General features: G+C 64.1%; 108 protein-coding genes, 1 tRNA gene and 1 pseudogene (2 of these 110 cut by a window edge). 64 read left to right on the forward strand and 46 right to left on the reverse strand.

From position 1 onward, the window contains the following. From K289_RS0119265 to K289_RS0119290, 6 genes are all read left to right on the forward strand, one after another. On the forward strand, window positions 1-1,206 hold the 3' portion of the coding sequence (locus tag K289_RS0119265; protein ID WP_156918064.1) for a hypothetical protein. Its footprint begins 69 nt before the window's first position; the window shows 1,206 of its 1,275 coding nt (coding positions 70-1,275); its start codon lies off the left edge, out of view; it ends in the stop codon at window positions 1,204-1,206. After that, window positions 1,203-2,618, forward strand: coding sequence for a hypothetical protein (locus K289_RS0119270; protein ID WP_035685197.1), 1,416 nt, complete (start codon window positions 1,203-1,205; stop codon window positions 2,616-2,618). Before K289_RS0119265 ends, K289_RS0119270 begins: the two co-directional genes overlap by 4 nt. 237 nt (window positions 2,619-2,855) lie before the next feature. Then, window positions 2,856-3,485, forward strand: a complete 630-nt coding sequence (locus K289_RS0119275; RefSeq protein WP_027553026.1) for a bifunctional 2-polyprenyl-6-hydroxyphenol methylase/3-demethylubiquinol 3-O-methyltransferase UbiG — start codon at window positions 2,856-2,858, stop codon at window positions 3,483-3,485. A gap of 66 nt (window positions 3,486-3,551) precedes the next feature. Then, entirely contained in the window at window positions 3,552-5,741 is a 2,190-nt protein-coding gene (locus K289_RS0119280; RefSeq protein ID WP_027553027.1) for a glycosyl hydrolase family 28-related protein, read from the forward strand. 331 nt (window positions 5,742-6,072) lie between these two features. After that, window positions 6,073-8,334, forward strand: coding sequence for a polysaccharide biosynthesis tyrosine autokinase (locus K289_RS0119285; protein WP_027553028.1), 2,262 nt, complete (start codon window positions 6,073-6,075; stop codon window positions 8,332-8,334). A gap of 413 nt (window positions 8,335-8,747) precedes the next feature. After that, window positions 8,748-9,131: a helix-turn-helix domain-containing protein gene (locus K289_RS0119290; RefSeq protein ID WP_027553029.1), complete on the forward strand. Its 384-nt coding sequence runs from the start codon at window positions 8,748-8,750 to the stop codon at window positions 9,129-9,131. Here K289_RS0119290 and K289_RS0119295 read toward each other — a convergent pair. After that, a complete protein-coding gene (locus K289_RS0119295; RefSeq protein WP_084788652.1) occupies window positions 9,128-9,823 on the reverse strand; it encodes a transglutaminase-like cysteine peptidase in 696 nt (231 codons plus the stop codon). The genes K289_RS0119290 and K289_RS0119295 overlap by 4 nt on opposite strands. A gap of 453 nt (window positions 9,824-10,276) precedes the next feature. On the opposite strand from K289_RS0119295, the gene K289_RS0119300 reads away from it, so the two are divergent. Beyond that, complete coding sequence (locus K289_RS0119300; RefSeq protein WP_245283959.1) at window positions 10,277-11,542, forward strand: DUF3047 domain-containing protein; 1,266 nt, start codon at window positions 10,277-10,279, stop codon at window positions 11,540-11,542. 38 nt (window positions 11,543-11,580) lie between these two features. Here K289_RS0119300 and K289_RS0119305 read toward each other — a convergent pair whose 3' ends face one another. From K289_RS0119305 to K289_RS0119315, 3 genes are all read right to left on the reverse strand, one after another. Continuing rightward, entirely contained in the window at window positions 11,581-12,399 is an 819-nt protein-coding gene (locus K289_RS0119305) for a DUF2182 domain-containing protein (RefSeq protein ID WP_027553032.1), read from the reverse strand. Between the two features lie 49 nt (window positions 12,400-12,448). Next, window positions 12,449-13,078, reverse strand: a complete 630-nt coding sequence (locus tag K289_RS0119310) for a DUF1326 domain-containing protein (protein WP_027553033.1) — start codon at window positions 13,076-13,078, stop codon at window positions 12,449-12,451. 202 nt (window positions 13,079-13,280) lie between these two features. Next, the gene (locus K289_RS0119315) at window positions 13,281-13,538 is read right to left on the reverse strand and encodes a hypothetical protein (RefSeq protein ID WP_198024739.1); all 258 of its coding nucleotides are present in this window, start codon (window positions 13,536-13,538) and stop codon (window positions 13,281-13,283) included. A 295-nt stretch (window positions 13,539-13,833) separates the two neighbouring features. Between K289_RS0119315 and K289_RS0119320 the strand changes: the two genes are divergently transcribed. After that, window positions 13,834-14,208, forward strand: coding sequence for a hypothetical protein (locus K289_RS0119320; RefSeq protein ID WP_027553035.1), 375 nt, complete (start codon window positions 13,834-13,836; stop codon window positions 14,206-14,208). 4 nt (window positions 14,209-14,212) lie between these two features. On the opposite strand, the gene K289_RS0119325 is transcribed toward K289_RS0119320, so the two are convergent. Both K289_RS0119325 and K289_RS0119330 read right to left on the reverse strand, forming a co-directional pair. After that, entirely contained in the window at window positions 14,213-15,460 is a 1,248-nt protein-coding gene (locus K289_RS0119325) for a polysaccharide deacetylase family protein (RefSeq protein ID WP_027553036.1), read from the reverse strand. Between the two features lie 179 nt (window positions 15,461-15,639). Further along, the gene (locus K289_RS0119330) at window positions 15,640-16,446 is read right to left on the reverse strand and encodes a polysaccharide deacetylase family protein (RefSeq protein ID WP_156918065.1); all 807 of its coding nucleotides are present in this window, start codon (window positions 16,444-16,446) and stop codon (window positions 15,640-15,642) included. A gap of 83 nt (window positions 16,447-16,529) precedes the next feature. On the opposite strand from K289_RS0119330, the gene mgtE reads away from it, so the two are divergent. The 4 genes from mgtE to K289_RS0119350 all read left to right on the forward strand — a co-directional run bounded on the left by mgtE (window position 16,530) and on the right by K289_RS0119350 (window position 20,479). Continuing rightward, on the forward strand, window positions 16,530-17,951 hold the full coding sequence (mgtE, locus tag K289_RS0119335) for a magnesium transporter (protein WP_027553038.1): 1,422 nt from the start codon (window positions 16,530-16,532) through the stop codon (window positions 17,949-17,951). A 259-nt stretch (window positions 17,952-18,210) separates the two neighbouring features. Next, complete coding sequence (locus K289_RS0119340; protein WP_027553039.1) at window positions 18,211-18,513, forward strand: DNA-binding transcriptional regulator; 303 nt, start codon at window positions 18,211-18,213, stop codon at window positions 18,511-18,513. A gap of 129 nt (window positions 18,514-18,642) precedes the next feature. Beyond that, window positions 18,643-19,461 (forward strand): aldo/keto reductase, encoded by an 819-nt coding sequence (locus K289_RS0119345; protein WP_027553040.1) that lies wholly within the window; start codon window positions 18,643-18,645, stop codon window positions 19,459-19,461. 49 nt (window positions 19,462-19,510) lie between these two features. Continuing rightward, window positions 19,511-20,479, forward strand: a complete 969-nt coding sequence (locus tag K289_RS0119350) for a hypothetical protein (RefSeq protein WP_027553041.1) — start codon at window positions 19,511-19,513, stop codon at window positions 20,477-20,479. 15 nt (window positions 20,480-20,494) lie between these two features. On the opposite strand, the gene K289_RS0119355 is transcribed toward K289_RS0119350, so the two are convergent. The 3 genes from K289_RS0119355 to K289_RS0119365 form a co-directional block, all read right to left on the reverse strand. Further along, window positions 20,495-20,746, reverse strand: coding sequence for a hypothetical protein (locus K289_RS0119355; protein WP_027553042.1), 252 nt, complete (start codon window positions 20,744-20,746; stop codon window positions 20,495-20,497). A 124-nt stretch (window positions 20,747-20,870) separates the two neighbouring features. Beyond that, the gene (locus K289_RS50570; protein WP_156918066.1) at window positions 20,871-21,020 is read right to left on the reverse strand and encodes a hypothetical protein; all 150 of its coding nucleotides are present in this window, start codon (window positions 21,018-21,020) and stop codon (window positions 20,871-20,873) included. 565 nt (window positions 21,021-21,585) lie between these two features. Next, entirely contained in the window at window positions 21,586-22,308 is a 723-nt protein-coding gene (locus K289_RS0119365; protein WP_027553043.1) for a DUF599 domain-containing protein, read from the reverse strand. Between the two features lie 121 nt (window positions 22,309-22,429). On the opposite strand from K289_RS0119365, the gene K289_RS0119370 reads away from it, so the two are divergent. The 5 genes from K289_RS0119370 to K289_RS0119390 all read left to right on the forward strand — a co-directional run bounded on the left by K289_RS0119370 (window position 22,430) and on the right by K289_RS0119390 (window position 25,677). Continuing rightward, window positions 22,430-23,092: a glutathione S-transferase family protein gene (locus K289_RS0119370; RefSeq protein ID WP_027553044.1), complete on the forward strand. Its 663-nt coding sequence runs from the start codon at window positions 22,430-22,432 to the stop codon at window positions 23,090-23,092. 196 nt (window positions 23,093-23,288) lie between these two features. Further along, the gene (locus K289_RS0119375; protein ID WP_027553045.1) at window positions 23,289-23,657 is read left to right on the forward strand and encodes a YidB family protein; all 369 of its coding nucleotides are present in this window, start codon (window positions 23,289-23,291) and stop codon (window positions 23,655-23,657) included. Between the two features lie 198 nt (window positions 23,658-23,855). Then, entirely contained in the window at window positions 23,856-24,047 is a 192-nt protein-coding gene (locus K289_RS0119380) for a hypothetical protein (RefSeq protein WP_027553046.1), read from the forward strand. Window positions 24,048-24,189: 142 nt separating this feature from the next. Then, window positions 24,190-25,194, forward strand: coding sequence for a hypothetical protein (locus tag K289_RS0119385; protein ID WP_027553047.1), 1,005 nt, complete (start codon window positions 24,190-24,192; stop codon window positions 25,192-25,194). 42 nt (window positions 25,195-25,236) lie between these two features. Beyond that, a complete protein-coding gene (locus K289_RS0119390; RefSeq protein WP_027553048.1) occupies window positions 25,237-25,677 on the forward strand; it encodes a DUF1489 family protein in 441 nt (146 codons plus the stop codon). Here K289_RS0119390 and panC read toward each other — a convergent pair. Then, window positions 25,674-26,525: a pantoate--beta-alanine ligase gene (gene panC / locus K289_RS0119395; protein ID WP_027553049.1), complete on the reverse strand. Its 852-nt coding sequence runs from the start codon at window positions 26,523-26,525 to the stop codon at window positions 25,674-25,676. The two genes, K289_RS0119390 and panC, sit on opposite strands and share 4 nt — an antisense overlap. 287 nt (window positions 26,526-26,812) lie before the next feature. Between panC and K289_RS0119400 the strand changes: the two genes are divergently transcribed. From K289_RS0119400 to K289_RS0119415, 4 genes are all read left to right on the forward strand, one after another. Next, window positions 26,813-27,736 (forward strand): division plane positioning ATPase MipZ, encoded by a 924-nt coding sequence (locus K289_RS0119400; protein ID WP_027553050.1) that lies wholly within the window; start codon window positions 26,813-26,815, stop codon window positions 27,734-27,736. Between the two features lie 356 nt (window positions 27,737-28,092). After that, complete coding sequence (locus K289_RS0119405) at window positions 28,093-28,953, forward strand: alpha/beta fold hydrolase (protein WP_027553051.1); 861 nt, start codon at window positions 28,093-28,095, stop codon at window positions 28,951-28,953. Between the two features lie 125 nt (window positions 28,954-29,078). After that, window positions 29,079-29,834 carry a hypothetical protein gene (locus K289_RS0119410; RefSeq protein ID WP_027553052.1) on the forward strand — a complete coding sequence of 252 codons (756 nt, stop codon included), beginning with the start codon at window positions 29,079-29,081 and terminating at the stop codon, window positions 29,832-29,834. Between the two features lie 99 nt (window positions 29,835-29,933). Then, a complete protein-coding gene (locus K289_RS0119415; RefSeq protein ID WP_027553053.1) occupies window positions 29,934-30,662 on the forward strand; it encodes a DnaJ domain-containing protein in 729 nt (242 codons plus the stop codon). A 225-nt stretch (window positions 30,663-30,887) separates the two neighbouring features. On the opposite strand, the gene K289_RS0119420 is transcribed toward K289_RS0119415, so the two are convergent. Beyond that, window positions 30,888-32,717: a D-alanyl-D-alanine carboxypeptidase gene (locus K289_RS0119420; protein WP_027553054.1), complete on the reverse strand. Its 1,830-nt coding sequence runs from the start codon at window positions 32,715-32,717 to the stop codon at window positions 30,888-30,890. A gap of 388 nt (window positions 32,718-33,105) precedes the next feature. On the opposite strand from K289_RS0119420, the gene K289_RS0119425 reads away from it, so the two are divergent. Then, complete coding sequence (locus K289_RS0119425) at window positions 33,106-33,444, forward strand: phasin family protein (RefSeq protein WP_027553055.1); 339 nt, start codon at window positions 33,106-33,108, stop codon at window positions 33,442-33,444. Window positions 33,445-33,516: 72 nt separating this feature from the next. Here the strand turns inward: K289_RS0119425 and K289_RS0119430 are convergent, their stop codons facing one another. Next, window positions 33,517-34,872, reverse strand: a complete 1,356-nt coding sequence (locus K289_RS0119430) for a TadE/TadG family type IV pilus assembly protein (protein WP_027553056.1) — start codon at window positions 34,870-34,872, stop codon at window positions 33,517-33,519. 483 nt (window positions 34,873-35,355) lie between these two features. Between K289_RS0119430 and clpS the strand changes: the two genes are divergently transcribed. Together clpS and clpA are read left to right on the forward strand one after the other, a co-directional pair. Then, window positions 35,356-35,688, forward strand: coding sequence for an ATP-dependent Clp protease adapter ClpS (clpS, locus tag K289_RS0119435; protein WP_027553057.1), 333 nt, complete (start codon window positions 35,356-35,358; stop codon window positions 35,686-35,688). A 308-nt stretch (window positions 35,689-35,996) separates the two neighbouring features. Beyond that, complete coding sequence (clpA, locus tag K289_RS0119440) at window positions 35,997-38,408, forward strand: ATP-dependent Clp protease ATP-binding subunit ClpA (RefSeq protein WP_027553058.1); 2,412 nt, start codon at window positions 35,997-35,999, stop codon at window positions 38,406-38,408. A gap of 79 nt (window positions 38,409-38,487) precedes the next feature. Here clpA and K289_RS0119445 read toward each other — a convergent pair whose 3' ends face one another. The 3 genes and pseudogenes from K289_RS0119445 to K289_RS44730 all read right to left on the reverse strand — a co-directional run bounded on the left by K289_RS0119445 (window position 38,488) and on the right by K289_RS44730 (window position 41,374). Beyond that, window positions 38,488-39,909 carry an MFS transporter gene (locus K289_RS0119445; protein WP_027553059.1) on the reverse strand — a complete coding sequence of 474 codons (1,422 nt, stop codon included), beginning with the start codon at window positions 39,907-39,909 and terminating at the stop codon, window positions 38,488-38,490. Window positions 39,910-40,102: 193 nt separating this feature from the next. Further along, window positions 40,103-40,330, reverse strand: coding sequence for a hypothetical protein (locus K289_RS0119450; protein WP_027553060.1), 228 nt, complete (start codon window positions 40,328-40,330; stop codon window positions 40,103-40,105). Window positions 40,331-40,419: 89 nt separating this feature from the next. Beyond that, window positions 40,420-41,374: pseudogene (locus K289_RS44730) on the reverse strand (helix-turn-helix domain-containing protein). Window positions 41,375-41,579: 205 nt separating this feature from the next. Here K289_RS44730 and K289_RS0119460 point away from each other — a divergent pair. Beyond that, entirely contained in the window at window positions 41,580-42,596 is a 1,017-nt protein-coding gene (locus tag K289_RS0119460; protein ID WP_027553061.1) for a carbon-nitrogen hydrolase family protein, read from the forward strand. 44 nt (window positions 42,597-42,640) lie between these two features. On the opposite strand, the gene K289_RS0119465 is transcribed toward K289_RS0119460, so the two are convergent. Together K289_RS0119465 and K289_RS0119470 are read right to left on the reverse strand one after the other, a co-directional pair. Continuing rightward, window positions 42,641-43,279, reverse strand: a complete 639-nt coding sequence (locus tag K289_RS0119465; RefSeq protein ID WP_027553062.1) for an HAD family hydrolase — start codon at window positions 43,277-43,279, stop codon at window positions 42,641-42,643. A gap of 69 nt (window positions 43,280-43,348) precedes the next feature. Further along, entirely contained in the window at window positions 43,349-44,374 is a 1,026-nt protein-coding gene (locus K289_RS0119470; RefSeq protein ID WP_027553063.1) for a TRAP transporter substrate-binding protein, read from the reverse strand. A 161-nt stretch (window positions 44,375-44,535) separates the two neighbouring features. On the opposite strand from K289_RS0119470, the gene K289_RS0119475 reads away from it, so the two are divergent. The 4 genes from K289_RS0119475 to tsaA all read left to right on the forward strand — a co-directional run bounded on the left by K289_RS0119475 (window position 44,536) and on the right by tsaA (window position 47,352). Beyond that, window positions 44,536-45,513 (forward strand): lytic transglycosylase domain-containing protein, encoded by a 978-nt coding sequence (locus K289_RS0119475; RefSeq protein ID WP_051310681.1) that lies wholly within the window; start codon window positions 44,536-44,538, stop codon window positions 45,511-45,513. A gap of 230 nt (window positions 45,514-45,743) precedes the next feature. After that, complete coding sequence (locus K289_RS0119480; protein WP_027553065.1) at window positions 45,744-46,484, forward strand: AzlC family ABC transporter permease; 741 nt, start codon at window positions 45,744-45,746, stop codon at window positions 46,482-46,484. Beyond that, window positions 46,481-46,831 carry an AzlD domain-containing protein gene (locus K289_RS0119485; protein WP_027553066.1) on the forward strand — a complete coding sequence of 117 codons (351 nt, stop codon included), beginning with the start codon at window positions 46,481-46,483 and terminating at the stop codon, window positions 46,829-46,831. The genes K289_RS0119480 and K289_RS0119485 overlap by 4 nt, the downstream gene beginning before the upstream one ends. Before the next feature lie 29 nt (window positions 46,832-46,860). Further along, entirely contained in the window at window positions 46,861-47,352 is a 492-nt protein-coding gene (tsaA, locus tag K289_RS0119490) for a tRNA (N6-threonylcarbamoyladenosine(37)-N6)-methyltransferase TrmO (protein WP_027553067.1), read from the forward strand. Window positions 47,353-47,365: 13 nt separating this feature from the next. Here the strand turns inward: tsaA and K289_RS0119495 are convergent, their stop codons facing one another. The 4 genes from K289_RS0119495 to K289_RS0119510 all read right to left on the reverse strand — a co-directional run bounded on the left by K289_RS0119495 (window position 47,366) and on the right by K289_RS0119510 (window position 50,597). Continuing rightward, window positions 47,366-47,794: an HIT family protein gene (locus tag K289_RS0119495; protein ID WP_027553068.1), complete on the reverse strand. Its 429-nt coding sequence runs from the start codon at window positions 47,792-47,794 to the stop codon at window positions 47,366-47,368. Between the two features lie 50 nt (window positions 47,795-47,844). Further along, window positions 47,845-49,086 carry a GNAT family N-acetyltransferase gene (locus K289_RS0119500; protein WP_027553069.1) on the reverse strand — a complete coding sequence of 414 codons (1,242 nt, stop codon included), beginning with the start codon at window positions 49,084-49,086 and terminating at the stop codon, window positions 47,845-47,847. A 278-nt stretch (window positions 49,087-49,364) separates the two neighbouring features. Beyond that, window positions 49,365-50,111, reverse strand: coding sequence for a glycerophosphodiester phosphodiesterase (locus K289_RS0119505; RefSeq protein WP_027553070.1), 747 nt, complete (start codon window positions 50,109-50,111; stop codon window positions 49,365-49,367). Between the two features lie 18 nt (window positions 50,112-50,129). After that, window positions 50,130-50,597 (reverse strand): RidA family protein, encoded by a 468-nt coding sequence (locus K289_RS0119510; protein ID WP_027553071.1) that lies wholly within the window; start codon window positions 50,595-50,597, stop codon window positions 50,130-50,132. Between the two features lie 268 nt (window positions 50,598-50,865). On the opposite strand from K289_RS0119510, the gene K289_RS0119515 reads away from it, so the two are divergent. Further along, window positions 50,866-51,711: a cell envelope integrity EipB family protein gene (locus K289_RS0119515; RefSeq protein WP_027553072.1), complete on the forward strand. Its 846-nt coding sequence runs from the start codon at window positions 50,866-50,868 to the stop codon at window positions 51,709-51,711. 121 nt (window positions 51,712-51,832) lie between these two features. Here the strand turns inward: K289_RS0119515 and K289_RS0119520 are convergent, their stop codons facing one another. Further along, window positions 51,833-53,578 (reverse strand): AIDA repeat-containing protein, encoded by a 1,746-nt coding sequence (locus tag K289_RS0119520; RefSeq protein ID WP_084788653.1) that lies wholly within the window; start codon window positions 53,576-53,578, stop codon window positions 51,833-51,835. A 564-nt stretch (window positions 53,579-54,142) separates the two neighbouring features. Between K289_RS0119520 and K289_RS0119525 the strand changes: the two genes are divergently transcribed. The 3 genes from K289_RS0119525 (at window position 54,143) to K289_RS0119535 (ending at window position 58,216) form a co-directional block, all read left to right on the forward strand. Continuing rightward, window positions 54,143-56,296 (forward strand): type I secretion system permease/ATPase, encoded by a 2,154-nt coding sequence (locus K289_RS0119525; protein ID WP_371260835.1) that lies wholly within the window; start codon window positions 54,143-54,145, stop codon window positions 56,294-56,296. Continuing rightward, window positions 56,283-57,716 carry an HlyD family type I secretion periplasmic adaptor subunit gene (locus K289_RS0119530; RefSeq protein WP_027553075.1) on the forward strand — a complete coding sequence of 478 codons (1,434 nt, stop codon included), beginning with the start codon at window positions 56,283-56,285 and terminating at the stop codon, window positions 57,714-57,716. The genes K289_RS0119525 and K289_RS0119530 overlap by 14 nt, the downstream gene beginning before the upstream one ends. Window positions 57,717-57,814: 98 nt before the next feature. After that, window positions 57,815-58,216 (forward strand): RidA family protein, encoded by a 402-nt coding sequence (locus tag K289_RS0119535; RefSeq protein WP_027553076.1) that lies wholly within the window; start codon window positions 57,815-57,817, stop codon window positions 58,214-58,216. Window positions 58,217-58,222: 6 nt separating this feature from the next. Here K289_RS0119535 and K289_RS0119540 read toward each other — a convergent pair whose 3' ends face one another. Beyond that, complete coding sequence (locus tag K289_RS0119540) at window positions 58,223-58,624, reverse strand: ACT domain-containing protein (protein WP_027553077.1); 402 nt, start codon at window positions 58,622-58,624, stop codon at window positions 58,223-58,225. A gap of 165 nt (window positions 58,625-58,789) precedes the next feature. On the opposite strand from K289_RS0119540, the gene K289_RS51630 reads away from it, so the two are divergent. Next, on the forward strand, window positions 58,790-58,945 hold the full coding sequence (locus K289_RS51630; RefSeq protein WP_198024740.1) for a hypothetical protein: 156 nt from the start codon (window positions 58,790-58,792) through the stop codon (window positions 58,943-58,945). Between the two features lie 17 nt (window positions 58,946-58,962). On the opposite strand, the gene K289_RS0119550 is transcribed toward K289_RS51630, so the two are convergent. Together K289_RS0119550 and K289_RS0119555 are read right to left on the reverse strand one after the other, a co-directional pair. After that, window positions 58,963-60,252, reverse strand: coding sequence for a DNA polymerase IV (locus K289_RS0119550; RefSeq protein WP_027553078.1), 1,290 nt, complete (start codon window positions 60,250-60,252; stop codon window positions 58,963-58,965). Further along, window positions 60,249-60,560 carry a DUF3572 domain-containing protein gene (locus K289_RS0119555; RefSeq protein ID WP_027553079.1) on the reverse strand — a complete coding sequence of 104 codons (312 nt, stop codon included), beginning with the start codon at window positions 60,558-60,560 and terminating at the stop codon, window positions 60,249-60,251. The genes K289_RS0119550 and K289_RS0119555 overlap by 4 nt, the downstream gene beginning before the upstream one ends. Before the next feature lie 240 nt (window positions 60,561-60,800). Between K289_RS0119555 and K289_RS0119560 the strand changes: the two genes are divergently transcribed. Continuing rightward, window positions 60,801-61,166, forward strand: coding sequence for a response regulator (locus K289_RS0119560; protein ID WP_027553080.1), 366 nt, complete (start codon window positions 60,801-60,803; stop codon window positions 61,164-61,166). Window positions 61,167-61,178: 12 nt separating this feature from the next. Continuing rightward, complete coding sequence (locus tag K289_RS0119565; RefSeq protein ID WP_027553081.1) at window positions 61,179-62,552, forward strand: PleD family two-component system response regulator; 1,374 nt, start codon at window positions 61,179-61,181, stop codon at window positions 62,550-62,552. 427 nt (window positions 62,553-62,979) lie between these two features. On the opposite strand, the gene K289_RS0119570 is transcribed toward K289_RS0119565, so the two are convergent. Then, entirely contained in the window at window positions 62,980-63,585 is a 606-nt protein-coding gene (locus K289_RS0119570) for a TetR/AcrR family transcriptional regulator (protein WP_027553082.1), read from the reverse strand. Window positions 63,586-63,715: 130 nt separating this feature from the next. Here K289_RS0119570 and K289_RS0119575 point away from each other — a divergent pair, with 130 nt between their 5' ends. Further along, on the forward strand, window positions 63,716-64,948 hold the full coding sequence (locus K289_RS0119575) for an MFS transporter (protein WP_027553083.1): 1,233 nt from the start codon (window positions 63,716-63,718) through the stop codon (window positions 64,946-64,948). A 938-nt stretch (window positions 64,949-65,886) separates the two neighbouring features. Here K289_RS0119575 and rpmG read toward each other — a convergent pair. Together rpmG and K289_RS0119585 are read right to left on the reverse strand one after the other, a co-directional pair. Then, entirely contained in the window at window positions 65,887-66,054 is a 168-nt protein-coding gene (gene rpmG, locus K289_RS0119580; RefSeq protein WP_007603295.1) for a 50S ribosomal protein L33, read from the reverse strand. Between the two features lie 124 nt (window positions 66,055-66,178). Next, window positions 66,179-67,504 carry an LLM class flavin-dependent oxidoreductase gene (locus tag K289_RS0119585; protein WP_027553084.1) on the reverse strand — a complete coding sequence of 442 codons (1,326 nt, stop codon included), beginning with the start codon at window positions 67,502-67,504 and terminating at the stop codon, window positions 66,179-66,181. Between the two features lie 532 nt (window positions 67,505-68,036). On the opposite strand from K289_RS0119585, the gene K289_RS0119590 reads away from it, so the two are divergent. Further along, complete coding sequence (locus K289_RS0119590; protein WP_027553085.1) at window positions 68,037-68,591, forward strand: hypothetical protein; 555 nt, start codon at window positions 68,037-68,039, stop codon at window positions 68,589-68,591. A 60-nt stretch (window positions 68,592-68,651) separates the two neighbouring features. On the opposite strand, the gene K289_RS0119595 is transcribed toward K289_RS0119590, so the two are convergent. The 4 genes from K289_RS0119595 to topA are packed head-to-tail and all read right to left on the reverse strand — an operon-like array spanning window position 68,652 to window position 74,975. Continuing rightward, window positions 68,652-69,401: an NUDIX hydrolase gene (locus K289_RS0119595; RefSeq protein WP_027553086.1), complete on the reverse strand. Its 750-nt coding sequence runs from the start codon at window positions 69,399-69,401 to the stop codon at window positions 68,652-68,654. Between the two features lie 33 nt (window positions 69,402-69,434). Further along, on the reverse strand, window positions 69,435-69,875 hold the full coding sequence (locus tag K289_RS0119600; protein WP_027553087.1) for a DUF983 domain-containing protein: 441 nt from the start codon (window positions 69,873-69,875) through the stop codon (window positions 69,435-69,437). Further along, window positions 69,863-72,217 carry a ribonuclease R gene (gene rnr, locus K289_RS0119605; protein WP_027553088.1) on the reverse strand — a complete coding sequence of 785 codons (2,355 nt, stop codon included), beginning with the start codon at window positions 72,215-72,217 and terminating at the stop codon, window positions 69,863-69,865. The genes K289_RS0119600 and rnr overlap by 13 nt, the downstream gene beginning before the upstream one ends. A 7-nt stretch (window positions 72,218-72,224) precedes the next feature. Continuing rightward, window positions 72,225-74,975: a type I DNA topoisomerase gene (gene topA / locus K289_RS0119610; protein WP_027553089.1), complete on the reverse strand. Its 2,751-nt coding sequence runs from the start codon at window positions 74,973-74,975 to the stop codon at window positions 72,225-72,227. A 227-nt stretch (window positions 74,976-75,202) separates the two neighbouring features. Here topA and K289_RS0119615 point away from each other — a divergent pair, with 227 nt between their 5' ends. Further along, window positions 75,203-75,442, forward strand: a complete 240-nt coding sequence (locus K289_RS0119615; RefSeq protein WP_027553090.1) for a hypothetical protein — start codon at window positions 75,203-75,205, stop codon at window positions 75,440-75,442. Between the two features lie 284 nt (window positions 75,443-75,726). Here K289_RS0119615 and K289_RS0119620 read toward each other — a convergent pair whose 3' ends face one another. Together K289_RS0119620 and K289_RS0119625 are read right to left on the reverse strand one after the other, a co-directional pair. Then, window positions 75,727-76,281: a flavodoxin family protein gene (locus K289_RS0119620; RefSeq protein ID WP_027553091.1), complete on the reverse strand. Its 555-nt coding sequence runs from the start codon at window positions 76,279-76,281 to the stop codon at window positions 75,727-75,729. A 157-nt stretch (window positions 76,282-76,438) separates the two neighbouring features. Further along, a complete protein-coding gene (locus K289_RS0119625; RefSeq protein ID WP_027553092.1) occupies window positions 76,439-76,909 on the reverse strand; it encodes a helix-turn-helix domain-containing protein in 471 nt (156 codons plus the stop codon). 120 nt (window positions 76,910-77,029) lie between these two features. On the opposite strand from K289_RS0119625, the gene K289_RS0119630 reads away from it, so the two are divergent. Together K289_RS0119630 and K289_RS0119635 are read left to right on the forward strand one after the other, a co-directional pair. Then, window positions 77,030-77,803 carry a glucose 1-dehydrogenase gene (locus K289_RS0119630; RefSeq protein ID WP_027553093.1) on the forward strand — a complete coding sequence of 258 codons (774 nt, stop codon included), beginning with the start codon at window positions 77,030-77,032 and terminating at the stop codon, window positions 77,801-77,803. A 177-nt stretch (window positions 77,804-77,980) separates the two neighbouring features. Then, the gene (locus tag K289_RS0119635) at window positions 77,981-78,163 is read left to right on the forward strand and encodes a hypothetical protein (RefSeq protein WP_027553094.1); all 183 of its coding nucleotides are present in this window, start codon (window positions 77,981-77,983) and stop codon (window positions 78,161-78,163) included. 72 nt (window positions 78,164-78,235) lie between these two features. Here the strand turns inward: K289_RS0119635 and K289_RS0119640 are convergent, their stop codons facing one another. Then, on the reverse strand, window positions 78,236-78,844 hold the full coding sequence (locus tag K289_RS0119640) for an FMN-dependent NADH-azoreductase (RefSeq protein ID WP_027553095.1): 609 nt from the start codon (window positions 78,842-78,844) through the stop codon (window positions 78,236-78,238). Window positions 78,845-78,927: 83 nt separating this feature from the next. On the opposite strand from K289_RS0119640, the gene K289_RS0119645 reads away from it, so the two are divergent. After that, window positions 78,928-79,338, forward strand: coding sequence for a helix-turn-helix domain-containing protein (locus K289_RS0119645; protein WP_027553096.1), 411 nt, complete (start codon window positions 78,928-78,930; stop codon window positions 79,336-79,338). On the opposite strand, the gene dprA is transcribed toward K289_RS0119645, so the two are convergent. Then, window positions 79,335-80,477 carry a DNA-processing protein DprA gene (gene dprA / locus K289_RS0119650; RefSeq protein WP_035685215.1) on the reverse strand — a complete coding sequence of 381 codons (1,143 nt, stop codon included), beginning with the start codon at window positions 80,475-80,477 and terminating at the stop codon, window positions 79,335-79,337. The genes K289_RS0119645 and dprA overlap by 4 nt on opposite strands. A gap of 91 nt (window positions 80,478-80,568) precedes the next feature. Between dprA and K289_RS0119655 the strand changes: the two genes are divergently transcribed. After that, window positions 80,569-81,813 (forward strand): amidase, encoded by a 1,245-nt coding sequence (locus K289_RS0119655; protein WP_027553098.1) that lies wholly within the window; start codon window positions 80,569-80,571, stop codon window positions 81,811-81,813. A 167-nt stretch (window positions 81,814-81,980) separates the two neighbouring features. Here the strand turns inward: K289_RS0119655 and K289_RS0119660 are convergent, their stop codons facing one another. The 4 genes from K289_RS0119660 to K289_RS0119675 all read right to left on the reverse strand — a co-directional run bounded on the left by K289_RS0119660 (window position 81,981) and on the right by K289_RS0119675 (window position 86,295). Next, window positions 81,981-83,195 carry a patatin-like phospholipase family protein gene (locus tag K289_RS0119660; protein WP_027553099.1) on the reverse strand — a complete coding sequence of 405 codons (1,215 nt, stop codon included), beginning with the start codon at window positions 83,193-83,195 and terminating at the stop codon, window positions 81,981-81,983. 150 nt (window positions 83,196-83,345) lie between these two features. Next, complete coding sequence (plsY, locus tag K289_RS0119665) at window positions 83,346-83,942, reverse strand: glycerol-3-phosphate 1-O-acyltransferase PlsY (protein ID WP_027553100.1); 597 nt, start codon at window positions 83,940-83,942, stop codon at window positions 83,346-83,348. A gap of 98 nt (window positions 83,943-84,040) precedes the next feature. Beyond that, the gene (locus tag K289_RS0119670) at window positions 84,041-85,342 is read right to left on the reverse strand and encodes a dihydroorotase (protein WP_027553101.1); all 1,302 of its coding nucleotides are present in this window, start codon (window positions 85,340-85,342) and stop codon (window positions 84,041-84,043) included. A gap of 5 nt (window positions 85,343-85,347) precedes the next feature. Further along, the gene (locus K289_RS0119675) at window positions 85,348-86,295 is read right to left on the reverse strand and encodes an aspartate carbamoyltransferase catalytic subunit (protein ID WP_027553102.1); all 948 of its coding nucleotides are present in this window, start codon (window positions 86,293-86,295) and stop codon (window positions 85,348-85,350) included. A 221-nt stretch (window positions 86,296-86,516) separates the two neighbouring features. Between K289_RS0119675 and K289_RS0119680 the strand changes: the two genes are divergently transcribed. The 4 genes from K289_RS0119680 to K289_RS52355 all read left to right on the forward strand — a co-directional run bounded on the left by K289_RS0119680 (window position 86,517) and on the right by K289_RS52355 (window position 90,621). Continuing rightward, the gene (locus K289_RS0119680; protein ID WP_035685266.1) at window positions 86,517-87,281 is read left to right on the forward strand and encodes a M15 family metallopeptidase; all 765 of its coding nucleotides are present in this window, start codon (window positions 86,517-86,519) and stop codon (window positions 87,279-87,281) included. A gap of 20 nt (window positions 87,282-87,301) precedes the next feature. Then, window positions 87,302-88,945, forward strand: a complete 1,644-nt coding sequence (locus K289_RS0119685; protein ID WP_027553104.1) for an acyl-CoA dehydrogenase family protein — start codon at window positions 87,302-87,304, stop codon at window positions 88,943-88,945. A 39-nt stretch (window positions 88,946-88,984) separates the two neighbouring features. Further along, a complete protein-coding gene (locus K289_RS0119690; protein WP_027553105.1) occupies window positions 88,985-89,755 on the forward strand; it encodes a CPBP family intramembrane glutamic endopeptidase in 771 nt (256 codons plus the stop codon). A 74-nt stretch (window positions 89,756-89,829) separates the two neighbouring features. Continuing rightward, window positions 89,830-90,621: a CPBP family intramembrane glutamic endopeptidase gene (locus K289_RS52355; protein WP_245283962.1), complete on the forward strand. Its 792-nt coding sequence runs from the start codon at window positions 89,830-89,832 to the stop codon at window positions 90,619-90,621. Here K289_RS52355 and K289_RS0119700 read toward each other — a convergent pair. Together K289_RS0119700 and ruvX are read right to left on the reverse strand one after the other, a co-directional pair. After that, window positions 90,618-91,547 carry an AEC family transporter gene (locus tag K289_RS0119700; protein WP_027553106.1) on the reverse strand — a complete coding sequence of 310 codons (930 nt, stop codon included), beginning with the start codon at window positions 91,545-91,547 and terminating at the stop codon, window positions 90,618-90,620. The two genes, K289_RS52355 and K289_RS0119700, sit on opposite strands and share 4 nt — an antisense overlap. 3 nt (window positions 91,548-91,550) lie before the next feature. Then, window positions 91,551-92,042: a Holliday junction resolvase RuvX gene (ruvX, locus tag K289_RS0119705; RefSeq protein WP_027553107.1), complete on the reverse strand. Its 492-nt coding sequence runs from the start codon at window positions 92,040-92,042 to the stop codon at window positions 91,551-91,553. A 47-nt stretch (window positions 92,043-92,089) separates the two neighbouring features. Between ruvX and K289_RS0119710 the strand changes: the two genes are divergently transcribed. Beyond that, on the forward strand, window positions 92,090-92,305 hold the full coding sequence (locus K289_RS0119710; RefSeq protein WP_027553108.1) for a hypothetical protein: 216 nt from the start codon (window positions 92,090-92,092) through the stop codon (window positions 92,303-92,305). A 66-nt stretch (window positions 92,306-92,371) separates the two neighbouring features. Here the strand turns inward: K289_RS0119710 and K289_RS0119715 are convergent, their stop codons facing one another. After that, window positions 92,372-93,307: a cyclase family protein gene (locus K289_RS0119715; protein ID WP_027553109.1), complete on the reverse strand. Its 936-nt coding sequence runs from the start codon at window positions 93,305-93,307 to the stop codon at window positions 92,372-92,374. A gap of 195 nt (window positions 93,308-93,502) precedes the next feature. Continuing rightward, window positions 93,503-94,393: a LysR family transcriptional regulator gene (locus tag K289_RS0119720; protein ID WP_027553110.1), complete on the reverse strand. Its 891-nt coding sequence runs from the start codon at window positions 94,391-94,393 to the stop codon at window positions 93,503-93,505. 96 nt (window positions 94,394-94,489) lie between these two features. On the opposite strand from K289_RS0119720, the gene K289_RS0119725 reads away from it, so the two are divergent. The 12 genes from K289_RS0119725 to K289_RS51635 all read left to right on the forward strand — a co-directional run bounded on the left by K289_RS0119725 (window position 94,490) and on the right by K289_RS51635 (window position 103,627). Next, window positions 94,490-95,503 (forward strand): nitronate monooxygenase family protein, encoded by a 1,014-nt coding sequence (locus K289_RS0119725; protein ID WP_027553111.1) that lies wholly within the window; start codon window positions 94,490-94,492, stop codon window positions 95,501-95,503. Between the two features lie 12 nt (window positions 95,504-95,515). Beyond that, a complete protein-coding gene (locus K289_RS0119730) occupies window positions 95,516-96,592 on the forward strand; it encodes a nitronate monooxygenase family protein (protein ID WP_027553112.1) in 1,077 nt (358 codons plus the stop codon). Window positions 96,593-96,669: 77 nt separating this feature from the next. Continuing rightward, on the forward strand, window positions 96,670-96,957 hold the full coding sequence (gene gatC, locus K289_RS0119735; RefSeq protein ID WP_027553113.1) for an Asp-tRNA(Asn)/Glu-tRNA(Gln) amidotransferase subunit GatC: 288 nt from the start codon (window positions 96,670-96,672) through the stop codon (window positions 96,955-96,957). Window positions 96,958-97,033: 76 nt separating this feature from the next. Then, window positions 97,034-97,246, forward strand: a complete 213-nt coding sequence (locus tag K289_RS0119740) for a hypothetical protein (protein ID WP_027553114.1) — start codon at window positions 97,034-97,036, stop codon at window positions 97,244-97,246. After that, the gene (gene gatA / locus K289_RS0119745; protein ID WP_027553115.1) at window positions 97,243-98,718 is read left to right on the forward strand and encodes an Asp-tRNA(Asn)/Glu-tRNA(Gln) amidotransferase subunit GatA; all 1,476 of its coding nucleotides are present in this window, start codon (window positions 97,243-97,245) and stop codon (window positions 98,716-98,718) included. Before K289_RS0119740 ends, gatA begins: the two co-directional genes overlap by 4 nt. After that, a complete protein-coding gene (locus K289_RS0119750; protein WP_027553116.1) occupies window positions 98,709-99,011 on the forward strand; it encodes a hypothetical protein in 303 nt (100 codons plus the stop codon). The genes gatA and K289_RS0119750 overlap by 10 nt, the downstream gene beginning before the upstream one ends. Further along, window positions 99,008-100,486 carry an Asp-tRNA(Asn)/Glu-tRNA(Gln) amidotransferase subunit GatB gene (gatB, locus tag K289_RS0119755; RefSeq protein ID WP_027553117.1) on the forward strand — a complete coding sequence of 493 codons (1,479 nt, stop codon included), beginning with the start codon at window positions 99,008-99,010 and terminating at the stop codon, window positions 100,484-100,486. Before K289_RS0119750 ends, gatB begins: the two co-directional genes overlap by 4 nt. Before the next feature lie 9 nt (window positions 100,487-100,495). Further along, window positions 100,496-100,663: a hypothetical protein gene (locus tag K289_RS50580; protein ID WP_156918070.1), complete on the forward strand. Its 168-nt coding sequence runs from the start codon at window positions 100,496-100,498 to the stop codon at window positions 100,661-100,663. Between the two features lie 1,327 nt (window positions 100,664-101,990). Next, window positions 101,991-102,257 (forward strand): hypothetical protein, encoded by a 267-nt coding sequence (locus K289_RS0119780; RefSeq protein WP_027553118.1) that lies wholly within the window; start codon window positions 101,991-101,993, stop codon window positions 102,255-102,257. A gap of 94 nt (window positions 102,258-102,351) precedes the next feature. Then, window positions 102,352-102,558, forward strand: coding sequence for a hypothetical protein (locus K289_RS0119785; RefSeq protein ID WP_027553119.1), 207 nt, complete (start codon window positions 102,352-102,354; stop codon window positions 102,556-102,558). Between the two features lie 156 nt (window positions 102,559-102,714). Continuing rightward, window positions 102,715-102,808, forward strand: a tRNA-Ser gene (locus K289_RS0119790). A gap of 165 nt (window positions 102,809-102,973) precedes the next feature. Further along, a complete protein-coding gene (locus K289_RS51635) occupies window positions 102,974-103,627 on the forward strand; it encodes a hypothetical protein (RefSeq protein WP_198024741.1) in 654 nt (217 codons plus the stop codon). A 534-nt stretch (window positions 103,628-104,161) separates the two neighbouring features. On the opposite strand, the gene K289_RS0119800 is transcribed toward K289_RS51635, so the two are convergent. Then, window positions 104,162-104,338, reverse strand: a complete 177-nt coding sequence (locus K289_RS0119800) for a hypothetical protein (protein WP_156918071.1) — start codon at window positions 104,336-104,338, stop codon at window positions 104,162-104,164. A 1,175-nt stretch (window positions 104,339-105,513) separates the two neighbouring features. On the opposite strand from K289_RS0119800, the gene K289_RS0119805 reads away from it, so the two are divergent. Further along, window positions 105,514-107,124 (forward strand): porin, encoded by a 1,611-nt coding sequence (locus tag K289_RS0119805; protein WP_027553122.1) that lies wholly within the window; start codon window positions 105,514-105,516, stop codon window positions 107,122-107,124. A 609-nt stretch (window positions 107,125-107,733) separates the two neighbouring features. Here K289_RS0119805 and K289_RS0119815 read toward each other — a convergent pair. Beyond that, window positions 107,734-110,112, reverse strand: coding sequence for a lytic transglycosylase domain-containing protein (locus K289_RS0119815; RefSeq protein WP_035685220.1), 2,379 nt, complete (start codon window positions 110,110-110,112; stop codon window positions 107,734-107,736). 280 nt (window positions 110,113-110,392) lie between these two features. Between K289_RS0119815 and dapA the strand changes: the two genes are divergently transcribed. The 3 genes in view from dapA to smpB are tightly spaced (at most 59 nt apart) and all read left to right on the forward strand, a layout consistent with a single transcriptional unit that may run on beyond the window. Beyond that, window positions 110,393-111,283: a 4-hydroxy-tetrahydrodipicolinate synthase gene (gene dapA, locus K289_RS0119820; RefSeq protein WP_027553124.1), complete on the forward strand. Its 891-nt coding sequence runs from the start codon at window positions 110,393-110,395 to the stop codon at window positions 111,281-111,283. 55 nt (window positions 111,284-111,338) lie between these two features. Then, window positions 111,339-111,755, forward strand: coding sequence for a large conductance mechanosensitive channel protein MscL (gene mscL, locus K289_RS0119825; protein ID WP_027553125.1), 417 nt, complete (start codon window positions 111,339-111,341; stop codon window positions 111,753-111,755). Between the two features lie 59 nt (window positions 111,756-111,814). Then, window positions 111,815-112,037: the 5' end (the start) of an SsrA-binding protein SmpB gene (smpB, locus tag K289_RS0119830; RefSeq protein ID WP_027553126.1), read on the forward strand. It continues 251 nt past the right edge of the window; 223 of the gene's 474 nt are visible here — the first part of the coding sequence; its start codon is at window positions 111,815-111,817; the stop codon falls past the right edge of the window.

Consider the following 112,037-nt stretch of genomic DNA (forward strand, 5'->3'; position numbering starts at 1 on the left):
GCTGTATTTCTCGCTCAGACCTGGTTGATTGCCGCCGGCGAGTATCGCTTGCTCGCCGCCTTCGGGACCCATTTTCTGTTTGCCGTCCTGGGCAGCCTCGTGGTCGATGCGGGTTCAAACACCACGCTGGCGCGCCACGCAGCGTCTTCCTCTCGCGAGACGGGTGTTCAGGAGCTCTCGAGAGCATTTTGGGACACGACCGTGTTTCGAGTGTTGCTGGCGATGACCCTGATCGTCGCGGCCGGCATCTATGCGCTTGCCTTCGCTCCGGACCGATTTTCCAGCAGCTATGCGCTGTTTGCTGCGCCCGGCTTGCTGGTCGTCGCCTGCAACGCAGCCGGACTGCTGGACGGATTCAAGCTCAGCGGTCTCAGCGGGATGAGCGCGGCGTTCCCTTATGCGAGTTCCGCGCTCATTCTGGTCGCTGTCGCAAGACACGCCTCGCCCGAAGCCGCGGGCGCGGCTCTCGGCGCGGCATTTTCGGCCGGATCCTTGCTGATGGTTGCGATGCAGTGGATTGCGCTCGGCAAACTCGGCTGGCGGCTGCATGCGCACACCACGACGTTGCGCGGCCTGCGAAGGGCGGCGCGGGAAGGGGGAGCCATGCTCTGTGTCCACTTGCCGGCCCAACTCTACGGGCGCGCGCAGTTGGTCATGAGCGCGACCTGGTTCGGCGCCGAGACGACTGCGCTTTTTCTCTACGCCAAGCAGATCGTCACGGGAGTGCTTCAGGTCATCGCGTTCGTGCAGCGGGTCGAATTCCCCACCTTGGTTGCATCCATGTCCGGTCATAACGCAATTCCGTTGGGGACGATTTTTCGCGTTCAGAAGCTGGTGGCGGCCACCGGGTTGACCTTCACGGCGGCGGTGGCGGCGGCGGGACTGGTCGCCGCACAATTTCCGGAGAGCCGGTTCAGCGCCGTCGCGCCACTGCTCAGCGCGTTTTCGCCCGCCATTCTGACGGTCACCGCGGTGATCATGATGATGCAGGGGCTGGCCGCAACCGGAGCTTATGAGGGTCTTGCTCTGGACATCACAATCTTTCACGTGGTCGGGGTTGTGACCAGCTACGTCTTGCTGAGCAGGTCGGGCGTATATGCTTTCATCGTAGCCGACATCTTGTCGACGCTGCTTGGCATCCTGCTGCTCGCGCTGCGGCTGGGCAGGTCGAGGCCACAGACCGCGGCGATGGGACAGCAACCGTGATTGCCGCAGTCAATACCGGACTGCGCGGCCTCCCCGAGCGGCCTACGGTCCTGCGAAGGCATCGGCTCTTTGCCTCCGCCATGCTCATGAGACTGGCCTTCTTCGTCGGCTACTACGCCTTGAACGCGCTGTTCGCGGCCGACAAATTCGTGGTTGCGCTGACGTTTCCGTCCTTCCTGATCTGCTGCTACAACGTCTCGCGAATTGCAGGAGCCTACACCACCGTCGAGGACATGCTTTGGCTGCTGATGTTCGTGTTTTTCGTCATCGCTCCGTGTCAAACCCTCAGCTTCGGGCATTTCGAGAATGACGGACCGGTCAGCGGGTTCTTCTTCACCAACGGTGAGATCGCGACGGCGTTCGTCATCATCTTCCTGTTCCTCCTGACTGCCACCGTCACGAGCGCTCTGGTCAGGCGGCTGGTGCCGGCGTCGCAGCCCGTGCGGTATCGCCTGAAAGACAACGTGCTGCCACTGCTGCTTGTGCTCAGCGTGGTTGGTTTCGCCGTGTTCGTCGTTGGTCAGGGCGGCTTCGGGAACGTCCTTGCGGATCGATACTCCAAGGAACTGTCCGACGACGGCGCGATGGGAACTGCAGGAGCCTCCGCGCTCGCGCTGCTGATGGTGGCCTGTCTCCTTATCTCCGTCCATGCGAAGTACATGCCTTATCGGCAAAAGGCCGCCCCGGCGGTCGTCGCCGTTTCGACCTGTGTCGCGCTTGCGTTGCTCTTTGTTGCCCAGAATCCCTACAATACGGCGCGGTTCTATTTCCTGATCGCCTGGCTGCCGATCGCGCTGGTTTTGATCTCCGGGAAACTTGGCATCAAGACATTCTATTTGGGCGTGCTGATCGGCCTCGTAGTCCTCATGCCGATGCTCAATCTCACGTCCAGGTCCGGCGCCTCGCTGGCCGAGGCCATCGAAGCCGTCGACTTCGCCGGCGTCCTCACGATCCCCGGGCTCGATGTGCTCGACATGCTCGTGTACGAGGTGCGGTATCTTGAGTTGTCGGACTTTTTTTGGGGGGGGAAGACGCTGGGTCTGATGTTGTTCTTCGTGCCGCGCAGTCTCTGGCCGGGAAAGGAGACGGTTCTGGCCAGCGACATGGGAGTTGTACTGGCCGACCTCGGGACGGCAGGAACGCCCAATTTGTCAGGCTTCGTGGCGGGCGACTTCTACGCCGACCTCGGCATGATAGGCGTTGTCATTGGTGCGGTCATGGTATCGTTCCTGCTGACATTTTTCGGGACCAAGCGAGCGATCCTGGTACACGGGCTGGATCTGCGCGCGTTCATTTTCATGGCCTCGGCGCCCATTCTCGTCCGCGGCTCGCTGGGCGCCGTGATTGGGCTGACTTTCGTCGAGATGGTTATCTTGGCGGTATTGACCCGCGTCCTGTGCCGACGGTCGTGAGAGAGCGCGACGGGACACGCAACGATAGTCTCCTGATCGGTTATGCTCTTGCTCGAGAAACGCGGAAGAATGTTTCTTCAATAACATAACTTACGTGAAGGGACTGTATAAGACCTGCTGAGATGCTATGATTTCGCGGCGACGTCCCTGGCTACGTCTATTGAGCGTACCGCAGGCGATCCTCGCCGATCGTTCTGCTGAGTGACTGCGTGGCCGTGCAACGGCTAGGAGACGCGTATGGAACAGCTCGAATCGATCTCTGGATATACCTTTGACGATGCGGAGCTGAACGGATCGCACGACATTCTGTTGCCGTGCCTGCTTGCCGTCCTCGAAGAGCGCGGCAGTGGGAAGGGAACCCGCGTCATGGATCTCGGATGCGGCAACGGAGCGGTCACCGAGTTGTTGCACCGCCGCGGTCATTCGGTCGTCGGCGTCGATCCCTCTGAGTCCGGCATCCGGTACGCACGCGAAAAATATCCGCATCTTCAGATCGACCGCGGCTCGGCCTACGAGCCCATCTCCGGAAAATACGGGCAGTTCGACTTCGTCGTCAGCCTCGAAGTCGTCGAGCACCTCTACAATCCGCGCAAGTACGCTGCCACCGTTCACAGTCTGCTCAAGCCGGGCGGTACCGCGATCATCAGCACGCCGTATCACGGATATTGGAAAAACCTGACGATGGCCGTTACGGGCAGACTCGACCACCATTTTACGGCCCTATGGGATCACGGGCATATCAAGTTCTGGTCGTACAAGACTCTTCGCTTGCTTCTCGAAGAAGCTGGTCTCCGCGACATCCAGTTCCATCGTGTCGGACGAATTCCTCCACTGGCCAAATCGATGCTCGCTGTTGCCCGGAAATAGAACTCGGCGGGTCATTTTGAGCGCGTCGTCACGGACGTCGCAAGCCGGTACCGGGGGCGCAATTGCATGTTTCGATCGGTCTGCATTGCACTCGCACTGATGGTGCTCACGGTCGCGGGCGCAGCCGCGCAGCCGCAGATGTTCTGGTACAGCGATCCCGTTGGTCCAGATGAGTCAGTTATCGTCACCGGCTCACAACTTGATGCAGTCACAGCGATCAGCGTCAGCCGGGTTCCAGACGGTGCGTCAGGGCAGGCAGCCGCCGCGCGATCCGTGGAGTTGATCCAGCAGGACGCGCAATCCATGAAGTTTGTCGTTCCAAAGGAATTTGCTCCGGGAATTTACCGCTTCACGTTGACTTATCCGCAAGGCGAGGTCTCTGCCAGCCTCAACAGGCCGACCATCTATTGGGTGCAGGCGAGCCTCGGCGACACGGTGTCGCCGGGCGGAGCGGTGCGCGTCTTCGGACGCAATATCGTGCGGCGGCCGGATCGGGCGAAACTCGTTCTGCTTCCAGAAGGAGCGGGCCCGCCGATCACGTTGACCCCCGGCGGAGGGAACCTCTGGCACGGCAGTTTTCGTCTGCCGGACACGGTCGCGCCAGGTGACTACCGTTTGCGGCTCTCGAACGGCGACGGCACCGAAGATGATTTCGTCGATGCAGAACGCATTCACGTCGTTCCTGCCGTCGCGGAGACGCGTACAAGTTTCAACGTCCGCGAATATGGTGCATTCGGCGACGGCATCATAAACGCGTCGCGGTCGGTCAAAGCGGCGATCAGTGCGGCCCAGCAGAGCGGCGGCGGCATCGTCTACTTTCCGCGAGGGCGGTATTTGATTACGGGCCCGCTCATGATCCCACCGAATGTGACCCTCAAGGGCGAGCGTACAGATCTCGTCAATCTGGTCTGGTCGGACGTGGAGGATCCACCGGAAGCGCTGATCGCCGGTACGTCGCACTTCGCCATCGAAGATCTGACAATCTACGCCTCCAGGCATGGTCATGTCGTGGTTGGCGGCTTTCTGAACGGTGTGCCGATCCCGAGCGCCTCCGAAATCGCCGTCCGTCGCGTGCGCATTCGCGCCTCGGACTTTCGCGGCCACATGTCTCCTGAGCAGACCTATCAGCGGATGCTGAAGATCGACCAGCGATATGGTCAGTTTCTGGATACGATCCGTCTGAGCGGCGACAAGTTGACAGTGACCGATTGCGATGTCGTTGGATCGGGCCGATCGCTCCATTTGCTCAAGGCGAGCAACACCGTCGTTTCCGGGAATGTTCTCAACAACGGTCGGTTCGGATGGTACTCGTTCACTGGCGCAAATCGCATCATATTCGAAAATAACACCGTCACGGCAGCGGATCTTCAAGGCACCGGTGGATCGATCAATACTCTTGCGCCCGATGTCACCGGTTCGGAAAATGTGTTCTTCGCCAACAACGTTTTCAAGGCGATATACGGCTGGGATCGTGAAGCGGTGTCGAGTGACGGAGGCGGCGGCTTCTATTTCGGCCCCGCCTTGAGCGTCACACCGGACCGGCTATCGCTGCCAGGGCCGGCGAACGAGCGCGTGATCGCGACGACCTGGGCGGGGGCCGTCGTCATGGTCGCGGACGGGCGGGGAGCCGGTCAATTCGCGCGCGTCGCCCGGTTCGATCCGGCCGGCAACGATAATCCGATGTCGGTTGCGCTCGACCGCAAGCTGGCGGTCGAACTCGATGCGACGTCGGTCGTCACCGTGGTCCAGATGCATCAGAACTATCTGATCGTCGACAACACGTTCGAAGACGTCGGTGTTGCCGCGCAATTCTACGGCACCGGCTTGAATCACGTGCTTGCCGACAACGTCGCCACGAGGACCGGAGGTTTTTTCGCGCGCGCCTTGATCTATCACCATTTTCAGCCGAGCTGGCAGGTCCAGATCCTCAACAATCGAATTACCGAGGGCAACGCGTACCAGGCCGGTCCTGATCGCACGATTGCGTCCGGCGAAGCCCTGATCGCAGTTCAGGCCGTACGACCGCCGGGCATGCTGAAGCAACCACCTCTTGTCCGTGCCGTGATCGTGCGCGGCAACCGGATGGAGAACGACTCTCATATCGAGGTCACCGGTGTAACGCCGGTCTTTCCGGGCGTGCGTGACGTTGTCGTGGAGAACAATGTCATAGGAGCGTCGCGCGTAGGCCTGGTCATCGACCGTGGCGTGCTGCTGGCGACCGAGCGGCGCAACAAGGTCAATCTCATCGAGCGGTAGTTCTTCAGCATGCCGATCCGGCGCCAATCTGCGATGAGAGCGCAGGGTGGCTCGGAAGGCGCGGGTCGACCCGCCACCGGTGAACGTAACGGCGAGCGACGGGGCGGCAGAACCGATCGCATATGCCTTTGACCTCTGTGACAAGCAGATGACGCCGCCATTGTCTGTTTTATTTCGTCGCAGCAGGGAACGATACGTCTTCTGCATAGGGACTTGACGATCGGCTTTGGCGGAGCGTCCGGTGACCCAAGACGCTCGTGGTGACGCGGCCGGAACGTTGAGGATTTGGACAGGGGGGACGTGCCGAGGCGCGGATCCTCGGCGGACAAGTATGGATATTCGAACGGTCGCACCAGCCAAGGCAGTCGATCAGACCGACCGCGATGATCGCGGCGGCACGATCTCACTGTCCGATCTGGTCGAGCAAGTCTGGGGCTTTATCCGGCGTCAATACCTTGTCTTTCTGATCGTCACCGCCTGTTCGATCGGTCTTGGCCTGGTCTATCTGCTGACGACACCGGCGCGCTACACCGCGCATGCGATGATGCAGATCGACTCCAGCAAATTGCGGGTCCTGCAACAGCAGCAGGTGTCGTTCGCCGACACGCCGCTCGACACCACTCAGGTCGAAACCCAGGTCGAAGTGTTGAAATCCGAAGGTCTTGGGCTGTCCGTCGTCAAGGAAATGCACCTGACGGAGGACGCGGAGTTCGCCGGCGCCAGCGCGCGGTTTTGGGGGACTGGCAATTCGATGCAAGGTGCGGACAGCCGGCAGTCCCAGGCTCTGGACGCATTGTTGAGTCAACGCGCCATCAGCCGTGTTGGCCGCACCTACGTGCTCGACATTGCCTTTACCTCGCTGCGCCCCGATCGCGCCGCCGAAATCGCCAACGGGATCGCCGAGGCCTACATCGTCGACCAGTTGGAATCGAAGTACCAGGCCACACGGCGGGCCAGCAAATGGCTCCAGGACAGGATTACAGAACTGCGCGAGCAGGTCTCCGCTGTCGATCGCGCCGTGCTCGACTACAAGGAAAAAAACAAGATCGTCGACATCGCCGTTGCTTCCGCTGCCGGCAGCGCCAGCACCAGCACGCGATCGCTCGAAGAGCAACAACTGACGGAGATTTCGAGCCAACTGAGTACCGCGCGCGCGGCGAGCACCGAGGCGAAGGCGCGGCTCGATCGCATCCAGGACGTCCTCAAGATGGGGATACCCGATGCGTCCGTGGTGGATTCGCTGCGAAGCGAAATCGTCATTCGGCTCCGCAATCAGTATCTCGACCTGGCTGCGCGTGAAGGCCTCCTCTCGCAACGTTATGGGAGTGACCACCAGGCCGCGATCAATGTGCGGGCCCAGATGGAGCAGATCCGCCAGTCCGTCACCGATGAGCTGCGCCGCATCGCGGAAAGCACCAGGAGCGACTATGAGATCGCCACCGCGCGGGAACAGTCGCTCAAGAACAAGCTCGCGGACATGGTCTCGGATGCGCGGATCACCAACCGTGAGCGCATCGGCTTGCGCGAGCTCGAGAGCAACGCTCAAGCGATTCATACGATCTATGACAATTTCCTCCAGCGCTATATGGAAGCGATCCAGCAGCAATCGTTTCCGATCACCGAATCTCGCGTCATCAGCCCGGCGACCGCGCCCAAGCAGAAGAGCAGTCCGCGCACATCCATCGTGCTGGGTCTCGCCACGGTGCTGGGCCTCGCCCTTAGCCTTGCGATCGCTGGCCTGCGCGAAGCGCTCGATCCGGTGTTCCGCAGCACGCGGCAAGTCCAGGAAACCCTTCAGGTCAGATGTCTCGCCGTCGTGCCGCTCTTGGACGCTCCGCCGCGATCGCGCCTGGTCATGCCATGGCGACGAAACGCTGGGCGAGACGTCGCATCGTCCGCTGAAGCACATGCGATGTTCGGCAGGGCGGTTCTCGATCCGTCATCGGTGTTCGCCTCCGCGTTTCGCTCGATCAAGGTCGCCGTCGACGTCAGTACGGCCGCTCAGAGGAGCAGGGTCATCGGCGTGATTTCGACGCTTCCGGACGAAGGCAAATCGACGATCGCGAGCAATTTTGCCGAGCTGGTCGCGCATGTCGGCAAGAACGTCATTCTGATCGACGGCGATCTTCGCAATCCGACGATAAGCCGGGCGATGGCCCCGGATGCCACGAATGGCCTGCTCGAGGTTCTCGCCGGAAAGGTCGAGCTGCAAGATGCGGTTCGCACCGCGCGCGGGCTCGCCTTCCTTCCGACGATCATCGAGTCCCGTGATACCCACGGCAGCGAGCTTCTCGGTTCGGAGGCCCTGAAGGTGATGATCGAGCGGCTGCGTGAGACGTATGACTATATCATCATCGATCTGCCGCCACTCGGTCCCGTTGCAGAGGTGCGGGGGACGGCAAGCATGGTCGATTCATATGTTCAGGTGATCGAGTGGGGACGATCGCGCAAGAACACCGTGCGACAACAGCTCCTCGGAGCTCCCGAGATCTACGAGCGGTTGCTTGGAGTGGTCCTCAACAAGGTCGACCTCAAGGAATTCGGACGACATGAGACGCTCGACGCCGTCTATGGCCAAAACGGCTACTATTGAGCGTTGAAGTTGTTTCATTGATTGGTAGCATCGTAGGATAGCAGACGCTATCCTCGCCGCGAGTTCTCCGCTGCTCCATGAAGGGCACGCGGCGTGCCGGGCTATCCGTGGCAGCTCCGATTTTTCCTTTAAATTCGCGATCGAATTTGCGATGCAGGCTTCAGGGGACGAGGCTGGCCTGAGTCTGGAGGGAATTTTGGGACGACGCCGGTGTGTGCTAGCACAGGCACGGCAACTCCGGGCGGGGGGCATCGGGCGAGCGCAAATTAACCATCGGCAATGCGATGGTGGCGCAAAAGGCTTTACTGTGGGGACAATCCGCGCCAAGCCTATCGCAATGAACGCAACCCGACTTTTCATTAATGGATTGAAAAGGTTAACTAAACCCGCCTTACCAAGGTGAAGCGGGGACTTTGGCCGGAGAGGGTGAGATGGTCGGCAGGAGACATGATTCGCGGGAAATATCGGACAAGCTGGCTCAGGCGGATCAACTCGCGGCCAAAGGCAAGACCCAGCGCGAGATATCAAAAGCGCTCGGCGTGAGTATCATGACCTACCATCGCTGGAAGAAGATGCTCAAATCTCCCGAGCCGGTGATGGACGGTGCAGGCAACGAGATCAGCAGCGGCTTGAGCGGGCCGCGCGAGGCCAGCACAGAAGAGACCATCAAGCGCCTCGAAGTCGAAAACGCGCAACTGCGACGTCTTGTAACTGACATGTTGCTGGAGAAGCTGAAGTACGAAGAGGAACTTCGTGCACGCCAGGGGCCGCGGCTTCGGCGTCCCGAGAAGGGCTAGGGCCTGATTCCCAAGGGGGGAGGCAAGGGCGATGGCGTGAGCTCAATGGCCGGTTTTGCCTGCTCGGCGTTGAAGGAAACCCAGACGTTGGGATCCGCCGCGCTCTGTCGCGACAGATACCGATAGGTCGTTTCGTACCAGAACAGGATTTCCGGCGTCTGGTTGTCGAGGATCATTTCGCCACGGTCGGATCTGACGGTCAGGACCGCATGACGCGCCCTATCCTGGCCGCGCGCCTCGACGATCGTGATCAGCAACGCGCCCTGCGGCCAACCCGCCTTCGCGAGCAGTCGGCGCTTGAGCAGGACCATGTCCTCGCAATCACCGCGGTCGAGCGGATAGGCCCAACGCTCAGCTTTTCCGTAGAGCTCGGAATCGCTGGTCCACGTTACGCGATCATTGACGTATTTGTTGATCTCGTACAGTTGCTGGAGCAGACCCGGCGTGAGAGTCACATCGCGCGCCTGATCGGCCAAGGGCTTGCATTCGTCGGCATTTGCGGCACAGAGCTGCAGCCATCCGCCGGGCGCCTTCGTTGCCTCGCCGATCGCGGCGAACAGCGCCGGACGGGCAAGGAAGGCGTGAGCCGGAAGAGCATCCAGCGCGAAGACGGCGGCCACGGCCGCCGCGACAAATGTCCAAGCGCGAAGCCGTGTGGTGGCGATCCGCCCCGTTATGCAGGATCTCGTCATGCCTGTCCCCCATCAGATTCCGAATGAGAGGCTGGCAGAGACAGCTCGCGATCCCGCTAAGGGATTGCTTCAAATTGAATCGATCTGCGCGGAAGTAGCCTCGCTGGAGTGCCATGGTGTGATTTCAGTTAAGGTGCGGACGTAGACCGCGGCCAACGGTTGCTGGCACGTTGAGAACCGCTGTGCAGAAAGGGCGCTGCCGATCGCGATCGAGATCGCGGGAGTCCGGGGCGGGCAGCAAGCGTCATCGCATCATTTTAGAGACAGAACCGGAGCGCGGGAGGGCGCCGCATCCTGCCGCATGGCAGCTTCGTGAAATTTTCCCGGTTTCACGCGGGAGGTTTTCAGCTTCACGAAGCGGTCAGCGGGCCCATCCTCACATCCTCAATGCTGGACCGAGGTCCCTTCAGCGGCCCGCAGCAATCGGCATTTGCGACGGCCTTTCGAACCAAGATGGACGAAGCACCGCGAGATGCCGGCATCGATTTGGATCAGGGGAGGAAGCGCATGTGTTTCAGTTGTTTTCGCTCACCGTCGACGGCCGGCCTCTCCCGGCGTGATGCGTTGGCGCGCGCATGCGCTCTGGGTCTGGTGCTGCCATTTACCGCTCCGGCATTGCGGGCGGTTTGCGCCGCGGAGCAGAGCGGTCCTGCCCCGACTGATCTGATGAGCGGGATCAAGGACGTCATCGTCCAGGCGAAGTCGCCCGAACTCGCCGCTTATCGGGTTTTCGATATCAACGCGGGTGATCTTCCCTGGACCGATCTCGGTCTTGATGCGGCTCAGGGGCAGCAGGTGACATTCCTGCTGACCGGCCGCATGTGGCTTTCGCGCGAACATGACCTCTGGTTCAATCCCGGCCTGATCTTCCACGCGCGCACGCGCGGGCTCCGGCCGATGTACATCCCGATGTTGAATACCGGGACGATGACGGCCTCCCACGATGGTCCGATCGAAGTCGCGCGCTCGGCGGCGGAGTGGGCCTCGGAGGACGGCGTATTGCAGACGCCGCCGGAGATCTACAAGAAGGCGGACGTCAGGATCACCGGCATAGCGTTGCTGTGGCGCGGCAATGCCCGCGTCGGCATCAAGAGTTTGCTCGCGCATGGCGATGTCGGCGATCTCCTCGCTTCCGAACTCGCGCGCCTCGAACGTGGTCGCAAGCTTCCGGCGGGATGGTCGAACCTGCTGGGGTTCGGCGGTGGACAAGAGGTCTTCAACCGGGACGAGAACGGCGAAATCACCTGCGACAGCGCGGGTAGCGCCAGTATCATCGAGCGGCCGTTGTCGATATCGTTGGCGTCCGGTCCGCGCCTCGGATGGCGCTGGAAAATCGACCAACTGCCCTCTGCGGCCGCCGAGGATCAAGCCCCGACCCATGACTATCTTTCAATTGGGGTGAAGTTCGAAGATGGGCAGGATCTGACCTACATCTGGAGCGAGCACTTGCCCCAAGGCATGGTGTTCCGCTGCCCGCTGGCCAACTGGAAGCCGATCGAGACCCATATGGTCGTCCGCTCTGGCAAAGCGGAACTCGGGACCTGGCAAGCGTTCGAACGCGACATTGCTGCCGATTACTCCGTCCATATCGGCGGCCCGGCGAAAAGCATCTCGCACGTCTGGCTGCTGGCGATCACGCCGTTTCAGCGCCGCAAGGGCACGTGCCGCTACGCCGACATCAAGATCAGCACCGCCGACAACGCTGTCCTCAAGGTTTAGAGAGGAGGGGGGCTCGACGATGGTCTCAAGCTTGCTCATCACTGCGGCAAGGACACCAGCCAAGCGCCCGCCGCCACACATGCAATGCCGGCCGCGCGCGCGATCCATCGTCCGGCCGGCGTAAGTTTCTCCAGCAGGACGAGCAGCGCCAAAAGTGCAATCCAAAGCACGTTCATCACCCCGCCGACGAACAAGAGCGCCATCAAGACCCAGCAGCAGCCGACGCAATAGCCTCCGTGCCGGAGCCCCAGCAGCAGGCAGCCTCGCAGGTCGTTGCGAAAGCCGCCGTTGCGCATCAGGAACAGAAATGGCGACTGGCATTGGGCGAGACAGACATCCTTGAGCGGTGTCCATTGATAGACTCCCGCCGCGATCAGCACGATGCCGCCAAGCAGATTGCTGGCAACCGTCATCCGGGAATCCAGCAGCGCTGCCCGCTCGATCACCCATTGGAGTAGGGTTGCTGCCAGCGAAAAGCCACCCCAGGCGAGGAGATAACCGGCCGCGAACCAGCCGGTCGCAGCGAATGGCTTGCCCTGTGCTTTGCCCTGTCGACCGACGCGGGCGTACATGAGGATCATGGGCGCTGCCGAGGGGGCCATCATTCCGATCATCATCACCGCCCACATCAGCAACACATACGCGAATTCGATCGCTCGCCATGGCTCGCCCGCCGGCAGCATGATTCCGATCCCGGCCGGGATCATGCGGAACCCGGTCATGTCCATGCCGCCCATCTCCATGTCCCTGGCGAGCCAGAGCACATAGGCCCACGCCAACGCGACAATGATCCCCATCACGCCGCCGACGATCCAGCGATCGCGCCGCACCACGGTTTCCAGGGGGCCATCGGTCATTTGCGATAAGTGTTGCCGGCCTCCTCGCAAGGCCGGCTCAGGAGCTACATCACGCCTGGTTCGACCAGCGGATCGGCGCATACAGGCCGTTCTTGCCGGAATTGTCCCAGCGCATGCCATGATCGCTGAACGTATTGCCGGCGGCGCCGACGGCCATGACCATATTGTCGGGGCTGACCGGATGGCCGATGTTCGCCCACATTTCCCCGCTCGGATGCATGGTCGGCAATGGATCGACGGACATGTGCAGAATACCCGGGATTTCCGCGGACCGCGTCTTGCCGTCGATGCGGAATGTGATCGGGGCCTTGCGTACCCCCAGGTTCTTGCTGATCAACGGCGTGAACGCGGCCATCGGACCGCCGGCGGCGCCGGTGAAGATCGCAGCTAGAGCCTCGGTCTGCTCATCGTCGGCGCGCTGATCAATATAGGCGGCCACCGACCAATCCCCGTCTGCCATGACCCCGGGTGCGTGGAGAACAACCAGGACATTGAGTCCGTCGAGTACGACATCGCCATAGCGGCCGCTTTCGACGTGGAAGATTAGCGGTACGTTGCAAAACCCCTCGGTCGGTCGCGCGGTCAATGGGGGAGCCGCCGACACGAGGCAGGGACACACGATGCTGCAACTGCAATTTTCGAAATAGTCACCGGAAAGGTGCCATGGGACATCCGCCATCGCTCTCTCCCGCTAGGCCGAACCCGATAGATTGCTTTCGAATGAACTACGTGCAGTTGAAGGCTACGCTGAGCGGGGAAGTACCGCAAGGCGAAATCCACCTAAACGCTTTGCCCATTTCCGCAAGCCATTGAAATCGCAGAAAATGCGGCCGCGCTGCGAGCGCACCTAAGCCGGGCCCCAAGTGGGCGCGCCCGAGGGCTCAGCCATACTCATCGCCGATCCCGTATTCGCGGTAGATCTCCAGCGGATCCTGGTCGGGAAACAGCCGGCATTTGGCCTGGGCGAGATGGAGGCTCACCGCGGCCGGCTCCTTGCCGTTCGACAGCATCTTGCGGATGTCGTCCATATGCGCGCGGGGCTGGTGCTTCGGCGCGAGCTGCTCCAGCGCGACCAGCGCGGTGGCAAGCGCCTCGGTGAGGACCCATTCGTCGTGGCCCGTGATTCCCTTCTTCGGCATCGGCAGACCCCACATGCGGTGGCGGGCCAGTGTATCGCGCCTTGCGCCGAATCTCCATTGAGCCGTCGCCAGGCGCGGGAGGGGCGCAGAACAGTGGCCGGCTTTCCGCAGTCGCTTGCATTATGGCCAAGCGCAGCTAAAACGCCGATCTGCGCAGGCCATCTTATCTTTGTTGCAACAAAGTGGGCGTAGATCGGCTCGCGCGGCATTCGGGCCGGCCGTTCCGGCTCCGGACCGACTTCCCCGAAATTCCAGAGCGCGATCCGGTTGCGCCGTCCTCGAGGCTGGAGCCAGCATGGCCTTTCTGAGCATCGCCTACCGCTTCATCACCAACTTCGCATTTCTGGCGATGGTCTATTTCAGCTTGAATTTCATGGAGAAGTATCCGAACCGGGCGATCCTCGCGATCCTGGTGCTGGTCTATACCGCCATGCGGGCGGCCTCGACGCTGCGCGCGTTCTACTTCTTCCAAAAGATCGAGAAGCTGGAGGCCGAGACCAAGCGCCTGCAGGCCCCGATCAATGACAGCTCGGGCGGAACGTCGGCGCGCAAGCAGATCGTGACCGACGTCGCGCGGCTGCGCCGCGACGGCGAGCTCAAGTCCTATATGGACCTGTTCTTCCTGGCGCTGATCGTGCTGCTCTGCGTCGCCAACATCGTGCGGCAGTAGACGTTTACTGCTGCTGGGGCGGCCGCTTCTTCAGGCTGGCGATGCGCGTCGGACGCGGCGCTGTGCCCTTGGCGCGCTTTGCAGCCGGTACGGCATGCGCGGCCTGACGCTTGTGCGACGAGGCGGCGATCTTGCCCTTGTGGCCGCTTGGAGCCTCGGCCGCAGCCATCCGCGTCGCCGCGCGCCGCGACAGTGTCGTCGATAGCAGCACTTCGAGCGAGCCTTCAGGGATCGCGAACAGGTCGCGGTCGGGCACGGGCAGGGTGGCTGCGACATCCGCCAGCGCTTTCGCCCGGTGCGGCAATGGCGATTGATAGGCGGGCAGCGCGTTGAGATCGGCGAGGTTTGGCGCTGGCAACGTCCGCGTCTGCGCGAACACGAAATTCGGAACGCTCGGCCAACGCGCGATCGGCACCGCCTCCGACGGCGGGTGCAGCAGCCATTCCACCGGCTCGGTCGGTGTCGCGGGCCGGTCGGCGGTCGCAGGCACCACATGCACGATGCGATAGCCGCGCGCCTTCAGGTCGCGGATGATCTTTGGCAGCGCCGCGACGGTCCGGGCCTGGATGTCGTGCAGCAGCAAGATGCCTTTGCCCTTGGCTTCGAGCCGCTGGATCGCGAGCTGGTAGACGCGGTCGGATGACACATGCCGCCAGTCATCGGCCGGAAAGTCGGCGCTCCAGACTTGGATGCCGCGGGAGATCAGGTAGTTCTCGACGCCCTCGGCGCGCATCAGGCCGGGAATGCGGAAGAACGGCGCCAGCGCGGATGGATCGGTCATCGCGGCCGAGGTCCACTCGATGCCGCCATTGATCTGCGCCTCGGCCTTGTCGATCGGCATCCGGTCGAACGTCAGGGGATGGTTCATGCTGTGCGTGCCGACGGTGTGGCCGGCCGCCACCAGCTTGCGTACGCCTTCCGGGTTGGCCTTGGCCTGTTCGCCGATAATGAAGAAGGTCGCCTTGATGCATTCATCGGCCAGGATCTGGAGCACCTGGTTCGAGTATTTCGGCAGCGGACCGTCGTCGAAGGTCAGGACGACCTCGTGGTCCTTCAGGGGCAGCGTCTCGCGGTACTGCATGGTCCCGATGCGCGGATGCGCGCGCGGATCGACGACCAGGGTGCGGGAGGTGCCGAGCGCGTCCGGATGGCCGGGACAGTTAGCCGCGTAGGCGGCCGGAGAAGCCGTCAGTAAACCCAGGTAAAGGACGATCCACGATCGCGTCCGGACAGAAACGCTACTTCCGATCATGAATCCCGTCTGCCTCCATGTGCGTTGCGGCCATGTCCAATGTGCCATGTCCAACGTTGGTCGGAGACGCCCTGAAACGGTTCAGGCGCGGATCCCCCGTCACACTGCATGGCGTAGCATGAACAGAGACTTAATAAGTCCTGAATCACCCCATTTTGCACGGGCGTGACATTCCGGCATCAACGCGCGTCGGCGCTCCTCGGCGCTGGCGCTGCCGGAACCACGTGAACGACGCGATAGCCGTTCTCCCGCAAATACCGCAAAAAGGCGGGCATGATGGCGGCCGTGCGCGCCTTGGGGTCGTGGAAAAGGATGATGCCCTTGCCGGCGGCGGCAAGGCGCTCGGTGACGAGCTTCAACTCCTGCTCCGGGGTCATCTCTTCCCAGTCGCTGGCCCAGAGATCGGCCCCGAATACGACGATGCCGCGCGACTGGAGCAGGTCGAGCTCTGCGGGCGTCGACTCGAAATAGGGGAAGCGGAAAAACGGCGTCGACGGTGTCGTCGTCGAGGCGCCGTGCAGCGCCATCTCGTCGGCCGCAATGCCGCGATCGATCTCGCTCGTCGCCTTCTCGAGCGGGATCCGCGCCATGAACGGATGCGACCAGGTGTGATGGCCGATGGTGTGGCCCTCGCGCGCGATCCGCTTCACCATCTCGGGATGTTCGGAGGCGTGCTGGCCGATCAGGAAAAAGGTGGCGCCCACGCATTCCTGCGCCAGCGCGGCCAGCACCTTCGACGTCGTCGGCGGATACGGGCCGTCGTCGAAGGTCAGCACGACCTCGTGATCGGCCAGCGGCAGCGTCTGCGGAAAGCTCTTCAGGCCGACGCGCGGCGTGGCCTTCACGTCGACGCTCAGCACGCGCGAGGTGCCGAGCGCATCCTTGCGCGGACAGTCTGCGGCCTTGGCCGAGGTGGTACTGGCGAGGGCGGCGAGGGCCGCCCCCATCGATATCGAGATCCATTTCGGCCGACGCATCTTTGTCATTGCGCTTGCAGTTGCCTTGTGAGTATTGCCTGAGCCGATAGCTCAGACCAACTGATCCAATCTGTCAAACGGCGAGGCGCGCCATGGATGAACAAATGGACGTTGCCCCGTCCGCCGCGGCCTCGGTACTTGACCATGTGCCGATGCGCAATGAAGACGGCGAAATTCGGCACGAATTCGTCGAGGCGATTGCGCACGCGATCGAAGGTGGCGACTCGACGCTGCTCAAGGCCACCGTCGGCGAGCTGCACGAGGCCGACCTCGGCGATCTGATCGGAGCGCTGGAGCCCGACGACCGCGTCCGCCTGGTCGAGCTGACGGGCCGCGATTTCGACTTCTCGGCGCTGAACGAGGTCGACGAGGCGGTCCGCGAGGAGATCCTCGAGGAGCTTCCGCCGGAGACGGTCGCCGAGGGCGTGCGCGAGCTCGAATCCGACGACGCGGTCGAGCTTCTGGAAACCCTCGACGAAGCGGACCAGGAGGAGATCCTGGAGAAGCTGCCGCTGCCCGAGCGCGTCGCGCTCGAGCGCAGCCTGCTTTATCCGGAAAACTCCGCCGGACGGCGGATGCAGACCGAGTTCATCGCCGTGCCGCAGGATTTCACCGTCGGCCAGGCGATCGATTACATGCGCGAGACACCGGACCTGCCCGATCGCTTCTACGAGATCTACGTGGTCGACAAGGAGCAGCACTGGCAGGGCGCGGTGCCGCTCGACGTGCTGCTGCGCTCGCGCCGTCCCGTGCCGCTCGCCGACCTCTGCGATGAGGATCGCCGCCGCGTCTCCGTCCTGGAGGACCAGGAGGAGGTGGCGCGCATGTTCGGCAAGTACAATCTCGTCGCCGCGCCGGTTCTCGACACCCAGGATCGTCTCGTCGGCGTCATCACCGTCGACGACGTCGTCGACGTCATCGAGGAGGAGGCGGCCGAGGACCTCAAGGCGCTCGGCGGTGTTACCAGCGACGAAGAGCTGTCGGACACCGTGCTGACCATCGCACGCGGCCGCTTCAACTGGCTACTGGTCAATCTCGCCACTGCGTTCCTGGCGTCCTCGGTGCTCGGCCTGTTCGAGGGCCAGCTCGAAAAGATGGTGGCGCTCGCCGTGCTGGCGCCGATCGTCGCGAGCCAGGGCGGCAACGCCGCGACCCAGACCATGACGGTCGCGGTGCGCGCGCTCGCCACCCGCGAGCTCGGCTCCTCCAACGCCTGGCGTGTGGTGATGCGCGAGACCTTCGTCGGCCTCGTCAACGGTCTCGCCTTCGCGGTGATCACAGGCATCGCCGCGGTGGCCTGGTTCAAGATCCCGGGCCTCGGAATCGTGATCGGCCTTGCGATCATCTGCAACCTCGTCGCCGGCGCGCTCGGCGGCATCCTGATCCCGATGGGGCTCGACCGGGTGCGGGCCGATCCCGCGGTGGCGTCCGGCACCTTCGTCACCACGGTGACCGACGTCGTCGGCTTCTTCTCCTTCCTCGGCATCGCGACGCTCTGGTTTGGCTTGAAGTAGGTCGCTTCGAGGCGCCGCTCTCTCAACGGTCGTCATTGCGAGCGCAGCGATGCAATCCAGGCTGTCGCCGCGGAAAGACTTTGGATTGCTTCGCTGCGCTCGCAATGACGGAGTGTGGGCAACCACAAAGTCCACGCTCGTGTCCCGAACGCGCTGCGACGCCCTAAGCGGGGCTGCGTCCGGGACACGAGACCGTGTGCACCTCGCTATCGTTAATCCGAACTTAAGCGGCCTCGCGCATGATTCCCCCGCTTGGGGGATGAACATGCGGTTGCGGCTGAAGGCGGACGGACGGATCGTCGAGTTGCGGGACGGGCAGGAGTTTCCGGTGCAGCCCGCGACCCCGGCTGCACAGGATGAGGCCGCTCCGCTCGCGGTGCGCGACCTGCGCCGCCGCGCCTGTCTCACCCAGATGGAGTTCGCGGCCAAGCTGGGAGTTCCCGTCGAGACCATCCGCAACTGGGAGCAGGGCAAGCGCGCTCCGCGCGGACCGGCCCGCGCGCTGCTGGCGGTGATCGCGCATGCGCCGGACACGGTGTTCCAGGCGCTCGCCAAGGCCTGACGGCAAGATACTCATCAAGACCTCATCAAGTCTGATCTGGATATCCCGTCTGCATGCCTCAGCTTCGGTTGGCACTGCCATGGGCGAGGTCCATAATGGCCGTCGGCGCGAACGTGGGAGAGATTCCTCATGCTGTTCGTCGAGGCCAATGGCGCAAAGATTCCGGCGCTCGGGCTCGGAACCTGGGAGCTGAGCGGCCGGACCTGCGCGCGCGTGGTCGAGCAGGCGCTGCGGCTCGGCTACCGTCACATCGACACCGCGCAGGTCTATGAGAATGAGCGCGAGGTCGGCGATGCCTTGCGCGCCTCCGGCGTGCGCCGTGACGATGTGTTCGTGACCACGAAGGTCTGGACCAACCATTTCGCGCCTCACGATCTCGAGCGCTCGGTCAAGGAGAGTCTCGCGCGGCTGCGGCTTTCGTCTGTCGACCTCGTGCTGCTGCACTGGCCCAACTCGCACGTGCCGCTGGCGGAGACGCTGGGGGCGCTGGCGCATGCCAGGCAAATGGGCCTGACACGTCACATCGGCGTCTCCAACTTCACGGTGGCCCTGATCGAGCAGGCGGTCGCGCTCTCGCCGGAGCCGCTGGTCTGCAACCAGGTCGAATATCACCCTTATCTCGACCAGGCGAAGGTGAGGGCGGCCTGCGACCAGCACGGCCTCGCGCTGGTCGCCTACAGCCCGATCGCCAAAGGCCGCATCAAGACCGACCAGACGCTGGCCGAGATCGGGCGCACGCACCGCAAGAGTCCGGCGCAGGTCTGCTTACGCTGGCTGGTGCAGCAGAATGTCGCTGCGATTCCCCGGACCTCGCGCGTCGAACGCCTGTCGGAGAACATCGGGATCTTCGATTTCGAGCTGTCGGACGACGAGATGCGCCGGATTGCCGGGCTTGCCCACCCCAAGGGCCGCCTGACCGATTACGGCTTCGCGCCGAAATGGGATTGAGGGGGACTTCCGTTATGCTAGGACCAGCGCGGCAACCCAAGATCGGGCGATGGAACTGCGGCGGATCATACGGACGGACATTGCAGCGTCGGCGATCGCGCATCTGACGCTGGTGGGGCTGATCATCCTGATCAGCGAGGTCCATCCGTTCCGTGCCGCGCCGCCCGAGACAGTGTCGGTCGACATCGTCACGCCGGAGCAGGTGCAGGAGCAGGTCAAGGAGCAGGAGGCCAAGGAGGAGGCGAAGGAGAAGACGCCTGAAGCGCCGCTCCCCGACTTAAAACTGCCCAAGCTCGATTTCAACGACAAGGCGGAGGCGACCGCGCCTTCGGCCAAGCAGTCCGCGCCGGCGCCATCACCGTCGCCCGCGCCGCCGGCATCGCCTGAGCCGCAGCGGCAACAAGCGCAGCCGCAGCCCTCATCGGCGGCGAAACAGCGCGAGGCTAACGTACAGCCGCAAGAGCAGGCGACGCCGCAACCGCAAGCAACTCAACAGCCTCAGACGGCGCAATCAGCGCAGCCACAGCCTACGCAGCAGCCGCCCCCCGTGCCGCCACCGCCGCAAGCCGAGAAGCCGGCCTATGCGGCTCCGGAGCCCGACGTCACCGTCAAATACGGCGTCATGCTGGGCCTGCCGCCGGACTTGTCGCTCGCGCCGAAGGACGCGCCCAAGGACGACGGCGGCGACGCCAAGGATTCGATTGCGGCCAAGCTTCCAGCCGAGGTGGTCGCAGAGTTTCGCCGCCATTTGAGGAGCTGCGCAAAACTGCCGGCCGGCGTGGCGCCGGGCGACAACGTGCACATCAAGCTGCGCGCAGTGATGGCGACCGACGGCACGCTGGCGCGCGCCCCGGTCCTGATCGAGGCGAGCGCATCGGCCAAGGGCCCGCTGCTGATGCAGTCGGCGATGAGCGCGCTATTGGCCTGCCAGCCCTACAAGATGCTGCCGGTCGACAAGTACCAGGAATGGAAGGTGATGGACCTTCCATTCACGCCGCGGGATTTTGGCGGGTCGTAGGGTTTGCCGCTCGCGTTATCCGTTCGCGGCGAGGCAGGCGCGGACTTTGTCGGCTGGGCCCCTCGGCACGGCGTGAGCGCGCCACTGCTCGATCGTGGCGCCGGCGGAGGCGAGGCACCGCTTGATATTTCGGTCGTACGTGGCGCGGGACATGCTGTCGCGCTTGGCCTGGCAGGCCGGGTCGCCGTGGCATTCGTAAAGCGGAGCTGCCTTCGCCGTCGATAGTCCCAAAACCGCCGCGACAGCCGCGATCATCACCTTGTTCATTTCGCCCCCGGTCTTACGCGTTAAGTCATTCCAATGCGCTAGCGTATAGCGTGTCGAATTGCTGCCTGCAATCTCAGGCTTTGCCATCAATTCCGAGTGCGTTCATTGCGTCGAATACCAAGCCCTACGGCTTGCCCGGCGGTCGCAGCTCCGCGGGAACGATGTCGGGAAACAGGGAATGCAGGGACTGCGAGAGATCGAACAGTCCAGCCATCGACTGCCCGATTGACTTGACGAGTTTGGAATACTCCTCGTCCGACAGATTGTTTTTCATATAGTGAGCAATGCCATCCAGATTAACCAGCGCCCCCCAGGCATTCCGTCGATTCTGATCGCGATGTCTCGTTCCATGATTCCTCGATAGCGTATCCAGAATTATGCGTGCCTCGGTTGTGCGCGAAGTTTGCTAAGGCTTGGCGACACCGGTGGTCCGGTTTTTATGTAATTGGCCAGCGGTAGCTCGGGCGAAATGCGCCGCGAGAAGACGAAGGTGTGTCTGCGAGTTCGGATGCGAGTCAGCGGATGGTGGCGATGCACCCTGCTGCGTCATTGCGAGCGAAGCGAAGCAATCCAGAATCTTTCCGTGGCGGCAGTCTGGATTGCTTCGCTGCGCTCGCAATGACGACGGGGAGAGAGCCTGCGCCTCAATTTGCTGTCGCGTGCCCCGGACGCAGGCGCAGCGCCTCTTCGGCGGTGCGCTGCAGAGCCGGGGCCCATTTGCAGCGCTGTGCCGCATTATCATCTTGGTCCCGGCTCTGCGCAGCAACGCAAAAGCGCGTTTACGCACGTCTTCAACGCGCTATGCGCGTTGCAGTGCGTCCGGGACACGAGAATCTTCATCAATGACCTGGCTTCTGCGCCGCCTCGCCATCCACCGCCCAATCCTCCGGCGCCATCGCCGCCCAGGCACTGGATGCGAACTGCCGCCGCCATGTCACGATCACCACCGCTGCCGTGCTCACGAACAGCACCCAGGGGCTGACGAACCAGCCGAGATAGCCGAGTGCGAAGAAGAAGGCGCGCTGGCCGCGGTTGAAGTGGCGGCCGGCGGATTCGAACACGCGCGTGGTGCGGATGACGTGGGCCTCGGCCGTGGGCGTGTCGCGCTGGGAGGACGGTGGCATGCCGCCGAACAGGATCGCGACATAGTTGAACAGGCGATAGGCCCAGGCGAACTTGAAGAAGGCGTAGACGCAGATCAGGACGAGGCCGACGCATTTCAGCTCCCACAGCGCGGGCGAGGGGCTGAGGTCGATCGGCAGCTTGCTCAGGATGACGATCGCATCGTTGGTGGCATGCAGCAGCGCCAGTGCGCCGCCGATCGCGAACAGGCTGGTGGAGGCGAAGAAGGCGGTGCCGTTCTGCAGCGAGGCCATGATCTGCATGTCGACCATGCGCGTCTCGCGCTCGAGCAGGCGGCGGACCCAGACCTCGCGGAAGCGGTTCATGCGCGCCGACAGGCTGTTGCGCCCGTAAGCCGAGTGCTCCAGCGTCAGGGCGTAGACCAGCCATTCGACGATGAAGAAGCCGACGGCGGCGGCGTCGACCCAATATCCGTGCATCTTGATCCCCTCATTCGCAGAAGAATTGCCATGCATGTTCACGCGCGGCAACGATTGATTGGCGGCAGGCGAAAGCGCTACAAGCAGGCGCACGAGAGAGTCTGAGACAAGGATTGGTCACATGGCTGCGCTGAAACTCGCGATCGGCAACAAGAACTACTCGTCATGGTCGATGCGGCCCTGGCTCGCGCTGCGCGCCAACGACATCCCGTTCGTGGAGACCGTCATCCCGCTCTACACCGACAATCCCGCGGACAAGGAGCGCATCCTCGGCTTCAGCCGCGCCGGCAAGGTGCCGGTGCTCGTCGACGGCGATATCACGGTGTGGGATTCGCTCGCGATCATCGAATACATCGCCGAGCGCTATCCGGAAAAGAAGCTCTGGCCCGATGACGTCGCGGCCCGCGCCCATGCCCGTTCGGTGTGCGCTGAGATGCATTCCGGCTTCGTCCCCCTGCGCAGCGAATGCGGCATGAACCTGCATCGCCCCGTGCGTGCGATAGCGCTGTCGGCGGATGCTTTGGCCAACATCGCGCGCATTCAGGAGATCTGGCGCGAGTGCCGGACCCGCTACGGCGCCAAGGGGCCGTTCCTGTTCGGCCGCTTCGGCGCGGCGGATGCGACGTACGCCCCGGTCGTGCACCGCTTCCGCACCTACGCGATCGACGTCACGGCAGAGACCAAGGCCTACATGGACACGATGATGGCGCTGCCGGCGTTCCAGGAATGGACCCGCGACGGGCTCGCCGAAACGCTTGTCATCGAAAAGTTCGAGGATGCGTAAGCATGATCCGGACCCGAAGGGCCGCGTTAGCGCAAAGTGGGTACCGGTTTTCCGATCAGATCATGCTCTCCTAAACGGGTAAAACGCGATGCAATCGCATCGCATTTTACCATGATTGTGATTGAGGGCCGCTTGACGGTGCACAGGCCCGCAGCGCTCAATCGCAGGTGCGATCGTCGAAGGAGAGGGGACGGCTATGGGAATCCTGGACTCGTTGGAGAACAACCCCGCGTTCCGCAGCGCGCTCGGTCAGCTCGGCGCAGCGGTGCTGCCGGCCGTGCTCAGCGAGGTGCTCGGCAGCAACAGTCAGGGCGGGCTCGGCGCGATTGTCGCCAAGCTCGAGCAGGCCGGCTTCGGCGACCAGGTGAAGTCCTGGCTCGGCAATGGCCAGAATCTGCCGATCTCGGCCGACCAGCTTCGCGCCGTGCTCGGCAACGACACCGTTCGCCAGTTGGCGGCGCGCTACAACATCCCGGTCGACCAGCTCAGCCACATCCTGGCCCAGGAGCTGCCCAAGGCGGTCGATCAGGCAAGCCCCGACGGCAGGTTGCCCCACGGCGCCTGAGGGCCTCGGGTTCCGGCGGTATTGTCCGGCGCCGGTTCTCGGGTATCGCGCTGAAAACATTGCAAAATTGATACGTTTGCCATGCTGGATACCACTGGCCAAAAAGGCGGCGCGCATGCTATAGAGCGGGCCGGGTTTCCGGCCGGCCATCGCGTGGGACCATGGGCGAGGCAGGCGCTGTTTGAGTAGGAGAGGGTGTTGAAGCACAAATTCCCCGTAGGAACGCGCGTACTTTTCACGGCCAGCAATGTCGCGCGTCCGGCTGCCAGCGGCGCGTATGAGATCATCCGCCTGCTGCCGACGGAAGGTGACGACTGCCAGTACCGGATCAAGAGCTCGACCGAAGCCTTCGAGCGCGTCGCCAAGGAAAGCCAGCTCGCACTGGGTTGACAGCGCGGTGTGTCGGCAGCGATTTGTTTCGCACCGCCGTTAAAAGGCCCGGTTCACCTCGACAAGGTGAATGGGGGCGGTTGCCGACTCGCGGCGCTTGCCTTGACAATTCGCTCTTTGCTCGCGTGAGGGGACGTCGCGCATGAACTGGGCATGGGCCACTTCGCTCGACCAAATCTGGCGCTCGCCGGCCGCTCCGATGTGGCTGACGCTGGTCGCTGCCGGCTTCTTCGGCATGATTCTCCTGTTTACGCTGGTGCGCGCCGAGAGGTCGGTCGCCAACGGCGCGCTGACCGTGATCTCGCTGCTCTCCATCGGCATTGCGGTGGCCGCCACCATGCGCGTCTATGGACCGGGCGGATCCGGCGGCGCGGGCGAAGCGCCCGCGCAGGCCACGGTGACCGCCAGCCTGCCGGCGCTGTCCTGCCTCGATGATCTTGCCGGCGATGCCGTGGCGCTCGGCTGCGAGAAGGCGCTGTTCGGCGCGCCTGACGCGGCGGCCGCCGCCGTTTCCTACACAGCTGCGCGGATCGATCGGCTGACGGCGCTCGGCGACGTCGCCACCGCCGAGAGCAGCATGACGCTAGAGTTGAAAGCGATGCGCAAGTCGCTGGAGCGCGACCGCTACGGCCTCGTCGCGCAGGTTCTGGTCGCGCGCAACGGCTGCACGCAATTCGAGTGTGCGGCCTTCCGATCGCTGACCGATCAGCAGCAGGTCGCCGCCAACATGGATTCCCATCTCTACGACACGTTGGTCGCGCGCTTCGCACCGACCTGGAACGCGCCCGCGGCGCCGGGCCTGCCGGCCGGAGGAGCGCTCGCCGCGTTACCGACCTCGGTGCCGACGGGCAAGCCGACCAATGCAGAGTTCCCAAGCGCCTCGTCGACGCCAGCCGTGAGCATCATGACCTCGGAGCCACCGGCGCGCCAGGCGCCCGCTGCGAACGCCAACGCCAACGCGAACGCCGCGGCGCCGCCAACCGCGCGTGCCCCGGCTGCGGCACCGGCCCAGGCCGCAGCGCCTGCACCGGCGGCGAAGAAGCCGCCGGCGCCGAAGACCGCACGGGCTCCCGCCGCCGCGCCGGTTCCGCTGGCGCCGCCGGCGCCGGCAGCTACACCGGCTCCCGCGGCTGCGGATAACAATTAGTTCGGCTTTCAAATGCGCGGCCGGCCCGCTAATGCTGGGGGCATGCCGCTACATCTGATCAAGCTCGCCGTTGGCTGCGACTCCGTCAAAGAATTGAAGGAGTGGGTCGCCGAGCGGATGCAGACCGCGAAGAAGAAGGGTCTGCCGCAGCATCACATCCACATCACCCGCATGGTGCCCAAGCGCGACGCCGAGATTCTCGCAGGGGGATCGCTCTACTGGGTGATTAAGGGTGAGATCGCCGCCCGCGAAAAAATCATCGGCATCGAGCCGTTCCGAGACAAGGACGGCATCGGGCGTTGCCGGATCGTGATGCAGCCGAGGGTGATCTCGGTCTCGCCGCGGCCGATGCGTCCATTCCAGGGCTGGCGCTATCTCACCGAGGACGCCGTGCCGCCCGATCTCGGCAAGGCCGCAGCAGGCACCATTGCGGCGATGCCGGAGCCGATGCGGCGCGAGCTGCGCGACCTCGGGCTGCTCTAAACCGCGATATTGTCGATCAGGCGCGTCGAGCCGAGCCTGGCTGCGACCAGGATCCGCAAGGGGCCGTCCTTGCGTGAGGTGACCGGCCCAAGCGTCTCGGCATTGCGGACCTCGAAATAGTCGAGCGTAAAGCCGGCGGCCGCGATCAGGCCGGCGCCGCCCGCCATCGCAGACGCGATCGCATCGCCGGCCTTGATCCGGCGGGCGCTTTCCTTCATGGCGCGATAGAGCGTGGGCGCGATCTGCCGCTCCTCCGGCGACAGGTAGACGTTGCGCGAGGACATCGCGAGCCCGTCGCGCTCGCGCACGGTGCGGGACCCGATGATCTTGACGCCGAGATCGAGATCCCGCGCCATCTGCGTCACCACCCGCAATTGCTGAAAGTCCTTCTCGCCGAAGATCGCGAAATCCGGCCGGCATTGCGTGAACAGCTTGCCGACCACGGTGGCGACGCCGCCAAAGAAGTGCGGGCGGAAGCGGTCTTCGAGCCCGGCCAGCGCCGGCCCCTCCGGCGCGATGCGGGTGGCAAAGCCCTCCGGATACATGGCCTCGACGCCGGGGTGCCAGACCATGTCGACGTCCTCGGCGGCCAGCTTGTCGATGTCCGACTTCCAGGTTCGCGGATAAGCGCCGAAATCCTCGGTCGGCGCGAACTGAGTCGGGTTCACGAAGATCGAGACCACGACCCGGCTCGCGCGTCGCTTGGCGAGTCGGACCAGCGACACATGCCCGTCATGGAGTGCCCCCATGGTCGGCACCAGCGCGATCGTGGCTTTTCGCTTGCGAAGATTGTCGATGGCGCGGCGCAGGGTGGGGACCGTGCGGGCGATCAAGGGGCTGCGTGACATCAGGACTCGGGGATGGCTGGGACACGGATGGGCCGTACGGTCTGCCGCGCGGCCGGCTAACCTTAACAAGCCGCGGCCGTGGACGCCATGCATCCGCATGCGGCACAGCATCCCGCGTACCGCCGTGAAGGATGTCGCGGCACTGTTGGCTGAATCGCAGACGCGAAATGGCGGCGCGATTCATGATGAAGCACGGCGCAGTGCGATTTGCATTTCCTGTCACGCATTTCACTTGACCGCAGACGCGGTCATCTCGAAGATATTCGTTAGGGGTGTTGAGGATCGCTATGCTTCTGCAGGCTAGCCAAGGCCAATCCGGCTCGGCGCATGTTGTCGTGCTCGGCAACGAAAAGGGCGGCTCCGGCAAGTCGACGACGGCCCTGCATATCGCGGTCGCGCTTCTGAAGGCTGGCCAGCGCGTCGCCACCATCGACCTCGACTGCCGTCAGCAGAGCTTCACCCGTTACATCAACAACCGTTCCGCCTGGGCGCGCCGCACCAAGCTCGATCTCGAGCTGCCGGTACATCGCTGCATCAAGCTCGGCGAGACCATGCAGATCGCCGACAACGAGAACTCCGAGTTCCAGCAGTTCATGGAGGCGGTCTCGGCAGTCGAAAGCAGTTTCGACTTCATCGTCATCGATACGCCAGGCACCGACAGCTACCTGATGCGGCTCGCCCATTCGATGGCTGATACCCTGGTCACGCCGATCAACGACAGCTTCCTCGATTTCGACGTGCTCGGCACCGTCGACCCCGCCAACTATGCGGTCACGGGCGAGAGCCACTATGCCGAGATGGTGCGGGACACGAGGCGCAGGCGCCGCCAGCTTGACGGCTCGACCACCGACTGGATCGTCGTGCGCAACCGCCTGTCCATGCTCGGCTCGCGCAACAAGCAACTCGTCGCCGACGGCTTGAAGGAATTGTCGCTGCGGCTCGGCTTCCGCTATGTCGATGGCTTTGCCGAGCGCGTCGTCTATCGCGAGTTCTTTCCGCGCGGCCTGACCGCGCTCGACGAGATCGACGAGGCCACGCTCGGCATGCGGCCCAATCTCGGTCATCTCACCGCACGGGAAGAGGTGACGAGCCTGCTCCGCCAGCTCAAGCTGCCGCTCGACGAGCGCGGCCGCCGCCGCGCGGCCAACCGCGCCGAGTGGTTCAGCCAGGTCGACAAGCCGCTCGAGGTTCACGACATCCTCGGCGCCTGAGCCGCGACGGTACGGCGCTACTTCCGGTCGAAGATCAACGAAGCTGAAATCCCGGGTTCCCACGGAACCGAGCGAGCGCAGCGAGGTTTTTATGCTGCATTTACACTGAAACCGAACCTGAAAGAGAAAGGTTGCGTCTGAAGTACGAGTGCACCCTGACGTAGTGGTGCTGGAATAAGGTGCTCAAGAAACGTGTGCGGCGCACAACGAAAGGGCTGCCGGATCACAATATTTGGCCTTCCTGTCACGTGGCTGTGACATATATTAGGGAATAGGCGACAAGGGGTCAGTGAGAGCCCTCTACCAACGATTTTCAACAGGGATTCAGGTCAGAAGACCTGAGGCTGAGGACGAAAATGAAGCGTGGAATTGCCGTTCTGGTTTCCGTCGGTGCCCTCTGCGGCGTCGCCTATTTCACGGCGAGCAAATGGGCCATCAAGCATGAGACGATCACCTTCTACGACGCTTCGCGCGACAACCGTCCAGTGCCCGTCGATATCGCCGTCCGTCGCGACAAGGAAATGCAGGCCACTGCCGGCATGATCACGTTGCCGGTCGCGGTGATCAATCACGGCAACACCGTCAAGAACACCGAATACGGTTTCCTCGCCAACATCTTTGCGGCGCGCGGCTATCTCGTGGTCAGCCCGCAGCATGACCTGCCGACCGATCCTCCGATGGTGACCAAGCCCGGCGAGCTTTACGTCGGCCGGCTGCCGCAGATCCTGCGCGGCGTCGCCAACATCCATCTGGCGATGCAGGAAATGAAGAAGGTGCAGCCGAACGCCGACTACGCCCAGGTGACGATGGTCGGTCACTCCATGGGCGGCGATATCACGATGTATTTCGCCAAGCAGTATCCGGACGAGGTCAAGAAGGTCGTCACGCTGGACAATCTGCGCGTGCCCTTCGTCACCGCCGGCAAGTTCAAGATCCTGTCGTTCCGTTCCCACGATCCGCAGTTCAAGACGGATCCGGGCGTGATCCCGACCGACGAGGAGTGCGAGAAGGCCGGGATTCAGGTCGTGAAGACCGAATTCCAGCATAACGACATGCGCGACACCGGTCCGGACGATGCCAAGAACTCGATCCAGGGCATGCTGGACAAGTTCCTGAGCGCCACCGACAGCGAGATCGCGCCCGTCGACACCACTTCATCGCCGCCCAAGATCCTCGAGCCCGGTCCGGTCGCCCTGATGAAGCCAGCCAAGAGCTGATCGCGCTTCTCAACTGGCTGACGACTTTCGAAGCCTCCGCCGGCGACCGCCTGCGGAGGCTTCGCGCATTGACCGGGCAGGGGGCGCACTCCACATTAGCCGTCTCTGACAAGATGCGAGCAGGGATGTCCGGCGAACCGACCAAACCGCGCGGCCGCGAACCCGTTTCAGCGAAAGACGATCGAAGCGGTGGACTGCCACAGGCGGATGCGTCAACAGCGGACGATATCGCCGCCTTCGTCGCCAAGGCCCGCGCGATGTCGCCGCATGCGCCCGGCGCCAAGGGCCGGCTGATCTTTGCGCTGGACGCGACGATGAGCCGGCAGCCGACCTGGGACATGGCCTGCGCGCTCCAGGCCGACATGTTCCGTGAGGCGGCGGCGCTGGGCAGTCTCGACATCCGGCTCGTCTATTATCGCGGCTTCAACGAGTGCCGCGCCACGGGCTGGATCTCAGATAGCGTCAGGCTTGCGACGCTGATGAGCAAAATCGATTGCCGTGGCGGCGACACACAGATCGGCAAGGTGCTGAGCGAGGCGCGGCGCGAGGCGGTAGCTTCCGGCGTGCGCGCCGTGGTCTTCGTCGGCGATGCCATGGAGGAGAAGGTCGACGAACTCTGCGCCAAGGCGGGTGAGCTTGGCATGTTGAAGGTCCCCGTCTTTCTGTTTCAGGAAGGCCACGACACCGTGGCCGAGCAGGCGTTCCGCGAGATCGCGCGCCTGACCGGCGGGGCCTGGTGCCGGTTCGATCCGGGCGCGGCGGCGCAGCTGCGCGACCTGCTGCGCGCCGCCGCAGCCTATGCCGCCGGCGGCCGCGAGGCGCTGCTGAAATTGTCGAAGACCACGAGCGGCGCGGCCCTGCTGATCGGCCAGATGAAGTAGTCGGACGTTCCGGCAAACCAGTGTTCGGTGTCGTCGCCGGCTGCGGGCGTGCGGAAAGACCGCCATGCATTTTGCCGTCAGGGCGACTATATTCCGGTCATGCCGACCCTGATCGCTGGCGCTGTCGCCGTTGTCACTTTGTATCTGCTGCTCCAGATGTTCCGCGCGGCCAATCCGGCGGTGCTCGCGCGTGCCCTCAAGGTCGGCGGCGGCGTGGTGGCGCTGGCGGTCGCAGCCTTCACCGGCATCAGGGGCGAGCTTGCGGTGGCGATCCCGCTCGGAATATTCGGCGCCGGGCTGCTCGGCTGGACGCCGCTGGCGAACGCAGGCTTCGGCAATGTCGGCGGGCTGTTCGGCGGTGGCGCGACGCGCGCGTCAGGGCAGAGCTCGCGCGTGCGCTCGCAGTTTCTGGATATGCAGCTCGATCACGACAGCGGCCAGCTGACGGGCCAGATCGTTGCCGGGCCGAACGCCGGGCGCAGTCTCGACGAGTTTGATCTCGCCGGATTGCTCGCGATGGTCCCGGCGTTCGACGCCGAGAGCGTCGCCTTACTTGAAAGCTATCTGGACCGCCGGTTTCCCGCCTGGCGTCAGAACGCGCAAGGCAATGCGGCAGGGGGGCAGCGCCGCACGGCGGCGGGCGGCAAAATGACGGCGGAGGAAGCCTATCAGATCCTTGGCCTGCAGCCGGGGGCGGGGCGTGACGACATCAGCCGGGCCCACAAATCCCTCATGAAGAAACTGCATCCCGACCAGGGGGGCTCGACGTATCTCGCTGCCCGTGTAAACGAGGCCAAGGATACTCTGCTTCGCACGCATAACGGCTAACTCCGGCACCACGCTACAAACGCCCGTACCGCGTGAACTCCGCTTGCTCCGTTTGCCGTCGCCCCGATGCCCGCCGTTTGCGGCGTGGTCGATCCCTTGAGCAAAGTTTTAACCGTAAATCCTTGACGAGAGGTTGTTGCGAAACAGTCTTCGGATCACTGCGTCCACAAAACGAAAATGCCCACGCCAGAGGCGCGGGCATTGGGGTCGGAAGGATGAAAAGAGCTAGTTGCGGACCGTGATGCAGGAGATGTCGGCGCGCTTCAGCGTGCGGCACACTGCTTCGGCCTGGTCCCGCTCGAGTCCGGCAAAGCGGGCGCGGTAGAGCTTGCGGTTGTCCTTGGCGACCACCTCGGTGAACGGGTCAGCCTTGCTGAGGAGGCCACGGGCCGAGCTGCGCGCGGCGTCGATGCGCTGCTGGGCTTCGCTCTCGCTCTCGAGTGCGCCGACCTGAACGATCCAGCCGCTGTGGCTGACGACCGGCTTGGTGGTGCTCATCTGGACGGCCTGCTGTGCCGGATCGGCGGAAGCGAGCTTCGCGGCCGGTGCGGGAGCGGTGGCGGTTGCGGCCGGGAGCACGCCGAGGATGCCGTTGCCGGTGCCGAAGCCCGGCGGCTGCGGCGGCAGCTCGGCGCGGGCGACCTCGGCCTTCTGGGCTTCCGGCTTGTTGATGACTTCAGGCTTGTTGACGAGGTCGGCCCGGGCGACGACCGCGCCGGAGGTCTCGGCGACGTCCGTGCGCGACGCAATGGTGCTGGTCACCGGCGGCGCGGCCTGCGCGGGAGCCGCGGAGGCGACCTTCACCGGGCCGGCCTTGACCTGAACAGTCTTCACACGGACCGGCTTCATCGGCTCGGAGGAGCCCGGGATGAGCGAAAGCGGCTGGCTCGCGATGACGCCGTTGGTGAGCGGCGCGGGCTCGATCTTGGCATCGACCGGCCTCGCTTCAGGCCTGGGCTGGGCCGGCGGCATCGCGGCGGTGGCGGCAGCGAGCGCCGACAGGCGCGAGGCCAGGCGCGGTGCGGCCGCTTCGGGAGCGGGGGCGGCTGCGGCCTGGACCTGCGGAGCGGGCCGAGCCGGGGCCTCAGAGGCGTCGGCGACATCGGCGCTGGCGTCGGAGCCGTTGCGCTCGCTGATGGCGGCAACCGTGCGGGCGCTCGCGCCCTTCTCGAGATTCTCCGCGAGCAGGTTGCGCATGATGGCGTCGCGCGAGCCGCCGCTGCGGCCGCCCAGGACCACGCCGACCAGGAAGCGGTTGCCGCGGTGCAGCGAGCTCACGAGGTTGAAGCCGGAGGCGCGGGTGTAGCCGGTCTTGATGCCGTCGATGCCCTCGACACTGCTGAGCAGGTGATTGTGATTGCGGATCGACTGGCCCCTGAAATTGAACGAGGCGGTCGAGAAATAACGATAATAGCGCGGGAAGCGGTCCTGGATGGCGCGGCCGAGCGTGGCCTGGTCACGGGCTGTCGTCACCTGCTCGTCGTTCGGCAGGCCGGAGGCGTTGCGATAGACGGTCTTGGACATGCCGAGCGCGCGCGCTTTGCGCGTCATCATCTGGGCGAAATCGTCTTCATCGCCGCCGATCGCTTCGGCGATCACCACGGCCGCGTCGTTTGCGGAGCGGGTGACGAGACCCTTGATGGCGTCCTCGACGCGGATGGTCTGGCCCGGGCGCAGGTTGAGCTTGGTCGGATCCTGGTCGGCGGCGTGCTGGGACACCGGCATTTCGGTGTCGAGCTTCATCTTGCCGGACTCCAGCCGCTCGAACAGCAGATAGAGCGTCATGATCTTGGTGAGCGAGGCGGGATGGCGGAGCCCGTCCGGGTTCGTCGACTGCAGCACCGAGCCGGAATTGCCGTCGACGATGATCGACGCGAATTGCGGGCTGTAGCTTTCGGACGCATCGCGCTGCACCCGGTGGTGCGCGGAATGACGATGCCGATGGCGGCGCGCCTCGGCCACATCGGTGGTGAAGATGACCGCGGTGGTGACTGTAAGAAGCCCGAAAACCCCAACCCGCGCCAAGCGCGAGGAAGATAAGTTTTTACGAAGCATGAAACCCCGTCCCCGTTTCTGACTTGATCACCGGCCCGTGAGGCGAAATTGTGCCCAAACGACCCGGGATCATTACCTGCTCAGGCTGTCCCTCTGCTGATGCGAGCTGCGCGCGAGGTGGAGCCTGAGCCGCTGTTCTGGCTAAGGTTATGTTCTCAAACGGCTTTTGACCGTCTGCGGAAGCTGAACACGTCCAGGGAATCAGGGTAGGGGCGCGCGGTTTCTAAAAGCTTAAGGAACCCTTGCGGGAACCCTCGGGAATCTCCGCGATTTGCATCTATCTTTGTGCGTCGCACAATATTCTTGACTTTTTTGTGCATTGCACTAATTGTAGGCAATGTCAGGGAGCCGGGGCTTCCGACGATGCCAGGGAAAAAGGGATTCCGAGATGTTCAAGGTTGAAGATTTTCAGAACTACGGGAAAGAGCAGTTCGAGCAGTGTGTTGCCTCCGCGACCTCGGTGCAGCACGGCCTCCAGGCGATCGCCAGCGCGTATGGCGACTATACCAAGAAGTCGTTCGAGGACACCAAGTCCTTCGTCGAGAAGCTTTCCGGCGTGAAGTCGCTGGACAAGGCGCTGGAAGCGCAGACCGATTTCGCCCGTTCCAGCTACGAGACCTTTGTCGCTGAATCGCAGAAGATCGCCGGCCTCTATAGCGACCTCGCCAAGCAGGCGTTCAAGCCGGTCGAGACCATCGTCTCCAAGTTCACCCCGGCTTCCAACTAACGCTTAGCCTCCTGGAATCAAAAAGCCCGGCTGAACCAGCCGGGCTTTTTCGTTTGAGTTGACGGATCCGCCTCAGCGCGCGACGCGCAGCTTCGACAGCGACTTGTAGATGTCCTGGAAGACCTGGACGGTCTGGCTCGCCGACGTCACCAGATAGAACTTGTCGGTGCTGCTCGCGCAATATTGCAGCACGGTCGAGGTTGGATCGCTGCCGGTGTTCACCTGTACCGTATAGATGGTGATGTTGTAGGGGTTGGCCTTGGCGTTGTCGCACAGCTTCTTCTGTCGCGCGTCGATCTGGGATGCATTGCTGTACCAGCGGTCTTGCGTGTTGAGACCGTCGGAGAGCAGCACGATCGCGTCCTTGTAGGTGTAGTTGGTGTCCTTGGCCGGAGCGTTCATGGGATCGCCGGTCGACAGCGTCATCCAGCCCCAGGCGAGACCGATGCTCTGGTTGGTGTTGCCGGTCGGAACCAACTTATCGATCATGGCCTTGAGTGCGGTCCAGTCGTAACTCAGCGGCATGATCGGTTGGATGTAGGCTGAATTGCCGGAATTGCAGAACGAATATTGGTCCGCTGGGAACAGCGTCGACGAGTTGCCGCTGGTCGGCGGGGTGTTCTTGGTGTCGTAGTCCTGGTCGCGGTCGGTCACGCAACCGTTCCAGGTATTATGATTATTGGGCACCCAGACGCGGCTGATGCAGTGATTGTTGCTGTCGCGCGCCGTACAGGTGTTGCTGCCGTTGGCAGCGTCCCAATCGGTGAAGTCGACCCAGTACTTGCCATAATTGCTGGCGCCGACGTTGACGTCCTTTGAGAACGGAACGATCGAGATGTAGACGTCGCCGTTGTTCTTGGCGAGCGCGCTGAGCTGATCGATCAGATTCTTGGCCGCCGTCTGCATCGCTGCCATCTTGCCATCGTCGGCCATCGAGCCCGTGACGTCGAGCACCATGGCGACGCGCATGCGCGTCATGCCCCAGGCGCTGGTCGTGCTGGTGTCGACGCCGAGCGTCGGGTAGCCGGCGATCTTCATGAAGGTCGTCGTGTAGGTGCCGCTTCCCGTGAGCTGGATGGTCGAGCCCATCGACGTGCCTTGCGTATAGGTCGCGGTGACAGTGACGTTCGGCAGGGTGGAGGTGCCGGTGAATAGCGCGTTGAAATAGGCCTGCCCCTTGGTCGTGAGCTGCGAGGTCGTGATCGTACCTGCCGTCAGGTCCTTGGACAGCATCAGCGCGGCCGAATCGAGCGCCGCCTGCATCGAGGTTCGGGCCTGGGCCGCGCGGCTGTAATCCACCGCGGCGCCCACGAAGCTCAGAATGGGGATGAGTGTGATGGCGAATATGACGGCGATATTGCCTTGCTCGGCAGCCGCGAAATGCGCGAGCTGTCGACCAAGACGGCTGACAACGGGAAGGCGAAGCATGACGATCCCCGACACCTGTGGTTTTGCCCGATTTCGCGCCACGTCATTGAACGTCGGGTAAACTGGACCGTAGAAAACCGGAGTTATCCCGCGCCAAGCCATCGCGCGGGCACTAACGTCGGGTTCCTGGTCAACACGTTCTAAACGGGTGGGGCGGAAATTTTTGTCAAATCGGTCCGGATTGATTAACCTCAGTCAGGATCGCCCGATCGGGAATCGGGACCTTTGCGGCCGCAGCGGCCGGACCTTTGCGCGCTTGCGGCGGGCGGGGGGCAGGCCCATATTCCCTCGTGACCGACCCGGCCGAGACCGGACCGGTCGGGGAGCGGCGATCCAAGAGGCGGCGCGCCCGCGCGAGGCCCCGAAGGGCTGGGTCGCGGCGGACCGTCATCCGCTTCCGTGGGGAATTTGAACGCCTGTGCCATGCCGCAATTGACTTCAAGACCAGACCTGTCCGCGCCAGCCGCTGCGTACGCTCCGCGGATGAGCAATGACGAGAACCGTCCCGGCAATGTGTCCGGTCCGAACACCTCGGTCATCACCAAGGTCAAACCCAAGACCAAACGGCCGAACCTGTACCGCGTCCTGATCCTGAACGACGACTACACGCCGATGGAGTTCGTCGTTCACGTGCTGGAGAAGTTCTTCAACAAGGACGTCGAGGCTGCAACCAAGATCATGCTCCACGTCCACCATCACGGGATCGGGGAGTGCGGCGTGTTCACCTACGAGATTGCCGAGACCAAGGTCACGCAGGTGATGGATTTCGCCCGCAAGCACCAGCATCCGCTGCAATGCGTAATGGAAAAGAAGTAGCCGCGCGTTCGAAGCCGGGTTCTTCTTCGGTGGCCACGTGACCGTTGCGCGCGGGTCTCCCGTCTGGCCGGCAAAGCTACGGAAGGTTGCGCCGGCGCCAATCCTGCCCAAATCCTTGCCCAGATTCTCGTCCAGATTCTTGCCCAGATCGGAACGGGTTTTGCATCGAGAATTCCGTGGGTGCGCAAACGCCCTCAAGTCGCGGAACCGGTCTTTTGCCGCGATCTTGTATAACTATATGTGACAAAGGTTGTTGTTGCCTGACCGGGCGATGGCGATCATGATGGTGGGGGCCATAGAGGACGCGAATGCCGACTTTTTCCCAAAGCCTTGAACAATCCCTGCATCGTGCGCTGGCGATCGCAAACGAGCGTCATCACCAATACGCGACGCTCGAACACCTTCTGCTGTCGCTGATCGATGACTCCGATGCGGCTGCCGTGATGCGCGCGTGCAGCGTCGATCTCGACAAGCTGCGCACGAGCCTCGTCAACTATCTTGAGACCGAATTCGAAAATCTGGTGACGGATGGCGCCGACGACGCCAAGCCGACCGCCGGTTTCCAGCGCGTGATCCAGCGCGCGGTGATCCATGTGCAATCCTCCGGTCGCGAAGAGGTGACGGGCGCCAACGTCCTGATCGCGATCTTCGCCGAGCGCGAGAGCCATGCCGCGTATTTCCTGCAGGAGCAGGACATGACGCGCTACGACGCGGTCAACTATATCAGCCACGGCATCGCCAAGCGGCCGGGCGTCTCGGAAGCGCGCCCCGTTCGCGGCGTCGACGAGGAGACCGAGACCAAGGGCAACGAGGACTCCAAGAAGAAGGGCGAGGCGCTCGAAACCTATTGCGTCAACCTCAACAAGAAGGCGCGTGACGGCAAGATCGATCCGGTGATCGGACGCAATTCCGAGATCAACCGTGCCATCCAGGTGCTGTGCCGCCGGCAGAAGAACAATCCGCTGTTCGTGGGCGAGGCCGGCGTCGGCAAGACCGCGATCGCGGAAGGGCTTGCCAAGCGCATCGTCGACAGCGAGGTGCCGGAGGTTTTGGCCGCCGCCACCGTGTTCTCGCTCGACATGGGCACGCTGCTCGCGGGCACGCGCTATCGCGGCGATTTCGAGGAGCGCCTGAAGCAGGTGCTGAAGGAGCTCGAGGCGCATCCCAACGCCATCCTGTTCATCGACGAGATCCACACCGTGATTGGTGCGGGTGCGACGTCGGGCGGGGCGATGGACGCGTCGAACCTGCTCAAGCCCGCGCTCGCCTCGGGCACCATCCGTTGCATGGGCTCGACCACCTACAAGGAATACCGCCAGCACTTCGAGAAGGACCGCGCGCTGGTGCGGCGCTTCCAGAAGATCGACATCAACGAGCCGACGGTCGAGGACGCGATCGCGATCCTCAAGGGCCTCAAGCCTTACTTCGAGGACTACCACCGGCTGAAATACACCAATGAGGCGATCGAGGCGGCGGTTCAGCTCTCCTCGCGCTACATCCATGACCGCAAGCTGCCGGACAAGGCGATCGACGTGATCGACGAGTCAGGTGCGGCGCAGATGCTGGTCGCCGAGAACAAGCGCAAGAAGACCATCGGCATCAAGGAGATCGAGACCACGATCGCCACGATGGCCCGGATTCCGCCGAAGAGCGTGTCGAAGGACGATGCCGAGGTGCTGAAGCATCTCGAGCAGACGCTGAAGCGTGTGGTGTTCGGCCAGGACAAGGCGATCGAAGCACTTGCTGCGTCGATCAAGCTGTCGCGGGCTGGCCTGCGCGAGCCGGAAAAGCCGATCGGCTCGTATCTGTTCTCGGGTCCGACGGGCGTCGGCAAGACCGAGGTGGCAAAGCAGCTCGCAGCGACGCTCGGCGTCGAGCTCCTGCGCTTCGACATGTCCGAATACATGGAGCGGCACACGGTGTCGCGCCTGATCGGCGCGCCTCCCGGCTATGTCGGCTTCGACCAGGGCGGCCTGCTCACCGATGGCGTTGACCAGCATCCGCATTGCGTGGTGCTGCTCGACGAGATCGAGAAGGCGCATCCCGACCTCTACAACGTGCTGCTCCAGATCATGGATCACGGCCGGCTCACCGACCATAACGGCAAGCAGGTCAATTTCCGCAACGTGATCCTGATCATGACCACGAACGCGGGCGCGTCCGATCTCGCCAAGCAGGCGTTCGGCTTCACCCGCTCCAAGCGGGAAGGCGACGACCACGAGGCGATCAGCCGGCAGTTCGCGCCGGAATTCCGCAATCGCCTCGATGCCATCGTCTCGTTCGGCCACCTCAGCGTCGAGGTGATCGGCACGGTGGTGGAGAAGTTCGTGCTGCAGCTCGAGGCCCAGCTCGGCGACCGCGACGTCACCATCGAGCTGTCCGAGCCCGCCAAGGTCTGGCTGATTCAGCATGGTTACGACGAGCAGATGGGTGCGCGGCCGATGGCCCGCGTGATCCAGGAGCACATCAAGAAGCCGCTGGCCGACGAGGTGCTGTTCGGCAAGCTGAAGGGCGGTGGCCACGTCCGCGTCGTCGTGGTCAAGGACGAGGCCGACGAGACCAAGGACAAGATCGGCTTCGAATTCGTCGAGGGTCCGGTCACGCCGAAGCAGGAGAAGCTGCCCGGCACCCGCAAGCGCCCGCCGGGCAAGTCCAACAAGCCGGGCGGCCCCGGCGGCTCCAAGGGGCCGACCTCCAAGGGCCCGCTGGTCAAAGCCTGACCCGAACGCCATGAAATCGAAAAGGCCGGCTGCAAAGCTGGCCTTTTTGCTGTCCGCTGTCACGGCCCGTTGGACGGCATCAATCGCCCTTCATCCGCTGCGCATCCTGCACCCGCACGTGCTCCGCGCCGCGGGCGCCGGCGGACGATAGTCTCAACATGCTCAGGACGGCGCCGCACAGGGCGAAGCCGACGCCGGTGAGGAGCGCGATCCTGGTTCCCTCAAGCGGATAGCGGCCGAGGAACAGCGCCACCAGTGCCGCGCCGGTGGTCTGGCCGAGCAGCCGCGCGGTGCCCAGCATGCCGCTGGCACCGCCTGAGCGCTCGCGCGGAGCGGCTGCGATCATGGTGCGGTTGTTGGGCGTCTGGAACAGGCCGAAGCCGAGGCCTGCGAGCGCCATCCGCCAGATCACGTCGAGCGACGTGGGCGCGGCGGGCAGGAAGGCGAGCGCGCCGAGGCCGCAGGCAAACAGCGTCAGCCCGATGCCGCCGAGCAGGCCGGCCGGATAATGCTCGACCAGACGGCCGGCAAGCGGCGCGGCAAAGGCCACCGCGATCGGCCAGGGCGTGATGAGCAGACCCATGTGCACGGCCGAATAGCCGAAGCGGCTCTGGAGGTAGAAGGGAAGCGCGACGAAGGCCAGCATCTGACCGCAGAAGGAGGCGATCGAGGTCGCAATCGACAGCGCGAAGACCGGGATGCGCAGGAGATCGACCGGCAGCAGCGGCGAGGTCATGTGGGTTTCGCGGTAGACCAGCAGCGCGCCTGCGACGAGGGCGACCGCGAACTGGAAGAGCCAGATCACGGGCGCCTCGTCATGGCCGACGCTGTCGATCGCGGCGATGCCGACGCCGAACGTGATCGCGCTGAGCCCGGCGCTCTGCCAGTCGAAGGAATGGCTTGCGGGGCTGGTATGGGGCAGGCTGCGCAAACCCAACGCGAGTGTCAGCGCGCCGAGCGGGATGTTGATGGCGAACAGCCAGGGCCAGCTTCCCACCGCGAGGATGCCGGCGGCGAGCGTCGGCCCGACTGCGGCGGAGCAGGCGACCACGAGCGCGTTGAGCCCGATGCCGCGGCCGAGCAGGCTGCGTGGATAGGTGAAGCGCACCAGCGCGGCATTCACGCTCATGATGCCGGCCGCGCCAAAACCCTGGACGATGCGCGCGATGGTCAGCAGCGGAAGCGTATGCGCCGCCGCGCAGAAGGCGGAGGCGAGGGTGAACAGTGCAAGCCCCGCCAGATAGACGCGGCGATAGCCGACGATCTCACCAAGGGACGCCAGCGGCAGCAGCGAGATCGTGATGGCGAGCTGATAGCCGTTGACGATCCAGATCGAGAAGGCCGGGCTCGCATTGAGATCAGCCGCGATCGTCGGCAGCGCCACATTGGCGATCGCGCTGTCGACGACCGCCATGATGATGCCAAGCGCGATGGTGAGGATCGCCTGATTGCGTTGTGGCTGCGGCAGGCCGTCGGCATGCTCGATCGAGGCGGACGACATGGGGGATGCGTGCTTGACGTGGGCCGTGATTCATCCCCGGATTAGGAAATTGTCAGCTCGATCGTAACCCGGCAGGACACCGTGAGTTCCTGCTCCGACCGCAGGCCTCCCGGCGCTGCGGGCATAGGTCAGGGCCAGCTTCGCTGGATGATCAGCGGAATGTCGATCGCTGCGCACTTGCTCAAGACTGGCGCTAGTCGTGCAGAAGCATGTCGTCGAACGCGGCATCGCTGACATGTTGCGAGCCGGCTGCGTTCGATGTCGCCGTCGTTGCCAAGGCGGCGGTGCAAGCGGGCACACTTTCGTGAGCCTGCCGCGGCAGCAGAAGCAGGCTCCAGCCGACCAGGACCAGCACCGCGAGCCGGATCGCGATCACGGTCAGCAACATCTCCGATCCGCTTATCGTGGAGTCGGTCTTCATGCGCGCCAGCTTGAGGCACGCGCATGGACAAGACAATCTGGAATTCCCAAGCCTTGCCTTCGTCCCTGACGAAGGCTGGCGCTGATGGCTCAGTGCCGCAACTGGCTCTGCCGGAAATCGCGCGGCGACATGCCGAAATGTTCGCGGAAGACGCGGCCGAAATGCGAGAGGTCGTTGAAACCCCAGGCGAAGGCGATCTCGCTGACGTGGCGATGGCTGAGCAGGGGCGAAGCAAGGTCTCGCCTGCATTGGGCGAGACGTTCGGCGAGGACGTAGCGCTGGAACGAGGTGTCCTCGTCGGCGAGGAGATCGTTGACATAGCGCGGCGAGATGCCGAGCGCGGCCGCGGTCTCCGACGGCGAGAGTTCGGGATCGGCGAGACGTGCGCGGATGTGCGCCTTCAGCCGGTAGAGCAGGGCCGAGCGGTGGGTCGAGGAGGGCAGTGACCTCTTGCCGAGCCGCCCGCTCAGCGCCATCGCCAGCAGGTCTACGGCCTGCTCCGAGAGGATAGCGGCGTTGCCGGGATCGATCCGGTCGGCGCTCCGGCACAGTCTGTAGATGAAGTCGTAGGAGCCGCTCCAGCGGTGCGTCGGCGCCGAACGACATCGCGGTCAGCGTCTCGCTCGCGCCGAGCCGCCGCTGCAGCATCTGTCGCGGCACCATGAAGATCGTCTGCGTGAAGGCGTGGTCGAATTTCAGCTCGTAGGGGCGCGTGGTGTCATAGAGCGCAAACTCGCCGGGATGGATTACGGTCTCGCGGCCATCCTGTACGACGCCGCCGGCGCCGCGGTCGCCGAGCGCGATCAGGATGAAATCCTGATCCGAACGCGCGATGCGGGAGGGCGTGCGGTAGACGTGCTGACGGTCGGAGCGGACCTCTGAGCATACGGCCTTGCCGAGCATGCCTCGCGTGACCGAGCCGTGAAACGCGCTGCCGAGGTCGGACTTGCAGTCGAGCCCGACGAAGACGTCGCATACGATGTCCTGCCAGAGGGCGAGGCGCCGGTGGCCGGGGCTGCCGTCCGTCGTGAACTGGATGGTCATCAGCAGGCCTCCCTTTCACATCGCCAAAACAGCATTCAGGCGCCGAGATCGACCGGCTGCAAAGTCCGGACCGCCGTTCCGGTCGAATTTTCGTGCCGTGGCGGTCGAGCGGGCGCCCTCCGGCCGTGGCCCAATAGACTGCATCGGGCGTGTGCCGTGATCAACCGGAAAGCGGCCTTGTCCAAGTGGACCATAGGAGGCGGGAATGGGCATCGAACATCCGAAATACAAGGTCGCAGTGGTGCAGGCGGCACCGGCCTGGCTCGATCTCGACGCGTCCATCGACAGGTCAATTGCGCTGATCAGGGAGGCGGCCGAAAAGGGCGCGAAGCTGATCGCGTTTCCGGAGGCCTTCATCCCCGGCTATCCCTGGCACATCTGGCTGGACTCGCCGGCCTGGGCGATCGGCCGCGGCTTCGTGCAGCGCTATTTCGACAACTCTCTATCCTATGACAGTCCGCAGGCCGAGAAGCTGCGCGATGCGGTGCGCAAGGCCGGGCTCACGGCGGTGCTTGGCCTCTCCGAGCGCGACGGCGGCAGCCTCTATCTCGCGCAATGGCTGATCGGTCCGGACGGCGAGACGATCGCAAAGCGCCGCAAGCTGCGCCCGACCCATGCCGAGCGCACGGTCTATGGCGAGGGTGACGGCAGCGACCTTGCTGTCCACGCCAGGTCCGACATCGGGCGCCTTGGCGCGCTCTGCTGCTGGGAGCATCTCCAGCCGCTGTCGAAATACGCCATGTATGCCCAGAACGAGCAGGTCCATGTTGCCGCCTGGCCGAGCTTCTCGCTTTACGATCCCTTCGCGCCGGCGCTCGGCGCCGAGGTGAACAATGCCGCCTCGCGCGTCTATGCGGTGGAGGGCTCCTGCTTCGTGCTCGCGCCTTGCGCGACCGTGTCGCAGGCGATGATCGACGAACTCTGCGACCGGCCCGACAAGCACGCGCTGCTGCATGCCGGCGGCGGCTTTGCCGCGATCTACGGGCCCGATGGCAGCCAGATCGGGGAGAAGCTTGCGCCCGATCAGGAGGGGCTTCTGATTGCCGAGATCGATCTCGGTGCCATCGGCGTTGCCAAGAACGCCGCCGATCCTGCCGGGCATTATTCGCGGCCCGATGTGACGCGGCTCCTGCTCAACAGGAAGCCGTACAAGCGCGTCGAGCAGTTCGCGCTGCCGGTCGACACCGTCGAGCCCACGGAGATCGACGCGGCGGCGAGCTGATCCGCCGCGTGCTGACGGCGGTTGCGACCGTCAGCGCCTGAGGTTCACGTCACGCAGTGGCCGAGCAATTCGGGATGCGCGGCGCAGATGTGATGCGCGCCGGCCTCCTTAAGCTCGGCTTCGCTGCCATAGCCATAGAGCACGCCGATCGCGGTCATGCCGTTGGTCCTGGCGCCGATCACGTCGTGGCTCCGGTCGCCGATCATGATCGCGCTGTTGGGATCGACCTTCGCCTCGTCGAGCGCGTAGCGGAGCAGGTCGCGCTTGTCGACCCGCGTGCCGTCGAGCTCGGAGCCGAACACGCGCTCGAAATAGGGCCGCAGGCCGAAATGATCGATGATGCGGTTGGCGTAAACCGCGGGCTTGCTGGTCGCGACGAACATGCGCGGCGTGGTCGCAGCAATGGCCCCCAGCGTCTCCTTGATGCCGTCATAAGCCTCGTTCTCGAACAGGCCGACTTCGCTGAAGCGCTCGCGGTAAAGCAGCAGCGCCCGATCGGCGAGCTCGTCGGTGCCCGTGAGCTTCTTCAGGCTGGCGTGCAGCGGCGGCCCGATGCACCAGGTCAGCTCGTCCTCGCTCGGAACAGGCGCGCCAAGCCGCTCCAGCGCGTACCGGATCGAGCGGGTGATCCCCGGCTTGGGATTGGTCAGCGTGCCGTCGAGATCGAAATAGATGGTTTGCATCCGGGCCGAGCCTGCGTTGATACCGCCCCGTTGCTAGTTGGATCGGCTCTCAAGTCAAGAGCCGAAGCGTCATTGCTGCCGGGCCCATTCGACGATCGCGGCGGCATCCGTGCCGGCCTGGGTCTCCCAGGCGGCGATCGCGCTCGTCGCCGCCTTCCGGAGCGCAGCGACAAGTGAGGGTGGCGCCGGCTCAGTGATGCGGACCCCATTGTCGCGCATCCGCGCATAGTTTTCGGAGGTGCGATTGGCGAGCAGCGCGAGCTGGCTTTGCTCGGTCTCTTCAGCCGCGGCCAATACTTCGCGCTGCATCGGTTCGGACAGCTCGGCAAATGCGTCGCTGCGGACGAACGCAATCGAAACCGGCATCGCGTAGTTGATCGCCGTGAAATGCGGCAGGAAGTCCCAGAGCTTGCGTCCCGCGCCGCCATCGCCGGAGGTGAGGAACGCGTTCAGCCGATGCTCCTTCAGGCCGGCGATCGCCGTGTCCATCGGCAGGAACTGCGCATTCGCGCCGGACGCGCGCATGACCTCGCTGGAGTTGGCATCATAGGCGCGCAAATTCAGCTTCGGCAGGTCGCCGGCGCCTTCGAGCGAACGCTCCGACCACAGCCCTGTTGCCGGCCAGATCGTCACATAAAGCAGCTTGAGGCCGCGCGCCGCCAGCGCCTTCTCATAGAGCGGGCGGGCCCGCACATTGGTGGCGCGGGCGACGTCAACGGATTGCACGAGGAAAGGCAGGGTGGACAGTCCGAGCACGGGGTTGATGCCGGAGAGGGCGCCGGCAAACGCATCGCCACCGGCGATCCGGCCATCCTGCGCGGCGCGCGGCATCTCGCCGGAGCTGATCTTGAGCTCATTGTCAAAGGCGTTGCTGACGGTCACGAAACCGTGGGTGCGCTCGGCGACGCGGCTCGCGAAGGTCGTCAGCCCGATCCCGGAAATGTTGTTCTGCGGGTATTCCGTGGTCATCCGCCAGGTGACCTGTGCCGTGGCCGGCGCGACGCTGAGCACGAACACGGCCCAGACGGCGAGGACGAGGAGGGTGCGGATCCGTTTGGCGAGGAAAAGCATTGGGAGGGGCAGACCAGGGAACATATCGGCGAAGTCTCTAACCCATGTCGCGATGCCACAGTTTGGCACAGCACGTTGTGGCACGCCGGACCGGCGTATGCCACCGATATGCTTGCCTTGCGTCGAGGCGGGTTGCATTCTTCCTCGGCCGCTGACTCCGGCTGGCAGCTCTCGGGACCGCGCGCATGCCACGTCTTTCCGCCGCGCGCAGGCCGCTGCGCATGTTGGCCGCATTGCTCCTGTCGGCGACGCAGGCGGCGGCGTGGGATTCAACTCCCGCAAAGACCAATGTCGCCGTCCCGAGCGTCGAGGAGCTTGCATGGCCGCCGGAAAAGCCGGTCAGTGCACGCGAGAGCGACACGCGGGAGTCGATCTGCCTGATCATCGAGGCGGCGGCGCGCGATGCCAATCTGCCGCTGGAATTCTTCGCCCGCGTGATCTGGCAGGAGAGCCGCTTCCAGACCGACGCGGTGGGGCCCGTGACGCGGAGCGGCGAGCGCGCGCAGGGCATCGCGCAGTTCATGCCGGGCACGGCGAGCGAACGCGGGCTGCTTGATCCCTTCAATCCGGTGCAGGCGCTGCCCAAATCGGCGGAGTTTCTCAACGAGCTGCGCAACCAGTTCGGCAATCTTGGGCTGGCCGCGGCCGCCTACAATGCCGGTCCGCGGCGGGTGCAGGAGTGGCTCGCCGGCACCGGCGGCATGCCGGAGCAGACGCGCCACTACGTCTTCGCCATCACCGGCGCGACGGTCGACGCTTGGGCCAAGGCAGGCAGCACCGGCAAGGGTCCGCCGAGCGGGCCGCCGACGAGCTGTCGCGATCTGATGGCGCTGCTCAAGCGCGCACCCAACCCCTTCGTCGCCGAGCTCGAGCAGCATGTCGAGCTTGCCGCCGCAAAAGTCTGGGGCGTGCAGCTCGCCGCCGGCTTTGACCGCAACAGGGCGCTGGCGATGTATTCCCGCGCCGTGACGCGCCTCAGCGCCGTGATCGGCAACCGCGATCCGAGCCTTCTGAGCTCGGTGATGCGCAGCCGCGGCACGCACGCCTTCTACCAGGTGCGCATCGGCGCCGATACGCGCAGCGAGGCGGACGATCTCTGCAACCGCATCCGCAAAGCGGGCGGCGCCTGTTTCGTGCTGAAGAACCGGGGCGTGACAGGGTAGGGATCTCTCCCCTCGTCATTCCGGGGCGCGACGAAGTCGCGAACCCGGAATCCATTTCACAACAGACTCTGCGGCCCAATGGATTCCGGGCTCGCGCCTAAGGGGGCGCGCCCCGGAATGACGGTGAGTATCGTCCGCCCGCATGCCAGCCCCGCCGCACGCTTCCTTGACGCGGGGCCTGCCATTGCCCGTTATGCAGGCACGATTCCTCACCCGGCCAAATCTCTCCCGTGGCACTTCCTCCGCTCGATTCACCTCAATGGCAAAGCCCCTGGCGCGCCTTTGCTTGGGGGCTGCGCTCGATCACGCAGACGATCCTCACGATCGTTCTTTTCGTGACCTATCTCGGCATCGGCGCGCTCGCCCATGACACCCATTTCAGCCTGCTCTGGGCGCTGGCCTCGACGCTGTTCGTCTGGGCGGGGCCGGCGCAGATCATTCTGATCACCACGCTCGGCTCGGGCGCGACCATCATCCAGTCCGCGATCGCTGTCACCGTCAGCGCGATCCGGCTGTTTCCGATGGTGGTCTCGGTGCTGCCGCTGATGCGCACGCCAACGACAAAACGGCGCGAGCTGATCTTCGCCGCGCATCTCACCGCCGTGACGCTGTGGGTGGAATGCCATCGCTTCCTGCCGCAGGTGCCGCGCGAGCGGCGTATCGCCTTCGTCCACGGGCTCGGCTTTGGCCTGGTCTCGGTGTGCCTCTGCGCCAACACGGTCGGATATTTCCTCGCCGCCAACCTGACGCAGACGCTGGGCGGCGCGATCCTCTTGCTGACGCCGCTGTCCTTCCTATTCTCGACCGCGCGCAACAGCCGTGAGATCGCCGACGTCGTCGCGCTCGTGCTGGGGATCGTGCTGTATCCGCTGGCGGCGAAGATGAACTCCGGCCTCGACATCCTCGTCAGCGGCGTTGCAGCCGGCACGATCGCCTATGGCGTGCATTGGTGGCGCGAGGTGCGCGCATGACCATCGTGCAGCTCATCGGTGACTGGCACGCGCTCGCCGTGCTGTTCGTCGCCGGCGTTATTCCCAACCAGATTTGGCGCATGCTGGGCCTGTGGTTCGGCGGCGGCATCGACGAGGGCTCCGAGCTGCTGGTCTGGGTGAGGGCGGTCGCGACCGCGATCCTGGCCGGCGTCATCGCCCAGATCGTGGTCGAGCCGCCGGGCGCGCTGGCGAGCGTGCCGGACGGCTTGCGCTACGGCGCGGTGGGGGCCGGCCTCGTCGCGTTCCTGCTGACCCGCCGCTCGATTTTTGCAGGCGTCGTCACCGGCGAAGTCTTCATGCTGGCCGGAAAGTGGTGGTTGGGCTAAAACCGCCGCGAACAGCAAGGAAGTGAAAAATGGTTCGCGAAAACGAGCTCCGCGAAGGCGAGGTCGCCATCGAGTTGCCGCCGACTGCGGATGCCGGCCTCGTCTTCATCGGCCGCATCCGGACGCCGTGGACCTCACGGCTGGAGACGCCGCGGCAGGGCCGTCACGACGGCCCGGTGTGCCGGCTGGAGATCTTCGAGCCCTTCGTGCCGGCGATCAAGGGCGTCGACTTCTACAGCAATCTCGAGGTGCTTTACTGGCTCGACCGCTCGCGCCGCGACATCATCCTGCAGAGCCCGAAGAACAACCAGAATACCCGTGGCACCTTCTCGCTGCGCTCGCCGGTCAGGCCCAATCCGATCGGCACCTCGATCGTCAAGCTGGTCGGCGTCGAGGGCAGCACGATCCTTGTGCGCGGGCTCGACTGCATCGACAACACGCCGCTGATCGACATCAAGCCGGATCGCTGCGAATTCACGCCGCTTGCCGCGCCGCAGCCGGGGGATTTCGAGACGGAATGACGGGCGGAAAGACCTAACCCGCCTTCAACGTCGCGATCAGCTTCGCCGCATGCTCTTCCAGCACCTTGCCGTCTTCCTTGCGGCTCGCGGGCGGCAGCAGCGCGATGCCGTCCTGGCGTGGCATCACATGCATGTGCAGGTGAAATACGACCTGTCCACCAGCAGGCTCGTTGAACTGCTGCACGGTGATGCCGTCGGCGTCGAACGCCTTCATCGCCGCTGCCGCGATCCTGTGCGCGCCGCGCGCGACATGGGCATAGTCGTCAGGCTTGATGTCGAGGATGTTGCGGGCGGGGGCTTTCGGGATGACGAGCGTATGGCCGGGCGAGCGCGGCATGATGTCGAGGAAAGCGAGCACGTGCTCGTCCTCATAGACCTTGTAACAAGGGAATTCGCCGCGCAGGATTTTCGCGAAGATGTTGTTGGGATCGTAGGCGGTCATGCGGCGGCTCCTGAAGTTGCGGCCTTACTGTCATCACGTCGGAGAAGCCGTCAAGGCGCCTCGTCCGCGCCTTTCCGGAACGGCCCGAGCTCGGCGAGCTCGCGGCCGGCTTCCGCAACATAGGCGCGTTCGCGCTTGAGGTAATCATCGATGGCGTGGCGCAGGCCGGGATCGGCGATGAAGTGGGCGGAATGGGTCGTCCGCGGCAGGTAGCCGCGCGCGATCTTGTGCTCGCCCTGCGCGCCAGCCTCGACATATGCGAGTCCGTGTTTGATCGCGAAGTCGATCGCCTGGTAGTAGCAGACCTCGAAATGCAGGAACGGATGATGTTCGACCGCGCCCCAGTTGCGGCCGAACAGCGTGTCCGAGCCGACGAAGTTGATCGCACCCGCGATCCAGCGGTGATTGCGCCGCGCCATCACCAGCAGCACATCCTCGCTCATGGTCGCGCCGATCAGCGAGAAGAACTCGCGCGTCAGGTAAGGCCGGCCCCATTTGCGCGAGCCGGTCTCCATGTAGAATTCGAAGAAGGCGTCCCAGGCGTCCTCGGTGATGTCACTGCCCCTGAGCCAGTGGATGCTGATGCCTGCGGCGAGCGCGTCGCGCCGCTCGCGCTTGATCGACTTGCGATGGCGCGAGTTCAGCGTGCTGAGGAAATCGTCGAAGGTCGCAAAGCCCTCGTTGTGCCAGTGGAACTGCTGGTCGGTTCGCTGCAGGAAACCGTGGCTTGCGAGCAGCTTCCATTCGTCCTCGCGCGCAAAGGTGACGTGCACCGAAGAGGCCTTGCTGACGCCGCACAGCGCGACCAGCCCGCTCGCCAGCGCCTCCGCGATGTGGTCGCGGTCTACGCCGTCGCGGATCAGGAGCCGCGGCCCCGTTGCCGGCGTGAAGGGAACCGAGACTTGCAGCTTCGGGTAATAGCGGCCGCCGGCGCGCTCATAGGCATCCGCCCAGCCACGGTCGAAGACGTACTCGCCCTGCGAATGCGATTTCAGATAGCAGGGTACGACGCCTGCGACGCGGCCGTCGATCTTGGCCACGAGATGCCGCGGGCCCCAGCCGGTGCGCGGCGTCGCCGAACCCGATTTCTCAACCGCCGCGAAAAACGCGTGGGAGACGAACGGGTTATAGGCGCCTCTTGAGAGGCCGGCGGAATCGCCTGGGAGGGGAGATGAGGTTCCCGGGCCAGACCCATTGCGCCGTCTGGCGGGATTGGCGCAGGCGTCCCAATCCTCTGGCGAGACTTCGCCGATGGAAGGTACGGCCTCGAGCGTGATTTCGGATGATGCCATCGTGTGTCTTGAACGGTCCCAGGCAAAGATCGTGCATCGCAGCAGCGACTTCAAGGGGGCGGGAACCGGGGTGCCGCGAAGGCACGCTCGCCATTTCGCGCAAGACCATCCAACACGTCGTCCTAGCGAAAGCCAGGACGACGTTGGGGAGACACCGTGCCCAATTGCCGTCATTGCGAGCGCAGCGAAGCAATCCAGAAATGCATCCGCGGAAGGTTACTGGATTGCTTCGTCGCAAGGGCTCCTCGCAATGACGATGGAGGAAGTGTGCCGTGCCCCTACGGCACGAACCCCTCAAAGATCATCTGGTCGGCATATTGCCCAACCCGCGTCCGCTGGTCGCGCGTGCGCACGGTCCAGCCGAGCAGGGCGCAGCCGAAGACATTCCGCGCGATCCAGGGCGCGGGTGCGGGGAGGTGGTCGACCTTGAAGGCGACGAAATGCGGCTGGGTCTGAAGGCCGTGGCGCAGGTACAGCATGCTGTCGCGCTGTTCTTGCGTCAGATAAGCCCAGTATTCGTCCTCATAGGTCCGCTGCGCGACGATGCCGCGCGGGCGCGAGGGCAACAGCTCGCGCAGCGCCAGCACCTGGTCGGGATCGAAGGACATGCCGACGGCAGGCCCCTGATAGGACGACAGCACCTCCGCCATCCGCCTCACCAGCTTGCGGTCGCCGGCAAAATGGCTCTTCACTTCGATCACCAGCGGCACGCGGCCGGCGACCATGGTGCAGAGGTCGGGCAGCGACATCATCCGCTCGGACGTATCCTTGAACGTGACGGCCTTCAGCTCCGCCGCGGTCCTCTCGATCAGCTCGCCGGTCGCCTCGGTGAGGCGGCCGAGCGCATGGTCGTGATGCACCATGGCTTCGCCGTCGGCGGTGAGCTGGATGTCGACCTCGATGGCGAAATTGCCCGCGATCGCCGCCTGCACGGCGCCCGGCATGTTCTCGACGATGCCGCGCGAAATGTCATGCAGGCCGCGATGGGCGACCGGCCGCGCTGTCAGCCAATCCGGAGCACGCACGCTGCTTGCTCCCTCAGATCAGGCGACCTCGAAGATGCCTTCGACCTCGACCGCCGCATCCGCAGGCAGCGAAGCGACGCCGACGGTGGTACGGGCGTGGCGGCCCTTGTCGCCGAACGCCGCAACCATCAGGTCGGAGGCGCCGTTCAGGACCTTCGGTCCGTCGACGAAATCCGGCGCCGAGTTGATGAAGCCGCCGAGGCGCACCACGCGCACGACCTTGTCGAGGTCGCCGAGCGCCGCCTTGACCTGGGCGAGCAGGTTGATGGCGCAGCCCCGCGCGGCCGCGGCACCGTCTTCAATGGTGACGCCGGCCCCGAGCTTGCCCTTGGCGATCAGCTTTCCGGCGGGGTCGAAGCAGACCTGCCCGGAGACGAACAGGAGGTTGCCGGTGCGCACGAACGGCACATAGTTGGCCACGGGCGTGGGCGCCTCGTGCAGCTTGATGCCCTGTTCCGCCAGTTTCTGTTCGACCGTGCCCGCCATGTTCGACCTCGATGTCCAGGAAGTGTCCGAGAATTCATCCGCCCCGGCCGCTTTCAGTTTGCGGCCGGGCCGGGCCTGTTTCGCCCATTGCGCAGCCACATGCAAGCAAGCCGGTCGGGCGGGTGGGCAGCCCGGCGGCGAACTGCATCTTGTTGAGGCGGTCCAGGAGGTTCAACGCGAGGCCGCAACTTTACGTGAAACGGCCGCAGTTGCGACGCAATGGGACGGTCATTAAAGTGTCGAATCTGCGTTTCCCCAGGGAATAGACATGGTGCACCTTTTCCGGACTTCGCTCGGTGTGATGGCGCTCGCTGCGGCCACTTTCGGCCCGGGCGGCGGGGCGCAGGCCGCGAGCGGCCCGTTTCTCGCGCATCAGGCGCTCTATGATCTGAGTCTCGCCAAATCGCGCTCCAACTCGGTCAACAGCGCGCGCGGCCGCATCCTCTACAATTTCACCGGCAACTCTTGCGAGGGCTACACCTCCGAATTCCGCCAGGTCTCCGAGCTCGACAGCGGCGAGGGCAAGGTCACGCTCAGCGATCTCCGCTCCAATTCCTGGGAGGACGCCGCGGGCAAGAGCTACCGCTTCAGGATCGAGACGCGCATGAACGAGACGGAGGCCGCAAAGGTCGACGGTTCCGCAGAGCGCGACGGCGACCATATTAACGTCAAGCTGAAGCTGCCGGCGCCAAAGAGCTTTACCCTCGACGGCAAGATCGTGTTTCCGACCGAGCAGATCCAGCGCATCATCGCCGCCGCCAAGGACGGCAAGTCGCTGCTCGAGCTCTCCGTCTATGACGGCTCCGACGATGGCCAGAAGGTCTACAACACGCTGACCGTGATCGGCCAGCCGATCCCCGCCGACCGCGCCATCTCGTCCGACCCGTCGACCACCGACGAGCACATGAAGTCGCTCAAGCGCTGGCCCGTCACCGTCAGCTATTTCGACCGCGACGTGCAGCAGAAGGAAGGCGAGCAGACGCCGGTCTATGCGATGTCGTTCGAGCTCTACGAAAACGGCGTCTCCCGTCAGCTCGTGCTCGATTACAACGATTTTGTGATCTCCGGCGCGCTCGGCAAGTTCGACGTGAAGGACAGCAAGCCCTGTAATTGAGGGCGAAGTTCCGTCGCGCTGGCACATTCCAGCAGTGAGAAATAAGGGCGCGGCCTCGGCGAGACCGCGCCCTCGATATTTCGGAGCTAGCGGAGCCGGGGCCCCGCCGCCCGTTCTGCCGTCAGGCCGCCAGGGCGTTGGGCGCTAGGTTCGCCGACGCCACCGCCGTGTGCTCGGTGATCATCGTGCCGCCATGTCCGTCCGAAGCCAGCGCGAAGTTCGCGGCCGAGTATTGGCCGAGCAGGATCAGCGAAGCTGAATTGAAGCCGTCGCTGAGGGTCAGCGTGCCACCCGCATTGCCGGGGGCGGCCGCATAGCCCAACGTCGTCCCTGCGCCAAAGGCGATGTCCCGGAGGTCGATGATGTCGGTGTCGCCGAAGCCCGCGATCTGCCCGGAAAACAGGTCGGAGGCGTCGAGCTGAAGCGTACCGCCTTCGCCCTGGAACGTGACGTCGATCGCCGCGCCACCCACGGCAATATGCGCAAGACCACCGGAGATGATCGTGCCGTTGGCCAAGCCGCTGTTCACGAGCTCAACGCCACCGCTGTGGACGATCGTTCCGTTGGTGATGCCGCCCGTCACGGTCTGGAGGCCGCCGCTGTTCACGACGGTGCCGTTGGCGACGCCCATGACGTTTTCCTTACCGCGATTTCCGATCTCGGCATTGTCCACGACGCCATAGATGTATTCGGTGCCACCGAGGTTCGTGGTGTTGTCCGCGGTGCCGTAGACGAACTGGTATCCGGCGCTGATGACCATGTTCGTTGCCAAGCCTCCGACCTGGATCATGGCGTAGCCGCCGGTCAGCACGGTTGCGTCTCTCGAGATGCCGCCGGTGTCGACGACCTCGTAGCCGCCGGCATAGACGGTCGCCGACTCGGAGGTCCCACCAGCGCTGACGATTTCATAGCCACCGTGATGGATGATCCCTCCCGCTGCGGTTCCTCCTGCGTTGACGAATTCGTAGCCGCCGTTGTTGATGACAGAGCCACTCGTAAAGCCGTTTGAGGTGACGACTACGTAGCCGCCGTGGTTCACCGTGGTGCCCACTGCCAGACCGTAGGCTTCCACGTTTTGCGTTCCGCTGTTGACGACCGTGCCGTTGGCGACGCCCCCGCCGAGCACGGTCTGCGTGCCTGTGCCACCATTTATCACCGTATTGTTCGCAAGGCCGTCCCATACGATCTGGGATCCGCCGCGCACCGTCGTGCCGTTGGCGGTGCCGCCGGCCAGCACATATTCGAACCCGCCGGACATGGTCGTGTTGTTTGCGACACCACCGGCTCCGATAAACTGCCACCCGCTGGTCATGATCGTGTCGTTCGCGGTGCCGAGGACGTCCTCCTGGCCACCTGCAATGGTCGTGGCGCTCGCGGTCGCGCCGCCATAGACGGCCTGGTAAATGCCGTTGCCGAGCGTCGTGCCACTGGCCATGCCGCCGGAATAGACCCATTGGGCGCCGGCGCTCAGGTTGGTCCCCGTCGCGATACCGCCGTCATAGATGGCCTGAACGCCACCGCCCGTGGTGTTGCTGGCCGTTCCGCCGGAGTGGACGTTCTGAGTGGCGCCGTCCAAGGTGGTGCCGATCGCCTTGCCACCGTTGAAAATGTTCATGACGGCGCCGCCGGCGACCGTCGCGTTGATGTCGGTGCCGAACACGTTCTCGACGGCAAGTCCGCCGAGGAAGGAATCGACGGCGGTTCCACCGGAGTCCACCACCAGCTGGCCGCCGCCGTTGACGACCGTCGCGCTGGCCGTGCCACCGGCGTTGATCTCGAGCGTACCGTTCCACAGGACCAAGGTCCCGTCAGCGGTTGCCCCCGAGCCGACCTCCAAGGTATCGCCCGGTTGTACTGTCTCAGTCATCGCATTCTCCTGGAAAAATTCATTGTGTCCAATTTCCGTTCTCGCATCCCGAAGCCCGGGGTGTTCTCGATCGCGTGTCCAGTTACGATATACAAGTCAATTTTGTTATCATAACACGGTGAGTAATGGTTTATTCCCATCCATTGTTATGTGATATCGCGTCGCGCTGACGCGTCGGATTGCCGCATTAGAGTCCCGTCGAAGGATGCCAGCGTCATGTCGCGGTGGATCATCAGGCGTTGACCGATGTGTCCTCGATAATGAGTACCACGCGCCCCTATTTCCCGAGGGCTGCAGGCGCGCCGCGAGCCCGATAATGGATGATGAAGGTCAGCCAGATGCAGTTGGCGTTGACGCAGATGCGAGGGCGCCCTTGATCGCGGCATCGGCGTCTGCCGCGTAATTGAATCGACGTTCGTATGTGAGTCGCATTCGTCGTATATAACATATATCGATAAGATATCATATGATTTTGGGCGCGGTTGCTCGCAGCGTGCCCGATGAGGGGATCTATGGAGCCGACAACGAGCCCGCCGGGGTGTCCGCGGGTAACGGAGTTGAAACATGACGGTGCTGCGCATGGCTGAGGGCGCAGCCCGTGAACTGCCCGCCGATCCTGGCCTTCACGCGATCGTTGCCCTGTTGCGCCTGAATGGCGTGGGGGCAAGCCCGGACCGGATCCGGCATCAATTCGGCAACAGGCTCGGCGTCACCGAGGTCTTGCGCTGCGCGAAGAGCTTTGGCCTGAAGGCGAGGGCGGTCTCCGCGACCTGGGATCGGCTTGCCGGGATGCCGATGCCATGCATCGCAGTTTTGCGCGACGGCGGGTTTCTGCTGCTCGGCAAGGCCGGGCACGACAAGATCATCGTCCAGGTGCCGGACGCCCCGAAACCGGATCTCATGACCCGGGCCGAATTCGAGGAAGCGTGGGATGGCCGGGCGATCCTGATCGCCAAGCGAGCGCCCCTGACCGACCTGTCCCGGCGCTTCGACATCACGTGGTTCCTGGGCGCGATCCATAAATACCGGCGGCTGCTCGGCGAGGTCCTGGTCGGGTCGCTGTTCCTCCAGCTCTTCGCTCTGGTTTCCCCACTGCTGTTCCAGGTCGTGATCGACAAGGTGCTCGTCCATCGCAGCATGACGACCCTGGACGTCGTCGTGACCGGCCTGGTTGCGATCGCGGTCTTTGAAACGATCCTCGGAACGCTCCGGACCTACCTGTTTTCGCACACGACCAACCGCATCGACGTTGAGTTGGGCGCGCGGCTGTTTCGGCATCTTCTGGCGCTTCCCATCGGATATTTCCGGGCGCGTCGCGTCGGTGACTCGGTGGCGCGGGTGCGGGAGCTGGAGAACATCCGCAATTTTCTCACCAGTTCAGCGCTGACGATCGCGATCGATCTCTTCTTCACGATCGTCTTCCTCGCGGTGATGTGGTTCTATTCGCCGCTGCTCACGCTGGTGGCGCTCTCCTCGTTCCCGTTCTACATCGCCATCTCGGCTGGTGTCAGTCCCGCGTTTCGCTGGCGTCTCGACGAGAAATTCCAGCGTGGCGCGGAGAACCAGGCATTTCTGGTCGAATGCGTCACGGGCGTCGAGACCCTGAAGGCGATGGCGCTGGAGCCGCAGATGCAGCGGCGCTGGGAGGAGCAGCTCGCGAGCTACGTGGCGGCGAGCTTTCGCGTCATCAGTCTCGGCAACACCGCGAGCCAGGCCATCCAGTTCGTCAGCAAGGTCGCGACGGCCGCAATCCTGTATTTCGGTGCGAGGCTCGTCATCGGTGGCGATCTGACCGTTGGCGAACTTGTCGCCTTCAATCTTCTGGCCGGCCGCGTCAGTACGCCGGTCCTTCGTCTGGCGCAGATCTGGCAGGATTTCCACCAGGCGCGACTATCGGTTCAGCGTCTGGGCGACATTCTGAACACGGCGGCGGAGCCGGTGTACACGCCGGGGCGAGCAGCCTTGCCCGTGATCCGCGGCGACATCAGGTTCGAGCATGTCACCTTTCGTTACCGCATCGACGGTCCGGAGATTCTCAGCGACGTGAGCCTGAACGTGCCGGCGGGGCAGTTCGTCGGGGTCGTCGGCACGTCGGGATCGGGAAAGAGCACGCTCGCCAAGCTGATCCAGCGGCTCTATGTGCCGGAGAGCGGTCGTGTGCTGGTGGACGGCACCGATCTGGCGATGGTCGATCCAAGCTGGCTGCGCCGGCAGATCGGAATCGTGCTGCAGGAGAACATCCTGTTCAGCCGCACCGTTCGCGACAACATCGCGCTCGCGGATCCGGCGATGCCCTTCGAGCGGGTGATCGAAGCCGCCAATCTTGCCGGAGCGCACGAGTTCATCCTCGAACTTCCGGAAGGGTATGACACGGTCGTCGGCGAGCAGGGGAGCACGCTGTCGGGTGGTCAAAGACAGCGGATCGCCATCGCGCGGGCGCTGATGACAAATCCCCGCATCCTGATCCTCGATGAGGCCACGAGCGCGCTCGACTATGAGAGCGAGCGGATCGTCCAGCAGAACATGGTGCAGATCGCGAAAGGGCGCACGGTCTTCGTGATCGCGCATCGCCTTTCGACCCTGCGCATGGCCCACCGCATCATCACGATGGACCGTGGCCGCCTGATCGAGGACGGCACCCATGAGGAGCTGATCAAGACAGGCGGGCGATACGCCACGCTGTTCCGGCTGCAGGCAGGGTTGCATGAAATCAGCTAGCGGGGTGGTGCCGTTCCCGGTCATCAAGGCGCCGGCCAGGGGCAAGGACGAGATTGCATTCCTGCCGGCCGCGCTGGAGATCGTCGAGGCGCCGCCCAATCCCGTCGGGCGCGCTGTCGGTGCCGTGATCGTCGCCGCCTTCTCGGTGGCGATCGTCTGGGCTTGCCTCGGGACCGTCGATATCGTCGCGGTAGCGCCGGGCAAGGTCATTCCGAGCGGCCGAACCAAGGTGATCCAGCCGTTCGAAACCAGCGTGGTGCGCGCCATCAAGGTCGTCGATGGCCAGACGGTGCGGGCGGGGGACGTGCTGGTCGATCTCGACTCCACGATGAACGAGGCTGAGCTTGGGCATCTCAGGAGCGATCTTGCAGGCGCACAGCTCGAGGCGGCGCGGTTGCGCGCGGCTCTTTCCGATGCCGGTGATCCAGTTGCGAACTTCCAACCACCCGAGAACGCTCCCGCCGACCTCGTGCGGGTCCAGCGACGGCTTCTGTCCAGCCAGACTGTCGAACAGAACGCCAAGCTCGCATCGATCGAACATCAGGTCGCGCAGAAGGAAGCCGAGCGGGCGACGATCACGGCCTCGATCGGCAAGCTCGAGGCAACCATCCCTCTGCTGCAACAGCGGGTCGATATGCGCAAGCTCCTGTTCGACAAGGAATTGGGATCGAAGCTGTTCTATCTCCAGGAACTTCAGGATCTGGTGGGCCAGCAGCAGGAGCTTCTGGTTCAAAAGAGCCGCTACAAGGAGGCTGATGCAGCTCTGGCCGCGCTGGTGGAGACCAGCACGAAGACGACGGCCGAATATCAGCGCTCGCTGTCGGATGACCTCGCAAAAGCCGAGCAGAGGGCTGCGGGTCTCATGCAGGATGTCGTCAAGGCCGAGCAGAGGAAGAGCTTTCAGCGCCTGACCGCTCCCGTCGATGGTGTCATCCAGCAGCTTGCGATCCACACGGTTGGCGGTGTCGTTACGCCTGCGCAGGCGCTGATGGTGATCGTGCCGCTGGAGAGCCGGCTAGAGATCGAGGCGATGGTGTCGAACCGCGACATCGGGTTCATCGAGGTCGGCCAGGACGTGGCGCTCAAGATCGATACCTTCAATTTCACCCGGTATGGCCTGCTGGACGGCAAGGTCTCGAGCGTGTCGCACGATGCGATCACGCGCGACAAGCCGCTGGACAAGAGCGGTGAAAAGTCTGCGGGCACCGAGCAGGACAGCAGCGAACCCAAGGGGCAGGAGCTGGTCTATTCGGCCCGGATATCCCCCAGCCGGGACCGAATGCTGATCGAGGACAAATACGTCAGTCTCTCACCCGGCATGGCCGTGAGCGTCGAGATCAAGACAGGGACCCGTACGATCATCAGCTATCTCTTGTCGCCGCTGGCGCGGTATCGGCACGAAAGCATGCGGGAGAGATAGCAGCGCGAGGGCGCGGTCCGTCGCATCTTCCGGCTGGTCCGGAAGTCGCGATCCGGATAAGCTTGCACCCAACTAAAAAATGCCAGGGAACCAGCATCATGCCCAAGCTCGATCATCTCCGTCCTAGCGGCCTGCATCACAATCCGGCTTATTCCCACGTCGTCACGGCCTCCGGTGCGCGCACCATCTACATCTCCGGGCAGGTGTCCGTCGACGAGGAGGGGCGTGTGGTCGGTGAGGGCGATCTCGCCGCGCAGACGACGCAGGTGATGCAGAATCTCGGCCTGGCGCTGAAGGCGGCCGGTGCGAGCTACGCCAACATCGTGAAGATCACCACCTTCGTGGTGAACTACAAGCCGGAGCTCCGTCCCATCATCGGCAAGGCCCGCTCGGTCTTCTTCGAAGGCATGGACCCGCCCGCGAGCACCCTGGTCGGCGTCACCGCACTCGCCGCGCCTGAATGGATGATCGAGATCGAAGCGGTCGCGGTCGCGGATTGAGATGGGTTACGTGTGCTTCGACATCGCTCGCAGAACTGCCAGCGCTTCGTCGGCCCTGTGAGCAGGCACGAACAGATGGTCGTGATGGAAGGCTGAAACGGCATTCACGCTGATGCCGGCCTCGGCCAGGCGGGCCGTGATCGCGGCCAGAAACCCGACCGCCTCCAGCGCGGAATGTACCGTCAAGGTGATCAGGCGCGAGGCGAACGCGTAGCGTAGTCCCGCCGCTTCGGCCTCTTCACGCTGGATCACGAGCGTGGTTCCTTCCTGCTCGCGGAACGTCAGCAGTGGGGTGATCGCAGCCGGAATGCGCTCGTTCGGCCGGATCGTGCAAAACACGAAAGTGCCCCGCTGCATCTGCGGTTTCATATCCCTCAACAGCGCGTCGAGATCACGTTCGCCTGTCACGGTCGTCAGCCTCTCAGCGCGTAAAAGCTAACAGAGCTCTTGCCAACATACCTTTGTATATCCCCTCTAATCCTTCGCATGCGCTGCTCTAACGCTCGTACAATTGAGCGACGGGCGGGCGATTCTTAAACTCTGAGCCAACTCGGGTTCCTGCGGGGAGGCTCAATGAACGTCATCATTCGACAGCTCAACGGTTTGTGGCACCTCATCGTCGGGTCTTGTCAGATCCGAACGCCGTTCCTGGCAACTCAGGACCGGCATCTGGTGGTCCAATACGCCCGGCGCGTCTATCCCGGCGCCAGGATCTTCGAACACGACTGACTTCGGCCTGGCCAAGGTCACTCCTGCGCCTTCTCCGGCCCCTCATAGGAGATGCCGCGGATCACCGCGGCGTTTCCGAACTTCTTGCGCAGGCCGTCGATCGCGCGCTCGGCGTGGGCGGCGCGGCGGTCGAGCATGTCGGTGTCGTCGGCCGCCGAGCCGGTGCGCAGCGCGCTGACGCCGGCGCCCATCAGGCGGAAGGCGGTGCCGTCGATCTCCCTGGCCAGCATCTCGCGGCAGATCGCAAAAATCTTTGCGGCGAGCTGGGTCGGACCTGCGATCGACTGCGATCGCGTGCGCTGGCGGAAATCGGCGGTCTTCAGCTTCAGCGTGATGGTCGTGCCGGCAAGCTCGCCGCTCTTCAGCCGCGAGGAGGTCTTCTCGCAGAGCCGCCACAGGATTTTCTCCAGCGTCGCGAAGTCGCGGATGTCGGTCTCGAACGTGGTTTCGCTCGAGATCGTCTTGGCGCCGCGGTCAGGCTCGACGCGGCGGTCGTCGATGCCGCGGGCGAGCCGCCACAGCCGGCGGCCATCGCTCGGGAATTGCCGCATCAGCTCGATCTCGTCGGCCTTCTGAAGGTCGGCGATGATGCGGAAGCCGCGCTGCGTCAGCCGCTCCTGGGTCGCAGGTCCGACGCCGAAGATGAAGCCGACCGGCTTCTCCGCCAGCATGATCCGCGCTTCCTCCTGGTCGAGCGCGGCAAAGCCGCGCGGCTTGTCGAGGTCGGAGGCGATCTTGGCCAGGAACTTGTTGCAGGACAGGCCGACCGACACCGTGATGCCGATGTCGTGCTCGACGTCGCGGGCAAAGCGCGCCAGCACTTTTGCGGGAACCATGCCGTGAACGCGTTCGGTGCCGGAGAGGTCGAGAAAGGCCTCGTCGATCGAGAGCGGCTCGACCAGCGGCGTCAGCGCCTGCATGGCCTGGCGCACTTCGCGGCCGACGCGGACATATTTCGCCATGTCCGGCCGGATCACGGTCGCATGCGGGCAGGCCTCCAGCGCCTTATACATCGGCATGGCCGAGCGGACGCCGAAAGTGCGCGCGATGTAGCAGGCGGCCGACACCACGCCGCGCTTTCCGCCGCCGATGATGACCGGCTTGTCGGCGTTATCAGGATTGTCGCGCTTCTCCACCGTTGCGTAGAAGGCATCGCAGTCGATATGGGCGATGGTCAGCGCCGACAGCGCACGGTGGCGGACGAGGCGAGGGGAACCGCAGGCGGAGCACCGCCGCACCCCCATGTCCAGATCGGCCAGACAATCCCGGCAAAAGCAGCGGGGCCCGGCCGCCTCCAGGGTGCTCACGGCACGTCGCGCTCCCAGGGCCGGTCGCCGAGCGCGTCGCCCAGCACCTGCCGCGCTGCGGCAATGTTGGTCGGATGCAGTTCCGAGGCGGCCGCAAACGCCTTCACGGTCGCGTCATCGCGCAGCACGAAATCGAGTATGCTGAGCAGGAAATTCGGGTTCGAGGCGGCGCTCCGGAGCGTCTCCGGGCCGACACCTGTCTCGGCCAGGAACAGGCCCAGCCGCTCAGGCTCGCTCGCGACGAAAGAGAGCGCCTGAATCGCAACGATTTCAGCTACTTCGCGGGGGGTGTGAACAGGCTTTTTCAAGCGCCCGATTTGCCTTTCCGTTAACTTTCGGTCTCTAATTTGGAATCATCATGCCCGAGTCTCGCGGCTCTGTCTTGCGACCCAGACAAGCAACTGGAAACCACATCGCAGAAAGTCGGCCCTCGGGTTTAACGAAACTAGAGCGAATCTGAGGCTAGTTTGAATCCAGTTTTTGAAGCGCCGGCGAGAGGCGCCTGAGGCGTCACATGTATCGGTCTCCTTGCCAAACGGGAGGACGGGATGGCTAAGACCGTCCTGATCGTGGAAGACAACGAGCTCAACATGAAGCTCTTCCGCGACCTGTTGGAGGCGCACGGCTACCAGACCTCGGGCACCAGCAACGGCTACGAGGCGCTCGATCTCGTTCGCAAGATGCGTCCCGATCTCGTGCTGATGGACATCCAGTTGCCGCAGGTGTCGGGCCTGGAGGTGACGCGCTGGATCAAGGACGATCCGGAGCTGCGCACCATTCCCGTCGTCGCGGTCACTGCCTTCGCGATGAAGGGCGACGAAGAACGCATCCGCGAGGGCGGCTGCGAAGCCTATTTGTCGAAGCCGATCTCGGTCGGCAAATTCATTGAGACGGTCCGGCGTTTCATCGGGTAGGGAGTGAGTTAAGTGTCCGCGCGTATCCTGGTCGTCGATGACGTCCCTGCCAACGTCAAACTGCTGGAAGCCCGTCTCTCTGCCGAATATTTCGACGTGATGACCGCTGCCAACGGCACCGAGGCGCTGGCGATCTGCCGCCGCGCCGAATGCGACATCATCCTGCTCGATGTGATGATGCCCGACATGGACGGTTTCGAGGTCTGCCGCCGCCTGAAGACCGATCCGGCGACGCACCACATCCCTGTCGTGATGGTGACGGCGCTCGACAGTCCCGCCGACCGCAACCGTGGGCTGGAAGCCGGTGCCGACGATTTCCTCACCAAACCCGTCTCCGATGTCGTGCTGATCGCGCGCGTCCGTTCGCTGACGCGGCTGAAGATGATGACGGATGAGCTGCGCATGCGCGCCATCACCTCGCTCGAGATCGGCATGCAGGCGCCCGAACGGAGCGCCGTGGCCGACACCGGCAAGGGCGGCCGCATCCTGCTGGTCGACGACCGCCAGTCCTCCTATGAGCGGCTGGCGACGCTGCTCGCCGCCGAGCACACCGTCGATGTCGAGCCCAATCCGACCGAAGCGCTGTTCCACGCGGCCGAAGGCAATTACGACCTCCTGATTGTCTCGCTCGACCTGAACAATTTCGACGGCCTGCGGCTGTGCAGCCAGGCGCGCTCGCTGGAGCGCACGCGCCATGTGCCGATCCTGGCGATTGCGGATGCCGAGAACTCGACGCGGCTGCTCCGCGGCCTCGAAATCGGCGTCAACGACTATCTGCTGCGGCCCATCGACAAGAACGAGCTTCTGGCGCGCGCCCGCACCCAGATCCGCCGCCGCCGCTACACCGATCACCTGCGCGACAACGTCCAGAACTCGATCGAGATGGCGATCACGGACGCGCTCACCGGTTTGCACAATCGCCGCTACATGGAGAGCCATCTGGCGACGCTCGCCGAGCAGGCCTCGACCCGCGGCAAGCCGCTCGCGCTGATGATCCTGGACATCGACTACTTCAAGTTGATCAACGACAATTACGGCCACGATGCCGGCGACGACGTGCTGCGCGAGTTCGCGGTGCGCGTGCGCAAATCGATCCGCGGCATCGATCTCGCCTGCCGCTACGGCGGCGAGGAGTTCGTGATCGTGATGCCGGAAACCGACCTCCACGTCGCCGGCATGGTCGCCGAGCGCCTGCGCCGCTCGATTGCCGGCGAGCCGTTCGCGATCCACAAGGGCACCAAGCGCATCGAGGTCACGATCTCGATCGGGCTCACCACGCTGGAAAAGAAGGGCGAGGCGGTCGCCGACGTCCTCAAGCGCGCCGACACCGCGCTCTACCGCGCCAAGCACGACGGCCGCAATCGCGTGGTGTCGCAGGCGGCGTGACGCGGGGCGGGTGAGGGGGCGCGTCGTCCGCGCCTCCATCCTCAGCCGTCGTCCCGGCCTGGTGCGGACGGGGGCAGTCACAAAAAATCTCGAAAACAACCCCATGCAAAGTAGCCGATGACCGGCGGAGGATGCCTCGTGCGTCCGCAGAGCCGTTTGACACGTCGGGCAAAACACCGGCATTATTTCATCATCCCGCACTGGCACGTGGGGCGAACTCCGCTGCCCGATACTCGCTGTCATTCCCCGCGACCCGGCTACGCCAAGGCTTCGCCGGGGCGTACGCTGTTGGGTAGCCGAAGCTTCAGCGTAGGCGGCAAGCGGGGAATCCAGTACGCTGCGGCTTCTCCGTATCCAACGACCGTCTCTGAGATACTGGATCACCCGCTTTCGCGGGTGATGACATCGCGTAATGCGGTGACAGTGGTCACTGCGGCGAACGCTTGCCCTTCACGGGCTTCGCCGTACCATCGCCCACATCCACACCCGCATTCCGCAGCAGCACCTTCGCTGCTTCCTTCGCCGCGCGGGCCATCGCGGGATCGTCGCGTACGAGGTCCTGCGCAATCGAGCCGTCGACCAGCAGGACGAGCTGGGTCGCGAGTGCGTCGGCCTCAGTGACACCGAGCGCGTTCAGCCGCTCGCGAAACCAGACGCGGCGGCTTTCCTTGAAGGCGGCCGCGATCTTCTTCACCGCGCGGTCCGCAGGCCCGAGCTCGGCGACCGCATTCACGAACGGACAGCCGCGAAAATCCTTCGCAGCAAATCGCCGCTCCAGCGAATCGAAGGTGGCGAGGATCTGCTCGGCCGGCGGCTTGTCGGACGGGCGCGGCTGCACGAAGCGGCGTTCCAGATAGGCCGCGATCAGCGCGTCCTTGGAGGGGAAGTGGTTGTAGAGCGTGCGTTTGGAGATGCCGACCTCGGCCGCGATGGTGTCGACGCCGATGGCGCGGATGCCTTGCAGATAGAACAGCTTGTCGGCGGTCTCGAGGATCCGCTCCTTCATCGTCTGTTGGGTGGGCGGGGGAGCCATGCGTCGGAATAAGCCCTCTTCGCTTGACAGCACCAGCCTTCTATAGGGTAAGTAAACAGGTCTGTGTAACTAAAATCAACGGGAATCGCAGACGACGGCTATCGTGCCGCGCCCACGAGGGAGAACAAAAATGCCCCTGTTGCAGGTCCTGCGACCGACATTGCCCATCCTGATCGGCGCCTCGATCATGCTGACGCTGAGCATGGGGCTGCGACAGAGCCTCGGCATCTTCCTGCAACCGTTGACGCATGACATCCACATCTCGGTGTCGGATTTTACGCTGGCGCTGGCCGTGCAAAACCTCGCCTGGGGCTTCCTCCAACCGCTCGCCGGCGCGATGACGGTGCGCTATGGCTTCCGGCCCATCATGATCGTCGGCTCGCTGATGTACATTGCGGGCCTCGCTTTGATGGCGACCGCAGGCGGCCTCATCAGCGTGATGGTCGGCGGCGGCGTGCTGATCGGCACGTCGCTGGCCTGCACCGCGGCGGCGATTGCGATGTCGGTGGCGGCACGCGCCGTCCCTGCGACGGTGCGCTCGACCGTGCTCGGCATCGTATCCGGTGCGGGCTCGCTCGGCGCGCTCTTGTCGGCGCCGATCGGACAGATGCTCAATGAGGGTTTCGGCTGGCGCATCGGGCTCGCTGGCTTCGTCATCATGTCGGTGCTGATGATTCCCGCCGCGTGGTACGCCGGCCGCGTTGACCAGGTTCCGCTGCCGGAGCCGGCGGCCGACGATATCGGCGATGCGACCGCGGCGTCCGTGGCGAAGGCAGCGTTCGGCAATGTCCCCTTTGTCGTGATGACCTGCGCCTATCTCGTTTGCGGCATGCAACTCGTTTTTCTGACTACGCATCTGCCGTCCTATCTCGCGATCTGCGGCCTCGATCCGATGCTGAGCGCGCAGACGCTCGGCATGATCGGCGGCTTCAACGTGCTGGGCTCGCTGTTCTTCGGCTGGGCCGGCCAGCGCTGGAACAAGCTGGCGCTGTTAGGGGCCATCTACATCCTGCGCTCGCTGGCGCTCGCCTGGTACTTCACGTTGCCCGCAACGCCCGCCTCGACGCTGCTGTTCGGCGCGATCATGGGCTTCCTCTGGATGGGTGTCGGCCCGCTTGTCGCGGGCGCCGTCGCCGAGATGTTCGGCCTTCGCTGGCAGGCGATGATCCAGGGCCTTGCCTTCATGAGCCACCAGATCGGCAGCTTCCTCGGCGCCTATGGAGGAGGGGTGCTCTACGACGCACTCGGCTCCTACACCATGGCCTGGCGCATCGGTGTGGCGCTCGGTCTTGCCGGCGGCATCATCCAGGTCGCGTTCGCGCTGATCCGCCCGGCGCAACCGCCGGTGCTCAAGGCGGCGTAGGCGGGGCGTGGGCCATGCGCGTCCGCTTAGGAACTTAAAGCGGACGCCGCGCTGCTTGGTTATCCTGGATCAGTGCGGACGTTTTGGCCGCTTGACTTCGGCGACCTGAAACTTGTTGCCGGCGGACAGGCTGCTGCAAATCCAGTAGGCTCTATTTCGGTAGTCGCCCAAGAATACCTTGGTCTCGACGCAATCCACGTAGGATTTGTAGGTGAGGTTGTCTCGGCATGTTGGCGAGAAAGGCGCATTTGCTTGTCCGCCCCCTGACTCGCTACATCCAACCCAAGGATCTTTGCCGTGCGGGAGGCTTGATTCACAGCCACCGTTGCAATTGCTGGCGACTTTCTCCAGCCTGGCAATCCTCCCTAATACTGAATCCGGTGCAGGCGAAGGCGTCCGTGTGGCTGACGACGACGTTTGACCGGTTGACGCAGTCCGGCGAGATGCCCCGGTGTTTGCCACGCGCTCCGGCCTATGTGGCCTTGCCAGCTGCTTCGGCGCGTCGACCGTGACGGGAGGAAGCGTGGCGGCGGAGCCTGTTGGAATTTGCGACGCTGCTGGGCCGCATATCAGGACGGTTGACAAGGCAGCGACGGTTGAAGGCACGACAAGGCTTGACGACAATCTCATGACCATGTCCTTCCCAAATCCGGAACGGAAATGCCGCGCCGGTAAATGCACGGTAACATACATTTCGAGTTGGACAACCGAGGGTTGAATGGCGCCTTGCGCGGCTCTCGTGCCCCGGACGCAGCGCAGCGCTTCTTCAGCGGTGCGCTGCAGAGCCCGGGCCCATGTCTCCGCATCGTACCGTTTTGCTTTCTGGGTCGCGGCTCTGCGGAGCAGCGTTGCACGCTGCGCCGCGTCCGGGACACGGGATGGGCAAAACGAAAACGGGGCCCAGTGGGCCCCGCAAAAGTCTTCAGCGTTCCGCGATCTTACTTGATCTTGGCTTCGCGGAATTCGACGTGCTTGCGCGCGACCGGGTCGTACTTCTTCTTGACCAGCTTGTCGGTCATGGTGCGCGAATTCTTCTTGGCGACGTAGTAGAAGCCGGTGTCAGCCGAGGACACGAGCTTGACCTTGATGGTGACCGCTTTGGCCATGTTCAGGACCTCAAAAATGAAGGGAATCTGGAGCCGGCCAAACGGCCCGCGTTGGCCGGCAACCTAGCCAGAAACCGCCGGAAGTCAAGGTTTTAGGGCTAGAAAAGCACCCAAATCGGACCCATCACGCCTCAAAGAACCGGTTTTTCGGCCGCGGCAGGCCCAGATTCTCTCTCAAAGTGGCCCCTTCATACTCTTTGCGGAAGATTCCGCGCCGCTGGAGCTCCGGGACCACCTTGTCGACGAAATCGTCAATCCCGGCTGGCAGGAACGGGAACATGATGTTGAATCCGTCCGAGCCACGGCCGACCAGCCATTCCTCCATTTGGTCGGCGATGGTCTTGGCGGTGCCGACGAAGGAGAGCCCGCCATAGCCGCCGACACGCTGGGCGAGCTGGCGCACGGTCAGCTTGTCGCGCTTCGCCAGATCGACCATCCGCTGCCGGCCGCTCTTGCTGGCATTGGTCTCGGGGATTTCCGGCAACGGCCCGTCCGGATCGAAGCCTGATGCGTCGGTGCCGAGAATGACCGAGAGCGAGGCGATGGCGCTGTCGTAGTGCACGCGGCTGTCGAGCAGGGCGCGCTTCTCCTTGGCCTCGTCGACGCTGTCGCCGACCACGACGAAGGCACCCGGCAGGATCTTCAAATGCTCGGGGGCGCGGCCGATCTTCTCCATGCGGCCCTTGATGTCGGCATAGAGCTTTTGCCCGTCGGCGAGGCTGCCGCCACCGGTGAACACGGCTTCCGCGGTTTCGGCTGCGAGCTGCTTGCCGTCCTCGGAGGCGCCAGCCTGCACGATCACCGGCCAGCCCTGCACGGGACGGGCGATGTTGAGAGGGCCGCGCACCTTCAGATATTTGCCGTTGTGGTCGAGCACATGCATCTTCGACGGCTCGAAGAACAGGCCCTGCTCGACATCGCGCACGAAGGCGTCGTCGGCGAAGGAGTCCCACAGGCCCGTGACGACATCGTAGAATTCGCGGGCGCGCTTGTAGCGCTCGGCGTGCTCCATGTGGTCGTCGAGGCCAAAATTCAGCGCCGCGTCGGGGTTCGAGGTGGTGACGATATTCCAGCCGGCGCGGCCGCCGCTGATGTGGTCGAGCGAGGCAAAGCGGCGCGCGACATGGTAGGGCTCATCGAACGTCGTCGATCCCGTCGCGATCAAGCCGATCCGCTCGGTGACGGCGGACAGTGCCGACAGCAGCGTGAACGGCTCGAACGATGTCACCGTGTGACTGCGCTTCAGCGCATTGATCGGCATGTTCAGCACGGCGAGGTGATCGGCCATGAAGAAGGCATCGAACTTGCCGGCTTCGAGCTTCCGGATCAGCGTCTTGATGTGATCGAAATTGAAATTGGCGTCCGGCCAGGCTCCGGGATAGCGCCAGGCGCCGGTGTGGATGCTGATCGGGCGCATGAACGCGCCAAGCTTGAGTTGCCGTTGTGCCATCGCGCCCTGTCCGTTCTGGGGTGTCGGTCGACATCACATAGGTGCGGCCTCCGTCGGCGCCACGGGGACGGTGCGGAACAATTTTTCGTTTTTCGGTCGCTCCCCAGCACAATCGTCATTCCACATTGCGCAAGTGCGCAATGGGGGCGCGCGTCAGCGCGAGCCCGGAATCCATCGGGCCGCACAGACCGTTGAGAGATGGATTCCGGGCCCGCGCCAAGAGGCGCGCCCCGGAATGACGGGAGGAGGGGCTCTTCCATCGAAGCTATCGGCCGACTGGTCCGAAGAACTCCACCATCGCCGGAGCCGAGAAGCTCATCTTGTTCTGGATTCACCCTCAGCAGGTCATTCCGGGGCGCCGCGTGAGCGGCGAACCCGGAATCCATCGGGCCGCACAGACCGTTGAGAGATGGATTCCGGGCCCGCGCCAAGAGGCGCGCCCCGGAATGACGGGAGGAGAGGGCTCCTCCATCGAACCGATCGGCCGCCCGGTCCGACCAAGCCATGACTTCGGCCCGTGAGGAGACTTCCGATGGCAAGCGCAATGACGGTGGACGGCACAATCCGCATCGACTGGTCCATGCCCTGGGTCGGCCGGCCGCTGTCGCTGCCGCTCCTGGCGGCGAGCGCCTATCTGCTGTGGAATGTCGCCCTGGGCCTACAGCAGGACTTCTCTGGCTTCGGCCGATTGGCCGATGACCTCGTGCCCGTCCTCGTGTTCACCGGCCTCGGGCTCCTCGTCGGCATACCCGGCCTGATCCTGCTCACGTTTCGCTATTTCGTCGTTCTCAACGAATCGCTGCGCCAGATTGTCATCACCAGGCAGTTCGGACCGCTGAATATTCGCAGCCTGCGCAATCTCGCCGATTATCATCTGATCAGCATCACGGACGACTACGATCCGCAGCTCACGACGTATGACGTCAGCCTCTGCGGCAACAAGGGGACTGCGCCGATCACGCTGTCGAGCTTCACGACGCGCGACGAGGCGAACAGGTTCGCAAACGAGCTTGGCCGCGTCCTCAAGCTTCCGGCGCGCGACTATGTCGGCACTGAGCCGGACGCGGATGACGAGGCCGAGAGCTGAGATTCTTGTTTTGACGCGTTTTCTCGACGCGAACCGGTATCCGCTTCGCTTGAGAACGCTCTAGCCCAAAATATCCTTCTGCATCTTGCCGCCGTAGAAATGGAAGAACGGCACCGGCGCATCGTGGCGGAGCGGGCCGGTGGCGAGGCGCGTGTCGAGCTCGTTGAGCACGTTGCGCGTCATCGGATGCAAATCGGCGAGCGGCTTGGAGCCGAGCTCGACCCACACCAGCTCGACGAGCTCCGCATCCGCATGGATCACACCCTCGACGCGGTGGGTGATCGCGGAGGCGTCCGCGGTGAAGAAGCGCGTGTCGAAGCGCTTGACGCGGCCGGGCGGAGTGATGGCGCGTGCGATCAGGAACAGCCCGGACGGGTCAGGCAAGAGGCCTGCGTCCGCGAACGGCGCCCATGGACCCTCAAGCTTGGGCACCTTGCCGTCGGCCTTGCGCCCGAGGCAGAGCCCGGTCTCCTCGCAGGCCTCGCGGATCGCAGCAACGGCCAGCGACTTCGCGCGTGACGCCGGCGTCTTCGGACTGCCCTTGGCGAGGTTGGCTTCCAGCTCGGCAGTGATTGGTGCCGCGCACGGCACGCGATAATCGGCCTTGTCGACGCGGCCGCCGGGGAAGACGAATTTGCCGGGCATGAACACGACGTTGTCGTGGCGCTTGCCGACCAGGACTTTTGGAATCGTGCCGCTGCGATCGACCAGGATCAGCGTCGCGGCATCCCTGGGCCGGAAATAGGGATGATGATCAGGCTCCTTCTCGTCGTGAACCTTCTCTTTTTCCGCCTGCGCCGCTTCCGTCATTTCCTCACCCGAACTGTTTTGCTTATTCTTGATTTAAACCGGCGGAATACCATCCGGAGGATTGTCGTCAAAGCCGTGCATGCGCAGAGCCCATTGCAAGCCGACCACAGCGCCCTTGACCGGCTGCAGCAGCCCGAGCGAAGCGAAGAAGGTGAAGGGCAGATAGGCCGCGAAGGTCAGCCACACAGGAGTCGAATAATTGGTTTCGATCCAGAGAATGGTCGGCACCACGATGTGGCCGACGATGACGATCACGAGATAGGCGGGCAGGTCGTCGGCGCGATGCGGCGTGAAGTCGAGGCCGCAGGACGAACAATTATCGGCCGTCTTGAGGAAGGCGCGGAACAGCTTGCCCTCGCCGCAGCGCGGGCAGCGCCCGCGAAAACCGCGCTTCATCGCGCTCCAGACATCGCGCTTCTCGACGAGGCCGGTCTCGCGCGTCCAGATTTTTGGGGCCGTGCTCATTGCGTCCATGCCTTGCCCTTTGCGCCTTTACCCTTCTTTCCTTGGCCCTTCTTCGCCTTGCCGGATTTCTTCTGCTTCTCGGGCCTGCGCTTCTTTTGCTTCGGACTGCGTCCGGGATGCGCCTTGAACGATTTGCGCTGGGAACGAAAATCCCTGCGGCTGCGCGGCGCGCTCTCGCCGGCCGACAACAGCTCGAAGCGCAGCGCACCGGCAACTGGAGCTGCTTCTATCAGACGGACGTCGACGACGTCACCCAGCTGGTGCATGGCACCGCTGCGCGTGCCAACGAGAGCGTGGCGGCTCTCGTCATAGTTGAAATATTCCGTGCCAAGGGATCGGATCGGGATCAATCCGTCGGCGCCGGTCTCGCTCAGCTTGACGAACAGGCCGGCGCGCGTGACGCCGGAGACGCGGCCCTGGAACGTCGCGCCGATGCGGTCGGCGAGGTGATGGGCGATCAGCCGGTCGACGGTCTCTCGCTCCGCCTTCATCGCGCGCCGCTCGGTCAGCGAAATATGGGCGGCGACCTCGCCCAGCGTTTCCGGCGTCTCGCTGTCGGGCAAGGCGCCTTCGCCGAGGCCGAGAGCGCGAACCAAAGCGCGATGCACGACGAGGTCGGCATAGCGGCGGATCGGCGAGGTGAAATGCGCGTAGCGGCGCAGGTTTAGGCCGAAATGGCCGTAGTTTTCCGAGGAGTACTCAGCCTGTGCCTGGGCACGCAGTACCACTTCGCTGACGAGCGGGTAGTAATCATGGCCCTCGAGCTGTGCCAGCACGCGGTTGAACAGCGTCGGGCGCAGGGCGCCTGCTTTCGCGAAGGGGACGTCCAGCGTCTCCAGAAACTCCTGGAGCGCATGGACCTTTTCCAGCGTCGGCTCGTCATGCACGCGGTAGATCAGCGGCAGCGACTTCTTCTCCAGCATCTCGGCCGCCGCGACATTGGCGAGGATCATGAATTCCTCGATCAGCTTGTGCGCATCGAGCCGCTCCGGCACGACGACGCGATCGACCGTGCCGTCGCTCTTCAGCAGGATCTTCCGCTCGGGCAGGTCCAGATTGAGCGGATCGCGCTCGTCGCGTGCGCGCTTGACGCAGGCATAGGCGGCATAGAGCGGTTTGAGGATCGGATCGAGCAGGGGGCCGGTGGTGTCGTCCGGCCGTCCGTCGATCGCGGCCTGCGCCTGCGCGTAATGCAGCTTCGCTGCCGAGCGCATCAGGATGCGATGGAAGGTGTGCGAGCGTTTGCGCCCGTCCGGGCCGATCACCATCCGCACCGCGAGCGCGCCGCGCGGCTCGCCCGGCACCAGCGAGCAGAGATTGTTGGAGATGCGTTCCGGCAGCATCGGCACGACGCGGTCGGGGAAATAGACCGAGTTGCCGCGGTCGAGCCCATCGCGGTCGAGCGCGGTGCCCGGCCGGACGTAGAAGCTGACATCGGCGATCGCGACGTTGACGATGAAGCCGCCCTTGTTGTTCGGATCGTCATCGGGCTGCGCATGCACGGCGTCGTCGTGATCCTTGGCGTCGGGCGGATCGATGGTGACGAGCGGGACGTCGCGCCAATCCTCGCGCCCCTTCAGGTTGGCCGGCTCCGCCGCTTCGGCTTCGCGCTCGGCCGCGGGCGTGAACTGCAGCGGAATGTCATGGGCGTAGATTGCGATGAGGCTGATCGCCTTCTCCGACTTGACTGAGCCGAGCTTCTCCTTGACGCGGCCTGAGGCGAGGCCAAAGCCGCGCGAGCGGACGATGTCGACGCTGACGAGGTCGCCATCCTCTGCTCCTTGCGTTTCGGTCTTCGCGATATTGAGTTCACGATCGGCGAACTTCTTGTCGACCGGGATCAGCCGGCCGCCACCTTCGGGAAGGCTGCGGAAGACGCCGAGGATCCGGCTCTTGGCCTTGTCGATGACCTTGATGATGCGGCCGCGATAGGCAGGGCCTTCCTCCTCGTCCGAACGCTCCACGCGCAGCAGCGCGCGGTCGCCGACGCCGGCCGCCGTACCCGGCTTTGGCCGGCGCGGCATCTCAATGAGGATTTTTGGCGGCTCGCCGCTTTCGACCTCGTCCCATTCGGCGGGGGAGGCGATCAGCTCGCCATCGGAGTCGCGACCGGTGATGTCGGCGAGCAGCGTCGGCGGCAGGCTCTCCGGTTCCGAGACCTTGTGGCGCTTCTTCTTGATGATTCCGTCGTCGGCGAGCTCGCGCAGCATGCGCTTGAGCTCGACGCGATCGGCGTTCTTCAGGCCGAACTCGCGCGCAATTTCGCGGGTCCCGACCTTTCCGTGATTTGCCTTGATGAAGGCGACGATGGCATTCCGATCGGGAAAGCCACGGTCATTCTTGCGTTTCACTTAACCTCTAATTCTTGCCGGCACTCTTCTTGGCCGGAGCCTTGTTGGCGCCACTTGCCTTGGTCGGCGACGTCTTTGCGGTCGACGACACGGCTGCGCGCGCCTTGCTGGTGGATTCTGATTTGGTCTTGGCCGCGGCTTTCTTCGCGGCCGGTTTCTTAGGTTTAGGCGCAGCTTCCTCGCCATCGGCGCTCTTCGCCGCCTTGGTTGCCTTCTTAGGCTCCTTGGCCTTCTTTGCCTTGGTCTTGCCGCCGCCCTTGGCCGCGCGCTCGTCGATCAGCGCGATCGCCTGCGGCAGCGTGATCGCGTCCTTCTCGATCTCGTTCGGGATCGTGGCGTTGACGCCGCCTGCGGTGACGTAGGGGCCGTAGCGGCCGCTCTTCACGGTGACGGTGCCGAGCGTCGGGTGATCGCCGATCGCCTTGCCGGGATCAGCGCCGAAGCGCCGGCTCGGGCCCTTCGCGGCCTTTTCCGCGATCAGCGTGACCGCGCGATTGAGGCCGATGTCGAAGACCTCGTCGCCGGCCTCTAGGCTGGCGTAGGTCTTCTCGTGCTTCACGAAAGGCCCGAAGCGGCCGAGACCTGCGGTGATCGGCTGACCGGTTTCCGGATGCTTGCCGATCTCACGCGGCAGCGACAACAGTTTCAGTGCGAGCTCGAGGTCGACGTCGCCAGGGGACGTGCCCTTCGGGATGCCCGCGCGCTTCGGCTTCTCGCCTTCCGCATAATCCTTCTGCTCGCCGAGCTGGATATAGGGCCCGAACCGGCCGGCCTTGACCCAGACGTCGAAGCCGGTGTCGGGATCCTGGCCGAGCGAGCGGTCGGCGCTCGCCTCGCTGTCGGCAGCGAGCTGGCGGGTGTAGCGGCATTCCGGATAGTTCGAGCAGCCGACGAAGGCGCCGAACTTGCCGGCCTTCAGGTTGAGCCGGCCGCTGCCGCAGCTCGGGCACTGCCTGATGTCGCCGCCATCGGCGCGGGGCGGATAGATGTGCTGTCCCAGCATGTCGTCGAGCACGTCAAGCACCTGCGCGACGCGCAGATCCTTGATGTCGTCGACGGCGCCGATGAAGTCGCGCCAGAATTCCTTCAGCACCTGCTGCCAGGAAATCTCGTTGTTGGAGATGCGGTCGAGCTGCTCTTCCAGATTGGCGGTGAAGTCGTATTCGACGTAGCGGCTGAAGAAGCTCTCCAGGAACGCGACCACGACGCGGCCCTTGTCCTCGCCGTGCAGGCGCTTCTTCTCGAGCTTGACGTAGCCGCGGTCCTTCAGGACCTGGAGGATCGAGGCATAGGTCGAGGGCCGGCCGATGCCGAGCTCTTCCATGCGCTTGACCAGCGAGGCTTCTGAGAAGCGCGGCGGCGGCTCGGTGAAGTGCTGGGTGACGGCGAGCGACTGCCGCTTCAGGGCTTCGCCCGCGCTCATGCCGGGCAGGCGGCGGGAGTCCTCGTCCTCCTCGTCGTCGCGGCCCTCTTGGTAGAGCGCGAGGAAGCCGTCGAACTTGACGACCTGGCCGGTGGCGCGCAGCTCCAGCGTGCGACCGCCGGCCTTCGCCGTGATGTCGACGGTGGTGCGCTCGAGCTCGGCCGCTTCCATCTGGCTCGCGATGGTGCGCTTCCAGATCAGCTCGTAGAGCTTGGCCTGGTCGGCATCGAGCTTGCGGGCCATGGCGGCCGGGCGGCGGGAGAGGTCGGTCGGGCGGATCGCCTCGTGCGCTTCCTGGGCGTTCTTGGCCTTGGTCTGGTACTGGCGGGGCGCATCCGGCACGTAGGCGTTGCCGTAATCCTCGCCGATCACCTTGCGCGCCTGGGTGATTGCTTCGCCGGCGATCTGCACGCCGTCGGTACGCATATAAGTAATGAGTCCGGTGGTTTCGCCGCCGATGTCGATGCCCTCATAGAGCCGCTGCGCGATGCGCATCGTGTGCGCCGGCGCAAAACCGTATTTGCGGCTGGCTTCCTGCTGCAGGGTCGAGGTGGTGAACGGGGCCTGCGGATTGCGCCGGGCCGGCTTGGCGTCGACAGCGGTCACCGCGTAGGTGGCCAGTTCCAGCGCCTTCTTGAAGTCTTCCGCTTCCGCGCCGGTGCCGATGTCGAGCCGCTGGATCTTCTTGCCGTCGGCGCCGACCAGGCGCGCCTCGAAGGCGTCGCCGCGCGGCGTCAGCAAAGTCGCGATCAGTGACCAGTATTCGCGAGCCACGAATTTCTCGATCTCGAGCTCGCGGTCGCAGACGAGGCGCAGCGCCACCGACTGCACGCGGCCGGCCGAGCGGGCGCCCGGCAGTTTCCGCCACAGCACGGGGGAGAGTGTGAAGCCGACCAGATAGTCCAGCGCGCGGCGCGCCATATAGGCGTCGACCAGCGCGCCGTCGATCTCGCGCGGATGCTTCATCGCTTCCGAGACCGCCTGCTTGGTGATGGCGTTGAACACCACGCGCTCGATCTTCTGGTCCTTCAGCGCGCGCTTCTCTTTCAGGACCTCCAGGACGTGCCAGGAGATCGCCTCGCCCTCGCGATCAGGGTCGGTGGCGAGAATCAGGCGCTCGGCACCCTTCAGGGACTTGGCAATGTCGTTGAGCCGGCCGGCCGCCTTGGGGTCGACCTCCCAGATCATCTTGAAATTTTCGTCCGGATCGACGGAACCGTTCTTGGCAGGCAGGTCGCGGACATGGCCGAACGAGGCCAGAACCTCGTAGGACGAGCCCAAATATTTGTTGATCGTCTTGGCTTTCGCCGGCGACTCCACAATGACGATATTCATGTAGTTCCAGTAACTTACGGGAAAATCTTGGGCCGAATTCGAAAGGACTCGCATCGGCCGTTTCGACCCGAACATGGGTGGTGAGGCCCCCGCTGTCAAATCGAGGGGTGTTGAAAGGCGTCCCGATGGGAAAAGTTTCATATCGAAAAAGTTGTAAAATACCACCCTGGAGTTGCGATCGATGTCGGCGTAAAGTTTGCGCGGGGCATGGATTCGGGTGGGGACTGGTGACCAAGCCAGCAAGAAAACGGGCGCGCGCCGTAACAGGCGCGCAACGAGGCTCGCGTCACGAGGAACCGGGCGAGGGTGGGGCGGATGAGGCGGTTGCCTTCATCGCCGAGCAGGTGGCAGCGCTGCGCAAGCTCGCCGAGCGCCACAAGCTCGACGTGCTGCATTATCTCCTGGGCATGACGCAGCTCGAAGCCGACGAGCATTTGAGGCTGCGGACGAAGCGGAAGCTGTCGTAGGGGGCCTCATGCTGTCTCTCTTTCTTTCATTGATGGCGTTGTTGGCCCCGTCATCCTGAGGTGAGAGCCATGCGGCGCATGGGGAGCCTCGAAGGATGAACGGCCGGGACGCAGCCGGGCGGTCGCCCTTCGAGGCTCGCCGAAGAGGCGAGCACCTCAGGATGACGGCGAGTGAGTTGAGTGCGCTGCTCTATCCTCCGTCATTGCGAGCGCAGCGAAGCAATCCAGACTGCCGCTGCAGAAAGACTCTGGATTGCTTCGCTGCGCTCGCAATGACGGTGTGGTTAGCCGTTGCGGCATGCCAATTTCGCCAATCGTTGGCCGAGATATTCGGCCGTGCTCAAATCGCTCTGCTGCAAGGCGCCGTCGATCAAATGGGTTGCCAGTCCAAGCTGGCTGCCCAGGCGATTGCGGCCGCTCGGATCCTCTCCGCCCGGAATATCCAACCCGCACCAAAGCATGCCGTGCTGTGCGGCCAGAATGGAAAAGTAGCTCAACGTATGCAGTTGATCGCCGCTTGCACACGCACCTGTCGTAAAGCCGCCCGCAATCGTGTTGGCCCATCGCTGCTGGGTCCATCGGTCGCTTGAGGCGTCTGCGAAGGCTTTAAATTGGGCCGCTGGCCCGCCCATGTAGGTCGGGCTGCCAAATGCAACTGCGTCGGCGCGGTCAATCGTCTCTAACAATCGCTCATTCTGAAAACGGCCCGACACGATGTCGTCGCCGGCGATCCGACAAAGCGCGACCTCCGCCATCCCAGCCGCGCCGCGCGCCACCGCATGCGCCAGCGTCTCGGTGGTGCCGGAGATGGAAAAATACACGATGGCGAGTAGGGGCATGGCGGTGCCGCTTTGGCTGTCTGACGATCTTTGACGCCGTCTAACTTTTGTACAAGTCCCTCCAGCCGTCATTGCGAGCGTAGCGAAGCAATCCAGAATCTTTCCGCGGGGATTGCTTCGCTACGCTCGCAATGACGGGTGTGGTAGCAGTTCGGTCTTATCCGGCCGCCCGCCGCCGTGGCGCTGGCCGCGGCTTCAGCGTGGTGTCCGCAGGGCTGAGCAGGCGCCCATCCTCCGCGCGCAGTTCGAGCTTTCGCACCGGGCGGCCCTTGTCACGATCGACCAGGATGGTTGCGATCTCCTCGGGGTGGTCGTCGAACTCCTCGCTCCATTGCCGGAGCGCGACCAGGATCGGGAAGGCGCCGCGGCCTTTCGGCGTCAGTACATATTCTGAATAGGCGCTGCCGTCGGAGGCGGGGGCGGTTGCGAGGATGCCGTGGTCGACCAGCGCGCGCAGCCGCACCGCCAAAATGTTCTTCGCCATACCCAGCTTGCTCTGAAACTCGCCGAAGCGGCGCAGGCCGAACAGCGCCTCGCGAATGATCAGGAGCGACCACCAGTCGCCGATCGCTTCCAGCGACCGCGCGATCGGGCAGGCGTCACCTTCAAAGCTCGTTCGTTTCACCATCGTCTCGGTCCCGTCGCGTCCGCCGGTTTCAACATCGATCACGCGCTTGTGTGGTTGCATTATAAAACCATTTGGCCTAGATGGCAATTTAGTTTCATTATGCAACCATTGGAGGCGAGCGTGAGACTGAAGAACAAGACGGCACTGATCACCGGCGGCAACAGCGGCATCGGCCTTGCGACCGCAAAGCTGTTCGTCGCCGAGGGCGCCAAGGTGATCATCACCGGACGCAACAAGGAAACGCTGCAGGCCGCCGCGAGAGAACTCGGTCCGAACGCGCTCGCGCTCGCTGCCGATGCGACCGACATCGCCGCGACCGAAGCCGCGATCAGGAAGGGGGCCGAAAAGTTCGGCAAGCTCGACATCGTATTCGCCAATGCCGGGATACCCGGCAGCACGCCGCTCGGTTCAGCGACGCTGGAGACCTTCGAGAAGGTCATCAGCACCAACCTGACCGGCGTCTTCTTCACCGTTCAGGCGGCGTTGCCCTGCCTCAACGACAATGCCTCGATCATTCTCAACGGCTCGGTGATTTCCGTGCTCGGCATTCCCGGCTACTCGGCCTACGGCGCCGCGAAGGCCGGCGTGCGGGCGATGGCGCGGATCATGGCGTCGGAGCTGTCGCCGCGCGGCATCCGCGTCAATGTGGTCGCGCCCGGTGCGATCCGCACGCCGATCTGGGGCGCCGCGATTGCAACGCCCGAAGCCGAAAAGGCGTTCGAGAAGCGCATCGCGCTGTCGACGCCGCTCGGCCGCATCGGTGAACCGGATCACATCTCGAAGACGGTGCTGTTCCTCGCCTCGGATGATTCCGCGCACATCCAGGGCCAGGAGATCTTCGTCGACGGCGGCGCGGTTGCCTCGCCGAGTGGCGCTCCGATCTATCGCGGTTGATCAGCTCTGACGAAAATTGAACCGGTCGGTTGCCATGACGTGGTTGCACCGGCCGGTTCCTGCGTCTGCGAGGTGTATTTGCTGAACCTTACGTGATGAGGTTGAACCTTCGCGCAAGCTGCCAAGACATTTTTACGGGCGGGGTCATAAGACCCATTCCATTTAAGGGAGCCCGTTATGTCAAAAGCAGCCCGTATTTTTTCTGCGATTTCAGCACCACGTATTTACACCGAAAAATCCGCCATTCCGGCCAAGCGCTCCGACAGGTCCGAACTGGTGGCGGTTGCCATCTTCTCCGGGGTCGGCCTGCTCGTCTCGCTGATTGCCGTCATCCTCGGCATGCAGGGAGTCTGGTTTTAGCTTTGTCGAATGCGCGCCGGTCCATCAGCCGCCGGAGGAGATCTGGCGGCGGCTGATGATGCCGGTGTGGTGTCAGGCCGCGCGCAGGCTGGTTGCGGCCTTGAGCGCGCCCGCCAGCGCTTTCTCACGATGTTCCGGGCCAACCTGGATGCCATCGGCGGTGATGAATTCCGGGTTTGTGATGCCGATGAAGGCAAGCACGCCGCGCAAATAGGTCTCCAGGTGCTCCAACGATGCGGCGGGCATGCCAGCGCCGTAATAGCCGCCGCGCGAGATCGCCACGATCACGCGCTTGCCACCGGCGAGCCCTTCAGGGCCAGCCGCGCCATATTGAAAGGTCTTACCTGGTACGATGATGCGGTCGATCCAGGCCTTGAGCTGGCTCGGAAGCGTGAAATTGTACATGGGCGCGCCGATCACCACGACGTCGGCATCGAGGAACTCGTTCAGCATGGCCGCGCCTGCTGCCAAGTCGGAGCCGAGTTCGGCCGGCGCGGGCGCCCCCTGCGCGACCGCGAGGTGCGATCCGGAAAGATGGGCCAGCGGGGTCTGCGTCAGGTCACGATAGACGATGTCGAGCGACGGCGTCGCCTGCTTGAGCCGGTCGACGATGGCGGCGGAAACCTGCCGGCTGACGGAGTGGGGGCCGAGCACGCTGGAGTCGATATGGAGGAGTTTCATTTGGGTCACCCATGGTATAGGTTTGTAACCAGCGCTACATGAGTGACTATCGAAATCCCCGCAAGAACGCACTTTTTTGAGCCATGGGCACATCATTGAAACCGACACACATCGAGTTGCCTGCCGCGCCGAGGCCGGATCCCGACCATGCGGACTGCCGCGGGGTCGCCTCCGTGCTGTCGCGCGTCGGCGACAAATGGAGCGTGTTCGTGATCATGATGCTCGGTGACGGGCCGAAGCGCTTCAACGAGCTCAAGCGCATGATCAACGGCATCTCGCAGCGGATGCTGACCTTGACGTTGCGCGGGCTGGAGCGCGACGGGCTCGTCACGCGCACGATCTTCCCGACCATTCCGCCGCGCGTGGATTACGAACTGACCGATCTCGGCCGCGGGCTGTCACGGCCCGTGGAAGCGCTCGGCAAATGGGCGATGGAGCATCTGGCGCAGATCGAGGCGGCACGTACGCGCTTCGATGGGCGCAACGATACTTAGATTAGCGACACCAATCCGCCGCCGTGGCGCTCGAGCTTTCCGGCGAGCTCGAGCTCGAGCAGCACGGTGCGCACGATGGCAGGCGAGGCGCCGGACATCCGCACGAGATCGTCGATCGAGATCGGGGTGGGGCCGAGCAGGCCTGTGATCTGATCGCGGTCGTGGCCTTGAGGATCGCTCTCGAACGGTTCGCTGTCGGGCTCGCCGGCGGGATGCATCAACGGCCGCTCCATGATCGGCTGCACCGCATTGATGATATCGGCAGCCTCGGTGACCAGTGTCGCGCCTTGCTTGATCAGATCATTGGTGCCGGCGGCGCGCGGGTCGAGCGGAGAGCCCGGCACCGCAAACACTTCGCGGCCCTGTTCGGCCGCCATGCGCGCGGTGATCAGCGAACCCGAACGATGCGCCGCCTCCACCACGACCACGCCGAACGAAGCGCCGGAGATCAGCCGGTTGCGGCGGGGGAAGTCACGGGCGCGCGGCTCATGGTCAAGCGGCATCTCGGAGATCGCAGCGCCATTCTGGTCGAGGATTGCGACGAGCAGATCGCCGTGCTCGGGTGGATAGATGCAGTCGTGGCCGCCGGCCAGCACCGCAACCGTGCCGCTCGCAATGCTCGTGCGGTGCGCGGCCTGGTCGACGCCGCGCGCGAGCCCCGAGATGATCACGAACCCGGCTTCGCCGAGTTCGCGGGCGAGCTGACCGGCAAACTTCAGCCCGGCGCCGGAAGCGTTACGCGAGCCGACGATCGCGATCATCGGCCGCATCAAGGTCGCGACGGCGCCGCGCACAGCCAGTAGCGGCGGCGCATCGTCGAGCGTTGCAAGCCGGGACGGATAGCCGTTCTCGCCGGGCGCGAGCCAGGCGATGCCGAGCCTTCGGCTTGCGGCAAGCTCGGCCTCCGCCTCAGCCGCGGTGCAGATGCGCCCCGATCGCGACGCGCCACCGCGGCGCGCCAGATCCGGCAGCCGCTCCAGCGCGGCCCGTGCGGTGCCGAAATGATCAACGAGCGAACGGAAGGTGCGCGGGCCGACATTGTCGGAACGGATCAGCCGCAGACGGTCTATCCGCTCAGTCTCGGTCAGCTCCACGTTTGAATTGATGGCGTCCACGGCGTCTCCTTGCAGGCACAGCATGGAACAACCTGAGGGCGTGAGCAACAGCGGGCTTAAGCTTGCGCGACCTCGACGCGATGCTAAAAGCGATCCCAATAAGAAGGATTTTGCCATGATCTCACTCGCCGACCTCCAGCGCCGCATCGAAGCCGGCGAGCTCTCGCCCGATGCAACGATTGCGCAATCGCTCGAGGCGATCGAGACGCTGGAGAAGGATGTCCGCGCCTTCGTCCGCCACGACAAGTCGGGAAGAGCGCAGGCGTCCGGTCCGCTGCGCGGCATTGCGGTCGGCATCAAGGACATCATCGACACCGCGGATTTCCCGACCGAGATGGGCTCAGAGATCTATCGCGGCTGGCAGCCGCGCAGCGACGCGCCGGTCGTGATGATGCTCAAGCGCGCGGGCGCCACCATCATCGGCAAGACCACGACCACGGCATTCGCCTCGCGCGACCCGACGCCGACGCTCAACCCGCACAATTCCGGCCACTCGCCGGGCGGCTCGTCGTCCGGCTCGGCCGCGGCCGTCGGCGCCGGCATGATCCCGCTGGCGCTGGGCACCCAGACCGGCGGCTCAGTGATCCGCCCCGCCGCCTATTGCGGTGTCGCGGCGATCAAGCCGTCGTTCCGCATGCTGCCGACGGTCGGCGTCAAATGCTACTCGTGGGCGCTCGATACGGTCGGCCTGTTCGGCGCCCGCGCGGAGGATCTTGCGCGCGGGCTGTTGGCGATGACCGGTCGCAGCGAATTTTCCGACATTGTCGCCGCCAAGTCGCCGCGCATCGGTGTGGTCAGGCAGGATTTTGCCGGGCCCGTGGAGCCTGCGGCGGAGCGGGGGCTGCAGGCCGCGATCAAGGCGGCCGAGCGCGCCGGTGCCAGCGTCGAGACCGTCGACATGCCGGAGGCGGTGCGGGAGGCCTGGCGCATTCACCCGATCATCCAGGACTTCGAGGCGCATCGCGCGCTCGCCTGGGAGTTTTCGGAGCGTCACGACGAGATCGCGCCGCTGCTGCGCGCCGGTCTCGATGCAACGGTCGGCTTGACGCCGAAAGAATATGACGAGGCGCGCCGGATCGGACGGCGCGGCCGCCGCGAACTCGGTGAAGTCTTCGAGGGCGTCGACGTGCTCTTGACCTACTCAGCGCCCGGCACAGCGCCGGCCAAGGAGCTCGCCACCACGGGCGACCCCCGCTACAACCGGCTCTGGACGCTGATGGGCAATCCTTGCGTCAACGTGCCGGTGCTGAAGGTCGATGGCCTGCCGATCGGCGTGCAAGTGATTGCGCGCTTCGGCAATGATCCCGGCGCGCTCGCGGTTGCGCGCTTCCTGGAAGAGGCGCTGGCGAAATCAAGCTAGCGCTGTGTCTCTTACGTCTGATTCACGTAATGTCATTCCTGGACGTCATTCCGGGGCGCGACGAAGTCGCGAGCCCGGAATCCATTCACCCGCGTACTCTGTGCCCGATGGATTCCGGGCTCCCTCGCTCCGCTCGGGCCCCGGAATGACGGAATGGACTGTCGGAGTCACAACACCAGCGCCGGCTCGACGCGAGCGGCCTGTTGATCGCGTTTGGCGAGCGAGGGCGCACTGACGCCTTCGCCTTTCCGGAGCCATTGCTCCGCGGCCTCGCGGCCGCTCCGGTGCAACAGGCGGATGAAGCCGCGGCCGAGATCGGTCGATGAGCGCTGCGCCAGGCCATCGACCGCATCTTCCGCCGCAAGTCGGAACAGGCGCAAGTCCGACGCAGTGTGCGATTGCGCCCAGTCCAGCGCAGCGACTTCCGCATTGAGCGCGGCGTTTGCCGCGATCTGATCGAGCCGGCGGTCGATCGCCGCGAGTGTGATCGGCACATAGCTGTCGCGGGTCGGCGTGACCTGGACCAGCAGGAGGTCGGAAGCCGTCGATAGCTGCGCCAGCCGCAGCAGCGGCGGGTTGCCGCCGAAGCCGCCGTCCCAATAGGCCTCGCCGTCGATCTCGACGGCGCAGTGAACCAGAGGCGGGCAGGTCGAGGCCAGCGCGACATCGGCGGTGATCGCGTCATTGCCAAAAATCTGCTGCTGGCCGTCGCGGATCCGTGTCGCCGCGATCAGGAGCTTTGGGCATCCTGCCTCGCGCAAAGCCGCAAAGTTGATGTCGCGCGACAGCGCCTGCCGCAGCGGATCGAGGTCGAACGGATCGAACTGTCCGGAGCGCAGCGTCGGCCCGAAGGCGACCGAGCTTCCCGCCGGCGAGAAGCCGCCGACCAGCATCAGCGAGCGGAACGAGGCCTCGTGCATCAGCCGAACCCAGAACCGGTTCAGCCGGGCGCGGGCGCCTTCGCGTCCGCCTTCGGCGAGGCCGGAAGCGAGCAGAAGCGCGTTGATGGCGCCGGCGCTGGCGCCGCTGATCGTGTCGATCTCGATGGCCGGCTCTTCCAGCAGTCTCTCCAGCACGCCCCAGGTGAAGGCGGCGAACGTGCCGCCGCCCTGGAGGGCAAGCGACAGTTTTTGCGGTGGCCACTGCTCGGAGCGGACTCGCTTCGGCACGCGGGTGGCGACGGCGGCTACAGGCTCGATTTCGGGAGCTGTCTGGGGGACGGGGACCGGCGCCTGCGGTGGCGGCGAAACGGGCACAGGCTCAGGGGCCGGTGAGGGGGTATCGGACCAGATATCCGTTGCCGAGAGCAGCATGCTTGCCGCGGTGCGCGCAGCACCCAGCGAGCCACCTTCGTCATGCGCGCCGACAATCTTCTCGCTCATTCTGAGCTACCGCGTAACGCCATTTTCCGCCGTCAGGATGACAGGCCTGGATATCGTTGGCCACTCCGGCCAGAAACAGGCCGGAAGTTGCGAACAGAATTTGGCATATAATGCGGAAGGGGTGCGGCGGTATCCGTACTTTTTCCGGACTTACGATTTCTGTCCAATCCGGCTCTCATTGCCCGATTGCAATCGCTTGATGTTCTCGCGGTGCATGTAGAACAGCAGCAGCGTCAACACCGCGAACAGCGAGGCCAGGGCGGGGTGGCCGAACCACCACAGGAACAGCGGCGTGACGAAGGCCGCGACCAGCGCCGACAGCGAGGAGTAGCGGGTGGTGAAGGCGGTCGCGAGCCACAGCAGGCAAAACACCACCGCAGCCGGCCAGAACAGGCCGATCAGGATGCCGATATAGACCGCTACACCTTTGCCGCCTTTGAACTTGAGCCAGACCGGGAAGAGGTGGCCGAGGAAGGCGCCGAGCCCCGCCAGCATCGCGGCATTGGGGCCCGCGATGTAACCGGCGATCACCACGGCCGCGGTGCCCTTCAGCGCGTCGAGCAGCAGGGTCGCCGCGGCGAGCCCCTTGCGTCCCGTACGCAGGACGTTGGTGGCGCCGATATTGCCGGACCCGATCGAGCGCAGATCCTGCGTGCCGGCAAGCTTGGTCAGCACCAGCCCGAATGGGATCGAGCCGAGGAGATAGCCGATGACGAAGGCTACGGGGAGGAAGGCTTCAAGTCCCATCGCCGCATCTCCATGTCCGGCATATTTCCCGCGCATGGTCTTTTCCTGACGCGTTTTCCTGACGCGAACCGGTATCCACTTCGCCTGAAAACGCAACGTTAGACATGCTCAAAGACCGTTCGCCCACCGACGATGGTGCGCACCACACGACCTGTGAAGCGGGCCTCGTCGAACGGTGTGTTCTTGCAGGGCGATTTGAGATCGGCGGGATCGACGATCCAGGGCGTATCGGGGTCGATCACGATGACATCAGCCGGAGCTCCGGTGCGCAAGGTTCCGCCGGGCAGGCCGAGAAGCTCGGCGGGACGGGTCGACATCGCCCGGATCAGCGTCTTCAGTTCCATCTCGCCATTATGCACCAGCCTGAGGCCCGCCGGCAGCATGGTTTCGAGCCCGACGGCACCGGGGGCGGCCTCCGCGAACGGCAGGCGCTTGACCTCGACGTCCTGCGGATTGTGGTCGGACATGATGACGTCGACGAGGCCGGAGGCCACGGCCGCGACCAGCGCGCGGCGATCGTCCTCTGTCCGCAGCGGTGGCGACAGTTTCAGGAAGGTCCGGTACGGACCGATGTCATTCTCGTTCAGCGCGAGATGATTGATCGAGACCGAGGCGCTGACGGCGAGGCCGGCGTCGCGGGCGCGCTTCAGGATGTCGAGGGAGTCGGTGCACGACAGCGAGGCCGCGTGATAGCGGCCGCCGGTGAGTGCGACGAGCCGCATGTCGCGTTCCAGGATCACAGCTTCGGCGGCATTGGGGATGCCCATCAGGCCGAGGCGGGTCGCGAACTCGCCCTCGTTCATGACGCCTTCGCCGACGAGATCGGGATCCTCGGTATGGTGCACGATCAGCGCGCCGAAATCGCGGGCATAGGTCAGCGCGCGGCGCATCACCTGCGCGTTCGTGACGCTCTTGTCGCCGTCGCTGAAGGCAACCGCGCCGGCGGCCTTCAGGAGGCCGAACTCGGTCATCTCTTCGCCGCGCAGTCCTTTTGTCAGCGCCGCCATCGGCTGGATGTTGACGATCGCGGTGTCGCGGGCTCTGCGCATCACGAAATCGACGGTTGCCGAATTGTCGATGACGGGCGATGTATCGGGCTGGCAGATGATGGTGGTGATGCCGCCGGTCGCGGCCGCCTGGCTCGCGGAGGCAAAGGTCTCGCGATGGCTGAAGCCCGGCTCGCCGACGAAGGCGCGCATGTCGACCAGGCCGGGGGCGACGATCTTGCCAGAGCAGTTGACGATGTCGGTGCCTTCGGGGACGCCGGCGGCGCCGATGCCGCGGCGGGTCTCGCGGACGATGCCGTCGGCGATGAGGACGTCGCCGATGCCGTCGAAATCCCGAGAGGGATCGACGACGCGGGCATTTGCGAGCAGGACTGGGCGGCGGTCGATCAACATCGGCATCACGCGTTCGGCAAGTTGCGGGCGAGCGCTTCGAGCACGGCCATGCGTACGGCAACGCCCATTTCCACCTGTTCGCGGATCAGGGACTGCGCGCCATCGGCGACGGCCGAGTCGATCTCCACGCCGCGGTTCATGGGACCGGGATGCATCACGAGTGCGTCCGGCTTGGCGTAAGCGAGCTTCTTCTGGTCGAGCCCGAAATAGTTGAAGTACTCGCTGGATGACGGCACGAAGGAGCCGTTCATCCGCTCGCGCTGGAGCCGCAGCATCATGACGATGTCGGCGCTCTCGAGGCCCTCGCGCATGTCGCGCGCGACCTCTACGCCCATCCGCTCGATCCCGGGCGGCAGCAGCGTGGAGGGGCCGACGACGCGGACGCGGGCGCCCATCGTGTTGAGCAGGATGATGTTGGAGCGGGCCACGCGCGAATGCAGCACGTCGCCGCAGATCGCGATTGCGAGGCCCTCGATCCGGCCCTTGTTGCGGCGGATGGTCAGCGCGTCGAGCAGGGCCTGCGTCGGATGCTCATGCGCGCCGTCACCGGCATTGATCACGGAACCGTCAACCTTGCGCGCCAGCAGTTCCACCGCGCCGGAGGCGTGATGGCGCACCACCAGGATGTCCGGGTGCATCGCGTTCAGCGTCACCGCGGTGTCCATCAGGGTTTCGCCCTTGCGGATCGACGACGAGGACACCGACATGTTCATGACGTCGGCGCCCAGGCGCTTGCCGGCGAGCTCGAACGAGGACTGGGTCCGGGTGGAGGCCTCGAAGAAGAGGTTCACCTGCGTCCGTCCACGCAGGACGGTGCGCTTCTTGTCAACCTGGCGGTTGAGCTCGACATATTCTTCGGACAGGTCGAGGAGGCCGGTGATGTCGGCCGCGGAAAGGCCCTCGATGCCCAGCAAATGCCGGTGGCCGAGGACGAAGGTCGATTTCGATGTCATTAAAAGCAGAGCTATAGGCGGGGATGGGTGAGGGGGCAAGGGCCAATGCTGGGGAAGTGAGTTATCCCCTGATCTGTCCGTTTGCCGTTACGCCGCGCCCCAATAATCCGAGGTGCTGCAGTCTTCTCCGTCATGCCCGGGCTTGTCCCGGGCATCCACGTCCTTTTTGCGTCAAATGCGATAGAAGATCGTGGATGGCCGGGACAGGCCCGGCCATGACGATGTGGGGGCTTCCGTTGAAGACGATTCTAACAGTGCTCTTGGTTGCGATACTCGCTGGCGAAACCCATGCCCAATCGCTCCCCGGCGGCTTCGTCTATTTGCGCGACATCGATCCCACCATCATCCAGGACATCCGCTACGCCACATCAAACAATTTCGTCGGCCGCCCGCTCAGCGGCTATGGCGCCGGGGAATGCGTGGTGAAGCGGGAGGTGGGGATGCGGCTGAAGGCGGTTCAGCTGGAGCTCGCCAGCCAAAACCTTTCGCTCAAGATGTTCGACTGTTACCGGCCGGCGCGTGCCTCTCTCGACATGGTCGCGTGGTCGCAGAATGGTCGCGAGACCGCCGCCGAGCGGCGCTACAATCCAAAAATCCCCAAGACCGAGCTGTTTCGCCTCGGCTACATCGCAAGCCGCTCGCAGCATTCCACCGGCGCCGCGCTCGACCTGACGCTGGTCGATCTCAAAGCCGACAATTCCGCCAAATTCGATCCATCGAATGCCTATGCCGATTGCACGGCGCCGGTCGGGGCCCGGCCGCCGGAAGGCAGCGTCGACATGGGCACCGGTTACGATTGCACGGACGTGAAGGGCCACACCGCGACACCGTCGATCACGCCGGAGCAGCGCGCCTGGCGCAAGCGGCTGGTCGCTGCCATGGGACGGCAAGGCTTTGTGAACTATTCGAAGGAGTGGTGGCATTTTTCCCTGCCGGGGGCGGGCGGGGCGGCCTATGATTTCCCGATCCAGCCGCGGCGGAACTGATTCCGGTCCGAGGACATGTCATGACCCAGCCAACCTTCGCGACCCACGAGGTCTTCAACCAGTCACCGCCCTTCGAGGATGTCGATCTCTTCGCGGCTGACCGTCCTCTGGTCGAGGCGGTGAAGGCCAATGGCGGCGCTGCGGCAGAACAGGAGCTGTCAGCGTTCGGCAAGCATTGGGGCTCGGCGGCGATGGCCGAGCGCGGGCGCGTGGCGAACGAGAACACGCCGAAGCTGCGCACCTTTGACTCGAAAGGCAATCGCTGCGACCGGGTCGAGTTTCATCCCGCCTATCACGAGCTGATGGCGCACAGCGCGCATGCCGGCGTGCACAATTCCACCTGGACCGCGGATGGGAATCCCGCGGGCGGTGCCTCCGAGGTTATTCGCGCAGCCAAATTCTACATCGCCGCGCAGGTCGAGACCGGCCATCTCTGTCCGATCACGATGACGCGCGCCTCCGTCGCTGCATTGGCGCTGCAGCCGGATCTGCTGGGGCGCGTGATGCCGGTGCTGTCGACGACAAGCTACGATCCCGCCTTCGCGCCGTGGTGGGAGAAGCGCGGCATGACGCTCGGCATGGGCATGACCGAGAAGCAGGGCGGCACCGATGTGCGCGCCAACATGAGCCGCGCCGTGCGCGATGGGAACGCCTATCGCATCACCGGCCACAAATGGTTCATGTCCGCGCCGATGTGCGATGCGTTTCTGGTGCTGGCGCAGGCCGAGGGCGGGTTGACCTGCTTCTTCATGCCGCGCATTGCGCCGGACGGCTCCGTCAACGCGATCCAGTTCCAGCGGCTGAAGGACAAGCTCGGCAACCGCTCCAACGCATCTTCGGAAGTGGAATTCGTCGGCGCCTATGCAGAGGCCGTCGGCGAGGAGGGCAAGGGCGTCCGCACCATCATCCAGATGGTGCAGCTCACGCGGCAGGATTGCGCGATCGCCTCCGTCGGGCTGATGCGCTCGGGGCTCGCGCATGCGCTGCATCACGCGCGTCACCGCAGCGTGTTCCAGAAGCATCTCGCCGATCAGCCGCTGATGCAGGCGGTGCTGTCGGACATGGCGCTGCACGTGGAGGCGAGCGTCGCGCTGGTGATGCGGCTCTGCCGCGCCTTCGACCGCACGCCGCACGATCCGGCTGAGGCCGCCTACATGCGGCTGCTGACACCCGCGATCAAATACTGGATCTGCAAGAGCGCGCCAGGCTTCCTCTACGAGGCGATGGAGTGCCTCGGCGGCAACGGCTACGTCGAAGAGGGCATTCTGGCGCGGCACTATCGGGAGTCGCCGGTCAACGCGATCTGGGAAGGCTCGGGCAACGTGATGTGCCTCGACGTGCTGCGCGCGCTTTCGCGCGAGCCGGAAGCCGCGATGGCGGTGCTGCAAGCTCTTGCTGCCGAGACAAAAGGTCTGTCAGGCGCAGGTGAGGCAATTGCTTTCATCGGCAAGACTTTTCGCCGCGCCGATGGCGAGCGCGTCGCGCGGCTCGCGGTCGAGAGCCTCGCACTGCTTGCCGCCGCCGCTGCGCTCAACGGCGTGTCGCCTCGCCACGCCGAGCTCTTTGCCGCCACGCGCCTCGCGACCAATCATGCCAGCATGTATGGCGCGGTGGAGCTGGAGAGCGGGGATGTGCGCGGCCTGCTGGAGCGGGCGCTGCCGTGAGTGCTCCATTGCTTACTCGCACCTAACGAAAGCTCCCTGATGGACTCCCTAAATCCCGACCATCCGCCGCTCATCGTGCCGCCAGCGGAAGTCGCCCCGCGCGTCTGGAAGTTCTGGGGCACGGCGCTGTGGGGGCTGCTCATCTTCGCCGCGATGTTCGTCGGACAGGTCGGCGCGATCGTCTTCCTGGTGGTGCTTCGCGGTCTCCCGGTCGACTTGGCCTCGATCCAGCTCGTCGGCCAAGAGCCTCAGGCGCTGGCGCTGTCGGTGATCATGGGTCTGCCGGCGACGCTGGCGGCGGTCTGGCTTGCCGTTCGCCTGAAGGGAGCATCGTTCGCCGATTACCTCGCGCTGCGCTGGCCGTCCTGGAGGCAGCTCCTGTTCGGCGCCGTCGGCCTCGTCCTGCTCGTGGTGGCGTGGGAGACGATGTCGCGGACGCTCGGCCGCGAGGCGACGCCGGGCTTCATGACTGATCTGCTCAAATCGGGCCGCGACAAGGGCGCCGCAGCGATGCTGCTGCTAGCATTCAGCGTGGCCGCGCCGATGTCCGAGGAAGTGCTCGCGCGCGGCTTCCTCTATCGCGGCTGGTCGGCAAGCTTCCTGCGCGTGCCCGGCGCGATCCTGCTGTCGTCGCTGGTCTGGACGGTCGTGCATCTGCAGTACGACATGTACTTCCTCGCCGAGGTCTTCACCATCGGCGTCTGGTTCGGCTACATGCGCTATCGCGCCAATTCGCTCTGGCTCACCATCGTGCTGCACGCGCTGAACAACATGACCGCGGTGGTGCTGACGATGTGGCTGGGCAGCTAGCTCGGCGCTCGCCACGCGCACCATTCCTTGTTGACGGTGAGCAAGTTGGTCCGATACTCTGGGTAGAGTGAATATTGCGCGTATCTGAAAAGTTGTTACGAAAATCCTTTATGACGGATCTCAAAAGCGCGAGCGGTTCTGTCCCACCGGTGCGTCGGACCTGGGACTTTTGGGAGACAACGCTAGTTGCCTTGATTGCAGATGGTGCTTTCGTCCTGACGGGCGGAATTGTCGTGAGTATCATCCTGGCCGTCAATGCCGGCCTGAAGACACCAGCTCCAGGGGAACTCCACGCGTTGGCGTCACAGGGGCGCTGGTATGGAGTCGCCATCATCTCGGGAACGCCGCCAGCTATCGCTGTGCTCTGGATTGCGATCCGGATGGCCGGCAGAGAATTTAGCGAGTATCTCGCGCTGAATTGGCCAACCGGGGGCGAAATAGTGCGCGCCCTCGCCATCACGACAATCTTTTTGTCGATCGAGGGATTCGTGCTGTCGAAGATGGGGGCGGGCGGAGGGGGATATCAACCCGATCCCATGCTCGTTGTCGGTGGGGCCGCGGGATTGCTGGCGTGGCTCATTGGAGGCTGTATCGCTGGACCTCTCGTCGAAGAGTTTGTTGTTCGCGGCTTCTTGTTCCGCGGCTGGTCGCAATCTTCTCTCGGGCCGATCGGAGCCATTGTCCTTACATCCGCAGTGTGGGCAATGAACCATACCCAGTACGATTGGTTCGGACGCCTACTCATTTTCGCTTTCGGACTTGTTCTTGGCTACATTCGATGGTCCGGCAATTCCACATGGCCCACGGTGGTGGCCCACTCGGCCTGCAACACCTTCATCCTTTTTACATTGGGGCGCTACGTCTAGCGCACAGCCACCAGCGCGATCACGATCGGCATCGTGATTGCCGCCAAGATCGTCTGCAGCGTGATGATCTGCGCCAGCAGCGGCGCATCGCCGCCCATCTGGCGGGCCAGCACGTAGGCGCTGGAGGACGTCGGCACCGCGGCGCAGATTGCCACAATCGCGAGGCTGTCGCCGGAAAGGCCGAACCAGAGGGCGAGCGGCAGCGCGAGGATGGGCATTAGCACCAGCTTGAGCACCACGCCGATCGTGGCGCCCACGCTTGGACGGAGCAGGCCTTCGAGATGCAGACCGGCGCCGGTGACGAGCAGGCCGATGGCGAGCGAGGAGCGGCCGAGCGCATCGGCGACCTCGTGCCAGATCTTCGGCAGGGGCAGGTGAGCGAGGTTGATGACGATGCCGATCATGCAGGCCCAGATCAGGGGATTGAGCACCACCGTCATAACGATCGCGCCCATGGACTGCTTGTTCGGTGAGGCGTAGTGCGCGAGCACGGCGACGCTGAATACGTTGACCAGCGGGATGATGGCGACCATCGCGACCGAGGCGAGCGCCAGCCCGACATCGCCGAACATGTTGGCGCAGACGGAGAGCGCCACAAAAGTCTGCCAGCGTGTCGCGCCCTGGAAGATCGAGGTGAAGGCGGGGCCGTCGATCTCGAGCCGCGCCAGGGCCGGCCGCACCGCGAGGCAGAGCAGCGACATCGCGAGCACCGACAACAGCAGCGCGCCGCCGACGCCGGCGACCGGCACCTTGGAGAGGTCGGCCCTTACCAGAGTCTGGATCAGGAGCATCGGAAACAGCACGAAATAGGTCAGCCGCTCCAGCCCGTGCCATTGCGTGTCGAGCCGCATCAGGGTGCGCTTGAGCACGATTCCGAGCACGATGAGGATGAAGACCGGCAGCAGTGCCGCGATCACGACCGCCATGGGTCAGTCCATCCCGGGTGCTGCACGCAGATTGGCGAGCCGGTCGAGCGCGCCTTGCAGGATGAAGATCGCCGCGTGCTCGTCGATGACTTCGGCGCGCCTGGCGCGGCTGACGTCCATGCCGATCAGCTCGCGCTCCACCGCCGCTGTCGACAGGCGCTCGTCCCAGAGGCCGATGGGAAGCGCGGTGAGGCCGGCGAGGTTGCGGGCGAAGGCGCGGGTCGATTGCGCGCGGGGGCCTTCGCTGCCGTCCATATTGATGGGCAGGCCGAGCACGAAGCCGGCTGCCTTGCGCTCGGTCGCGATCGCAAGCAGCCGCGCCGCATCCTGCTTGAACGCCTTGCGCTGGATGGTCTCGACGCCGGTCGCGAGCCGACGATCGGGATCGGAGACGGCGACGCCGATCGTCTTGGTGCCGAGGTCGAGCCCGATCAACGCGCCGCGCGCGGGCCAGTGGGTTGCAGCATCGACCAGGGATAGGATAGGAGCCGGCATGGCATCAGCGCATAGCATGCGTCGCGCCGCGGAGTGAACCCTGGACAATGGATGCGCTGACACTATTCGGCCTGTTTGCCGTGACCGCGATGCTGGTCTGCTATGCCCTGGAAGACCGCAGCCACTGGTTCGTGTTGCTGTTCGCCGCGTCCTGCGCGCTCGGCTCGGCCTATGGCTTTCTCCAGGGCGCCTGGCCGTTTGGCGTGGTCGAGGCGATCTGGGCCATCGTCGCATTGCGGCGATGGCATCTCAGGCCGCGGTGATGGCAGCGCAATCCGGGCGAGGCCTGCCGGGAGCAGGCGGAGTCTCGCCCGGGTCGAGCTTGCCGATCAGCGGATCGCGATCGGGTTGATCATCGCCTGCACACCTCCGGTCCAGCGCGGCTGCCCGAGCACGAACAGGAATTCATATCCCTTGTCCCGGGCGAGCGCGGCCGTATCCATGTTCTCCAGGATGTAGGTCCCGTTCATGGCGAGCAGGATCTGATGCACCTCGAACACGTTCTTGGACTCGAAGGGTAGCACCTCCAGCGCCCAGGTGTCGGCGCCGATCGCGACGACGCCCTTGCTGGTCAGGTACTTTGCGCCTTCGACGCCGAGGCCGGGCTCGGCGGCCGAATAGCGCTTGTCATCCTTGCCGATCAGGCTGAGCCAGCCGGTGTGGAAGATGACGACGTCGCCCTGGCGGATCTCGACGCCCTGCTTCTTGGCGACCTCGTCGATCTCCTTGACGTTGAAAGCGGTGCCTTCCTTGACCACGTCGGTGTTGTAGTAGGCCGCCATGTCGAGCAGGACGCCGCGGGTGACCATCGGCGGCACCTTCTCGATGCCGAGCTTCTTCAACCCGGTCGGATCGGCGAAATCGGCGAGCTTGTTGCCGTTGTAATAGACGTGCTCGACGCCGAGATGTCCAAGACCGTCGAGCTGGCTGCCGATGCCGACCCAGGTATCCAGGATGTCGTCATTGTAGGTTGCCTTGTTGGGACCGAGGCCCGAGCTGCCTGCCTGCCCGGGTTGCACGATGGTGAGCTTGAACGTGCGCGGCGGATAGGCGGGCGTATTGGGCGTGACGGGCATGCCAAGTGCATAGGTCTTGCCGGTCTTCACCAGTGACGCGGCCTTCACCACGAGCTCGGGCGTCATGTAGTTGGCGGCGCCGATCTCGTCGTTCGGCCCCCATTTCGATTTCGTCCAGTCCTGTGCGCTTGCAGTTCCGATCGTCGCCGACAACGCAGCGACGCAGCACAACACGTGCGTATTGCGCATCGATAGTCCTCCCGATGTTTGGCTTCGTTATGGTTTCGCGCCGGCCAGTGACACACCCTAACGTAGAATGGCCGCGCGCTTCAAAGCTTTTCGAACTGCTGCGCTGCGATGGCTGAACGGAACACGCAGCGTCGATCGATTCAAAATCGACAGATTTGTGTCGATGAATTTCGCGTCGTGGAACGACGCGCTGGGTCAGGCCGCGATGACGTCGTCTTCTTTCTTCAGGCAGGAGATGAAGCTGCTGAGCGCGCTGTATTGATGTCCGCTGCGGCGCTGAATGAAGAGCGTCTCGACGCGAGCATGCGCGGGGTTCAGCGTATGGATCGACACGTTGCCGATCATCGCAGTGCGTTCGACCACGGCGCGCGGCAACAGTGTCACGCCCATGTCGGCGGCAACGCAGCCGATCATGCCATCGAGCGTGCCGAGCTCGAAGCGCGCTGCCGACGGCCAGCCGAACTCGACGAAAATTTGTTCGAGGCGCTGGCGATAGGTGCAGCCGGTGCGGAACGCCAGCGCGGTCGGCCCTGACTCCGGCGTCGCGGCGCGCAGCTCCTTCAGCGAGGTCCAGCGGCGCGCACTGACCAGCACTAGCTCTTCGCGAAACGCGCTGGTGGCCACAAGGTCGGCGTGCTCGATCGGTCCGGCGACGAAAGCGCCGTCGAGGACACCATCGAGCACCGAAGCGACGAGGTCAGCGGTGGTCGCCGTGCGCAAGGTCAGCCGCACCGCCGGAAAGCGGCGGTGGAAATCGGCAAGCAGCGGCGGCAACCGCACGGCGGCGGTTGTCTCCATCGAGCCGATCGCCAGCGGGCCCTTCGGCTCGCCATCGTCTCGCGCGGCAAGCACGGCCTCGTTCGACAACGCGGCCATTTTTCGCGCGTAGGGCAGGAGACGCTTGCCGGCGGCGGTGAGCGTCATGCCGCGGCTGTGCCGCTCGAACAGCGGCGTGCCGATCTCGGCCTCCAGCGCCTTGATGCGCTGGGTGACGTTCGACTGCACGGTGTTGAGCTCTTCGGCGGCGCGGGTGATACCGCCGGCGCGGGCCACCGCGGCAAAGGTCTTGATATCGCTGAGTTCCATGGTGTCGTTTCGTTTCCGAGATGGCAGCGTTCAAAAGAATTCAATTTTCGAGAATGCTATTCGCGCTTAACGTTGCTGTCCAGAGTGGGAGGAGCCATGCCGATTGCGACGCCGCTGACGGAGCTTCTTGGGATCACGCATCCGATCCTGTCCGCGCCCATGGATACGATCGCGGGCAGCCGGCTGACGCGTGCGGTGAGCGAGGCCGGCGGCTTCGGGATCCTGGGCGGCGGCTACGGCGACCGCGCCCGGTTGGAGGCCGAGACGGCCCGGCTGAAAGGCTTTGCGCCGTTCGGCATCGGCTTCATCACCTGGAGCCTCGCCAGGCAACCCGAGCTCCTCGATGTTGCGCTCGAGGCGGGTCCGCAGGCCGTCATGCTCTCATTCGGCGATCCCGCGCCGTTTGCACCGCGCGTCAGGGCGCACGGTGCACGGTTGATCTGCCAGGTGCAGAGCGAGGACATGGCAAAACAGGCGTTGGACGCCGACGCAGAGATCCTGATCGCGCAGGGCACCGAAGCCGGCGGCCATGGCGCATCGCGCACCACCGTCGACATCGTACCGGCGATCGTCGATCTTGCGGCCGGACGCGTGCCGGTCGTTGCGGCCGGAGGGATTGCGGATGGTCGCGGCCTCGCGGCAATGATGATGCTGGGCGCATCCGGCGTGCTGATCGGGACGCGCTTCTATGCGAGCGTGGAGGCCGATGGCGCGGAGGAGGCGAAGCAGCGCATTCGCGCGGCGAACAGCAATGACACGGTGCGCGGCGTCATCGTCGACTGGTCGCGAGGTCTGTTCTGGCCAGCCCCGTTCACCGCACGCACGCTGGTCAACGACCATATCAGGCGTTGGACCGGCCGCGAGATCGAGCTGATGCAAAGAGCCGGCGAGGTGGCCGTTGGGTATGCCGCGGCGAAAGCCGCGGGCAATTTCGAGGTCGCGGCGGTCTTTGCCGGCGAGGCCGTCGGCCTGATCCATGATATTCCGCCCGCGGCCGAAATCGTCGAGCGGATTGCAATCGAAGCGGAGCAGCTTCTTGCTGGCCGGCGCAATTCCGGTGCTTCTTTCCCTTCTCCCACAAGGGGAGAGGGGTTGCAGCGAGCCAACTAGAGAGACCAAACAATGTGGCCTGACCGTCGACTGATCGACCTCTTCAAGACCGAATTCCCGATCGTGCTGGCGCCGATGGCGGGCGTGATGGATGCGGAACTCGTGATTGCCGCTGCACGAGGTGGCGCACTGGGCTCGTTGCCTTGTGCGATGCTGTCAGCGGAGAAGGCGCGGGAGCAGGTTGGCGCCATCCGGAAGCACGTCTCCGCGCCAGTAAACATGAACTTCTTCTGCCACACGCCGGTCGATCTTACGGCCGAGGCCGAAGCACGCTGGAAGCAGCGGCTTGCGGACTACTACAGGGAGCACGGCCTCGATCCGGCCGCACCGATCAATGCCGCCAACCGCGCGCCGTTCGATGCGGCCTTCTGCGAGGTGGTCGAGGAGCTGAAGCCGGAGGTCGTGAGTTTCCATTTCGGTCTGCCGGAGGCGGCGCTGCTCAAGCGCGTCAAGGCGGCCGGATGCATCGTCATCTCGTCGGCCACGACGGTGAAGGAAGCGGTCTGGCTCGAGCAGCGCGGCGTCGACGCCGTAATCGCGCAAGGCGCGGAGGCGGGCGGTCATCGCGGCATGTTCCTGACGGAGAAGATCAGCGAGCAGCCCGGCACCTTCGCCCTGGTGCCGCAGGTCGTCGATGCCGTGAAGGTACCGGTGATCGCCTGCGGCGGCATCGCCGATGGGCGCGGCATTGCCGCTGCCTTTGCGCTCGGTGCGTCCGGCGTGCAGATCGGCAGCGCGTATCTGCGCTGTCCGGAATCCAAGGTCACGCCCGGTGGCCGCAAGGCGCTCGCCGAGGCGGGGGACGATTCCACCGTCATCACCAACGTGATGACCGGACGGCCGGCGCGCGGGGTGCAGAACCGCCTGATGCGCGAAGTCGGCCCGATATCGCCGGACGCGCCGGTCTTTCCCCATGCCGCGACCGCGCTGGGGCCGCTCAAGGCCGCTGCCGAAAAGCAGGGCAGGGTGGATTTCACCAACCTCTGGGCCGGCCAGGCCATCGCCATGGGCCGCGAGGTGCCGGCGGCAGAACTGACCCGGGATCTGGCCAGATCGGCGCAGGCCCGCCTGAAAGCGCTGGCCGGCTAGGCGGGAAGCGCCGGTTGCAGCGCAAAAGGGGCCTCTGCTATACGGCGGTTAGGTTTTGCCGTTAGAGGCCTTATATAATGTCCGTCGACGCTGCTACCGTCCGCCGCATCGCGCATCTGGCGCGCATTGCGGTTTCCGAAGACGAGGTTCCGCACTTGCAGGGCGAGCTCAACGCCATGCTCGCCTTTGTCGAGCAGCTCTCGGAGGTGAATGTCGAGGGCGTCGAGCCTATGACCTCGGTGACTCCGATGCAGATGAAGAAGCGTCAGGACGTGGTCAATGACGGCGAGATCGCCGACGATATCGTTGCCAATGCGCCGGCGATCGAAGGTCACTTCTTCCTGGTGCCGAAGGTCGTCGAGTAATTTGCATAGCGTTTTCGAGCGAAGTGGAAGCCGGTTCGCGTGAAGAAAACGCGTCAAACTAAGGACACCAGGTCCGATGTGCCTGCTATGCGACGATGAGAAGGCCTACCAGGCCTATATGAACTATCTCGACGCCATGGAGCGGCAGGGCAAGGCTGCCGATCCCAATGTCGCCGTCAATGCCGTGCTCGACGAGATCGAAGCGGCGGCGAAAGCCTCCGCCAAAAAAGACGACCCGGCCAACGACAAGACCCTGTCTCCGTTCTTCTGCAGCCCGATCAATAAATGACCGATTTGACATCGCTGACGCTCGCCGAGGCCCGCAAGGGTCTCGCCGACAAATCTTTCACGTCGCTGGAATTGACTGACGCGCACCTCGGCGCAATCGAAGCCGCGCGCGTGCTCAACGCCTTCGTGATGGAGACGCCCGACCAGGCGCGCGCCATGGCGCGCGAGGCCGACGCCAAGATCGCCAAGGGCGATGCCGGCCCGCTCGCCGGCATTCCGCTCGGCATCAAGGATCTGTTCGCGACCAAGGGCGTGCGCACCACGGCGTGCTCAAACATCCTCGGCAATTTCGTGCCGACCTATGAGTCCACCGTCACCTCGCAGCTTTGGCGCGACGGCGCCGTCATGCTCGGCAAGCTCAACAATGACGAGTTCGCGATGGGCTCGTCGAACGAGACATCCTGCTTCGGCCCCGTGGGCAACCCCTGGCGGCGCGATGGCTCCAACGCCACGCTGGTGCCGGGCGGCTCGTCGGGCGGCTCGGCCTCGGCCGTGGCGGCGCTGCTCTGCATGGGGGCGACTGCGACCGACACCGGCGGCTCGATCCGCCAGCCGGCGGCGTTCACCGCGACCGTCGGCATCAAGCCGACCTATGGCCGCTGCTCGCGCTGGGGCGTCGTCGCCTTTGCCTCGTCGCTCGACCAGGCTGGCCCGATCGCGCGCAGCGTGCGCGACGCAGCGATGCTGCTGCGCTCGATGGCCGGTCACGACCCGAAGGACACGACCTCGGTCGACATTCCCGTACCCGACTACGAGGCCGCGATCGGCAAATCCGTGAAGGGCATGAAGATCGGCATTCCCAGGGAGTACCGTCTCGACGGCATGCCGGCCGAGATCGAAAAACTCTGGGGCGAGGGCGCGGCGTGGCTCAAGGCCGCGGGCGCAGAGCTCGTCGAGGTGTCGCTGCCGCACACGAAATATGCGCTGCCGGCCTATTACATCGTGGCACCGGCCGAGGCCTCGTCCAACCTCGCGCGCTATGACGGGGTGCGCTACGGCCTGCGCGAGCAAGGCAAGAACATCATCGAGATGTACGAGAACGCCCGCGCCGAAGGCTTTGGCGCCGAGGTGAAGCGCCGCGTCATGATCGGCACCTACGTGCTGTCGGCCGGCTACTACGATGCCTATTACCTGCGTGCGCAAAAAGTCCGCACGCTGATCAAGAAGGACTTTGAGGACTGCTTCGCCAAGGGCGTCGACGCGATCCTCACCCCCGCAACGCCCTCCGCCGCATTCGGCATCGGCGAGAAGGGCGGCGCGGACCCTGTGGAGATGTATCTCAATGACATCTTCACGGTCACCGTGAACATGGCGGGCCTGCCAGGTATCGCCGTGCCCGCTGGCAAGGACGCGCAAGGCCTGCCGCTCGGCCTGCAACTGATCGGTCGGCCCTTCGACGAGGAGACACTGTTCTCGCTCGGCGAGGTGATCGAGCAGGTGGCGGGCCGCTTCACGCCCGCGAGGTGGTGGTGAATGTCGCGGCATTCATCGCGAGCCTCGACGGCGCGACGCCCGCGCCGGACCTGAACGCGCCGCTCGCCGGTCTCTGGTGGGCCGCCAAGGGCGACTGGGACCAGGCGCACAGGATCGTTCAGGACGACAACAGCCGCGACGCCGCCTGGGTGCACGCCTATCTGCACCGCGTCGAAGGCGATCTCGGCAATGCCGGCTACTGGTATCGCCAGGCAGGCCAGCCCACGGCAAAGGATTCATTGGAGGCGGAGTGGGAGCGGATTGCTGCCACGCTGCTCGGGAGCAAGATATGAGCACGGCCACGCACAAGCTTCTCAAGGGCGCCACCGGTGACTGGGAGATGGTCATCGGCATGGAGATTCATGCCCAGGTGACCTCGAACTCAAAACTGTTCTCGGGCGCCTCGACCGCGTTCGGCGGCGAACCTAACAGTCATGTGTCGCTGGTCGATGCCGCGATGCCGGGCATGCTGCCCGTCATCAACGAGGAATGCGTCAGGCAGGCTGTCCGGACCGGACTCGGCCTCAACGCAAAAATCAATCTGCGTTCGGTGTTCGACCGGAAGAACTATTTCTATCCAGACTCGCCGCAGGGCTACCAGATCAGCCAGTACAAGTCGCCGGTGGTCGGCGAGGGCGAGGTGCTGGTCGAGCTCGACGGCGGCCGCAGCGTCACCGTCGGCATCGAGCGGCTGCATCTGGAGCAGGATGCCGGCAAGTTGCTGCATGACCAGTCACCGTCCATGACCTATGTCGACCTCAACCGCTGCGGTGTGGCGCTGATGGAGATCGTCTCCAAGCCGGATATCCGCGACGCCGAGCAGGCCAAGGCCTATGTGACGAAGCTGCGCGCGATCCTGCGTTATCTCGGCACCTGCGACGGCGACATGGAGAAGGGAAGCTTGCGCGCCGACGTCAACGTCTCGGTGCGCAAGCCCGGCGGGCCGCTCGGCACCCGCTGCGAGATCAAGAACATGAACTCGATCAACTTCATCGGCCAGGCGATCGAGTACGAGGCGCGGCGCCAGATCGAGATCATCGAGGACGGCGGGGAGATCGACCAGGAGACCCGTCTCTACGACCCCAACAAGGGCGAGACGCGCTCGATGCGGTCCAAGGAGGAGGCGCACGACTACCGCTACTTCCCCGATCCCGATCTCCTGCCGCTCGAGTTCTCGCAGCAATTCGTCGATGAGTTGAAGGCGAACCTGCCCGAGTTGCCGGACCAGAAGAAGACGCGCTTCGTCGCCGACTTCGGCCTGTCGGCCTATGATGCGAGCGTGCTGGTTGCCGAGCGCGAGAGCGCGGTGTTCTACGAGACGGTGTTGGACAGGCTCGCCAACCGCGCGCGCGATGGCAAGCTGGCGGCAAACTGGGTGATCAATGAGCTGTTCGGCCGTCTCAACAAGGAAGGCCGGGATATTACGGACTCTCCGGTCACGTCCGAGCAGCTTGCGGCGATCGTCGATCTGATCGGCGAGGGCACGATCAGCGGCAAGATAGCGAAGGATCTGTTCGAGATCGTCTGGCACGAGGGCGGCGATCCCCGCGCGCTGGTCGAAAGCCGCGGCATGAAGCAGGTCACCGACCTCTCGGCGATCGAAAAGGTCGTCGACGACATCATCGCGGCCAATCCCGACAAGGCCGCGCAGGTCAAGGACAAGCCGCAGTCGCTCGGCTGGTTCGTCGGCCAGGTGATGAAGGCGTCCGGCGGCAAGGCCAACCCGCAGAGCGTCAACGACCTGCTCAAGTCGAAGCTCGGCATCTGACATGTCGCGGTGACGGCGCGCGTCGTCACCGCGATCAACCCGCCGCGCATCCGTCGCACGCACGCGACGACAGCGATCGCCGGCTCGATCGCAGCCTTCAAGCCCAACCGAATCGCCATCTTCGATTCGCGCCAAAAGGTGCTTCGAGCGCGCGACGGCGAACGCTGGCGCCGTTAAGCATGAAAATATTTTCGTTGCCAAAAGTCGCGACTCAGAGTCCGCGCAAGGGCTGTTGCGCGCCTTCGAGCGAGTCGCAGCGCGCATCTTCGCGGTGATCGCGCGCGAAGCACGCATGCAGGAAAATACTTGCTGCATAGGGTTTTCGTGCAATCGCGACGCGCGGCGAGAGTGAAGCTGCGAGCGCTGCCTGCAATCGCAAGCGCGTGTCTTGCGGAGCGTTCGCACCGAGCGCGCAAGGCGCACGCGGCTTGCTGCGTCAACACTTCCTTAAGCGGGAAGCTGTTTTTTTCGCTGTGTTGGTGTATTCGGGATGAAGTGCATTCGATCCCCGAATGCACGCAGCGATTAAAGCCATCTCACACATCGGAGGGCAACATGGCCAAGAAAGCGAAGAAGGCGAAGAAGGCGAAGAGCGCAGTGAAGAAGACTGCGAAGAAGACCCGCAAGGTCGCGAAGAAGAAGAAGTAACTTCGCTTCTGAAGTTGCCGGCTCCTAGATAGCCGGCACGTCATCAGCGCTCTCTAGCGGGCTCTGGTCGACGATAGAGGGTGTCGGCGAGACATCAGGTCAACGGTCGGGTCGTTCGCTTCTTGCGAGTTCGCTCGCAAAAGTCCGGCCCGGCAGAAGAAACGAGTTTTCTTCGTTCGGTGCGGTTTCCCTCAAGGGGCTCCGCAATTTCACAAGCGGCCTTCGGGCCAAAGTGGAATCTGGTCCTGACGTGTTCGCCGACGCCCTCGTTCCCCTGAGCCGGGATCCTGCCGGCATTTCATTTCCCGACATCTCGATACGACGCGCGGTACCGCTTGCCAGTGAGCAGGCGATCGTCGCCTCATGATCGTCGCGCCCCGTGTGCTGGCGCTGTCGCCCGGGCCGGGCGTCCCATTCTTCCAGAATTCGGTCGTTGTCTCGCTGAAGCGCCTCGGCGTCGCGGATTCCCCGCTTTCGCCGGCAATGAGCACACGCTGCGCGGTTGCCTCTCGCGCTTCCGACCGCGCACGATGGTTATCGTTATCCGAACATCGCAGGGTAAACCAAGTCTGACGAATCGCAGAAGTGCCTGCGAATCGCGGACTTCTTGCATTCGCCTCAAGGGTCTCGCGCGCTCGCGTTTACGTCCCCTTCATCGCGATACTTAAACTGCCATTCAAAATTGCCCGTCATCATCGCCTCCAACAAGCCGGCAAACGGCATGGGGACGAGTTGAACAGCGCATGATCCCGGAAAAGTGGGTTTCCGGTTTTCCGGGAAGGATCATGCAAATCAGAGTTGGACGGGAGCCGCGCTCGGGGGAACGAGGCGGCACAATGATAAAAGGGGATGCGACATGTTTCAGGGGACTTTCGATCTGGAGACGGCGACGCCGATCGACGCGAGCGCGTTGTCGGACGTGCTGTTCGAGCGCGGACTGTACTGGGCGAGCGGCCGTTCCGGCCTCGTCGACCTCGTCGCCGCGCACAAATGGTTCAACCTTGCCGCGCTGAAGGGCCGCAAGGACGCCATCGCGCTGCGCCAGGAAGTCGCCGGGCAGATGTCGGAAGCCGAAATCTCCGCGGCTCAGCGCGAGGCGAGGGCGTGGGTCTCCATGCACTGATCTGGAGAAACGCACGGAGGTCCGTGGTTTCACGGGCTGACTTCGTTGCCCTGAATCAAGTTCAAGGCGCGTGCCGCCGACTAGATCGGGTGGCATGGGTGATACCGACACCAGCGGCCGATGGCTGCCGATTCAGATCGCGCCAGAGGATTGCGATCTGGAACTTGGGCGGCTGAAGACGGGCGTCGTGCCCTGGACCTTTCCATGCCGGCGCAAATCCGGCGTGTGGTTCAATGTCTGGGCCGGCGAGGCGGTGCTGATCTCACCCTTGTATTGGCGCATCTGGCGATCCCGTCGCTAGATTCCGACATCCCATATGGGGCAGGGCAATGCGCGGCCGGACTGGCGCGCAGCTCCCGGGCTGAAAGGCGCACAGCCAGCTTTCAGGTGAAAGAAATCCGCCGATGCGAATCTGCCGCTTGCGGCTCGCCGCTGTGTCGGGCATACCCGCCGTATTGGAGACGTGGCCGAGTGGCTGAAGGCGGCGGTTTGCTAAACCGTTATAGGCTTGTAAAGGCCTATCGAGGGTTCGAATCCCTCCGTCTCCGCCAGCGCGTTGTTCGCCATCCTTCGCCAACCCTCTGAATCTATAGCATTTCCTGGCAAAGGTCATTCTTGATCATTTGCGTCATTCGCCTAAATTCGCGGTTCCAGTGTGGGTGCAGGAGGGGGTAAAGCTTACGGCCCTTGAAGTGACCAAGGCGAAAGAGCCCGGGATGCAGGGCGACGGCGGTGGGCTCTATCTGCAGGTCAAGGGGGACACGGCAAGGAGCGCATCTCCAAGTCGTGGATCTTCCGGTATCGCTTCAACGGGCACACGAGCTCGCTGGGGAAGCCGTTGGCGCGGGAGATGGGTCTGGGCTCCTTTAGAAACCTGGACGCTCGTCGAAGCCGTGAGTGGGCCCGCCAGCAGCGTCAACTCCTCGACTTCCGGTCTGGTCTGCGGCCCGACCAGGCAACTCGGCGGTCCAATCGACACGGTCAACATCTATGGCGGCACGCTCGACGGCAATCGCGCCGACCAGCCCACCAGCCTCGGGAGCTGCGCAGGACTCTACTGCATCAGCGCGACGCGCGTTCGTGTGCGCGACATGCGGTCGATCAACTGGCGCGGCGATGGCTTGTACTTCGGTGGCGATACTACCGCGCCAGTCCAGGGCAAGTCGGTTTTCATCTTCCTCGAGAATGTCCCGACCAACATACAGAAGCGAGCGGCCAACGGCTGCGGCACACGGTTCTCGTGCGTCGGCGTGCCGAACCGAGGAGAATCGCTCCGGCCTGACGGTGACCTTCACCTGCATGTACCCGGCGACTTGAGATCGAGCGAAGCTCCCCGTTGGCCTCAAGCGCCCGAGCACTATGGCGCGTAGCTCTCAGTTCGACGTTTCGTCAACCAGAGACAACAAACCGCGATAGATGACCAAGAGAGGCGGAAATACGATTGCTGCTGCGAGCGCCCATGTGAGAGCTATAATTGCAGGCGTCTCCTTGATCACGCTACAAAGGCGCCGCATGGGGTAGAAGTGGTACCCGGCCGGGCAGACCAACGAACCTTGAGAGCTCCAAGTCGGCATCACCGGGGGCGGGAGGGATGCCAAGTAAAGGGTCAATCCGGCAATCAGGATTCCCACCCCAGCAACGTAATATCTCAAGCGGCAATTCCTTTTCAGCGCACTTCATCAATCTGGTCTTGCTCTGCCTAGAGTGTCTCCTGAATATACACTAATCCCGCGCGCCAGCGATGTTGGCGCCCCAGCTCGGCGAACGGTCAGCGGCTCCAGCCGGTGCAGAACTCGACCAGCGCTGCGGTGCTCACCACGCAAGGCGCAGGTGTGACCAATGCCCAAATGTCTGGGCCGTCGTGACGTTCATGTGCATCTATCCGGCGATGTGAGCTAGCCGGCCTAAATGCCGTCGCCGGTCTCCGATGCCGCAGATCCTTCGGGCTCTCGATCGCAGAAGAGGTAGTCGCCCAGATAATAGAGGCCGACGAAGGCGCAGAGCCCGACGGCCGCAACACTGTACATGGTGGCGTCGTTGTAGATCAGTGATTCAGAGGCCTGAACGAATTCCTTGAGCATGAATGTCCCGCTGGCTTCCAGAAAAACGAAGCCGGGACAGCCAAACAACAGATCGCACTCACAAAAACGAAAGATGGCGCCCCAGCCCCAGAGTATCGATACTCAACCGGCGCGGGTAGTCAATTGCAGATTCGCACAATTGGTAATGAATAGAAATGCGGATGGAGGCTCAAGGGTGCCGTCGAGCAGCTAACCGCAAGGCGAGAATGCGGCCCAATAGGCGCAGACCGTCAGGACCGCGCCGATCAGCATCCCGAACAGAAATTGCTCATTGCCGCCGATCTTCGGATCGAGCCCGCTGCTTGAGATGCGCGGTGATGTTTACCAGGATGTATCCCGCGGGTAGGGGCCGCTAGGGGAGTCCGCCTCAAACAGCCTAAGGGTCCTCAGCACCTGCCCGTGACGAACCGGCGGCTGAGCCAGTCGCGGTCCGCTGTCTGGAAGGGGCAGGTCGCGCCAATCCTCGGCGTTGTATGAGTCAAAGTGTGGGTAAAGATCAGAAATAGCTGAATTCTTCGAGAAATTTGCTTCGTCGAGCGAACTCTGTCTCCGCCAGACAAGATGCCAAGTCTGAACCCCGAATCGATCTCGCGGCATCCCGGCCCATCCTTCCGGTCGATATCGCATCCTCCCGGTCCGTATAGAGATGTCCTGCCGCGCGTGACCTTGTGCGTTCCGGGAACTCCGCGCGTTCATCGCGGCCGTCTTTGGGGCCTTCCGCGCTCTGCTGAGTCCTTTCATCGATTCCACGATTCGATCGCGCCAGAACCGCAATACGGTGGTGGCTCCGCCTATGGAGCGGTGCGTCGGAATTTTGGCGACAAATGGAACCGTCTGAAAAAGATGAGTAAGACCAATACGTTGGCGAGGTGCTTCGATCACAACCGCGTGTTATTTGTGCAACACCCGTCGGAAAACACGCTTCATAGGCCCGTTTCGGAGCGTTCTGTTGTTGTGTGTGCAAGGACGTTCGGTAATTGTGACTGAGCGACGGAGGGGGGCATCCCGAGGTCGTCCCGTTTTAGGTGGTTCGCTTCAGTCCCTCGCGTTCATGCGGGTGTGTCCGAAGGCGCGAAGCGACTAAGCGGTGAGTTAAAGGGACAAGGGAACCTACCTTAGGGTGTTTCACCCAGCGGATCCGGAACCTTCCCTATAGAGCAACTTGGAGGTTTAACATGAAGTTGGTTAAGAGCCTTTTGCTCGGTTCAGCGGCGGGTCTGATCGCCGTTGGCGGAGCACAGGCAGCCGATCTCCCCGTGAAGGCCAAAGCGGTCGAATACGTGAAGATCTGCTCCCTGTACGGTGCCGGATTCTACTACATCCCGGGCACTGACACCTGCATCAAGCTGGGTGGTTATCTGCGCGCTGAAGTCGCGCTGAACACCAACTCGGACATCAGCGGCCAGTTCAACGTCTCGTCTCAGGGTGCGAACGGTGCACGCAACCGTCTGACGAACTACTACACCATGCGCGCTCGTGAAGATCTGAACATCGACACGCGCACCGCGACCGAGTACGGCGTCGTCCGTACCTTCTTCGACGGCGTGTTCTCCTGGACCACCGGCAACTACGTCGGCACCAACAGCGGCTCTGGCGCGACCCAGTATAGCGGCACGCTCGGCGTTGGTCCGAACCCGGTTGGCACGGCTGCCAGCCCGGTGTCGCTGTTCGGCTCGGGCTCGGGCTCGGTCAACGGCACCGACGGCAACACCTCGGGCGGTTCGCTCGGCGTGTACTACGCCTTCATCCAGTTCGCCGGCTTCACGATGGGTAAGGCGGTGTCGCAGTTCGACGCTCCCTGGACCAACTATCCGGGCAACAACTTCGACGGTCTCGTCGGTGGTTCCGGCACGGTCACTGGTGTCAACCAGTTCACCTACACCGCTGACTTCGGTCAGGGCGTGACGGCCTCGTTCTCGGCTGAAGACGTCACCCAGTACTATCAGGCTGGTAACATCAACATCACTCCAGGTGCGACTGGCGGCTTCGGCTTGTTCCAGGGTTCGATCGGCAACACCGGCAGCATCGGCGGCACGCGCTCGCCGAACCTCGTCGGTATGGTTCGTGTCGACCAGGCCTGGGGTCTGTTCCAGGCGTCGGTGGCCGCGAAGGACAACCACGTTGCCTACTACCAGCAGACCGAAATCTCTGGCCACCCCGACGACAAGTGGGGTTGGGCGGTCCAGCTCGCTCTGTCGATCAAGAACATCCCGACCGGCGCGGGTGACACGATCAACGTGTCGGGCGTCTACACGGATGGTGCGACCCGCTACAACTTCCAGAACCTCGCGGGCAGCACGTTCGCGATGTTCGGCAGCTCGGGTTCGGCCTATCAGAGCGTCGGCTTTGCGTCGGCCCCTGACACGGTGTTCATCAACGGCAGCAGCCAGGAGACGGTCAAGACCTGGGGCTTCCGTGGTGCTTACACCCATAACTGGGATCCGTACTGGAACACCTCGGTCTACGGTGCTTACGCGGCGGCTCAGTTCGGCACGCTGGCCAAGTCGACGATTTGCGGCGCTACTGTCTTCGGGACGATCGCCTCGGTTGGTTCGACCTGTAACCCGGACTTCAACATCGGCCAGGCTGGTATCATCACCCGCTGGACTCCTGTGAAGAACCTGACCTTCTCGGCAGACTTCACCTGGAGCCATCTGGACCAGAAGTACTCGGGCTTCATCACCCCGCAGGCGATCGCCGCTGTCCCGGCCAAGCCGGTCGCTACGTACGAGCTCAAGGACCAGGACACCTTCACCCTGCTCCTCCGCGCTCAGCGCAACTGGTAATTCCGGTCTAACGATCTGAATGAGAACCCCGGCGGGAAACCGCCGGGGTTTTTCTTTGCCGGTCTGAGCTTGCTGGCACCGCGAAGATGCGCACCAGGTTGATGCCCTCGCCGGGTTGCGCAGGACCGCACCGAGAGCCCGTCGCGGGCCGAACGCGCTCAGAGATGAGGCGGTATCTTCGATCGCTGCGGAAGGCGCAGGCTTGCCGGTTTGGATCGCGCCCGAAGCTACCTTTATCCGCAGGCGCTGCCGGAACATGGTCTTCCGACGGGGCTGCATGTCGAGCCACCTCGCTCTGCGTACAGTCGAGGCTTCCTGAATCCACGACGGCGATCGTCCATCTGCGGGCCGTTCCGATATTTGCCTGCGAACGACTGAGGCTGCGACCGTCGTGGCTGGAGAGAATCAACGCGTTGGCCCTTCGATGGGCGGCCTGGCCGCGGTCGCCGATCTGCCGGGCAACAGCTCGCCGCTCTCAAATCCCTCGCTTCCAGGGGCGGCGTGAAGATCGCGTTCGACCGGGCTCAACCATTCGGACCGGGAGCGGCAGCCGCTTCCACGGGGCGGCCCCCTATCGGCCCGGGGCGGCGCATATAGGGTAGGGCGGCGCTACTCCACGCTGCCGGTGCCGCGGCGCAGATCGGCCTCGATCTGCAGGCGCGTGCCGCCGCCGAAGCGGGCGCGGTAGACCTGAAGATTCTCCATGATCCGCTGCACGTAGTTGCGCGTCTCGGAGAACGGGATCAGTTCGACCCAGTCGACCGCATCGACCTTCGGGTCACGCGGATCACCGTAGCGGTCAATCCACTTCTTCACGCTGCCGCGGCCGGCATTGTAGGCGGCAAAGGACATGATGTAGGAGCCGCGATAGTCCTCGAGCAGTCCGCCGAGCTCGGCCGCGCCGAGCGTTGCGTTGTAGGCCGAATCGTTCTTGAGCCGGGACAGGTCGTAGGTCGCGCCATGCCGCTTGCAGACATAGCGCGCGGCATCCGGCGTCACCTGCATCAGCCCATACGCCTGCGCTGGCGAGACCACGGACGGATTGAACGCGCTTTCCTGCCGCGCGATGGCATAGACGATGCTGCGCTCGACCTCAGGGCCGATCTGCGAGAACTGCGGAATGCCGTTGACCGGGTAGGCGTAGAAGTCGAACGGCAGGCCCCGATTGAGCGCGGCCTTGCCGACAAGAAGCATGCCGCGCGCGTCGCTGTAGCGTTGGGTGAGCTCACCGAGGCCGGCAAGCGCCTCGGGGTCGCCGTTCTCGCCCATGTCGGCGAGCATCGGTACCGCGAGCTCGCGCTCGTCGAGCTCGTAGAGCAATTGCGCCGCGCGCACGATCTCCAGCCGCTCGGCGCCGCGGCCGTGCGGTGCGCTGTTCAGCGCGATCTGCGGCAGGCTGAGCTTGGCGCGGGCGAGCTGGCCGTAATAGCTGGTCGATTGCTCGGCCGCCCGCGCATAAGCGTTGCGCGCCTCCTGCTGGCGACCCATGGCTTCCGCCGCGCGGCCCTGCCAATAGCCGGCGCGCGCCAGCGTGGTCGGGTTGACGCTGCCGACGCCGATGCGCGCGAAATGCTGGGCGGCGGTCGAGGGATCGGTGAGGAAGCGCAGAGCGATCCATCCCGCGGTGAATTCCTGCTCGGTCTTGTAGATGTCGCGCGAGGGCAGCGCTGCGTCGCGCGCGATCAGATAGGCGCTGCGGAACTCCTCGGTGTCGATCATCTTGCGCGCTAGCAGGCGCCGCTCGATCCACCATTCGTCGAGATTGTAGAGCCGGTTCGGATCCTTCGGCGCCGACAGCATGAGCTGGGCCGCTTCCGCGAACTTTTCCTCGCGACGCAGGAGCTGGATCTTGCTGAAGATGTAGCCGGGATCGCCGTGCAGCTCGCGCGGCACCGCCTCGAGCAGCGCGCGCGTGTTGGGCGCCTTTCTGTAGGAGGCGATGCGGGCCTTGGCGAGCGCGACATAGCCGGCGCCGAGGCGCTTGGCGGCGCGCAGCGCGGCTTCGTGCTCGCTGCCGTAGAGCAGCGAGTCCATCCTCGCCTTCTGGTCGCCCGGCGTGAGCAGGGCGCCGAACTGGTCGAGCGCGTTGTTCTCGGTGTCCTCCGACATCGGATCGCTGCGCCAGGCCTCGCGCACCAGCCGCTCGGCGTTGGCGCGGTCGCCGCGCGCCAGCATCGCCTTGGCGAGCGAGAAGCGGCCCTTGGCGGAGATTGGCGACTCGTTCTCGAACCACGACCACGCAACCGAATCGTCGCGCCTGTCGTCCCACATCGCGGCCTCGAGGCGCCGGCGCAGGAAGGTCTGCGACGGCCAGCTCGGATTGGCGGAGAGGAAGACGCGGTAGCGCTCCACGCTCGCGCCATTGTCCTCGCTGCGCAGGATGATCCATTCCGCAAGTTTGCGCGCGACGGGGTCGGAGATGGCCGCTTCGGCGTTGGTTGCATCGCCCGACCGGCGCTTGCGCACGAGCTCGATGACATTTTCCAGCGTGTCCTTGTCACCTTGCGAGGTCGACGACGTCGCAGCGACCGCGGCCGGCAGCACCGGCTTGCGCGGCGCCGCGTGCTGGCGGGTCGCCGGAGCCAGCACAGGGGCAGCGGCAGGTCTGACGGCGGTCGGGGCGGCAGGTCGGACGGTGGCCGTCGCAGGAGTGGCCTGGGGGGGTGAACCGTTGGCGGTCGGTCGTGATTTTGGCGCGGGGGCCGCTGCCGTAGGCTTGTGCTTGTCCTTTGCGGGTTCCTTGCCGGCATCCTTGGCCGGCTTCTTCGCGGCATCCTTGGCGGGGGCGCTAGCGGCTCCCTTGCTCGTTCCCTTCGCTGCGTCCTTGCCTGTTCCCTTGCCTGTTCCCTTGGCCGATCCTTTGGAGGGCCCCTTCGTGGTTTCCTTAGGGGTTTGCTTCGCGGTTTCCTTGACGGTGTCCTTGGCCCCGTCAGGGGGCGCCTCATTGGACTTGGCCCAGGCGGCACAACCGACCGAGAGCCCTGCCATCAGGCATGCGACCAGACCGGCGGATCGCCATGTGGCACGAGGAAAGAAAGTCACGGCGTTTCGTCGCCCCGAATCAGTCAAGTGGCTCAAGACCTAGCAGTATTCGATTGAATATGCGGACAAATCACCAACAGCCGCTTACTTTGGGCGGGTTTGCACCACCACCGCGGCAAAATCGCGGCCTAAACGGTGCGTCACGCGGAAGCGGCCCTTTTACGGGCGGGATAGACCCGATATGTATGGGGCTTGCTCTAAAGCCAGCCGCGTACGGAGGAAGTCCATGGCAGCCAAGTCGAAATTCCGGGGGTCGTTCACCGCCTTGGTCACGCCGTTCAAGAATGGCTCTCTGGATGAAGCCGCGTTTCGCTCGCTGGTGAACTGGCAGATTTCCGAGGGCACCAACGGTCTCGTCCCGGTCGGCACCACCGGCGAGAGCCCGACGCTCAGCCATGACGAGCACAAGAAGGTCGTCGAATGGTGCATTGCTGAGGCCAGGGGGCGCGTGCCCGTGATCGCCGGCGCTGGCTCCAACTCGACCAAGGAAGCCATCGAGCTCGCGCAGCACGCCGAGAAGGCGGGCGCGAACGCCGTGCTGGTCGTGACGCCCTACTACAACAAGCCGACCCAGGAAGGGCTCTACCAGCACTTCAAGGCGATCAATGATGCGATTGGAATTCCTATCATTATCTACAACATCCCGCCGCGCTCCGTGATCGACATGTCGGTCGACACCATGAAGCGGCTGTGGGACCTGAAGAACATCGCCGGCGTCAAGGACGCCACCGCCAGCATGGTGCGGGTGTCGCAGCAGCGCGCGGCGATGGGTGAGGACTTCAACCAGCTCTCGGGCGAGGATGCGACCATCCTCGGCTACATGGCGCATGGCGGCCACGGCTGCATCTCGGTGACCTCCAACGTCGCGCCGCGGCTGTGCTCGGAATTCCACATAGCCTGGCAGAAGGGCGATCACGCCACCGCGTTGAAGCTGCACGACAAGCTCATGCCGCTGCACAACAACCTCTTCATCGAGAGCAATCCGGCGCCGATCAAGTATGCGTTGTCTCTGCTCGGCAAGATGGACGAGACGTTGCGGTTGCCGATGGTGCCGGTCTCCGAGCCGACGCGCGTTGCGGTGCGCAGCGCCATGGTCCACGCCGGACTGATCAACTGACGCATTCGCGTTTTGGGGAGAGCTTTTCATGGGCGTCGAGGAGAGGGGCATGCAGATGCTCAAGGAGTTCCGCGAATTCGCCATGAAGGGCAACGTCGTCGATCTCGCAGTCGGCGTCATCATCGGCGCGGCGTTCGGCGCGATCGTCAATTCACTGGTCGGCGACGTGATCATGCCGATCATCGGCGCCGCCACCGGCGGCTTGGACTTCTCAAACTACTTCACCCCCTTGTCGGCGAAGGTCACCGCCGCCAACCTGGCCGATGCGAAAAAGCAAGGCGCCGTGCTGGCCTGGGGCAGCTTCCTCACGCTGACGATCAACTTCATCATCATCGCCTTCGTGCTGTTCCTCGTGATCCGTGCCATGAACAAGCTGAAGCGCAAGGAGGAGGTCGCGCCGGCAGCGCCGCCGAAGCCATCCGCGGAGGTCGAACTGCTGACCGAGATCCGCGATCTCCTCAAGAAGTCTTGACGCGCGCGCTTCGTCCAAACTGTTAGCGTTGATGCGCATCTCGATCGGATTTGTCTGCCATGGCCGATAAGAACGAACGTCCTATCAAGGTCGTGGCGGAGAATCGCAAAGCCCGCTTCAATTACGCGATCGAGGACACGGTCGAGGCCGGCATTGCGCTGACCGGAACCGAGGTCAAGTCGATCCGCAACGGCAAGAGCACGATCGCGGAATCGTACGCGGATTCGAAGAACGGCGAGATCTGGCTGATCAACGCCAACATCCCCGAATATCTCCAGGGCA

The organism is Bradyrhizobium sp. Cp5.3, from assembly GCF_000426265.1.
In the GTDB taxonomy this organism is placed as follows: domain Bacteria; phylum Pseudomonadota; class Alphaproteobacteria; order Rhizobiales; family Xanthobacteraceae; genus Bradyrhizobium; species Bradyrhizobium neotropicale.

Excerpts from the sequence above, each read along its gene's own strand:
- K289_RS0119275 (WP_027553026.1), top strand. The coding sequence starts at position 2,856 with ATGGAACAGCTCGAATCGATCTCTGGATATACCTTTGACGATGCGGAG.
- K289_RS0119280 (WP_027553027.1), top strand. The coding sequence starts at position 3,552 with ATGTTTCGATCGGTCTGCATTGCACTCGCACTGATGGTGCTCACGGTC.
- K289_RS0119285 (WP_027553028.1), top strand. The coding sequence starts at position 6,073 with ATGGATATTCGAACGGTCGCACCAGCCAAGGCAGTCGATCAGACCGAC.
- K289_RS0119295 (WP_084788652.1), bottom strand. The coding sequence starts at position 9,823 with ATGACGAGATCCTGCATAACGGGGCGGATCGCCACCACACGGCTTCGC.
- K289_RS0119300 (WP_245283959.1), top strand. The coding sequence starts at position 10,277 with ATGGACGAAGCACCGCGAGATGCCGGCATCGATTTGGATCAGGGGAGG.
- K289_RS0119305 (WP_027553032.1), bottom strand. The coding sequence starts at position 12,399 with ATGACCGATGGCCCCCTGGAAACCGTGGTGCGGCGCGATCGCTGGATC.
- K289_RS0119310 (WP_027553033.1), bottom strand. The coding sequence starts at position 13,078 with ATGGCGGATGTCCCATGGCACCTTTCCGGTGACTATTTCGAAAATTGC.
- K289_RS0119315 (WP_198024739.1), bottom strand. The coding sequence starts at position 13,538 with ATGCCGAAGAAGGGAATCACGGGCCACGACGAATGGGTCCTCACCGAG.
- K289_RS0119320 (WP_027553035.1), top strand. The coding sequence starts at position 13,834 with ATGGCCTTTCTGAGCATCGCCTACCGCTTCATCACCAACTTCGCATTT.
- K289_RS0119325 (WP_027553036.1), bottom strand. The coding sequence starts at position 15,460 with ATGATCGGAAGTAGCGTTTCTGTCCGGACGCGATCGTGGATCGTCCTT.
- K289_RS0119330 (WP_156918065.1), bottom strand. The coding sequence starts at position 16,446 with ATGACAAAGATGCGTCGGCCGAAATGGATCTCGATATCGATGGGGGCG.
- mgtE (WP_027553038.1), top strand. The coding sequence starts at position 16,530 with ATGGATGAACAAATGGACGTTGCCCCGTCCGCCGCGGCCTCGGTACTT.
- K289_RS0119340 (WP_027553039.1), top strand. The coding sequence starts at position 18,211 with ATGAACATGCGGTTGCGGCTGAAGGCGGACGGACGGATCGTCGAGTTG.
- K289_RS0119345 (WP_027553040.1), top strand. The coding sequence starts at position 18,643 with ATGCTGTTCGTCGAGGCCAATGGCGCAAAGATTCCGGCGCTCGGGCTC.
- K289_RS0119350 (WP_027553041.1), top strand. The coding sequence starts at position 19,511 with ATGGAACTGCGGCGGATCATACGGACGGACATTGCAGCGTCGGCGATC.
- K289_RS0119355 (WP_027553042.1), bottom strand. The coding sequence starts at position 20,746 with ATGAACAAGGTGATGATCGCGGCTGTCGCGGCGGTTTTGGGACTATCG.
- K289_RS50570 (WP_156918066.1), bottom strand. The coding sequence starts at position 21,020 with ATGAAAAACAATCTGTCGGACGAGGAGTATTCCAAACTCGTCAAGTCA.
- K289_RS0119365 (WP_027553043.1), bottom strand. The coding sequence starts at position 22,308 with ATGCACGGATATTGGGTCGACGCCGCCGCCGTCGGCTTCTTCATCGTC.
- K289_RS0119370 (WP_027553044.1), top strand. The coding sequence starts at position 22,430 with ATGGCTGCGCTGAAACTCGCGATCGGCAACAAGAACTACTCGTCATGG.
- K289_RS0119375 (WP_027553045.1), top strand. The coding sequence starts at position 23,289 with ATGGGAATCCTGGACTCGTTGGAGAACAACCCCGCGTTCCGCAGCGCG.
- K289_RS0119385 (WP_027553047.1), top strand. The coding sequence starts at position 24,190 with ATGAACTGGGCATGGGCCACTTCGCTCGACCAAATCTGGCGCTCGCCG.
- K289_RS0119390 (WP_027553048.1), top strand. The coding sequence starts at position 25,237 with ATGCCGCTACATCTGATCAAGCTCGCCGTTGGCTGCGACTCCGTCAAA.
- panC (WP_027553049.1), bottom strand. The coding sequence starts at position 26,525 with ATGTCACGCAGCCCCTTGATCGCCCGCACGGTCCCCACCCTGCGCCGC.
- K289_RS0119400 (WP_027553050.1), top strand. The coding sequence starts at position 26,813 with ATGCTTCTGCAGGCTAGCCAAGGCCAATCCGGCTCGGCGCATGTTGTC.
- K289_RS0119405 (WP_027553051.1), top strand. The coding sequence starts at position 28,093 with ATGAAGCGTGGAATTGCCGTTCTGGTTTCCGTCGGTGCCCTCTGCGGC.
- K289_RS0119410 (WP_027553052.1), top strand. The coding sequence starts at position 29,079 with ATGTCCGGCGAACCGACCAAACCGCGCGGCCGCGAACCCGTTTCAGCG.
- K289_RS0119415 (WP_027553053.1), top strand. The coding sequence starts at position 29,934 with ATGCCGACCCTGATCGCTGGCGCTGTCGCCGTTGTCACTTTGTATCTG.
- K289_RS0119420 (WP_027553054.1), bottom strand. The coding sequence starts at position 32,717 with ATGCTTCGTAAAAACTTATCTTCCTCGCGCTTGGCGCGGGTTGGGGTT.
- K289_RS0119425 (WP_027553055.1), top strand. The coding sequence starts at position 33,106 with ATGTTCAAGGTTGAAGATTTTCAGAACTACGGGAAAGAGCAGTTCGAG.
- K289_RS0119430 (WP_027553056.1), bottom strand. The coding sequence starts at position 34,872 with ATGCTTCGCCTTCCCGTTGTCAGCCGTCTTGGTCGACAGCTCGCGCAT.
- clpS (WP_027553057.1), top strand. The coding sequence starts at position 35,356 with ATGAGCAATGACGAGAACCGTCCCGGCAATGTGTCCGGTCCGAACACC.
- clpA (WP_027553058.1), top strand. The coding sequence starts at position 35,997 with ATGCCGACTTTTTCCCAAAGCCTTGAACAATCCCTGCATCGTGCGCTG.
- K289_RS0119445 (WP_027553059.1), bottom strand. The coding sequence starts at position 39,909 with ATGTCGTCCGCCTCGATCGAGCATGCCGACGGCCTGCCGCAGCCACAA.
- K289_RS0119450 (WP_027553060.1), bottom strand. The coding sequence starts at position 40,330 with ATGAAGACCGACTCCACGATAAGCGGATCGGAGATGTTGCTGACCGTG.
- K289_RS0119460 (WP_027553061.1), top strand. The coding sequence starts at position 41,580 with ATGGGCATCGAACATCCGAAATACAAGGTCGCAGTGGTGCAGGCGGCA.
- K289_RS0119465 (WP_027553062.1), bottom strand. The coding sequence starts at position 43,279 with ATGCAAACCATCTATTTCGATCTCGACGGCACGCTGACCAATCCCAAG.
- K289_RS0119470 (WP_027553063.1), bottom strand. The coding sequence starts at position 44,374 with ATGTTCCCTGGTCTGCCCCTCCCAATGCTTTTCCTCGCCAAACGGATC.
- K289_RS0119475 (WP_051310681.1), top strand. The coding sequence starts at position 44,536 with ATGCCACGTCTTTCCGCCGCGCGCAGGCCGCTGCGCATGTTGGCCGCA.
- K289_RS0119485 (WP_027553066.1), top strand. The coding sequence starts at position 46,481 with ATGACCATCGTGCAGCTCATCGGTGACTGGCACGCGCTCGCCGTGCTG.
- tsaA (WP_027553067.1), top strand. The coding sequence starts at position 46,861 with ATGGTTCGCGAAAACGAGCTCCGCGAAGGCGAGGTCGCCATCGAGTTG.
- K289_RS0119495 (WP_027553068.1), bottom strand. The coding sequence starts at position 47,794 with ATGACCGCCTACGATCCCAACAACATCTTCGCGAAAATCCTGCGCGGC.
- K289_RS0119500 (WP_027553069.1), bottom strand. The coding sequence starts at position 49,086 with ATGGCATCATCCGAAATCACGCTCGAGGCCGTACCTTCCATCGGCGAA.
- K289_RS0119510 (WP_027553071.1), bottom strand. The coding sequence starts at position 50,597 with ATGGCGGGCACGGTCGAACAGAAACTGGCGGAACAGGGCATCAAGCTG.
- K289_RS0119515 (WP_027553072.1), top strand. The coding sequence starts at position 50,866 with ATGGTGCACCTTTTCCGGACTTCGCTCGGTGTGATGGCGCTCGCTGCG.
- K289_RS0119520 (WP_084788653.1), bottom strand. The coding sequence starts at position 53,578 with ATGACTGAGACAGTACAACCGGGCGATACCTTGGAGGTCGGCTCGGGG.
- K289_RS0119525 (WP_371260835.1), top strand. The coding sequence starts at position 54,143 with ATGACGGTGCTGCGCATGGCTGAGGGCGCAGCCCGTGAACTGCCCGCC.
- K289_RS0119530 (WP_027553075.1), top strand. The coding sequence starts at position 56,283 with ATGAAATCAGCTAGCGGGGTGGTGCCGTTCCCGGTCATCAAGGCGCCG.
- K289_RS0119535 (WP_027553076.1), top strand. The coding sequence starts at position 57,815 with ATGCCCAAGCTCGATCATCTCCGTCCTAGCGGCCTGCATCACAATCCG.
- K289_RS51630 (WP_198024740.1), top strand. The coding sequence starts at position 58,790 with ATGAACGTCATCATTCGACAGCTCAACGGTTTGTGGCACCTCATCGTC.
- K289_RS0119560 (WP_027553080.1), top strand. The coding sequence starts at position 60,801 with ATGGCTAAGACCGTCCTGATCGTGGAAGACAACGAGCTCAACATGAAG.
- K289_RS0119570 (WP_027553082.1), bottom strand. The coding sequence starts at position 63,585 with ATGGCTCCCCCGCCCACCCAACAGACGATGAAGGAGCGGATCCTCGAG.
- K289_RS0119575 (WP_027553083.1), top strand. The coding sequence starts at position 63,716 with ATGCCCCTGTTGCAGGTCCTGCGACCGACATTGCCCATCCTGATCGGC.
- rpmG (WP_007603295.1), bottom strand. The coding sequence starts at position 66,054 with ATGGCCAAAGCGGTCACCATCAAGGTCAAGCTCGTGTCCTCGGCTGAC.
- K289_RS0119585 (WP_027553084.1), bottom strand. The coding sequence starts at position 67,504 with ATGGCACAACGGCAACTCAAGCTTGGCGCGTTCATGCGCCCGATCAGC.
- K289_RS0119590 (WP_027553085.1), top strand. The coding sequence starts at position 68,037 with ATGGCAAGCGCAATGACGGTGGACGGCACAATCCGCATCGACTGGTCC.
- K289_RS0119595 (WP_027553086.1), bottom strand. The coding sequence starts at position 69,401 with ATGACGGAAGCGGCGCAGGCGGAAAAAGAGAAGGTTCACGACGAGAAG.
- K289_RS0119600 (WP_027553087.1), bottom strand. The coding sequence starts at position 69,875 with ATGGACGCAATGAGCACGGCCCCAAAAATCTGGACGCGCGAGACCGGC.
- topA (WP_027553089.1), bottom strand. The coding sequence starts at position 74,975 with ATGAATATCGTCATTGTGGAGTCGCCGGCGAAAGCCAAGACGATCAAC.
- K289_RS0119620 (WP_027553091.1), bottom strand. The coding sequence starts at position 76,281 with ATGCCCCTACTCGCCATCGTGTATTTTTCCATCTCCGGCACCACCGAG.
- K289_RS0119625 (WP_027553092.1), bottom strand. The coding sequence starts at position 76,909 with ATGGTGAAACGAACGAGCTTTGAAGGTGACGCCTGCCCGATCGCGCGG.
- K289_RS0119635 (WP_027553094.1), top strand. The coding sequence starts at position 77,981 with ATGTCAAAAGCAGCCCGTATTTTTTCTGCGATTTCAGCACCACGTATT.
- K289_RS0119640 (WP_027553095.1), bottom strand. The coding sequence starts at position 78,844 with ATGAAACTCCTCCATATCGACTCCAGCGTGCTCGGCCCCCACTCCGTC.
- K289_RS0119645 (WP_027553096.1), top strand. The coding sequence starts at position 78,928 with ATGGGCACATCATTGAAACCGACACACATCGAGTTGCCTGCCGCGCCG.
- dprA (WP_035685215.1), bottom strand. The coding sequence starts at position 80,477 with ATGCTGTGCCTGCAAGGAGACGCCGTGGACGCCATCAATTCAAACGTG.
- K289_RS0119655 (WP_027553098.1), top strand. The coding sequence starts at position 80,569 with ATGATCTCACTCGCCGACCTCCAGCGCCGCATCGAAGCCGGCGAGCTC.
- K289_RS0119660 (WP_027553099.1), bottom strand. The coding sequence starts at position 83,195 with ATGAGCGAGAAGATTGTCGGCGCGCATGACGAAGGTGGCTCGCTGGGT.
- plsY (WP_027553100.1), bottom strand. The coding sequence starts at position 83,942 with ATGGGACTTGAAGCCTTCCTCCCCGTAGCCTTCGTCATCGGCTATCTC.
- K289_RS0119670 (WP_027553101.1), bottom strand. The coding sequence starts at position 85,342 with ATGTTGATCGACCGCCGCCCAGTCCTGCTCGCAAATGCCCGCGTCGTC.
- K289_RS0119675 (WP_027553102.1), bottom strand. The coding sequence starts at position 86,295 with ATGACATCGAAATCGACCTTCGTCCTCGGCCACCGGCATTTGCTGGGC.
- K289_RS0119680 (WP_035685266.1), top strand. The coding sequence starts at position 86,517 with ATGTGGGGGCTTCCGTTGAAGACGATTCTAACAGTGCTCTTGGTTGCG.
- K289_RS0119685 (WP_027553104.1), top strand. The coding sequence starts at position 87,302 with ATGACCCAGCCAACCTTCGCGACCCACGAGGTCTTCAACCAGTCACCG.
- K289_RS0119690 (WP_027553105.1), top strand. The coding sequence starts at position 88,985 with ATGGACTCCCTAAATCCCGACCATCCGCCGCTCATCGTGCCGCCAGCG.
- K289_RS0119700 (WP_027553106.1), bottom strand. The coding sequence starts at position 91,547 with ATGGCGGTCGTGATCGCGGCACTGCTGCCGGTCTTCATCCTCATCGTG.
- ruvX (WP_027553107.1), bottom strand. The coding sequence starts at position 92,042 with ATGCCGGCTCCTATCCTATCCCTGGTCGATGCTGCAACCCACTGGCCC.
- K289_RS0119710 (WP_027553108.1), top strand. The coding sequence starts at position 92,090 with ATGGATGCGCTGACACTATTCGGCCTGTTTGCCGTGACCGCGATGCTG.
- K289_RS0119715 (WP_027553109.1), bottom strand. The coding sequence starts at position 93,307 with ATGCGCAATACGCACGTGTTGTGCTGCGTCGCTGCGTTGTCGGCGACG.
- K289_RS0119720 (WP_027553110.1), bottom strand. The coding sequence starts at position 94,393 with ATGGAACTCAGCGATATCAAGACCTTTGCCGCGGTGGCCCGCGCCGGC.
- K289_RS0119725 (WP_027553111.1), top strand. The coding sequence starts at position 94,490 with ATGCCGATTGCGACGCCGCTGACGGAGCTTCTTGGGATCACGCATCCG.
- K289_RS0119730 (WP_027553112.1), top strand. The coding sequence starts at position 95,516 with ATGTGGCCTGACCGTCGACTGATCGACCTCTTCAAGACCGAATTCCCG.
- gatC (WP_027553113.1), top strand. The coding sequence starts at position 96,670 with ATGTCCGTCGACGCTGCTACCGTCCGCCGCATCGCGCATCTGGCGCGC.
- K289_RS0119740 (WP_027553114.1), top strand. The coding sequence starts at position 97,034 with ATGTGCCTGCTATGCGACGATGAGAAGGCCTACCAGGCCTATATGAAC.
- gatA (WP_027553115.1), top strand. The coding sequence starts at position 97,243 with ATGACCGATTTGACATCGCTGACGCTCGCCGAGGCCCGCAAGGGTCTC.
- gatB (WP_027553117.1), top strand. The coding sequence starts at position 99,008 with ATGAGCACGGCCACGCACAAGCTTCTCAAGGGCGCCACCGGTGACTGG.
- K289_RS0119780 (WP_027553118.1), top strand. The coding sequence starts at position 101,991 with ATGTTTCAGGGGACTTTCGATCTGGAGACGGCGACGCCGATCGACGCG.
- K289_RS0119785 (WP_027553119.1), top strand. The coding sequence starts at position 102,352 with ATGGGTGATACCGACACCAGCGGCCGATGGCTGCCGATTCAGATCGCG.
- K289_RS51635 (WP_198024741.1), top strand. The coding sequence starts at position 102,974 with ATGCAGGGCGACGGCGGTGGGCTCTATCTGCAGGTCAAGGGGGACACG.
- K289_RS0119800 (WP_156918071.1), bottom strand. The coding sequence starts at position 104,338 with ATGCTCAAGGAATTCGTTCAGGCCTCTGAATCACTGATCTACAACGAC.
- K289_RS0119805 (WP_027553122.1), top strand. The coding sequence starts at position 105,514 with ATGAAGTTGGTTAAGAGCCTTTTGCTCGGTTCAGCGGCGGGTCTGATC.
- K289_RS0119815 (WP_035685220.1), bottom strand. The coding sequence starts at position 110,112 with ATGGCAGGGCTCTCGGTCGGTTGTGCCGCCTGGGCCAAGTCCAATGAG.
- dapA (WP_027553124.1), top strand. The coding sequence starts at position 110,393 with ATGGCAGCCAAGTCGAAATTCCGGGGGTCGTTCACCGCCTTGGTCACG.
- mscL (WP_027553125.1), top strand. The coding sequence starts at position 111,339 with ATGCTCAAGGAGTTCCGCGAATTCGCCATGAAGGGCAACGTCGTCGAT.